Origin of the sequence: Aeromicrobium sp. UC242_57 (genome assembly GCF_044452305.1) — a bacterium.
GTDB lineage: Bacteria > Actinomycetota > Actinomycetes > Propionibacteriales > Nocardioidaceae > Aeromicrobium.
Genome location: NZ_JBIOAM010000002.1, coordinates 1 through 108,043, shown reverse-complemented (window position 1 = coordinate 108,043; position 108,043 = coordinate 1). Strand labels below are relative to the sequence as shown.

Here is a 108,043-nt window from a genome sequence, read left to right as displayed (position 1 = left end):
CGTGACCACGACGCCGACAACCGCACGCCGGTTGGTCGAGGCATGTGCTCGCCCAGCAGCTGGTCGACGAAGGCGTCGGCGCGCATCTGGTCGATGGTGCGTCCGTCGGCGGCGCTTGTTGCGAGCCATCTTGGTCAGCAAGTCGCTGATCTGGGCGGCGTCGGTGGATCTGATGTAGGCGGTGAGTCGCGTCATGCCGTCATCACCGTGCTTGGCCCACACCGCGCGTCTGGCGTGCTCGGCGCGGGCACGCGCTGCGGCAGCTTCAGGCTCGGCCCGGACGACGAACCGGTGGAGCCAGCCCTTCAAGCTGGGACGGGGTGTGTCGTGAGGCGTAACCGGCGGCTTGATGATCGAGCCGCATCACAGACTCGGGATCGCAGAGCTTGTCGGCGGCCGCAGCGATCAGCCCTATGCGGTAGGAGTCGATGCGGCCGTCGAGGTGGGCCTGCCAGGTCAGCGGCATGATCCCGCGAACCCGGCGGGCCGCCGCCAACCGGTTCTGCACCGTGCGGGGAGCGTGGAACAACACCTTGGAGAGCCGTCGGAGGCATAGGTGGCTCGGAGGCGTCGACGCTCGAGGCTGACGTCGCCCTCGCCCTGTCTGCGGCGCAGATCGGCGAGCTCGAGCATGTCGGCTGCCGTCGCGGCCTCGATGCGGGCGCGCTCGATCTCGCGGGCGGCGATTCGGTCAAGAATCTCCTGCGCGGGGTCGAGAACTGCGTCCATGCCTCCAACCTAGAACTGGCCGCCGACACCGATTTCTGCCGCGAAAGACTTGTCCACAAGCGCAGTGCAGAGCTCCACAAGCGCAATGCAAAGCTCCTTGGGCTTGTCGAAAGGAGACCTCTCGACAAGCCCAAGGAGCGGGTGGTGCAGGTGCTACGTGGTGACTACTTGGTGATCTTGACGGTGCCGACGTACTTGGACGAGACCGAGCTGTAGCCCGAGCCTGCCGAGTACTTGACGTAGATCTTCCAGGTGCCCTTCTTCAGCTTCTTGACGTTGAGCGCCTTCGAGCCGTTCTTCAGCGAACCAGTCGACGTCTTGACGGTCTTCTGGCCCTTCTTCTTGAAGTAGACCGTGACCTTGCCGCTGGGCTTGGTCGACGACGACTTGGCCTTGACCGTGATCGTGACCTTGCCAGCCTTCTTTCGTGGTCGGCTTCTTGGTGACCTTGTCGGCGATCGTGACGCTGTCCTTGGCGATGGTCAGCTTCTTCGACGCGGCGGCACCGACGTAGTTGCCGTTGCCCGAGAAGGTGTAGACGACGGTCGATGCGCCTACCTTCAGCGACTTCGACAACGAGAGCGACGCGACGCCGGCTGAGTTGACGGCGCCGCTGCCGATCGTCGTGCTGCCGACCTTGGCGGTGACGGTTCCGCTCGGCTTGGTGCCGCCGGCCACGCCGGCGACGGTCAGGCGTGCGGTGGCCGCCGCGCCGAAGCGCACGCTGGAGGGTGCGCTGGTCACGGTGACCGTCGAGGCAGCCTTCGAGACCGTCAGGTCCTGGGTGGCGTCGGCCGGATCGTAGTTGTCATCGCCGGAGTAGGCGTACGTGATGCTGGACGTTCCAGCGGCGGTCGTGCCGGGCAGCGTGAGCGTCGCGAGACCATCGGTGTCGACGGGTGCCGAGGCGAGCGTAGCGGCACCGATCTTGGCCGTGACGGTGCCGGTGGGTTGGCGATGCCGTCGACGCCGTCGACCGTGATCTTGGCGGTGCTGGACGCGCCGTGGACCGACGTGGTGGGCGCATCTGTGATCTCGACAGACGACGCCTTCTTGATGAAGGTGACCGGCGTGTAGGTCTCGTAGGCGGCCTGGACGGCGCCGCTACCGGGGTAGGTGTAGATGCCGTAGTTCGTCAGCGCAGCATCGGTCGCGGTGAGGTCGAGCGCTGCCTTGTTCATCGTCAACGTCGTCGAGAATGTGCCGTCGGGCAACAACTCGATGGCGCCCTGCGCGGGGCCGCCGATCCCAGCCATGCTGGCCGCCGGCACAGCCCACTTCAGGCCGCTGTTGGCAGCTGTAGCGGTCTTGCGAGTCGCAGCGAGTGCGCCAGTGGAAGGACGCCATGCCGGTGCGAACTTGCCGAACACGACATAGGCGCCGGCGTTCTGGTTCATCAGCGGGGGACGGGTGCCCTTGGCGAGCTCGGGCGTGAAGTTGGCTCCGGTCACGGTGATGACGGTGCTGCCGTCAACGTCTGCCTCGGCGGTGTCGACCGTGACCTGCGGCCGGTCGCCAACGGTGTAGCCGTCGACGGTGAAGGGGCTGGCAGGCTTGGCAGCGTCACGCGCGCCACCTGAGCTGTACCAGTACGACGACTGGCCGGTCAGGATCTGGAAGTCGACGAACGACTGCGGGAACGAACCCCAGTTGGCGCCGGTCGTCGACTCGGGGCGTGCCCGAGCTGACGGTGACGGTCTTGCCGGCGTACTCGGGGGCGACGGTGATGCCGTCAGCATCGATGTCGACGCCCGTGAAGGTGGCCAGAGTCACCGGGGTCGTGGTGTTGGGGATCGGGACCCACTCGTCCGGGTTCGCCATGTCAGCGCCGTAGCCACTGAGGGTTGCGGTCAGGCTGCCTTTGCCGGCCGCGTCGACCACGAGGCGTGGATTGGTGGCCGTCCAGTACGTCATGCCACCGTAGAAGACCGAGGTGAAGGAACCGGTCCAGCTGATGCTGCCGGCACCGGTGGTCGGATCGTAGCTGCCCCGAGCCGGCAGAGATCTTGACGCGGTTCTTGGTCGCTGATGCCGTCGACCCGGGGGTGACAGGTGTCCCGGCAGGAGTCAGGCACTTGGTGGCCCAGGTCGGCTCGGAGAACACATCGGATGCGTTGGGCTTCTCGATCGTGACGTTGCCGTCGATGGTCTTGTAGAAGCCGTCGCCCTCGGTCCAAGTGCGGCTCGAGCCGGTGTTGCCGGCCTTGCCCGCGGAAAGGAAGTTGCACCCGCCGGCGTATGCGCCACCGCCCTGCTCGTCGCTCAAGCCCCAGGTGAAGGTCGCGTTGGTGATGGGGGCTTCGCCGACCGTCGTGACGCTGACCGGATCGGCCTGCGCGGGACCGGCGGCCAGGGCGACGACGCCACCGGTCGACAGCACCGCGGCGATGGCGGTGGCAAGCCCTCTACGGGTTCGTGTGGTGATGGACATGTCTACCTTTCAGATGATGCCGGTGGGCCGGCGTTGGGGAGCGATGATGTGCGAGAAAGAAGTGAGGGAAGGCATTCCTTATCTTCCGGGAATGAGGGCGTGCTGGGCCACGGGACGGCTGAGGTCATGATCAGCTCTCTTGCGCAGCGCGGTGTAGGCGAACGGGCTGACCGCGATGAGCAGCGTCGCCCCGAGCAGGATGCCGCCGAGGATCCAGATGCCGCGGGTAGTGGCGGAGTCGTCGGACAACGGCTGGATACCGGTGACGGTGGAAGCTGGACGGAACTGGGTCGTCGTCGGTGCGCTCTGCAGCACGTCATCGACTGCAACGGGGGGGCGCGCAGCGTCGTTGGCTGTGAGATCGCGGTCGGGGCCGGCACGGGATGGTTGGCAGCGGAGGGAGCATCGGGTGCCGAGTTGTCGATGTCTGGGGTCTTGTTGCCCTCGGTGGGCGGTGGGGTTGCCTTGACCGGCGCGCCTGCGGCGTAGCTGACGGTCATCGGCAGCGCGACCTTGTGCGCATCGGCAGCACCCCCGCTGGAGTACCAGTACGACGCAGTACCCGAAGCCGTCTGGAAGTTGATGAACGACTGCGGGAAGGAACCCCAGCTCGCCCCGTCACGGATCTGGGCCGCCTGGTCGCCAGGCACCGAGACCGGGACCTTGGCATACGCAGGCTTGACGGTGAATCCACGGTCAGACCCGAGGTCGATGCGAGGCAGGTTGGCCAGCACGACGTTCTTGACCGGTGTGACGGCCTTCCACTGGGTGAGGTCATCCATCGACGAGCCGAAGCCGCTGAGTGTTCCGGTGAGCTCCCAGAACCACCGGAGACGGTGAGCTTGGGATCAGAGACGTAGAAGAAGCTGTAGCCCGAGTAGTAGACGACTGTGAAGGACCCGGTCCACTGGACCGAGGCCGTCCGCTTGGTGCGATCGACGGTTCCGGTGCCGCCTGAGAGCACGACCTCATGGTTGCTGAACCCGTTGTTGCCGTTCATGGTCTCGCCGGCCGACGTCGTTCTGAGGCCCGCGAAGGTCGCGGGCTTCCAGGTCTTGTTCGTGAACTTCTCGAGCGCGACGTTGCCGTCAGAGGCTTTCCAGTCGGCCGCCTTGCCGTTGTTCCAGGTGGCTCCCTGGTCGCTGGTGCTGATCTGCTTGTTGCCTTCGCCGGGGTCGCCGATCTTGCCGGCCGAGAGGAAGTTGAAGGTGCCCGGGGCAAACGCCTTGTTGTTGGACTCGTTGTTGATGCCCCAGCGCAGCTGGGCATCGTCGATCACGCGGGTTGTGGCCGGCAGCGTCGGGCTCGGAGTCGGAGTCGGAGTCGAGGAAGTCGGCTCGGGTTCGGTCGGCTCGGAGTCAGTGGGCTCGTCAGGTGTCGGGGTCGTCGCGCTCGGCGACGGCGAGGTCGCCACAGTGTCGGGATCGACTGGGTCTGCCTCGGCGGCCAGTGCCATGGTGGCTGATGCCATCACGACTGCGGTCGTCACGAAGGCTGCCATCGCAGTGCCGATCTTAGAGCGCATGGGCGGCGCCTCCTGTCGTGGCAGCAGCCGGTTCGGGCGCCTTCGCCCGCTTGCGGATCGACCGGAACCGCATCGTCGCGAAGGTCACGGCGCACAGCAGTGCCAGGATCGCCAGGGCCAGGAACGCGAAGGGCGCCCAGCCGGCTTCGTCGGAGTCGGCGTCGGCGGCGACCGGCGTGGTCTCGGCGGCGATCGGGAAGTTCACGGGTGGGCTTGGCGCCCGAGGCGGCACCCGTGAGCCGTAGGACATGGGTGCCGGCCTGGGTTCCCTCGGGAAGCTGCAGCACGCCGGCGATCTCGCCCGACGGACCAGCGCTCAAGGGCCGACGGCTGCGCGGCCGTCGTCGAGCGTCGCGATGACCTGTTCGCCGGGCAGGAATCCCTTGCCGGTGAACGACAGGACCCGACCGACGACGGCAGTGCCGCGGTCGACGGCCGCCGTGGCCTTGGCCGGGTTGACGGCCTTGGTGGTCGTGGTGACAGGAGCCTGGGCGCCGGGCGCTGTCGTGCCGCCGGTCGCGGGAGCTGCCGCTGACTCCTGCGTCGTGGGCTTCTGATCCTGCTGGAGGGACTCGAACGACACCGGGGTGAACGTCTCGTTCTTGGGATCTTTGACGCCGTGCGCACCGACCGTGATGATGCCGCAGGTGCTCTTGAGGCAGTCGACGTCGATGACCTTGCCGGCTCGGTCGACGGTCTTGAAGCTCGCACCGGGAACGGTCATCTGCGTCGACCATGAGCCGTTGGCCTTGATGGTTCCGCCGTTGGCGGCGTCAGCGGTGTCGCTGCCGGGGAAGGCCACGAACCGCTGGAATCCTTGGTTGTTCTTGCTCTCGTTGTCGGGCACGTAGCGGTAGTTCGTGCCGACCTGGCCGCCCTTGCTGGGCTGCCAGGCCCCGCTGACGGTTCCGAAGAACACGTAGATGCCGCCGTGCGCGTTCTTGATCGACTGGAAGCCCGAGCCGCTGACCGTGATCTTGGTGGCGTACGTGGGATCGACCTTGGCGCTGCCCTGGCCGTTGGAGACCGTCACCTTGCTCGCAGCCTGGGCCGACGTCGGCACGAGCACCAGTGCGGACACGATCGCGGCGGCAGCGGTGGTCATCACGGGTCTGGACATCACAGTGCGCATGAGGCCTCCTGGTTCAGCGGGGTCAGCCGCGGCAGGACGACGAGGCGTCCGTCGTGCGAGATGACGTCGACCGGGTGGTGGTACACATCGGCGGACAAGCTCGGGGTCAGGACGTCGGCAGGGGTGCCGTCGGCCATCAGCCGGCCGTCGGCCAGCACGCAGATCCGGTCGGCGTGGGCCGCGGCGACCGTCAGGTCGTGCAGGACCGCGACGACGGCGTGGCCGGCGCGCGCCAAGCGGCGTGCCTGGGACAGCACCTGCTCGGAGTGCCTGATGTCGAGCGCAGCCGTCGGCTCGTCGAGCAGCACCAGGTTGGTCTGCTGGGCGAGGACACGGGCGAAGGACGTGCGCGCCTTCTCGCCGCCCGACAAGGTCGGGAAGGACCGGTCGGCCAGGGTGATGACGTCGGTGTGCTCCATCGACTCGGCGATGATGAGGTCGTCGAGGTCTTCTTCGGGCAGCCGGGCCCAGGGGGAGCGGCCCATGCGCACGACGTCGACGACGCGGAAGCCGAACGCCGCTGTTGCTCCTGCGGCAGGACGGCGCGCTGGCGGGCCAGCTCGGCCGCCTTCCAGCGGTGCATCGCGATGCCGTCGAGGGTCGCGTGGCCGGCCGAAGGTGTGATGTCACCTGCCATGACGCTCAGCAGGGTCGTCTTGCCGGCGCCGTTGGGGCCGACGAGGGCGACGAACTCGCCGGGTGAGACCTGCAGCGACACATCGTCGAGGATGCGCTTGTCACCGATCGTGGCGCTGACGCCGGTCAGCGTGAGGGGCTGGCTCATGCCCATCCTCCTGCCGTCTTGCGGGTGCGGCGCAGCAGCCAGAAGAAGAACGGTCCGCCGACCAGTGACGTCAGCATGCCGATCGGCAGGTCGGCGCCGGTCATCGCGGTGCGGGCGATCAGGTCGGCGCCGAGCAGGAGCAGTGCACCGGCCAGGGCGCTGGCGGGCACGAGGACGCGGTGACCGGGTCCGACGACCATCCGGATCAGGTGGGGGACGACCAGGCCGACGAAGGCGATGATCCCGGCGAAGGCCACGGCCGCGGCGGTCAGCAGCGCGACCAGCACGATGGCACCCAGGCGCAGCCGTTCGACATCGATGCCGACGTGTCGCGCTGCGCGATCGCCCAGGGACAGCACGTCGAGCTTGCGGGCCAGCACCATGGAGCCGATCAGTCCGACGACCACCAGGGGAGCGACGACGACGACATGTTCCCAGCGTGAGCCGTTGAGGCTGCCGAGCTGCCAGAACACGATCTGCTCGCGGGCGGCGGTGTCGCCGAGGAAGATCATCAGCGCGAGCCCGGCGCTGCACACCGCGTTGACCGCGATGCCGGTCAGCACGAGGGTCACGACCTCGGTGCGACCGTCTGCGCGCGACAGGAAGTAGACCGCGAGCGTCGTGATGAGTCCACCGACGAAGGCGAAGACGGCGACGCTCCAGCTGCCCATGAACTGGATCTGGAACACGATGACGATCGCGGCGGCGAAGGCGGCGCCGGTCGAGACGCCGACGACGCTGGGCTCGGCCAGGGGGTTGCCGAAGATGCCCTGCATGAGGGCACCGGCCGTGGCGAGGGCTGCGCCGACGAGCAGGGCGAGGGCGATCCGCGGGAAGCGGACGTTCCACAGGGTGTTGTCGCCCTGGGGGTGCTGCGGCATCGTGCCGATGTCGAGGCCGAGGCGGTGCATGATCGAGCCGAAGACCTCGCCGGCGGGCACCGCGAGCTGGCCGCGGCCGGCCGCATAGATCGTCAGCAGCACGATGGCGATGCTGAGCCCGATGAACAGGGCCGTCGCCCGCCCCGTGCGCCTGCGCGGGAGCGCGCCGACGATGTCGTCGGCGCGGCTCTGCTGCGGGGCGGTCGTCGTGGTCACTTCAAGGCGTCCGGTGCGTAGATCGCAACCGCCAGCGAGTTGAGGATCTCGGACGTGCGGGGCCCGAAAGCAAGATCCCGTTGTCCTTCATGTCGACGATGCGACGGTTCTGGCCGGCGGGGGTCTCGGCGATCGCGGGAAGCCGTTCGAGCAGGCCGTCGACTCCGCCGACCGACGTGAGGCCGTCCGACATCATCAGGATGAGGTCGGGCTGCGCGGCGATGAGGCCTTCGTCGTTGACCGGCTTCATGCCCTTCCAGTCGATCTCGCTGCTGACGTCGTAGCCGCCGAGTGCGTCGATCAGGCCGTCGGCGCCGGAGTCCTTGCCGAACATGTAGTAGACGCCGGCCTGGCCGCGCACGTAGAGGAAGACGGTGCGCAGCTTGTCCTGCACGGTCTTCGGTGCGACGGCGGCGATCTTGGCGGCGGTCTTCTTGGCGGACGCCTCGATCTTCTGGGCCAGCTTCTTGCCCTCGGCGGGCACGCCGAGGGCGTCGGCGATCTCTTGCGTCAGCGAGCCGACGTTGCCGAGGCTGCGTCCGGAGTCGACGACCACGACGGGGATGCCCGAGTCGCGCATCTGCAAGATGGCGTCCCAGGGGCCGAGCGAGGTGTCGGTCAGGATGACGGTCGGATCGAGCTCGAGGATCGCCTCGGCGTTGAGGTCGTGGCCGTTGCTGGTGACCAGCGGCAGGTCCTTGGCCTCGTCGAACTGGGTCGAGATGTCGCGACCGACGACGCTGTCGCCGAGGCCGAGCTCGAAGACCGTCTGCGAGATCGTGCCGTAGATGTCGAGCGCGAGGATGCGGCTCGTGTCGGTAACGGTGACCTTGGTGCCCTGGTTGTCGGTCAGCGTGACGGGCAGCTGGGGGGTGGGGTTCTCGGCGACGGGGGAGATCGCAGTGTTGGGCAGCGGCGCGTGCGCCTCGCCGACGTGCGACTTGGGATCGGCGAGCAGCTTGACCTGGGAGATGTCGGGTGCGGCGGTGTCGCCGTCGTCGGTGCTGTGGCCGCCGGCCTTGCCGCCGCAGGCTGAGAGCAGCACGGCAGAGATGAGCAGGAACGCGATCGCGTGAGTGGTGGATCGCTTAACGGGGCGAGGCACAAGATTCCTTCGGTCGCTGCAGTAGTTCTGATGATGCAGTGTTCCGGCAACTGAAACCCCCGAATCAATCGCCGAAGTAAGGCTAACATTACTTAGGATCACCTTCTACACTGGCGCCATTTGATGACCATCTGTCATCATGTTCTGACGAAGTGTCATAATGTTCTGACGAACTGTCATAAACTGACGGCCACACCTTCTCGACCAGCCTGGAGACCCCATGACGATCACGCACTCGCCGACCGAGCTGTCGCCGGCAGAACTGTCCCTGTCCGCGCTGCTGCGCACGGGTTCGCAGTCCGAGCACACCCAGGCCGAGAACGTCGGCTTCATGACCGAGCTCATGCAGGGACGCGTCAACGAGGCCGGCTACGCGCAGTACCTCGCCTCGCTGCGACCCGTCTACGCCGCGATCGAGGGCCTGTCGCAGCAGATGGCCGGCGACGAGGTCGCCAGCAGCCTGGTCGATCCCGCGCTCGCACGTCTGGCCGCGCTCGATGCCGACATCGCGCACTGGACCAACGGTGCAGGCCTGACCGTCCAGACCCCGGCCATCGACGCCTACGTCGCACGGGTCGAGGCATCCGCCGAGTGGGGCGGGTTGTACGCAGCCCACCACTACACGCGCTACCTCGGCGACCTGTCCGGCGGACTCGCGATCGGTCGCATCCTCTCGCGTCACTTCGACCTCGAGGACGGCGCGGGCCTCGCGTTCTACGACTTCCCCGAGATCCCCAAGCCCAAGCTGTACAAGGACGACTACCGCGCCAAGCTCGACGCACTTCCGGTCGACGAGGACGGTGCGCTGCGCATGGTGACCGAGGTCAAGGCCATCTTCGGTCTCAACACGGCGATCTTCGGCGAGCTGACTGAGCAGTTGGACACGTTCGCGCGCTGACGGCGGTTGACGATTAGCGTCGTCGGGCACGGGTGGGAGACAATGGGCTCGTGACTCATGTGACGATCGTCGGCGGCGGACCTGGTGGATACGAGGCGGCGTTGGTCGCCGCACGGCTGGGTGCGGAGGTCACCCTCGTCGAGCGTGACGGCATCGGCGGATCCACGGTCCTGACCGACTGCGTGCCGAGCAAGACCCTCATCGCGACGTCCGACCTGCTGACCGACGTCAGCGGGGCAGCCGAGCTCGGCGTGCAGGTGCCGGCCTCCGTGCAGGCCGACATGGCCCGGGTCGATGCTCGTGTGCTGCGACTCGCTCAGGCGCAGTCCGACGACATCGCCGCCAGGCTGGCCGCCAGCGAGGTCACGATGATCAGCGGGACGGCGACGATCGAGAGTCCCACCGTGGTCGTGGTCGCGACCGCCGACGGCGAGCAGCGCATCTCCACCGACGCGATCCTCGTCGCTACCGGCGCTCACCCGCGTGTCAGCCCCGATGCGCTGCCCGACGGTGAGCGCATCCTGACCTGGGAGCAGGTCTACGGCCTCCAAGAGCTGCCCGAGCACATGATCGTCGTCGGCTCCGGTGTCACCGGCGCCGAGTTCGCCAGCGCCTACAACGGCCTCGGCGCCGCCGTGACGCTGGTGTCGAGCCGCGATCGCGTGCTCCCCGGCGAGGACGTCGACGCAGCCAACGTGATCGAGGACGTCTTCACCCGGCGCGGCATGACCGTCATGGGCAACTCGCGCATGGCTTCGGTTGAACGCACCGACGGGGGAGTGCTCGTGACGCTCACCGACGGGCGCACCGTCGAGGGCTCGCACTGTCTCCTCGCGCTCGGCTCGATTCCCAACACGACCGGCCTCGGGCTCGAAGAGCTGGGCGTCGTGGTCGACGACGGCGGCTTCATCAAGGTCGACCGGGTCTCCCGCACCAGCGTGCGCGGCATCTACGCTGCCGGCGACTGCACCGGCGTCCTGATGCTGGCGTCCGTCGCGGCGCAGCAAGGTCGGATCGCGATGTCCCACTTGCTCGGCGATGCCGTGCACCCGCTCGACCTCGGCAAGGTCTCCAGCAACGTGTTCACCTCCCCCGAGATCGCGACGGTCGGCGTGTCGCAGAAGCAGGTCGACGAGAGCGATCTGCAGGTCGATGTCGCGATGCTGCCGTTGGCCAGCAATGCGCGCGCCAAGATGCAGGGCGTGCACGACGGCTTCGTCAAGATCTTCTCCCGCCGTGGCGTGGGGGTCGTGATCGGCGGCGTCGTGGTCGGTCCTCGCGCCAGCGAGCTCATCCACGCGCTGTCGCTCGCAGTGTCGGTGCCGCTGACGGTCGACCAGGTTGCCGACGCCTTCACGGTGTACCCGTCGATGTCCGGATCGGTCGCCGAGGCCGCGCGCCGGCTCCACTCGCACGAGCTCGACTCTCACGGATAACTTCCCTGCAACCGCAGTAATCACAGTGTTGTAGTTCGAACAAATACAGTTTTTCGTTCGCATTCTGGCGAAAATTGTGAGCATAATCGGGACTCACGTCCTTGGTCCCACCAGTCACACCAGTCACAGGAATGGACTTCCCCATGCTTTCCTGGCGAATGGCTCGACGCATGTCGGGCTCCACTGCTGCAGCCGCAGTGACCCTTGCCCTGCTCGTCCCGTCCCCGCGCACGCCGATGGCACCGTGGTGTCCGGAGGTGCGCCCGGCGCGGTCGCCGCTGTGGCCCCGCCGGTCGACGTCAAGACCACCGCCGTGCCGTCGGTGGATCCTGACCCCGAGACACCCACCGACCCCGAGACCGGTCCGCACCGGGTCGTGGCTGAGCTGGACCAGACCGAGACGACGCCGTTCCGCATGATCGGGGTCACCTGGTCGGACGACAGCGCCGCATCGGGCATGAAGGTCGAGGTCCGCACGCGCACCAACGACACCTGGTCGTCGTGGACCGACCTCGAGGTCGACAACGACGCTGCCGACGGAGCGCCGGGCACCGAGCCGCTGTGGGTCGGGACCGCCGACGGCGTCGCCGCCCGGGTCACCAGCACCGAGGGCACCCCCCAAGACGTCAAGATCACCACGATCGACACCGACGAGTCCGACGAGTCCGACACCGACACCGGCATCGATGCGGAGCAGGCCGCCGCCAGCGTCGACGGATCTCCCACCTACACCCCGAAGCCGACCATCATCACGCGCAGCGGATGGGGGAGCCAGCGGTGGCACCAAGTGCGACACCCCGATCGCGGGCGACCGCACTCGAGGTGTCGTCGTGCACCACACGGCCGGCTCCAACACGTACTCCAAGGCCGACTCGAAGGCCATCGTGCGCTCGACGCAGGCGTACCACATGAAGGCGCGCAAGTGGTGCGACATCGGCTACAACTTCCTGGTCGACAAGTACGGCCAGATCTTCGAGGGCCGCGCGGGCGGCACCGACCGCGCGGTGCGTGCCGCGCACTCGGGCAACCTCGCCGTCAACACGTACACCATGGGTGTCTCGATGATGGGCAACTACGACGTCACCAAGCCCTCGGCGGCCCTGAAGACCGCGATGGTCAAGCTCGTCGGCTGGCGGCTCGGCACCAACTACCTGCCAGCCAAGGGCACGTACACCCTCGGCGGCAAGACGCTCAACATGATCGCCGGTCACCGCAACGTCATCAGCACGGCCTGCCCCGGCAAGTACGGGTACGCCTGGCTGTCGGAGAAGGGCGGCCTGCGCGACCGCACCGAGGACTACCTCGCCAACTACTCGACCCCCATCAAGGACCTGTGGAGGTCTCTCGGCTCGTCGAAGGTGGGCGCCATCTATGCCGGCGAGGCCAAGACCTCGGGAGGCGGCCGTCTTCGCGCCAAGTCGATGGAGCTGTTGTCAGCCAGCACGGGCAAGGCCTACTCGGTCTCCGGCGCAGTGCTGACCGAGTACAACCGGATGGGATCGCGCAGCGGCGACCTCGGCTACCCGCGGACCGACGCCTCGGCCGTCACCGGCGGGACGCGTCAGGTGTTCCAGAAGGGTCGGATCTACCTCGCGAAGGGCAAGTCGAAGGCCTACAGCCTGACCGGTGCGATCAACACGTTGTACGTCAAGCTCGGTGCGTCGACCGGCGCGCTGGGAGTCCCGACCTCGTCGACAACCGTAAGTCAGGCGTCTCCAAGGTCACCTTCGCGAAGGGGTACATCACCTCCTCGGGCGGCCGGACCACTGCCTACGGCAGCAATGGCGAAGTTCTCCAGGACACGACTGCACCGGCTCCGCCGACCGTCGCCGCGCCGTCGGGCATGACCATCAAGGCTGGGCAGCACTCAGCCCGCTTCGCCTGGACCCCGGTCAGTGGGGCCACCTCCTACACGGTGTGCCTGTTGGTCGGACAGACGGCCACACCGTGTGGGAAGTGCTACGCCGGTCTCACCTCGCCTGCGGCGCATGCCACGAGCCTGACACCGCGCGCTGGCACTGACTACCACGTCCTGGTTCGCGCTTTCAAGGGCACGACCGCCGGCCCGTGGTCGGCCGAAGCAGGGTTCAACCTGACCGCTGCCACGCCGACCGAGACTCGCACTGTGCCGCAGCTCTGGATCGTTCACGTTGAAGGGGCACGGCTTCGGTCACGGCATCGGCATGAGCCAGTACGGCGCGCAGGGTGCAGCGAGGAAGGGCGTCAGTACCGACAAGATCCTGTCGACGTACTACCCGGGCGCCGACTGACGACGAAGTCCGGCTCGATCCGGGTGCTGATCTCGCAGGACACGACCGACGCGGTCGAGATCGTCGGTGCCAGCGGCCTGAAGTTCCACAACGTCCGCAGCGGCAAGAAGAACCGCGCTGCCGACGTCGATCGACGGCAAGAAGGTCACCCGGTGGCGCATCGTGCAGCGATCGAGCAACAAGGCGCAGTCGGTCCTGCAGTACCGCACCTCGGGCGGCTGGAAGAACTTCAAGAACATCCGGTGGACGGGTGACGGACAGTTCGAGGGACCCGCCACGATCAGCCTCTACCTGCCCAACGGGTCGAAGATGCGCTATCGCGGCGCGCTGCGCTCGGCCCTGCCGGTCAAGGGTTCGAAGGTGCGCGACACAGTCAACGTCCTGCCGATCGAGAACTACCTCCGCGGCGTCGTCGGTGCCGAGATGCCCTCAGGCTGGGCTGCCGAGGCGCTGCGTGCCCAGGCCGTCGCCGCCCGGACGTACGGCGTCCGGAGGCCTGGCACCGAGCCGTCACTACGACATCTGCGACACGACCGCCTGCCAGGTCTACGGCGGCTACGCTCGCGAGACCAGCACGATCACGTCGGCCATCAACGCCACCAAGGGCAAGATCCTGACCTACCAGGGTGTGCCGGCGTTCACGCAGTTCTCGTCGTCCTCCGGCGGCTACACGGCGGCAGGCTCGCAGCCCTACCTGAAGGCGTCGAACGACCCGTACGACAACTGGGCCGGCAATCCCAACCACAGCTGGACCAAGAGCGTCTCGGCCAAGACCGTGCAGAAGGCCTATCCCGCGATCGGCACGCTCAGAGCAGCTGAAGATCACCAAGCGCACGGGTGGAGGATCCCTGGTGGTCGAGTCGCCTCGATCAGCCTCGTGGGCTCGAAGAAGACCGTCACGATCTCCGGCACGGATGCGCGCTGGGCGTTCGGGCTCAGTCGAACTGGTTCGGCTTCTAGGGCTTACCGCACCCGGTAGGCGCGGCGGACGGTGCGCGACTCCAGCACGTTCGAGCGCAGGACCGTCGCAGACAGCCGGTGCGTGCCGCGCGCCAGCCGGACGGTCCGGCTGGCCTTGCCGTGACGACGCAGCGTGACGACGGCGAGGGTACGTCGACCGTCACGGAGCCGTACTCGTCCGTCTGCGCGCTGCGACCCGGCGCGCACCGGACCGTCATCGTGGTGCGTCGCCCCGCCTTGCGGGCCGACAGGGCCACCTCGGGCCGGTGGCGGATGACGTCGGTCGCGGCCGACCCGGCCTGACCTGGCCCGGCGGGGAACCGCGGTCCGCACCCGGTGCACGGCAGCGGTCGGTCGGCACCGACCCGCACGCTGACACGGCTGCCGGCGTCGCGCCTGGTCGGCTGGTCAGCTGGCCGCTGTCGCTCCCGGGATCGGTGTCGTTCCGCGGAACCAGCGGTAGGTGTGGGTGAACGGCGCAGCGGTGGGGGTCCGGGTTCCGGCGCTGGCGGCCAGCCGAGCGCCGACCCGGGGCGTCCCGGTGACTCGTGGCGGTGTGCAGGTTGAACGGCGAGGTGTTGATGATCGTGACGGTTGGAGAGATGACCGCCGGTCCGTCGACCGCGTAGCCAGGATCGGGCAGCGCCTCGACCGAGATGGAGGTGTCGAAGCCGTCCTCGACGAGGTTGGTCGTGTAGGTGCGTCCGGTGGCGCCGTCGATCCGGGTGCCGTTGCGGTACCACTGGAAGCGGTGCCGATCCCGGAGGCCGACCAGGTCACGTCGGACTCGGCGGTCAGGGTGCGGCCCCGCTCGGCGGTCCCGGTGATGCTCACGTCACCGGCGGCGACCGTGACGGGCAGGCCGAGGCGCAGCGGTGCGAGCGACGCGTCATCGGTCAGCGGAGGCAGCCGGTACACGCCGACGGAACCTTCGCCGAACGGCTGGGTCGCGCCAGGGGTGGCCCGGTCGAGGCTGTCGGTCGCGAACGAGAACGCATACGTCCCGCTGGGTCGACCGCCCGCAACGCGAAGTCGTGGTTCCAGTCGGCCTTCCACAAGGTGAACGAGAACGTGCCGCTCGCGTCGAGCGTCTGGCTGGGGGAGCCGGGCGGACGGCTCCAGCCTCCAGGGCGTGCGTAGGCGCCGTCGGAGTGCAGCCAGACCTCGACCCGGACCCCGGCGGTGCTGTGCCCCGGCGGTGCGACGAGGGAGCCTGTGACGACCTGTGAGGGCAGGTCGGTCAGCAGCGGTAGGTCCCGAGGTCGGTCGTCTCACCGACTCGACCGTGATGGTGCCGTAACCATCACACGACGCTCGTCACGCACGTGCCGGCCACCGACCCGGGCGCAGTCCACCAGGCGGGCTGCCCGTGCCACCAGATGTTCAGGTCACGGTCGTACGTGCCGAAGCCCACCGCGTACTCGCCCGGAGGCACGTCGTCGAGCCGGAAGGTTCCATCGGACTCGACCCACGCCCGGGCGGCGATGGCCCCGGTCGGACTCGACTTCACGGCGGTGACCTGCACGTCTCGCGGGTGATAGCCGGCCGGCACCGTCACGCTGCCGGTGATGCTGCCCGGGGTGGGGATCACGACGGCCGCTGACAGGCCGGAGGCCGTCATGACGAGGCCCGCCAGGAGCACGAGGAGTGGACGCCAGGATCGCATGCGGTCAACGCTAGGGATCAGGTGTCCAGTGCGCTTGAGTGTCGACCACTCAATCCGGTCGGTCTCGGATACTGGATGCATGCCTGACCGTGCCCCGTTGGTGGCCCCCGCTGATTGCCAAGTCGATTGCGATCTCCGCCGCCGCCAATGCGGCCTCGCTGGCCATCTCGGCCTGGATCTTCGACCACTTCGACGTGCAGCCGGCTGGTTCGTCGTGGCCGTGGTGCTGTTCACGGCGTTGACGGTGCTGTTGCGAGGCATCGTGATCCGTACGGTCGATCGATTCGCCCGTGGCTACACGATTCTCGGCGGTCTGGTCCTGACGATGCTCGGGCTCGTGCTGACCGAGCTCGTCGTGCCCGAGAGCGGCTTCTACATCGACGGCTGGGGCACCTGGATCGGCGTGACCCTCATCGTCTGGGCAGCCGGAGTCGCCTACGGCGAGGTCGACACCAAGCCCCCGGTGCGGCGCTGACCTGTCACAGCTGTGCAGATGTGACAGCAGGTCGGGGTCGAGGGCGCCGTAGCCGGTCGAGGCCCACGGTTCTGCCGACTCGTCCGCATCGACGTAGTGCACGACGGTGTCGCCGACCGGAAGGTCGAGGAAGTCGGGCTCCTTGCGCTTGGAGACCAGGCGCCGGCAGGGCTGGCAGCACGGGACGTCGCGGGTGCCCGCGCTGGTCTGCCAGCGTGCAGTCGTGGTGGCCGGGACCGTGCAGCGGGTTGAAGAAGCGCGACGGCTGGGGTGTCCACGCAGTGCCGTGGACGGCGTGGTCGAGTGCGTCGTGACCGCGGCCGGCCAGCACGAAGGCGCCGATCGAGTCGGCCGCAGCTCTCGTCCGGTCCAGGACCCGGCTCGCTGCCTCGTAGTGGTCGAGCGGCCGTCCAGGCAGCTGTGTCGGCGTCGGCGTCGATCTGCTGGGCGTTGATCCGTTCACCGAGGCGGTCGGTCTCAGTCTGCGCGCGATGGCGCCACCCGTCGGTCTGGGCCGTGGAGATCCTGCGCAGTGCGCGGCCCTTGACTGCGACCTCGTGGCGTGCCCCCGACCGCTTGCGTCGCGTCGCGATGACAGCGACGAGCACCGCCAGCACGCCGATGCCGATGGCCACGACCGGCAGGCTGACGCCGGACGAGGACTCGCCGGGCGGTGGCGGCTGCTGCGACGACTCCCGGTTGAGCTGGTCGTACTCCTTGCGCGCCGTGCCTTGTGCGATCAGCTCGGTGATTTCTGCAGCTGCAGAACCCAGGTCGGTCGGGTACAGGTCGTTCGCGACGTAGCTGGCCAGGTTGTTGGCGTTGTCGACCTTGACCCCGTAGGTCGTGGACTCGACGGTCCACCGGCCGCCGTAGGACTGGACCGTGACGTACCAGATCCCGTCCTGGGGGAGCTGACGATCGACCAACGTGACCAGCTGGACGGGAGACAGCTCGCTCTCGTGGCTGAGCGGCACGACGATGACGTGCACCGGCACGGGAGCGGCGTCGATCGACGCGGTGATGGTGGCGGTCTGCTCGGCGGTGAGCTCGCTGGCCAGGGAGGGATCGACGTACAGCGGCGAGCTGCCGAGCCCCTCGACGATCGCCTCGACGTCCGGCGTGAACGGGACCTCTTGCATCATCGTCTCCTCAGTCGGGCACGAACCATGAACCAGACGGGTGTCAGCACCGATCGCCAGTCCGGCACCGCCGAGCACGCCCATCAGTGCGCCGGCGCCGATCGCGCCGGCCGTGCCGCCCCAGTAGTCGCTGTGCGTGATGCTCTCCGACGAGAAGTCGCGATCGTCACCGGCGGCGATGTTGGCCGAGATCTTGGCTGCGAGCGCGGCGGGCGTGCGTTCCTCGTCCTCGTCGAAGTCGTCGGTCGAGACGTAGTCGCCGTCGATCCCGACATCTCGGCCCCAGACGTTCTCGTCCTCGAAGACCAGGTAGCGGCCGGGTCGGTCGAGCTCGTGGGCGATCTGCAGCGTGGGATCGAGGAAGTTGCGGTAGCCGCCCTCACGGGTGGCGGCCCAGACGATGACATACGTCGGGGGGCTGGTCGCCGCGGCCTCGTCCGCCAGCCGGATGCGGTCCTGGGCGGTGAGCCGGTGCGCGGAGTCGGGCGCGACGTACAGCCGAACTCGCGCAGACCCTCCACGGCAGCCATCACCCGGTCGCCGGGCTCCTGTCGCGCCTCGAGGCCCTGGGCGGCCCTGTTCCAGCCCAGGATCGCCGCCACGACCGTCGCGGCGACGGTGAGGGTCAGCCCGACGACGAGCTTCATCGGCGCACGCTCCGGTCGTCCAGAACCTGGCGGGCCAGGTCGTCGACGAGGGCGCCGAACCCGGTACGGGCCCCAGACCGTGCGGGTGTCGAGATAGGAGCGCTCGCCACGCCACGTCGACGTGGTCAGGAACTGCCCCTGCTCCTTGCCGGCAGCTTGCGGCACACGGGCGCATCGATCGACGACCCGGCCAGCCGGACCGTCGTGCTGGCCTCGCCGTGCTCGGGGTTGATCAGGCACGGACGATAGGTCACCAGATGGGGCCGGGCCATCCGGTCGAGCCGCGCTCGGCCTGTCGGCGAGCACCCAGGCGCCAATCTGGTCGAGGTGATCGCCGGTCGCGAGCACGAGGTCAGCAGCTGTCGAGAGCTTCCTCGGCAGCTGTGGCGCACGGCGAGCCGAGCTGCTGGGGGCTGAGGCTGTCGTGGCGGGAGCGTGCTGCGGCCAGCGCCTCGGCATCGAGCTGGCTGGGGGGTCCGGCTGAAGCCAGCGCCGGGTCACGCCGCCGCCGCAGGGGAGCCTTGACCGACAGCCAGACCAGGGTCAGGCAGCCGAGCAGGACGGCGACGGCGGCCGTCGTCGCGTACGCCCAGCGCCGGGCCAGGAGATCGGCGAGGGAGTCGTCGTTGTCGGGCTGGAATGCACGCGGGGTGTCGAGCCAGCCGCGCAGCGTCTCGTCGCTGATCTCCTGCCCGGGATCGGCGGCCGAACGCAGCACGAGCTCGGCCTGCAGCGCCGCGGTCGGCACGTTGTACTCGTACGGACCGAGGTCGCGGGCCAGGGTGTAGGCCCGCTGGCCCGGGCTGAAGTGAAGCTCCTTGGCCGTGCCGTAGCCCGCGATGTGGCTCGGTCCGTCGGTGAGCTTGACGATGTAGAGCCCGTCACCGAGCGCTTGCTGCAGCACGGCAGTGGCCTGCTCGGCTGGGCGTTCTGCACCGTCCAGCTCGTCGGGCGTGCTGGTCAGGACGACGTAGACGGGGACGTCGACCTTCGCAGCCAGGTCGGTGAGCAGGTCGTGCACGCCGTCGGCGTCCCGGTCCCCATCGCGGTGTGCACCATGACGGGGTCCTGCCGCAGCTGCGCGACGATGTCGTCGAGCGTCCGCGGATACGTGTTCGCGTCGTCCGCAGACGCCGCGGTGCTTGATCCGAAGACGCTCAGGAGCAGGAACAGGCAGACGAACAGACCAGCGGTCCGACGTCTGCTCATGTTCCCCCTCCGCGAGCCGGCCTACTCGGCTGCTGCGGCGTCCTTGATCTCGGCAACGACCTCGCCGCTGCCGATGGGTCCGCCGACCTCGACCTTGAGGCCGGTCACGATACCGGCCTTGTGGGCGTTGATGGGCTGCTCCATCTTCATGGCCTCGACGACGATGATCTGGTCGCCCTCGGCGACTTCCTGACCCTCTTCGACCGTGACCTTGACGACGGTGCCCTGCATCGGCGCGACGACCGAGTCACCGGACGCTGCTGCACCGGCACCCTTGCCGGCCTTGCGCTTGGACTTCTTCGCGCCACCTGCGGCGACTGCCGAGGCGCCCAGGCCACCGGGCAGGACGACCTCGACGCGCTTGCCGCCGACCTCGACCGTGACGCGCTCGCGCTCGGCGGGCTCGTCGGTCTCGTTGCTGCCGGCGTACGGCTCGAGGGTGTTGTCGTAGTCGGTCTCGATCCAGGTGGTGTAGACCGTGAAGTTGCCATCGGCAGCGGTGAACGCGGGGTCGTCGACGACCGAGCGGTGGAACGGGATGACGGTCGGCATGCCGTCGACGACGAACTCGTCGAGGGCGCGGCGCGAACGGGCCAGGGCCTGCTCACGGCTGGTGCCCGACACGATCAGCTTGGCGACGAGGGAGTCGAACGCTCCGGGGACGGTCTCGCCCTCTTCGTAGCCGCCGTCGAGGCGGACGCCCGGCCCGACGGGGGAGCCCACTTGGTCAGGGTGCCGGGGGCGGGCAGGAAGCCACGGCCGCCGTCCTCGGCGTTGATGCGGAACTCGATCGAGTGACCGCGGACCTCGGGGTCGCCGTAGCCGAGCTCTTCGCCGGCCGCGATGCGGAACATCTCGCCGACCAGGTCGATGCCGGTGACCTCTTCGGAGACACAGTGCTCGACCTGCAGGCGGGTGTTGACCTCGAGGAAGCTGATGGTGCCGTCGGCGGCGACGAGGAACTCACAGGTTCCGGCGCCGACGTAGCCGGCTTCCTTCAAGATCGCCTTGGACGACTCGTACAGGCGTGAGACCTGGTCATCGGTCAGGAACGGCGCGGGGGCCTCCTCGACGAGCTTTTGGTGGCGACGCTGCAGCGAGCAGTCACGCGTCGAGACGACGACGACGTTGCCGTGGCTGTCGGCGAGGCACTGGGTCTCGACGTGGCGGGGCTTGTCGAGGAACTTCTCGACCAGGCACTCGCCGCGACCGAAGGCGCTGACGGCCTCGCGGACGGCCGACTCGTACGCCTCGGGGATCTCTTCGAGGGTGCGGGCGACCTTGAGGCCGCGGCCACCGCCGCCGAAGACGGCCTTGATCGCGACGGGCAGACCGTTGGCCTTGGCGAACTCGACGACCTCGTCGGCGTCCTTAACCGGGTCCTTGGTGCCCGGGGCCAGGGGTGCGTTGGCCTTCTGGGCGATGTGCTTGGCCTTGGCCTTGTCGCCGAGCGCCTCGATCGCGTGCGGCGGGGGACCGATCCAGATCAGCCCGGCGTCGATGACGGCCTGGGCGAAGTCGGCGTTCTCGGCCAAGAAGCCGTAGCCGGGGTGCACGCTGTCAGCGCCGGCGCGCTGGGCGACGGCGATGATCTTCTCGATCGAGAGGTACGACTCGGCGGGCGTCGAGCCTTCCAGCGAGTAGGCCTCGTCGGCGAGCCGGACGAACACCGCATCGCGGTCGGGCTCGGCGTAGACCGCGACGCTGCCGATGCCGGCGTCCTTGCAGGCTCGGATGACACGGACGGCGATTTCACCGCGGTTGGCGATCAGGACTTTTGCGAGGGGCTTGCTCACTGAAATTGTTCTCCTAGATGCGACGCAGCTGCCTGCGGCAGTCTAGAGCCTCTCGACGGGCCGGGTCGTATGAGGTTGGTTACCTTTCCGCAATTGCCGAGCTAGGTTAATGGTTGTTAACATGTGCTCATGTCATTTGCCCTCTCGCCTGAGCATGAGTCGTTCCGCCGTAGCGTTCGCGAGTTCGCGGAGGCCGAAGTCGCCCCGCACGTGGCCCAGTGGGACCGCGATCACCACTTTCCTGTCGACCTCGTGCACCAGATGGGTGACTTCGGGCTGTTCGGTCTGACCGCGCCGGAGGAGTTCGGTGGCTCGGGCGGCGACTTCACGAGCCTGTGCGTCGCGATCGAGGAGCTGGGTCGCGTCGACCAGTCGATCGGCATCACGTTGGAGGCCGGTGTCGGTCTCGGCATCACGCCGATCCTCGAGTACGGAACCCCGGCGCAGCAGGAGCAGTGGCTGCCCGACCTCGTGGCAGGTCGACGGCTGGCCGGGTTCGGGCTGACCGAGCCGGGGGCCGGCTCAGATGCCAGCGCGACCAAGACCACCGCCCGAGTCGACGGCGACGACTGGGTCGTCAACGGCTCGAAGCAGTTCATCACCAACTCCGGCAGTGCGATCACCTCGCTCGTGACCGTGACGGCCCGTACCGGAACCCGCCCGTCGGGTGCCGCTGAGATCTCGGCGATCATGCTGCCCGCAGGCACGCCGGGATTCGTCGCCGAGGCGCCTACGACAAGCTCGGCTGGCACATCTCCGACACGCATCCGCTGTCGTTCACCGACGTCCGGGTGCCGCAGGATCATCTGCTGGGTGAGCAGGGGCGTGGCTACGCGCAGTTCCTCGCGACGCTCGACGACGGGCGCATCGCGATCGCGGCCCTCGCGGTCGGCTGCATCCAGGCCTGCCTCGACCTCTGCGTCCAGTACGCGGGGGAGCGGACGACGTTCGGCGTCCCGATCGGCACCAAGCAGGGGGTCGCGTTCCAGATCTCAGACCTGGCGGTGATGGCGACCGCCGGCCGGGCGTTGACGTACCAGGCGGCAGCGCTCAAGGACGCCGGAGCACCGCCGGCCGCGATCAAGCAGGCGGCGTCGATCGCCAAGCTCTACACCTCGGAGTCGGCCGTCACGGCGACGCGGATCGCGACCCAGGTCTTCGGTGGTTACGGCTTCATGGAGGAGTACCCGGTCGCCCGGTTCTACCGCGACGCCAAGATCTTGGAGATCGGCGAGGGCACGTCCGAGGTCCAGCGCATGCTGATCGCGCGCGGCCTCGGACTCCCCGTCGAGTAACCCAGACGCCGACGAGGTGGTCATGGCCCCTCGAGGGGGTGGTTACGGCCCTGGTGGAGGGCAGCAACTACCTCTTCGGAGGGCAACAACCACCTCGTCAGCGGGTGGGGTTTGCTACAGGTTGGTCATCTTGGTGCAGGGCAGCGGGATGTGCTTGGCGCCTTCGCCGAAGTCGACCTGAGCCGACTGGGTGCCCTGGACGCTGAGGACCCGGCCGAGACCGAAGGTGTCGTGGGAGACGCGCGCGCCTACCTCGTACACCTCGACATCGACCTCTGGTGCTGCCTGGAACGGGCTGGACGCGTGATAGCGGCGGGGCCGCGGTGAGGTTGCCATCGTTCTTCCAGTCTCTCACCTCTGAGCGGCCCTGAACAACAAATGTCTCAGTTTGTCCGGTTCCAGAGGTCCGGCCAGAAGATTCCCAGCTCGGCGACGAGCTCTCGCAGGCGCCCGGCAGGGACAGTCCGACGACGTTGTGGTGATCGCCTTCGATGCCGGAGATGAAGGCTCCGCCGAGGCCGTCGATCGTGAAGGCACCGGCGACGTGCAACGGCTCGCCCGTCGCGACGTAGGCGTCGATCTCAGCATCGGAGACCTGGGCAAAATGCACGATCGTCGAGGCCGACTCGATCAGCTCGACGTCGCCGCGACGCACGCAGTGACCGGTGTGCAGGACTGCGCTGCGACCGCGCAGCCGGCGCCACCGAGCCACCGCCTGAGCAGGATCCGAGGGCTTGCCGAAGATCTCGCCCTCGAAGGCCAGCACGGAGTCGCAGCCGATCACGAGAGCTGTGCCGTCGACGTCAGATGCCACGGCACGGCACTTCAGCTGAGCCAGTGCAGCGGCCAGGTTGGCTGCATCGGTCGAGCTGATCTGGTCCTCGTCGACGCCCGAGACGATGACCTCGGGCTCGATCCCGGCGGACCGGAGCGTCGCAAGACGGGCCGGCGACTGCGAGGCCAGGACGACCCTCATCGCAGGGAGCCTTCGTCGTAGCGTTGCCGCACGACCTCGAGGCGGCTGTCGGCGAGGAGGTCGGCGATCAAGCGCTCGGAGCCACCCACTCCCGTCCAGGTGTTCTCGAGGTTCGTCGTGACGAACCAGGCGTGGTCGGCGGGCCAGATCAGGTTAGGGCTGTTGATGTCACGCGGCGCCCCGTTGCCCAGCTGGCGGCACCCCACTGGCCGGCCTCGTCGAGCGTCCCGGTGAACAGGAAGTACTGCTGCTCGTTGGCGATCAGCAACGGCCCGTTCATGACGTGGGGCGGAAACGCCGGTGGAGGCGGCGACTTGGGCTTCTCCTTCGTGAAGATGCGGCCCGGCCAGGCCGTCGGACCGGAGAAGGCCGTCAGGAAGCGTGCCGCCTCACCGCCGTGGATGTCGCCATAGCCCTCCCACAGGGCGAAATAGCTCTCGTGCGGCGTCAGGGTGTGCCTGGCCAGGACGTCGACGAGTGCGCCGAGCAGACGCGCGTCGAGATGGCCCTCCGCCCGGTCGCCGTCACCCGCGGCGCCATGCAGGACGCGGACGTACGACTCGAAGCCTGGCGGTCCGAGCTGCGCGCGCAGCTGCGAACCGCCCTCGGCCCCGACGAACCAGTCGGCGGGGCTGAGGGCGGACAGCGGACGCAATGTCATGGCTCAGCGGCCGAAGGCCGACCGACGCCAGTGATCGGGGCCGAACGAGTGAGCGGTCCGCACCTGGCGGGCGGGGTGGCCCCACTCTGAACGCAGTGCAGGCTTGGCGCCGGACGCAGCGTGGGCTGCGGCGGCGTTGCGGGCGGCCACGACGGCGACGAGCGCGGCGAGCTCTTCGGCCGTCAGGTCGCCCTTGACCACGCGGAGGATCGGCGTCGTGCCGCTCACAGCGGGATGTTCCCGTGCTTCTTGGGCGGCAGCGACTCACGCTTGGTCCGCAGCAGGCGCAGGCCCTTGACGATCTCTGCACGGGTCTGCGACGGCTCGATGACCGCGTCGACGTAGCCGCGCTCGGCTGCGAGATACGGGTTGCAGAGGGTGTCTTCGTACTCGGTCATGAGCTGCGCACGCAGGGCTTCGGGATCGTCCGAGGCGGCGAGCTCCTTGCGGTACAGCAGGCCGACCGCGCCGGACGCACCGACGACCGCGATCTGGCCCGTGGGCCACGAGATGTTGAGGTCGGCGCCCAGGTGCTTGGAGCCCATGACGTCGTACGCTCCGCCGTAGGCCTTGCGGGTGATGACCGTGATGAGCGGGACGGTCGCCTCGGCGTAGGCGTAGATGGGCTTGGCGCCACGGCGGATGATGCCGTTCCACTCCTGGTCGGTGCCGGGCAGGAAGCCGGGCACGTCGACGAACGTCAGGATCGGGATGTTGAACGCGTCGCAGGTGCGGACGAACCGGGCGGCCTTCTCGGACGCGTCGATGTCGAGGCAGCCGGCCAGCTGCATCGGCTGGTTGGCGACGACGCCGACGCTGCGACCCTCGACCCGGCCGTAGCCGATCACGATGTTGGGCGCGAACAGCGGCATGACCTCGAGGAAGTCGCCGTCGTCGACGACGGTCTCGATGACGGTCTTGATGTCGTACGGCTGGTTGGCCGAGTCGGGGATCAGCGTGTCGAGTGCGTAGTCGGTCTCGTTGCGCTCAAGATCTGCCGTCTCGTCGAAGACGGGAGCTTCTTCCATGTTGTTCTGCGGCAGGAACGAGATGAGCGCCTTGGCGTACTCGATCGCGTCTTCCTCGTCGGCACCCATGTAGTGGGCGTTGCCCGACTTGGTGGTGTGCGCGCGGGCGCCGCCGAGGTCTTCCATCGAGACCTCTTCGCCCGTGACGGTCTTGATGATGTCGGGGCCCGTGATGAACATGTTGGACGACTTGTCGACCATGATCACGAAGTCGGTGACGGCGGGGGAGTACACGTGGCCGCCGGCGTTGGCGCCCATGATCAGCGAGATCTGGGGGATGACGCCCGAGGCGTGCACGTTGCGCTTGAAGATCTCGCCGTACAGGCCGAGCGAGACGACGCCCTCCTGGATGCGGGCGCCGGAGCCTTCGTTGATGCCGATGATGGGGCAGCCCGACTTGAGCGCGAGGTCCATGACCTTGGTGATCTTCTCGCCGTAGACCTGGCCGAGCGATCCGCCGAAGACGCTGAAGTCCTGGCTGAAGATGCAGACCATGCGGCCGTCGATCGTGCCGTAGCCGGTGATGACGCCGTCGCCGAGGGGCCGGTTCTTCTCGAGGCCGAACTCGGTCGAGCGGTGCTTGGCCAGTGCGTCGAGCTCGACGAACGAACCTTCGTCGAGAAGCTGATCGACGCGTTCGCGGGCGCTCTGGCGGCCACGGGCACTCTGCTTCTCGTGGGCACGCGCGGCCATCTCCACCAACGCCGTGTCGCGACGCTCGATGAAGTCCGCGAGCTCCCGGCGGTCGTGTGCAGCTCGGGCTTCTCTACGATCTCGTGTTCAGTCACGGGGGTCAGCGTATCTATCGGCGCTCAGTTCCGATATGTGAGGCTGTTCTCATGTCCTACCGTGACCTCGACCGCCCGCCCCTCGACGCGGCGGCTCTTCGCTCAGCCCTCACGGGAGGAGGCCAGATCTGGACCGACGTCGTTGTGACGCATCACACAGGCAGCACGAATGCCGATGTGGCCGCCGCCGCTCGGTCCGGAGCGCCCGAGGGAACGGTTCACACGACCGACGAGCAGTCGTCGGGACGTGGCCGGCTCGATCGGGCGTGGAGCTCTCCCGGCAGGTTCGGGCGCGATCGTGTCGGTGCTGCTGCGCCCCGACAGCGTTCCGGCGAGCCGCTGGGTCTGGCTGCCGCTGCTGGTGGGCCTTGCGGTCGATGCGACGGTGCAGGAGTGCGGAGTGGAGTCGCAGCTGAAGTGGCCCAACGACGTCCTCGTCGACGGACGCAAGATCGCCGGGATCCTGCTCGAACGGGTCGAGACGGCGCAGGGTGCGGCGGCTGTCATCGGCGTCGGGCTCAACGTCTCGCTGCGACGCGACGAGCTTCCGGTCGAGACAGCCACCTCCCTGCTGCTCGAAGGTGCCACCGAGACCGATCGCACGATCGTGCTGCGGTCGTTCCTGCGCAATCTCGAGGCCCTGTACCGGGCCTGGTCGGCGACGGGCGGCGACCCCGGTGCCGGTATCCGTGAGTCGTACGTCCGACGCTGCGTGACGATCGGCCAGCAGGTGCGCGTGACCCTGCCGCACGCCGAGCCGATCGAGGGACTCGCGACCGGTATCGACGACTCTGGCCGCCTGCTCGTGGCAGGCCAGGCAATCAGCGCGGGGGATATCACCACGTACGCCCCAAGCCGTGAGAAAATCACTCGTATGAGCCTTCCCCGCAAGCTGATGATCGATGGCGAGCAGACCGTCGCCACGACCAGGACACATGTCAAGGTGCTGTTCTGGCCGTTCGTGATCCTGCTCGTCGTGTGCGTCGCGGCCGGCTGGCTGGTCGCCTCGATCGGTGGCAAGGGCGACGGCAAGGTCGGCTGGGTCCTCCTGGTGATCGCCGCCGTGCTGATCGTCGTCGGCTCGATCGTGCCGTTCCTGACCTGGTACCTGTGGACCTACACGCTGACCAACAAGCGCATCGTGGAGCAGAAGGGCATCCTGACCCGCACCGGTCGGGTCATCCCGCTCAGCCGGGTCAACGACGTCGCGTTCGAGAAGAACCTGACCGACCGCATGCTGGGCTGCGGGACGCTGATCATCCACGACGCGAGCGAGCAGGCCGGCCTGCAGTTGCGCGACATCCCCAAGATCGAGGCCTTCCACCGCACGGTGACCAACCTCGTGTTCGAGAAGCATGAAACCCAGAAGAACGATGAAGCGGTCTGCAACGCGAGACTCTGTCCCAGCTGATCCTCGGCGGTGAGCCGACGCTGACCAGCGCCGAGGTCACGGCCAAGGGTGGGCTCAGCCTCGAGGACGGCCAGCGACTGTGGCGCGCCTTCGGCTTCCCCGACACCGGCGACAGCATCGCCTACGGCGAGTCCGACGTCGCGGCGATCGCGACCGTGGCTCTGGCGCTCAAGACCGGCCTGATGGACGAGGCCACGGTGTTCCGGATGACTCGGGCGTTGGGCACCACGATGTCCAAGCTGGCCGACTGGCAGGTCTCGGCGCTCGTCGAGCAGGTCGAGCACGACGTGCACGACGGCAAGTCCGAGACCCCGGCTCGAGGCGGCCGTCGACCTGGCGCGCACAGCAAGCTCCCGGCTTCGAGGGCCTCATGGTCTACGCCTGGCGCCGGCACCTCGCCGCTGCGGCCGCCCGCATCGAGGCGTTGGGGGCCGCCGACGAAGAGCTGCTGTCGACCCAGATGACCGTCGGTTTCGCCGACCTGTCGCGGTTCACCTCGCTGTCGAACGACCTCGACGACAGCGGGCTGGCGGCGCTGGTCGAGAACTTCGAGACCCGCTGTGCCGACATCGTCACGGCTCACGGTGGACGCGTCATCAAGACGTTGGGCGATGCGGTGCTGTTCGTGACCGACGACCCCTTGGAGGGCACCCGCACGGCGATCGACCTGGTCAAGCAGATCGCGATGCGCACCGAGCTGCCCAACGTGTGCGTCGGGCTGGCCACCGGATCGGTCGTCAGCCGACTCGGCGACGTCTACGGGCCGCCGGTCAACCTGGCGGCGCGGCTCTCGCACGTCGCCCGCAGCAACCGGGTGCTGGTCGACGATGCGACGGCCGCCGCGCTGAGCGGCGAGTTCGACACCCGGGCGCTGCCGCCCCGGCCGCTCAGAGGGTTCGGCAACGTCTCGCCGATCACGGTGACTGAACGCCGCGGGTTCCGGTCCCGATAGGCTGGGGGGGTGCCCACACCCCAGCTTGCAGTCATCGGCGGAGGCCAGCTGGCTCGCATGATGCAGCAGTCCGCGATCGGCCTCGGAATCGACATCAGGCTCCTGGCCGAGGGCCCTGACGTCTCGGCGGCCCAGGTCGTCCCCGACCACCTCGTCGGAGACTACACAGACCTCGACACGCTCCGTGCCGTCGTGGCCGATGCCCCGGTCGTGACGTTCGACCACGAGCACGTCCCGCCCGAGCACCTGCGGGCGCTGCAGGCCGAAGGACATGCCTGCCGGCCCGGACCCGACGCTCTGCTGTTCGCGCAGGACAAGGGGGCCATGAGGTCCCGGCTCGGCGAGCTCGGCGCCCCGTGCCCCCGCAACGCGATCATCACCTCGCCCGCCGACCTCGAGTCGTTCGGCCTCCCTGCAGTCGTCAAGACGACGCGCGGCGGCTACGACGGCAAGGGCGTCTGGGTGGTCCGGACGGACGCCGACGCCGACGAGGCGTTTGCGTCGGGACGGGTGCTGCTGGCCGAAGAGCTCGTCGACTTCCGTCGCGAGCTGTCGGCGCTCGTCGCCCGCTCGCCATCGGGCGAGATCCGGTCCTACCCGGTCGTCGAGTCCCGGCAGGCCGATGGCGTGTGTGCCGAGGTCGTCGCCCCGGCGCCCGACCTCGATCCGGCGCTGGCCGCCGAGGCGCGCGAGCTCGCCGAGCGCATCGCCGCCGAGCTCGACGTGACGGGCATCCTGGCGGTCGAGCTGTTCGAGACCACCGACGGCCGCTTGCTCGTCAACGAGCTCGCGATGCGGCCGCACAACACCGGCCACTGGTCGATCGACGGTGCTGTCACGAGCCAGTTCGAGAACCACCTGCGAGCAGTCCTCGACCTGCCGCTCGGGGGCACCGAGGCGCGTCAGCCCTGGACCGTCATGGTCAACATCCTGGGTGGGACGGTCAGCGACCTCGTCGCCCAGCGGGCAGTCGTCCTGGCTGCCGAGCCCGACGTCGCGGTCCATCTCTACGGCAAGTCGGTCAAGGCCGGACGCAAGGTCGGCCACGTCACGGCGTACGGCGACGACCTCGACGAGGTGCTGGCGCGGGCCCGGCGCGCCGGAGGCCTCTTCACCGACGGGACGCCGTCCTGACCGTGGCAGAGGCTCGACGGGCCTATCGCCGCTCGTGTGCTGCCTTCGTCGGCTGGACCGGACTATGTGTCCTGCTCGGGGCGATCGGAGTGACGGTCGGGCTTCGGGGCCTGATGGGCGACAACGACATCCCGCCAACGGCCATCGTGGTCATGCCCGCCGTCGGCTGGTTGGCGACCTGGGTGTGGTTGTGCGCCTGGGTCGTGTGGACCTACCGGCGGCAGGTTCCTGACCTGGCAGCCTCGGACGACGACTACCTGCGATCACTCGCGCCGCAGCATGCACACGTGCGAGGGATGTACACACTGCGGAACCTGTCCGGTGTCGACCTGGCCGGCCTCCGCTCGACCCGGACCGCACGATTCGTCAACGGCCAGTGGCCGTTGGTAGGTCACGCGGCTGCCATCGGTCTGCTGGTCATCGGGCTGTCGCTGTGAGACATGCGCATCTTGCCGGAATGGGGCGCCGGGCGATGCTGGGCTACCTGCTGTTCGCTGTGCCGTTCTCAGCGGCGGCCATCGCCTTGGGAGTGTTCCTGCCGCTCAACGCCGTGGGCGGCCCTGAAGAGACGCGGGAGGTCTGGGTCGGCCTCTGGTTGTTCGGCCTGATGCTCGTGCTGGCGGGGCTCACCGTCCTGCTTCCGGCCACGGTCTCGTGGTGGCACCGCACGAGGGCCAGTGCGGCATATCGTCGTGACCCCGCAGCCGGACTGGCTGCGGCCGAGCAGGCTGACAGGCTTGAGCTGCGATTCGTTTCCACCACGCCGGTCGGCATGCGGACCGGACCGGGCGTCCCCGCAGTTGCGCACCGGGTCAATCGTCTCCTCGCATGGATGTGGGGGCTCGGCGTCATGGTTGCCGTGCTGGCCATCATCTGGGCGTCGATAGGCTGATTCCCATGACTGCACAGGCGCGCGTTGGAATTGTGATGGGCTCGGACTCCGACTGGCCGACGATGGAGGCTGCCGCGACAGCGCTGACCGAGTTCGGCATCGCGTACGAGGCCGATGTCGTCTCGGCTCACCGGATGCCCGACGAGATGCTCGCCTACGGGCGCGAGGCCCACGGCCGCGGCATCGAGGTCATCATCGCGGGTGCGGGTGGCGCGGCCCATCTGCCGGGCATGCTGGCCGCCGTGACACCGTTGCCGGTCATCGGCGTCCCGGTTCCGCTGAAGTACCTCGACGGCATGGACTCGCTGCTGTCGATCGTCCAGATGCCCGCCGGGGTTCCCGTCGCGACGGTCTCGATCGGCAACGCCCGCAACGCTGGTCTGCTGGCCGTTCGAATCCTGGCGACCGGCGACCCCGAGCTGACCGACAAGATCGTGGCCTTCCAAGAAGACCTGGCCGACGTGGCGCGTGCCAAGGGCGAGAGAGGTCCGCAACCCCGCTGCCGGGGGCGCAGGCTTCCGCTGACCTCAGGCCTCGTCGGCGTGGACGTTGGCGAGCTCAAGGGTCTTGTCGGTCCAGCGACGCAGATCGCGCAGCAGCGACGGGTCTGCTGCCAGGTCGACGCCGTACGACGGCAGCATCTCCTTGAGCTGGGGCGCCAGGCGTCGATGCGGTCAGCGAAGCACGTCTCGAGGACGTCGATCATCGCGGAGACCGCCGTCGATGCTCCGGGTGAGGCTCCCAGCAGGCCGGCGATCGTGCCATCGGCCTTGTTGACGACACAGGTGCCGAACTCCAGGGTTCCGCCGATACCGTTGCGACGGATCGTCTGGACACGCTGACCGGCCGTGATGAGCTCGAAGTCGCCGCCCTCGATGGCCGGTGCGAACTCACGCAGCGTCTCGATGCGCTTGTCCTGGTTCTTGAGCACCTCCTTGATGAGGTACATCGTCAGCGACATCGAGTTGACGCCGACACCGAGCATCGAGAACAGGTTGCCGGGACGGATCGAGCGGGGCAGGTCGGTGAATCCGCCCTCCTTCAGGAAGCGGGGCGACCAACCGGCGTAGGGGCCGAACATCAGGCTTCGCTCGCCGTCGACGACACGGGTGTCGAGGTGCGGGACCGACATCGGCGGTGCGCCGACGGGAGGCTTGCCGTAGACCTTGGCGTGGTGCCCGCCGACGACGTCGGGATTGGTCGTGCGCAGGAACTGGCCGCTGACCGGGAAGCCAGCGAATCCGCGGATCTCGGGAATGTGCGACTTCTGCAGCAGGTGAAGGGCTCCGCCACCTGCTCCGACGAACACGAAGCGCGCGTTGACCTGGGTCTTCTGACCGGTCTGGGTGTCCTTGACGAGCACGGTCCACGTGCTGTCGGCGTTCTGGCGCAGCTTGCGCACGTCGTGGTGGTAGTTGATGTCGGCGCCGTGGTTGTCGAGGTTGCGCAGCAGCTGCTTGGTCAGGGCGCCGAAGTCGACGTCGGTGCCTCCGTCGCTCCAGTTGAGCGCCAGCGTCTCGTCGTCGCTGCGTCCGGCAGCCATGAGCGGCAGGCGTGCGGCGATCGTGTCGCGGTCGTCGATGTACTCCATGCCCTCGAACAGCGGGTTGTCGACGAGCGCCTGGTGGCGGGCCTTCAGGTAGGCCGCGTCAGCGGTGCCCTGCGCGAAGCTGACGTGCGGCACCGCGTTGATGAACGATCCGGGGTTGTCGAGCAGCCCGTTCTCGACGCCGTGCGCCCAGAACTGACGCGACAGCTGGAACTGCTGGTTGACCGTGATGGCCTTGCTGACGTCGACGGAACCGTCGGGCCGCTGTGGCGTGTAGTTGCAGCTCGCACAGCGCGGAGTGTCCGGTGCCGGCGTTGTTCCACGGCCCCGAGCTCTCTTCGGCCGGTCCGCCCAGCCTCTCGTACACGCTGATCGACCAGTCGGGCTCGATCGAGGAGATCAGGGAACCGAGGGTTGCGCTCATGACGCCGGCGCCGACGAGGAGGACGTCGGTGCGCACCACGGCGGGACGCTGCTGCTGGCGGACTGCGATCGAAGACGAGCTGGTTGACACGCGTAAATCGCCGGATACAAGGAGAGGAATTGAGAGTCGTGAGTCTTGTGAACCCATGCACAAGCCTTCACCCTGAAGGGCCCATACACCGAATCATTGGGGTGTGATTTACGTCGCCCAGAGCGTGATTTAGGTCTCAGAGAGGGGTGAGGTACCGTTCGCCCTCATCAGTAGAGGCCATCGCGGTATGCCTTGCCGTAGTAGGCCTCAAGCTCGGCCAGCGAGTCCTGCGGACGTTCGAGGCTCTTGGCGATCTGTGCGCGGCTTGCGACTGCCTCGGGGGCCCAGGTCTCGGGCTGCCACAGCTCGAGCGCAAGAAGGCCTTGGCGCAGTGGAAGAACACCTGCTCCACCGCGACCTCCAGGATCACCGCCGGCCGGTTTCCCTGCACGATCATCTGGTCGACGTACGGCGCATCGCTGAGCAGCCGGGCGCGGCCGTTGATGCGCAGCGTGTCGCCACGGCCAGGGACCAGGAACAGCAGGCCCACGTGCGGATTCTGCAAGATGTTGAGGAATCCGTCGGCGCGTCGGTTGCCGGGCCGTTCAGGGATGGCGAGGGTCGTCTCGTCGATGACGAGCGCGAAGCCCGCCGGATCGCCCTTCGGTGAGACGTCGAGCCGTCCCTCGACGTCAGAGGTCGCGACGAGGCACAGGGGAGAGGCCGCGAGCCAGGCCCGATGCTCAGGTGCCAACGCAGCCCGGTCCTTGTCGAGGACGCGTTGCAGCGGCGTGCCGAGGAGGTCGCGCAGCTGAGTCTCGGTCGTGATCTCGAAGCCCATGAGGTCCACGCTACGCGGCGTGCTGCTCGGGTGGTGGCACGCTGGTCACATGGCCCTCCTGCCGTTCGACCTGCCGACGGAGCTCGCGGCATGTGCCGATCGAGGCGAGGCCTGGGCCACCTGGATCCGCAGTGTCCCGCGCACGACCAGGGACCTGCTCGACGAGTGGCAAGCCACGGTCGACGGCGAGCCGATGCACGGATTCACGGCATTGGTCGTTCCGGTGGTCGCTGCGGGGGAGCGGCTGGTCCTCAAGATCGTCTTCCCCATGACGAAGGGCAGCACGAAGCCCTCGCCCTGCGGCACTGGGACGGCCACGGCGCCGCAGGTCTGGTCAGAGCAGATCCGCGCCGCGGTGCCCTGCTGCTCGAACGGCTGCACGTGCGCAGTCTCCAAGACGTCCCGGTTCTCGAAGCCTGCTCGATCGTCGCCGGGCTCTACCGTCAGCTGCACCTGCCCGCACCGGCCCAGGCGTCGCCCTCACGACGTACGTCGAGGGCTGGACCGACGAGCCGCTCGTCTGCCCCGTGCAGCCCCGTTGCCGCGGCGGATCGTCGAGCAGGCCATTCGCCTCGGTCGTTCGTTCGTCGACGACCCCGACAGCGTCGGCCGTCTGATCCACGCTGACCTGCACTACGAGAACGTCCTGGCCGCCGAGCGGGCACCGTGGTTGGCGATCGACCCCAAACCGGTCTCGGGCGATCCGCACTACGAGGTGGCCCCGCTCCTGTGGAACCGCTGGGACGAGGCCGTCGCGACCGGCGACGTCCGAGCTTGCGACCCGGCGGCGGTTCCACACGACGGTCGACGAAGCGGGTCTCGACGAGGAGCGGGCCCGTGACTGGGTCGTCGTCCGGGAGGCGGTCAACGCGATGTGGGCTATCGAGGACGCCGATCGAGACCGGGTCACGCAGGCGATCGCGATCATCAAGGCCGTCCAGGACTGAGCGCCGAGACCTACCCTTCCCCGCACGTACGACGTCAGCGCGGTCAACGTCGGCTGGGCAGGCGAGGAGGCGAAGCCGAAACGCACCGGCGGCGTCACCGGCGCCAGCTCGCCGAGCTCGTCGCCCTCCCACGTCGCACGCGCCGATGACACGTGCCGCACGGCCGTCGCGGCGTACCACTCCTGCTTGCCGCCGCCGGCGGTCCCGAAGGTGTGGACGCCGGGCATCACCACCCCGGCCACGGGGCTGCAGACCCGAGCCCAGGTACGGGTGCGTCGCACCGGCCCGGGCACGAGCGCCAGCGGCGCGCTGACCCAGTGCCGCCGGCCGGGCGTGAATCGCACCTGGACCGACCTGGTGTGCACCGACCACTCGGCGCCCGGGCGCACCGAGACGGGCTCGATGCGCACGTCGTCGAAGGAGTACGTCGAGGCGACGAAGTCGGCGACGTCGGCGCGGGGCGCGATCAGGGTGCGATGGCCCGACGCGTCTTCGACCATGACGTCCGCGAACGCGCCGAAGGGGCTGGCCAGCCAGCTGCCGATCACGATCCGGGTTCCGGAGGTGGTGCCCAGCCCGGCGATGTGACCTGTGAACGCACTCGTCATGGGGACAGTGTGTCTGAGTCGTCCACGTTCGACTAAGGTGAGGCGATCGCGGCAACGAGGGAGGCCCAGTGATCTCCTGCAACAGGATGCTGGAAGTCGTGCATTCGACGGTCGACCGGGCCATGAGGTGGTACGACACGCCGGCGCCGATGCTGCTGGCCTCGATCAAGTACCACCGCAGGCCCTATGTGCCGTGGTCGCCGCGGTTCACGCGCAAGCTTCCTGCGGTACACGTACGGCGACTGGGTCGAGGGACAGTTCCGGCTGACCGACAAGATCGCGGTGCGCAAGTACGTCGAGGAGCGAGTCGGGTCCGGGTTGCCTGCCCGAGCTCTACGCCGTGGCCGACCGGGTCGAGAAGATCCGGTTCGGCAAGCTGCCCGAACGCTTCTACCTCAAGACCAATCATGGGTGCGGGTACAACATCGCCTGCCCTGACAAGTCAGCCTTCGACGTCGCCGATGCCCGTCGCCGCATGCGCAGGTACTTGTCGGCCGACTACTCGGCGGTGGCAGGAGAACGGCAGTACCGGCGTATCGCCCGCAAGGTCTTCGCCGAGGAGTTCCTCGACATGTCCCGGCCGCGGTGCATGATGCTGCGGCTGTTCTGCTTCGACGGCGACGTCTCGTTCATCCAGGTCGACACGGCGAGCGGCCGCGTGAACCCCGTCGAGGGCAGCTTCCACCTTCCGGACTGGACGCTGGCGCCGTTCCGCTACGGCAGGCACTATCCCGACGTCGTGGCCGAACGCCCGCACAACCTCGACGAGGTGCTGTCGATGGCGTCCGCGTTGTCCAAGGGCTTGCCGTTCGTGCGCGTCGACCTGTACTGGCTCGACGGCCGCATCGTCTTCAGCGAGCTGACGTTGACTCCGTCGCGCGGGACGCGGCGGTTGATCCCGGCCCAGCACGACCGGGCCATCGGACGGCTGTTCGACCTGCCCCACGAGCGTCGCTCGATGTGGGTGCGACGGGCCCTGCGCCCGGTCAAGGGCAAGGCCACGGTGCGGTTGCGCCGTGACGGCAGGCGGGCCGTCGAAGAGGTCATGAAGGCTGAACCGTTCTGGTGGGGAGTCCACGGAGTCCTCGGTCTGCAGCGGCCCTACCGTCAGCGGCAGGTGCCGTTGGCCGCGATCCCGGCCCACGTGACGCACGTGATCGTCCCGGGGCAGGAGTCCGTGAGTCGGGCGTCACGCTGCGTGCTGCGCGAACGCCTCGACCGCGCGGTCGAGGTGGCCCGTGCCCGCCCGACCTGCTGGTCATCGTGTCGGGCGACGGCCGCAAGGCTGCGCGTCGAGAGGACCGGGCGATGAAGGCCGACCTGGTGGCGCACGGCATCGACGCAGACCGGATCGTGCTCGACCCGCGCGGGTACTCCACGTTGCAGACCATGGACCGGGCCCGCGCAGCCGGCGTCAGGTCGGCGGTCGTCGTCAGCAACGACTTTCACGAGGCCCGGATGGTCGATCTCGCGGTCGCGGTGGGCATCGACGCGTATGTCGTCAACGACCACACGGCCAACTCGTACCGCGATGCCGACCGGCCCTTGCGCTACGACGAGCGACGTGGCTGCTGGCCCATCTCAAGGACGCGCTGGTCGTCCGACGACGGCGTGCGCGGGCGTTCCTGCGGCGCTAGCGTGGACGACATGCCACTCGTGACGTTCAAAGATCTGTGCATAGACGCCCACGACGTCCCCGCGATGCAGCGCTTCTGGTCCGGTGCGTTGGGGCTCGAAGGCGAGTTCTTCCACGACGACGGCTCGGCCGTGCTGCGTGGTGCCCGCAAGTCGCAGACGGTCTGGATCAACCGGGTGCCTGAGGCGCTGGGGCCCAAGAACCGGGTGCACCTCGACCTGGTGGCGCCGTCGCTCGACTACTTCGCCGGCTGCGAGCAGCTGTCCGCCCCCGGTGAGTTCACCTGGACGGTGTTCGCCGACCCCGAGGGCAACCAGTTCTGCGTCTTCGTGACCGATGCGCCGGCTCCGGCGCTCAAGGACGTCGGCGTCGACTCGGTCGACCACCGTCAGATCGGCGCCTGGTGGGCCGACGTCTGGGGCGGCACGCTGGGCAGGCCGACGACTACACCTACCTCGACGACATCCCGGGTGCTCCCGTCGAGTCCTTCGACTTCTGCACCGTCCCTGAGCCCAAGACGGTCAAGAACCGCCTGCACTGGGACGTCACGCTCGAACCCGGCGCGGCGGTCGGCGACCTGGTGTCGGTCGGCGCCACGGTGCTGGCCGAGCCGACCGAGGACGACCAATGGACCGTGATGGCTGATCCCGAGGGCAATGAGTTCTGCGTGTTCGAGCGGCGGTGACGGCGTCGCTGGCGGGCGTGGCAGAGTGATCCCGTGGCCATCATCGACCTGAACACCGACATCGTCAGCCTCACCGCAGCCCTCGTCGACATCGCCTCTGAGAGCCTTGACGAGCAGGAGATCGCCGACAGCGTCGAGCACGCGCTGCTGGGACTCGCCCACCTCGAGGTCGTGCGCGACGGGCACACCATCGTGGCCCGCACACACCTGGGCCGCAGCGAGCGGGTCGTCATCGCCGGGCACCTCGACACCGTCCCGGCCAACGGCAACTTCCCGTCCCGCCTGGTCGGTGACGTCCTGCACGGGCTCGGCACGTGTGACATGAAGGGCGGCGTCGCGGTGGCCCTGAAGCTTGCGGCGTCCATGGCAGCGCCGGTACGCGACGTGACCTACGTCTTCTACGACGCCGAGGAGATCGCCGCAGAGTTCAACGGGCTGGGCCGGCTGGCACGCGAACGTCCCGAGCTGCTGGCCGGTGACTTCGCGATCTTGATGGAGCCGTCCGACGCCGGTGTCGAGGCTGGCTGCCAAGGCACGATGCGGGTCGACATCCGGACGACGGGCGAGCGGGCGCACGCGGCGCGGTCGTGGATGGGCTCCAACGCGATCCACGCACTCGGCCCGGTCCTCGACCGGCTCAACACGTACGTCCCGCGCGAGGTCGAGATCGACGGTCTGCTGTACCGCGAGGGGCTCAACGCCGTCGGCATCCGCGGCGGGGTGGCTGGCAACGTCATCCCCGACGAGGGAGTCGTCACGGTCAACTTCCGGTTCGCGCCCGATCGGTCCGAGGCCGAGGCGCATGAGCATCTGCAGGAGACGTTCGAGGGCTTCGGCCTGACCGTCACCGACTCGGCACCCGGTGCCCTGCCGGGCCTGCAGCAACCTGCCGCTGCGGCCTTCGTGGCCGCTGTTGGTGCCGAGCCCCGACCCAAGTTCGGCTGGACCGACGTCGCCCAGTTCAGCGTCCTCGGGGTGCCGGCGGTCAACTACGGCCCCGGTGACCCGATCTTCGCCCACAAGGCCGACGAGCAGGTCCCCGTCGAGCACCTGCACCGGGTGCTCGAAGTTCTCACAGATTGGCTCACTCCATGACGTCACGCCCCATCCACCGCCGCGGACCGATCCGTCTCAAGGGCGATCAGCTGCCCGACTCCACGACCGATCAGCGGCTGCTCGACTCTCGTGGCCCGAGCGACTGGGTGCACACCGACCCGTGGCGGGTCATGCGCATCCAGTCCGAGTTCGTCGAGGGCTTCGGCGCGCTGGCCGAGCTGGGGCCAGCGGTCAGTGTGTTCGGCTCGGCGCGCACCAAGCCCGATGACCCGATGTACGAGGCGGCACAGCAGATCGCCAGCAAGCTCTGCTCCGAGGGCTATGCGGTGATCACGGGCGGCGGCCCCGGAGCGATGGAAGCAGCCAACCGCGGCGCGAGCGAGTGCGGGGGAGTGTCAGTCGGTCTCGGCATCGAGCCGCCGCACGAGCAGGGGATGAACGACTGGGTCGATCTCGGCGTCAACTTCCGCTACTTCTTCGTGCGCAAGACCATGTTCGTCAAGTACGCCCAGGGATACGTCGTGCTGCCCGGCGGCTTCGGCACGATGGACGGCTGTTCGAGGCGCTGACCTTGGTGCAGACCGGCAAGATCACGTCGTTCCCGATCGTGCTGTTCGGCACCGAGTACTGGGGCGGCCTCATCGACTGGTTGCGCGACGACGATGCTCACCGACGGCAAGATCAGTCAGGCCGACGTCGACATGCTGCACGTGACCGATGACGTCGACGAGGCGGTCGCGTACTTCGTGGCCAAGGATCGGGCCTGAACGTGGCGGAGGTGCTGCGGTGCCCGTGGGGCGACGATCCGGCGATGATCGAGTACCACGACACCGAGTGGGGCCGTGAGCTTCGCGGCGACCAGGCACTGTTCGAGCGCATGTCGCTCGAGGCCTTCCAGTCGGGCCTGTCGTGGGCCATCATCTTGCGCAAGCGTGACCGGTTCCGCGAGGTCTTCGCCGGCTTCGACCCTGAGACCGTCGCCGCATTCGGCGAGCCGGACGTCGCGCGCCTGCTCACCGATGCCGGCATCGTGCGCAACCGGATGAAGATCGAGGCCACGATCAGCAACGCCCGGACGCTGCTCGAGCTCGACGAGTCGTTCTCGGACCTGCTGTGGTCGTTCGCCCCGGCACCCAGGTCGGCGCCCACGTCGTACGCCGACGTGCCGGCCACGACGGCTGAGTCGGTCGCGATGGCCAAGACCCTGAAGAAGAAGGGCTTTCGGTTCTTTCGGTCCGACCACCGCATATGCGCTGATGCAGGCGACCGGCATGGTCAACGACCACCTGGCTGGCTGCGTCGCCCGGCGGGTGTGACCCATTCGCCGAGCGTGCCTCCCAGAATTCGACTGACCGCTGGCTTACGATCCCCACATGTCGAACCGGAGAATTCCCCGCTCCCGCCGTGCTGTTGCCGCCGCCGGACTGCTCCTTTCCACTGTCGTGGTCGCCGTCGTCGGCCTCGTCGTGGCGACGGTGCCAGTCCTGGTGATCGCCGCGGTCTATGCCGCGGTCGTCGGTGTCGTGGCAGGTCGGCTGCTGTCCAACGAGATCGCTCAGGTGCGTCGCGACTGGGCGCGTGATCGGGCCAAGCTGGCCGACGACAACCGCAAGGCCGCCGTCGTGAAGTCGCGCGAGCACATTGCCTTCGCCGAGCAGATGGGTCAGCGTGTCAGCCTGCGCGACTCGCAGATCGCGACTCTGCGCGACGCGATCGTCACCGCTGAGATCGAGATGGCTCAGGCACGCGAGCGGTTCTCGGCCGAGCGGGCCCGCAGCGCTGCGCTCGAGGCCGACGTCAACTCGGCCCAGTCCGATCTCGAGTCGGCCCGGGTCGACCTGCGCCAGGCCACCGATGCATTGGCAGCCAGCGAGTCTGCCGAGGCAGGTCCGCGCTGCAGCCCTGGCCTGGGAGCAGGACCGCAAGCTCGCCTAACGTCCCTCGTACACCGGCTTCTCCTTGGCCAAGAACGCCTTGACTGCTGTGGCGTGATCCTTCGAGGCGCCGGTCAGGGCCATCTTCTGCCCCTCGTGCTCCAGCGAGGACGGCAGGTCGTGGGTGGCCGAGAACGCCAACGCCCGCTTGATCGCACCGTAGGCCAGCGTCGGGCCCGCTGCGAGCTCGTTCGCGAGCGTCTCGACAGCCGACTGAAGGCGTCGTCGTCGACGACCGAGGTCGCCAGTCCGATCTCGAGTGCCTCGGCCGCTGAGACGTTTCTGGGGCGCAGCAGCAGGTCCGTTGCGCGGGCGTGCCCGACGAGCCGCGGCAGCGTCCACGAGGCGCCGGTGTCGCAGGAGAACGCGATCGCCGCGAAGGCGGTGTTGAACCCGGCGGAACGCTTCAGGATGCGAAAGTCGGCCGCGAACGCCATGGACGAGCCGGCGCCGGCCGCGATGCCGTTGACCGCCGCGATGACCGGTTTGGGCATCGTGGCGATCGCCGTGACGATGGGGTTGTAGTGGTCGACGACGGTCGTGGACGGTCCGGCCGACGCGTCGGCCATCGATGCGACGTGCTCGTTGAGGTCCTGACCGACGCAGAACGAGCGTCCGAACCGGTCAGCACCACGCAGCGCACGGCACTGTCGGACGCTGCATCGTGCAGTGCGTCGCGCAGGGCGACCTTGGCCGAAAGTGTCAGGCTGTTCATCGCTTCTGGACGGTCCAGCGTCACCGTCGCGACCCCATCTGCCACGCGATACGTGACCGGGGCGGGCTCAGGAACGTTCATATCTGTCTCCTATGGGGGACTGCGGTCGAAACCTGACTCGCTATAGGCGATAATGGCAGACACGCTTCGCCCGTTGGGTGGAAGATCCAGACGAGAGGGGAACTGATGGCCGCCATGAAGCCACGGACCGGAGACGGCCCGATGGAGGTCACCAAGGAAGGACGCTGCATCGTCATGCGCGTCCCGCTCGAAGGTGGAGGACGCCTGGTCGTCGAGCTCGACGACGAGGAAGCTGCCACGTTGGGCGACGCGCTCAAAGCCATCTGATGTATGGATTGACGGTGCGGTGGTCGTTGACAGACGCACCGAAGGGGACGCTCCGTGCGCTGCGGTCGTATGTCGAGGATGAGTCCTTCGCCAAGTTTGCGGCGCTGGACGGGCTGCGGTTCAAGTCGTGGCGCGCGCACAAGGGCGCCTGGTTCGAAGGCAGCTACGTGTTCGTCTCCGACGAGGCCCGAGCCGAGTTCCAAGCATCGTTCACCGAGGTGGCCGCCGGGTCACCGGTGTCGAAGCTGATCGGATCGGCTCCGATCCTGATCGAGCCGTGCGAGATCGTCGCGGTCGTCCGGGGTCCTGCCGGATTTAGGTCCAGCAGCCATTTCGAGCACGGCCGCACCGACGACTGGAGCCCACGAGGTGGTTGTCGCTCTCCTCGCGGGGCGACAACCACCTCGTCAGCGTCAGGGCAGCAGCTGGGCGGCCAGCAGGCCGTCACCCAGTGGAAGCAGGATGCTGCGCAGGCGCTCGTCTGTCGCCACGCGCTGGACGACCTCGCGGATCGCCGTCGTCTCGGGGTCGCGCTGCGACGGGTCAGCGACCCGGTCGTGCCACAGGGCATTGTCGAACACGATGAGCCCGCCGGGGCGGACGAGCCGCAGGGCCTGGTCGAGGTACTCGCCGTACTCAACCTTGTCGCCGTCGAGGAACACGAGGTCGTAACCGGCGTCGGTCAGCCGCGGCATGACGTCGAGGCCCGCTCCGGCGATCAACCGGAAGCGCTGTGGGGCGAAACCCGCCTCGGTGAACGTGTCGCGGGCGAGCCGCTGGTGCTCGGCCTCGAGGTCGACCGAGGTGAGCACGCCGTCGGGCTGCATGCCGCGCAGCAGCCACAGGCCCGAGACACCTGTTCCGGTGCCGATCTCGGCGATCGATCGAGCCGCCACGGCCGAGGCCAGGAACGACAGCGCTGCACCCGCACCAGGGCCGACGGGGACCACGCCGACCTCGTCACCACGGCGTCGTGCCGCTGCGAGATGCTCGTCCTCACTCTGGTGGTCCTCGGCAAAGGCCAGGCTGGCTGCGGTGGTAATGGTCGGCTCCTCAGTAGTCGTTGGGACCAGACTATCGGCGCGCCTGCCGAACTCCCGGCAGGCTCACGGGTAAGGGCTCGGCGGAGAAATGGGGAACAGTCAGGTGGCTCTGTGCGTTCTCTCAGGTAGACCGAGGACGATCGATACATGAAGGCTGATGACGTGGCAACGGCAACGCTGGACCAGGCTCCCCCCGACTGGGAGACCATCGTCGCGGAGCATTCTGCGCGGGTCTACCGACTGGCGTACCGGTTGACCGGCAATCGCCAGGACGCCGAAGACCTCACGCAGGACGTCTTCATCCGGGTGTTCCGCTCGCTCGACACGTACGAGCCGGGCAACTTCCCCGGTTGGCTGCACCGCATCACGACCAACCTGTTCCTCGATCGCGTGCGACGCAAGTCGCGGGTGCGGATGGACGGCTTCGGCGAGGGTGCCGAGGAGCGTCTCCTGAGCGCCGAGGTGCTGCCAGAGTCGGCCGTCCACGACGCCAACTTCGATCCCGACATCGAGATGGCGCTGTCGTCGCTGTCTGACGAGTTCCGGGTCGCGGTCGTGCTGTGCGACGTCGAGGGACTGTCGTACGAAGAGATCTCCGACGTCCTCGGCATCAAGCTCGGCACGGTTCGATCCCGCATCCATCGCGGTCGGACCCGCTGCGGGAGGCACTCGCTCATCGTGCGCCGACCCAGGGGCGCACCCGGTTCGTGGGGCCGATCGGAGCCTGATGGCCCATCTCGGAGACGACGTCGCCGCATTCGTCGACGGACAGCTGTCCGCCGCCGCGATGCAGGCTGCGTCGACCCACCTGGCCTCCTGTGACGAGTGTGAGCGTTCGGTCCGCCAGCAGCGGCTGCTGAAGTCGCGGATGTCGACGGTCGAGGCCCCGGAGCCGCCTGCCGCCCTGCTGGCGTCGCTGGCTGGGCTCGCGCTCGATCCACCGCCTCGTGAGAGCTGGCTGACCCGAGTGGGCCGCATGGTCCCGGTGCGGATGGGGGTCATGCTCGTGGGCGCCTCGCTCGCGGTCGTGACGGCGGCCTATGCGGTCGGCGGCGGTGAGCCGCGGGTGGGCGACGAGGTCGCACCGCAGTACGACGGGTACGTCGCAGACTTCGTAGGTACCCCGACGACGGGGGCCAGAGCCGTGATCAGCGACTCCGACATGACCGACCTGCAGAGCTCGGGCTGGCCGTGCCACGAGACGCTGGCGGGAGATCTCCACCGGACGTCCGGCGCCTTGACCGACGACGGGCAGTCAGTCGTCCTGGAGTACACCGACGGGGCCGCGAGGCTCACCCTGGTCGAGCAGACGGGTGCGTTGGACCAGCGCGGTCTGACCGATTTCTCGTCGACCACGATGGCCGGTGCTCAGGTCTCGGGTGCGTGAGGGCACGCCCTTGGTGGTGACGTGGGACGACCGGGGCACGGTCTACACGGTGGTGACCGATGCCGACCGATCCCGGGTCGAACGGGTCGTCAGCGAGCTCCCGCACGGCCGGCCGTCGTCGGGGCCGATCGACCGGGTCGGTGACGGACTCACCCGGATGACGTCGTGGATGCGAGCGGCCTGAGCCGCCTCCTGACGCACAGGATCAGCGCCACGACGGCACCGGTGACGACGAACGCCCCCTTGACGTAGAGCTCGGCGGTCGGTGAGATCGTCGCCGCGACGAGCCAGGACGTGACGGCGGCACCGGTGCCCACCGCGACCAGCGTCGCGGGTGCACAGCGACGTCGGCCCGCGTCGGGCCACCACCGGGACCAGCGCACGAAGGCACCGTACGCCACGACATTGGCCGCGAAGGCGATGTTGAGCACGAGCAGGACCCCGACATGGAAGGCGACGACGGCGAGCAACGTCCGGCGGAACCAGGTCCAGCTGACCACCGTCACGAGCACGGCGGGCTCGAGGACGACGGTGCTCCAGTCGAGCAGCTCCCACAGCACGGAGCTGTCGAGGCGGGCCGCAAGCGGAGCGAGGAAACGGTCCTCGCCGCCCATGAGATAGCCGTGGAGGAAGTGTGCGCGGGTCGACTGGGTCGAGGTGTCGAGCCAGCCAGCCCGTAAGCTCGGCGATGCCGGCGGTGCCGAAGGCCACGCCGATGATCAGTGCCATCAGCCGCATCGGCCACTGAGGTGGCTTGGCACGGCGCCCCCATCCGGTCCAGCACAGGACCAGGGGGATGACACCCAGCAGCACGTAGTGGTGGATCGTCCCGTCGCTGTGGCTCAGCCCGTCGGCGAGGATGAACGTCAGCCCGGCGGTCAAGGACGCGATCTTCGGGAGCACGCCGACCAGGAGCAGCGCGAGGGCCGCGATCTCGATCGTGGTGACGGCGAGGAGCGCGGCGTGCGGGGGAGGCTGGGTCACCAGCTGAACGGGCCCAGCGGGGGCTTCCACAAGAATGCGGGCAGCTGCGACAGGCCCTCGGGGCGGGGGAGCAGCAGGAGCGCGGAAGCTGCGTAGATGACGCGGTAGCGCGCCAGGTCCGCTGCGGTGAAGGGGCCACGCACGACCCACGCGTCGAACCGCCCGCCGAGATTCATCAGCGCAGGTCCAGCGTGTAGGTCATGGAGGTCGCGGTTCGCCGGGCAGACGTGACGTCGGGGGGTGTGATCGCCAGGTCGTACCAGGTGACCTGCACCGTCGCGGGGGCGTCGATGCCGACTGGGGGAGGCGCTCGCGCAGGTAGTCGAGCGCAGCTGGCGTACCCATGCGGGGCGGGCTTCCGATCGCCGATCGTGACAATCCCAGCACGAACGACCGCTCGACGTCCGGGGCATCGATCAGCTGCACGAGGTCGACCCGATGGCGTCGACCGGCCGCGTCGAGCACCATGATGACGGGCTGGCGCTGCTCGAAGACGTCACCGCGCATCGACAAGGAGTCAAACGCCGGCTGGTACAACGCAGGGTAGAACTCACCCTTCTGCTCGCGGACCACGACCATGACAGGCAGCGAGAGCAGAACCAGACCGAACAGCAGGCGCAGGCCGAGGCGCGATCCCGCTGTCACGTGGCTTCGGAGTCGAACGGCGGGATCTCACCCGGCCGCAGGATGCGGATCTCCTTGGTGACAGCGGGGGTCGTGTCGTCCTCGAGGAAGTTGCGTCGCACGATCTCGCGCGGATCGAGGTCCTTGAGGTCGAGGTCGGAGAAGTCCTGGCCCATCTCGCGGCCCAGGTCGTTCTTGGCGTTGTCGGCCATCTGCCTCAGGGTGCGGACGAAGCTTCCGGCCTGCTTGGCCAGCTCAGGCAGCTTCTCGGGGCCGAACACCAGCAGGGCGACCACCATGATGACGGCGATCTCGGGTACGCCCATGCCGAACATGGTGCGACCTTACAGGCGACCGGCGGGTGCCAGACCGAGCTGCATGCCGGCCAGGCCGCGGGAGCGGCCGCTGAGCTGGTCGGCGATTCCCTGCAGAACCTTGGCCGACTCGGAGTCGGGGTCGGACTCGACGATCGGATCGCCGGCGTCGCCACCCTCGCGCAGAGTCTGGTCGAGCGGGATCTGTCCCAGCAGCGGGACGTCGTAGCCGAAGCGGCCGCTGAGCGTCTCAGCCACCTTGACTGCTCCGCCGGAACCGAAGATCTCCATGCGCTCACCGCCAGGCAGCTGCAGGTAGGACATGTTCTCGACGACACCGACGACACGCTGGTGCATCATCGAGGCCATCGTGCCGGCCCGCTCCGCGACGTCGGCTGCTGCCGGCTGCGGGGTCGTCACGACGACGATCTCGGCATTGGGCAGGTGCTGGCCGAGGCTGATCGCCATGTCGCCGGTTCCGGGCGGGAGGTCGAGGAGGAGGGCGTCGAGGTCGCCCCAGTAGACGTCGCTCAACATCTGCACGAGGGCACGGTCGAGCATGGGACCACGCCACGCGACGACCTGGTCCTTGCGGGGCTTCAGCATGCCGATGCTGATGACCTTGAGACCCTTGACCGGGACGGGCATGATCATCTCTTCGACCTGCGTGGGGCGCACGTCGCCCACGCCGAGCATGTCGGGGATCGAGTGGCCGTAGATGTCGGCGTCGACGATGCCGACCTTGAGGCCGCGCTTGGCCATCGCGAGGGCCAGGTTGACCGTGACGGTCGACTTGCCGACGCCGCCCTTGCCTGAGGCGATCGCGAAGACCTTGGTCAGCGAGCCGGGCTGTGCAAAGGGGACCTCGCGATCAGCGCGGCCGCCGCGCAGCATCGTCTGCATGTCCTTGCGCTGCTCGTCGGTCATGACGCCCATGTCGACGACGACGGCGGCGGCTGGCGCGACCTTGCCGACGGCGGCGGTGATGTCACGGTTGAGGGTGTCCTTCAGGGGGCAGCCCGATACCGTCAGCAGCAGCTTGACGGTGATCTGGGATTCCTCGATCACGACGCCGTCCACCATGCCGAGCTCGGTGATGGGGCGTTTGATCTCGGGATCGATCACGGTGCCGAGTGCTTCGAGAACGACTTCTTCAGTGACGACTGCCATTCCTCCATGGTACGGGCGTCCTGATGGCCGATTCAGTCAGTGTGACCTTCGTAGCCTTGGCTGCCAGGATGGACGGGTGGGACACCTCGAGCTCAACACGATCAACTACACGCTCTCCGACGGGCGGCCATTGCTCAACGACGTCAGTCTGCGGGTCGGTGAGGGCGCGAAGGTCGCGCTGATCGGACCCAACGGCACCGGCAAGACGACTCTGACCCGGATCGCGACGGGTGACCTCGATCCCCATGCGGGCGCGGTGACCGTAACAGGCGGGCTGGGCGTCATGCGTCAGTTCATCGGCTCGGTGCGCGACGAGACGACGGTGCGGGACCTGCTCGTATCAGTGGCGCCCACGGCTGTTCGAGAGGCGGCCGAGGAGGTCGAGCGCACCGAGCTGCTCATGATCGAGCGCGACGAGGAACGCGACCAGATGGCGTACGCGCAGGCGATCGTCGACTGGGGCGATGCGGGTGGCTACGAGCACGAGGCCATGTGGGATGTCTGCACGATGGCCGCCTTGGGTGTGCCGTTCCAGCAGGCGCAGTACCGCCAGGTCTCGACGTTGTCCGGTGGCGAGCAGAAGCGTCTCGTGCTGGAGGCGCTCCTGCGTGGGCCCGAGCAGGTGCTGCTGCTCGACGAGCCCGACAACTACCTCGACGTGCCGGCGAAGCGCTGGTTGGAGGAACAGCTCGTCGAGTCGCCCAAGACGGTCCTGTTCGTCAGCCACGACCGCGAGCTGATCGAACGGGTGGCGCAACGCATCGCCACGCTCGAGCCCGGCGCGGCGGGCAGCACGGCGTGGGTGCATCCGGGGCCGGTTCTCGACGTACCTGCAGGCTCGGATCGACCGCAACGCCAAGCTGGAGGAACGTCGGCTGCGGTGGGACGAGGAGCGGGCCAAGCTGAAGGCGCTCGTGATCATGTACCGGCAGAAGTCGACGTTCAACTCCGACATGGCTTCACGGTTGCAGGCGGCTGAGACCAGGCTCGAACGCTTCGAGCGGGAGGGCCCGCCCGAGGCCGTCCCGATCGCGCAGAACCTGCGCATGAGGCTGGAGGGCGGACGCACGGCCAAGCGGGCGGTCACCGCCGAGCAGGTCGAGCTGACCGGGCTGATGAAACCGTTCGACCTCGAGATCTGGTTCGGCGAACGAGTCGCGGTCCTCGGCAGCAACGGTTCGGGAAAGTCGCACTTCCTCAGGCTGCTGGCTGCGGGTGGTTCGCGCCCCGACCTCGAGCACGAGCCGGTCGGTGACGTCGTGCCGCCTCCGGTCGAGCACACCGGCATGGCCCGGCTCGGCTCGCGAGTGCGTCCTGGCTGGTTCGCGCAGACGCACGAGCATCCATCACTGATGGGCCGTACGCTGCTCGACATCCTGCATCACGGCGACGGGCACCGGAAGGGCATGGGGCATGAGGGCTCGGCCAAGGCGCTCGACCGGTACGGCCTCGCCAAGGCCGGCGACCAGCGATTCGACCAGCTCTCGGGCGGTCAGCAGGCGCGGTTCCAGATCCTGTTGCTCGAGCTCGCCCACGCGACGCTGCTCCTGCTCGACGAGCCGACCGACAATCTCGATCTCGAGTCGGCCGAAGCACTGGAGTCGGCGCTCAGTACATTCGAGGGCACCGTCGTGGCGGTGACCCACGACCGGTGGTTCGCCCGCGGATTCGATCGGTTCGTCGTCTTCGGCGCCGACGGACAGCTGTACGAGTCGGATGAACCGGTGTGGGACGAAGAGCGAGTGAGGCGGGCTAGATGAGCCAGGACGTGTTCAGCGAGGGTTTCTGGGATGAGCGTTATGGGTCCGAGGATCGGATCTGGAGCGGCAACCCGAATCCGCAGCTCGTCGACCGGGTGTCGTCGCTGACGCCCGGCACGGCCCTCGAGGTCGGTTGCGGAGAAGGCGCTGACGCGGTCTGGCTGGCCCGCCAGGGCTGGCAGGTCACGGCGATCGACGTGTCGCAGGTCGGCCTCGACAAGGCGGCGGCCCATGCTGCCGACGCCGGGGTCGACGTGGAGTGGCGTCGGGTCGACCTCGATGGTTGGCCGGGCGACGCGGGAGCCTACGACCTGGTGTCTGCGCAGTTCATGTACCTCGACCAGCCGGCGCTGACGGCGCTGTTCCGGGCGCTCGGCGATTCCGTCGCCCCGGGTGGCACGTTGCTGCTGGTGGGCCACCACCCGATCGATGAACGCCATGGCGATCACGACTTCCCTGACGTCCGGTGGACGCCGGAGGAGGTCGAGGAGTGGCTGGGATCTGGCTGACTGGACGTCGATCGAGCTGGCGACGATCGAGCGCCAGGGCCACCTGGGCACGATGCATGACGGGATCGTCCAGGCTGTGCGGACCGGCTGACTACGCCGCGTACTCCATGCGCACGGGCTCGCTGAACATCTCGATGACGGCGGGAGGTGTCGGCGGTCGAGGCGGGCTGGTCGACCAGTGCAGGAGGCCGTGCCCCTTGTGGCCGTGATGTCTTCGGCACAGCGGGCCGAGGTTGTCGGCCTTGGTCGGGCCCTCGGGGTGGGGGACTCGGTGATCGATGTCGCATATTTCGGCGGGGACCATGCACCCGGGCGCCTGGCAGACGCCGTGGAGGCAGCTGCAGGGCGATGTTGAGGATGTCGGGACAGAACCGGCCGAGGTATTCGTGGGACAGGATGTCGTCGGTGACCGGCTCGGTGACGATGCGATGCCAGAACGTGTTTCCGGGTCGCAGCTACCTCGGCGATCCAGCGTGCCGGGACTGCCCAGCGGCCGTCGGCTGACTCGGCGAACCCGGCGACAGCTCCGGCGAGGACCTCGGCGTCGACCGTGACCGGGATGTTCGCATCGATCGCTGAGGTGGAGGCATCGGACTCGGTGCACCAGGCGACCAGCAGATCTGCCTCGCGCTGGGCGACTGTGCGGTCGTCGTCGGCGGCGACGTTGCGCCGTGCCTCCTCGCGCAGGCGGGCCTCGATCGCTGCCGCCTCGTGGGACGGCAGGTAGGCGTAGAGCGCGGACATGGAGTCGTCACCGTGCTTGATCGACACGTGGCGCTTGGATCGCTCGTCTTCGGCGCGGTCGGCGGCGAGATCGGCCTCGACGCGCTGGACGAATCGTCGCAACCATGCGCGCAGCTCTGCGGTGGTGTGGGCGGTCGCGTAGGGGAGCGCCTTGTCGTCGAGCAGGTGGATGGAGTCGGCTCGCTTGGCTTGCTTGATGGTATGGGCGATCTCACGTACCCGCCCCAGGTCTAGCTGGCCGTCGATGAATGCCTGCCAGGTGGCGGGCGACTGGTCACGCAGCGTGTCGGCGATCGACAACCGGTGCTGGACCTGCCCCTCGGACAACCCCATGGCTTCGCCGATCGTCAGGGCGATCGCCGACCGTTCGACCAACCGACGCATCGGCGGCTCGACGTGCGCGGTGCGTGCCAGCTCGTCGTCGCGAAAGCCCAGCATCGCGACCGTCTCGGCCGCCTCGGCCCGCGCACGCGCACGGACTGCATCGGTCAGGACGCGTGTCGCGGTCGAGGTGGCCATGTATCCAACCTAGACGCCGCCACTGACACTCTTTTTCGCTGGAACAGCAGGTCAGAGCAGGCTGTGGAAAAGCCCCGTCAGTCCTTCTCGGCCTCGTCGCTGTCGTGGCGTTCCTCGAGATCGGCGAGCAGGTTGCGCAGCTCGCCGCGGATGAAGTCACGGGTCGCGACCTCGCCGATGCCGAGGCGCAGGCTCGCGACCTCACGGGCCAAGAACTCCATGTCGGCCGTGGTCTGGGCGGCGGTGGCGCGGTCCTGCTCCTGCGTGACGCGGTCGCGGGCCTCCTGCCGGTTCTGCGCCAGCAAGATGAGCGGGGCGGCGTACGAGGCCTGCAACGACAGGATCAACGTCAAGAAGATGAACGGGTAGTCGTCCCAGCGAGGGCGGTCGGGGCCGTACGGCATGTTCCAGCCGATCCAGACCGTGACGAACACCGTCATCCAGGCAATGAACGTGGCGGTGCCGAGGAACCGGGCCGTCGACTCGGCGAAGCGACCGAACCGTTCGGGATCGGCTTCGCCTCGCCGGGGCCGGAAGCTGACGACGAACCTCGCGGGGCTGGTCCAGACGAGCACGCTCAGTCATGGGCAGTCACCTCCTCAGCGCCGGGCTCTCCGACACTGGACTGGCCTGTGTCGGGGTCGCTCTCGCGCCAGCCCTCGGGCAGCAGGTGGTCGAGGACGTCATCGATCGTGACCGCGCCGAGCAGGTGCGAGTTCTCGTCGACGACGGGCAGCGCGACCATGTTGTACGCGGCGAGCAGGTTCGCGACGTGCTGCAGGGACGCACCAGGACGCGGCCAGTCGATGCCGTTGTCGACGATCGCGCCGACGAGGGTCGACGGCGGCTCGCGCAGCAGCGCCTGGAAGTGCACCACGCCCAAGAACTTGCCGGTCGGCGTCTCGAGCGGGGAGCGGCAGACATAGGCCATCGACGCGAGCGCCGGAATCAGATCAGGGTTGCGGATGCGGGCGAGCGCCTCGGCGATCGTGGCATCGGCGGGCAGCACGACCGGCTCGGTCGTCATCATGCCGCCGGCAGTGCGCTCTTCGTACGACAGCAGCCGCCGGACGTCCTCGGCGTCCTCGGGCTCCATCTGGGCGAGGAGCTGTTCCGCGGTCGCGACAGGAAGCTCGGCGAGCAGGTCGGCCGCGTCGTCGGGATCCATCTCGGTCAGGACGTCGACGGCACGGCCTGGATCGAGCACGCCGAGGATTTCGACCTGGAACTTCTCAGGCAGCTCTTCGAGGACGTCGGCGAGGCGTTCGTCATCGAGCTCGGTGACGACCTCGACCCGTCGCTTGGGGGTCAGGTCCCGCAGGGCGTTGGCGAGGTCTGCCGCCCGCATCTCGTCCATCATGGCGAGCAGGTGCGTGGCACCTTGACCGGTCTCGTCGCTGGTCACCCCGCTCACTTCATCCCACTCGAAGACGTGCTGGGGGCCGCGGCGGCCGAAGCGCTTGCCGGCTTCTTGCACCGCGAGATCGCTGATGAACCAGTCGCGGCGGGAGTCCTGCACCATCGCGAGGTCGTAGATGGTGCCGAGGCTGCCGTCGGGAAGGGTCACGGTCCGGTCGAGGAGCTCGTGGATCGCCAGCGTCTCGGTGCGACGCTGCTCGAACTTGCGGACGTTCAGCACACCGGTGGTGATGATCTGGCCCGAGTCGAGCGAGGTCACCCGGGTGATCGGCAGGAAGACGCGTCGCCGACCCAGGACCTCGACGACGATGCCGAGGACGCGTGGCCGTTGCTTGGCCGATCGGACGGCGACTACGACGTCGCGGAAGCTTCCCGACCTGGTCGCCAGCGGGGTCGAAGACTGCCTGCCCGACGATGCGGGACAAGAAGATACGACCGGCTGCAGCGCTCACGGGTAAACCCTACCGGTGGCCAGTCGGGGTGCTGTGTGGCCGAGGTCGGTCGGCAAGCTCGCCCGGCACCGAGACGTCGCTGATCGGCACGAGTCGCACGACGAGGGAGTCGCGCGCCCACCGCTCGATCGCGTCCGGGCTGTCGTGCAGGTTGAGCCGGCCGGACTTCAGCGCGGTCGTGACGGCCTCCCAGTGCTCGGAGGCCGGAGCGACGATCTCGACGCGGGCTGTGGCCTCGGCCGCCAGGGCGCGGGTCGTCTTGCTGCGGAGCAGCAGGGTCACGGTGTCGCGGTCGGCGATACCGGGCAGTGGCTGCTCGAGCCCACCTGTGACGAGGCACACCGCGTCGCCGACCCATTCGTGCCAGATCGCGTGGCTGCGCCCGTCGTAGGAGATCCAGACGAGCCCTGACTTCTTGGCCAGGTCGGCGATGAGGGTCTGGTCGGGATCGGAGAGCGCGGTCACCCGATCAGCGTACGGCGGCGACGCGTGGTGCTGTCGGCATGCTGACGTGCGTCGGCTGGGTGGCGGGCAGCCACGTTCGGCGAGCTCGCGGACGAAGGCGCCGATCTCTTCGATCGCCAGGCGCGCCTCGGGGACCCAGGAGGCGGCTGCGTGGAACACGTGGACCTGCTTCTCCCACACCTGGAGGTCACAGGGCACTCCGGCGGCGACGAGCCGGTTGGCCATCAGCCGGCATCGGCCATCAGCACCTCGCGCGAACCCACGTGGATCAGCGCCGGCGGCATGTCGGCCATCGCCATGTTGACGGGGTCGACGCGCCCGGTGACCCCGCGCCGGTGATCCATCCGCTCGACGACGGTCGTCAGCCGGGCGACGGCGTGGGCGGGGAAGGTCTGGCAGCGATTGGCGTTGCGGTGGGCCTGCTTGCCGGTGGCGCTGAAGTCGAGCAGCGGTGAGATGGCCACGACACCGGCAGGTCGTCCGAGTCCTTCGTCGATCGCGGCGCGGGCGACGCTGAACGCCAGGTAGCCGCCAGCGGAGTCGCCAGCGATCGTGATGTTCTCCGGGCGATATCCCTGGGCGAGCAGCCAGCGAAATCCGTCGAGCCCGTCGGTGATCGACTCCGAGATCGTGGCGTGCGGCATCTGGCGGTAGCCGACGCTGAGCACGGGCTGGCCGGCGGTGAACGAGATGCGCGACACGAGGCGGCGGTGGGTGTTGATGCCGCAGGTCAGGAAGGCGCCGCCGTGGAAGTACAAGATCGCGTGCAGGTTGCCGCCGTGGATGTCGTTGACGCCCCTGGCCTGCAGCCACTCGCTGTGGGACGTCGGGTGCTCGACTGCCCGCCACATCGTGCCGGGGTGGACCGGCAGCAGCTTCGCGGCGTGCTCGACGAGATTGGGCGGGAAGATCTCGAACGGCAGGTGGGCCCACACACTGAGAGCGGGGCGGACGGTACGCCGCAGACCGAAGCCGAGGAGGCTTGGACTGCAGGCTCGCCCCGCGGAAGTACTGCGGCTCGGCGGCGACTGAGAGATGCACCATGGTGTTGTCCTCCCCTGGACTCGTCCCCGTGGACTGCGAGAGTTCACGAAGACTTCACATACAGTGACTTGCGTCACAATAGATCGCCAGCGTACTGCCAGTCACGTCTCTTTCGCCGAAGGACCTGCCACATGCCGTTCATGCCGCCCACCGATTCGATGTTCCTGCTGGTCGAGTCGCGGGAGCACCCGATGCACGTGGGCGGGCTGCAGCTGTTCGTCCCGCCCGACGGAGCCGGGCCCGAGCACGTGCGAGAGATGGTCGAGGCGTTCCGCCATGCCGGCAACGTGTCGCCGCTGTTCCGCAAGCGGCCGGCGGATCCGGTGGGCTCGGTCGGCAACACCTGGTGGACGGTCGACGAGTCGATCGACTTCGACCATCACGTCAGGCACTCCGCGGTGCCGCAGCCGGGGTCGGATCCGCGAGCTGTTGCAGCTGACCTCGCAGTGGCACGGCTCGCTGCTCGACCGGCACCGTCCGTTGTGGGAGTCGCACGTGGTCGAGGGCCTGGCCGACGGGCGGGTCGCGGTCTACAGCAAGATCCATCACTCGATGGTCGACGGCGTCTCGGCGCTGCGGCTCATGCAGCGGTCGCTGAGCGAAGATCCCGAGGCGCGCGACTGCTTGCCGCCGTGGGCGCTGGCGCCTAAGGGTGAGGGCGGTTCACGGCGCGGCCTCGACCCGATGGGGCTGCTGCGTACCGGTGCCGGGGCGCTCGGCGACATCGCCGGCCTGGTTCCGGCGTCCTTGCGGATCGGCAGCCAGGTCGTCCGTGACGGCGACATCACGCTGCCGCGTGCGCCGAAGACGATCTTGAATGGTCCCGTGGGGGGAGCGCGGCGCTTCGCGGCCCAGTCGTGGGAGATCGAACGAATCCAACGGGTGGCCAAGTCGTCGGCGACGACGCTCAACGACGTCGTGCTCGCGATGGTCTCAGGCGCGTTGCGGGACTACCTCTTGGAGCAGCACGCTCTGCCGGACGAGCCGATGACCGCGATGGTCCCGGTATCGCTGGCACTGCGGGCCGAGTCGGCTGGCACCGACGACGGCGGCAACGCGGTGGGCGCGATCGTGGTCAACCTCGCGACCGATCGGGAGCAGGGCGCGACCCGGCTCGAGGAGATCGCGTATTCGTCGCGCCAGGCCAAGAAGATCATGGGAGACCTGACGCCGACCCAGATCCTGGCGTTCTCGGCGCTGCAGATGCTGCCGCTGGCCCTGGCGCCGATCCCGGGCTTCGTGAAGTACACGCACCCGCCGTTCAACGTCATCGTGTCCAACGTGCCGGGGCCCCGCAACCCGATGTACTTCAATGGCGCGAAGCTCGACGGGATGTACCCGGTCTCGATCGTCCTCGACGGCCAGGCGCTCAACATCACGCTGACGAGCCGCGACAAGTACCTCGACTTCGGCCTGACCGGCTGCCGGCGATCCGTCCCGCACCTGCAGCGGCTGCTGACCCACCTGGAGTCAGCTCTTGCCGAGCTCGAGCAGTCCTGGGGCTAGTCCAGTCCCGGGGCAGGCTGAGTTGAACATGTTCAGAAATTGGTCTAACCTCCTGAATTGAACACGTTCAATTCAGGAGGAGCTGTGGGCGATCTCAGGACTGCCGTCATCGCGGGAGCATCGGGCTACATCGGTCAGCACCTGCGTGCTCGGCTCGAGACGTCAGGCGTGCGGGTGCGCACGATCGGACGCGGGCACGGGAACGACGCGGCCTGGGACGATCCTGCGTCGCTCGAGCAGGTGCTCGACGGGGCCGACCTGCTGGTCAACCTCGCAGGCCGCTCGGTCAGCTGCCGCTACACCAAGCGCAACGCCGACGAGATCTTCCGGTCCCGCGTCGAGACCACGACTGCCCTTGGCCAGGCGCTGAGCCGGGTCGAGTCGCCGCCTGCGCTCTGGGTCAACGCGAGCACCGGCACGATCTACCGAGACGCTCGCGACCGTCCGATGGACGAGGTCGACGGACAGCTCGGTTCTGGCTTCTCGGTCGAGGTGGCGCGCGCCTGGGAACGGGAGCTGTGGGACGCCCCGACCGACATCCGCAAGATCGCCTTGCGCATGACGATCGTGCTCGGTGCCGGCGGGGGAGCGATCAACCCGTTCATCAACCTGGCGCGGATCGGCTTCGGTGGGCGGATGGGCGACGGGCGCCAGCGGTTCAGCTGGGTGCACGTCGACGACGTCGTTCGCGCGGTCGTGCACCTACACGGTCACGACGAGATCGCCGGTCCGGTCAACCTCGCTGCTCCCGAGGTCGTCAGCAATGACGAGCTGATGCGCCAGGTTCGCTGCACCATGGGGCGACGTCATGGACTGCCCGAACCCCGTTGGTTGCTCGAGGCCGGTGCACGGATCATCCGTACCGAGGCCGAGCTGGTGCTCAAGAGCCGCTGGGTCGAGTCGCGGGTGCTGCGTGAGACCGGCTTCGAGTTCGCCTACCCAGAAGCGAGGGTGCGCTTCGACAGATCGCGGAGCACACCCGCCGAGGGCTGCTGCCGGTGGCGCTGGGATGACAGCGGAGCTGGACGGCCCCTTCGGTTGGATCTACGGCGGCTGACGTCAGAGCGACAGGGCAGACTGTGCGGGTGAACGTCTTCCTGGTCGCGGTGGCCATCCTCGGTGTGTCCGCATCGGGTCCGCTGATGGCCGGAGCGGCCGCGCCGGCACTCGCCATCGCGTTCTGGCGCAATGCGCTCGGCACGCTCGCGGTGGCGCCCTTCGCAGCTGGCAAGGGAACCGGCGAGCTGCGGGCGCTCGACCGGGACGGCTGGCGCACGTTGACCTTCGCGGGACTCATGCTCGCGCTGCACTTCGCGACGTGGTGCACGGCACTCAAGATGACCTCGGTCGCAGCAGCGACCGCGATGGTCAGCATGCAGGTCGTGTTCGTCGTGATCGTCGACCGTCTCCGCGGCGACAAGTCGCCAGCGGCAGTCGTGGCAGGCATCGGGGTCGCGGTTCTCGGCGTTCTCGTCATCACAGGTGTCGACTTCTCGCTGTCGGCGCGAGCCCTGACCGGTGACCTCCTGGCGCTGCTCGGCGGTCTGACTGCTGCGCTGTACCTCATCGCCGGCAGCTCGGTGCGTGAACGGCTGTCGACGTCGGCCTACACCCTGGGCTGCTACGGGATCTGCGCTGCAGCACTCGCCGTGGCCTGCGTGGTCGGGCAGGTCGAGATGGTAGCTTCTCGGCCCACACCTGGCTCGCGATCGTCGGTGTCACGATCTGTGCGCAGCTGCTGGGCCACTCGGTGCTCAACCACCTGCTGGCCGTCATGAGCCCGGGCCTCATCTCCTTGCTCCTGCTGCTCGAGGTGCCCGGCGCGGCTCTGCTGGCCGGGATCTTCCTCGACCAGACGCCGCCGTGGGGCGTGTACGCCGGTCTCGCCCTGATCCTGGCTGGTCTCGTGGTCGTCGTGACGGGTCGCCCGACCCCCGAGGCGATGGTCGCCGACTGACACGTGGTCCGCGTCACGTCGAGTCCCGTTAGCGATCACTAACCGATACAGTCGACAGGTCATCCCCACTGCACCACGGAGGAGCCCCATCATGGGTCGTCTTGTCAGTACCGAAGGTCTCACTGAAGAACAGACCGAGATCCTGAAGCTTGTTCGTCAGTTCGTCGACAACGAGATCCTTCCGGTTGCGACGGAGCTGGAGCACAAGGACGAGTACCCGACCGACATCATCGAGGGCCTCAAAGAGCTCGGCATCTTCGGCCTAACGATCCCTGAGGAGTTTGGTGGACTTGGAGAGTCGCTGCTGACGTACGCGCTGGTCGTCGAGGAGATCGCTCGCGGCTGGATGAGCGTGTCGGGTGTCATCAACACCCACTTCATCGTGGCGTACCTGCTGATGCAGCACGGCACCGATGCGCAAAAAGCCAAGTACCTGCCCAAGATGGCGACCGGCGAGGTCCGCGGGGCATTCTCGATGTCCGAGCCGTCGCTGGGCTCAGACGTCTCGGCGATCTCGACGAAGGCCACCAAGACAGGTGACGATTCGTACGAGATCACCGGCCAGAAGATGTGGCTGACCAACGGTGGTTCGTCGAACCTGGTTGCGGTTCTGGTCAAGACTGACGAGGGCGAAGACAGTGTCTACAAGAACTTGACGACGTTCTTGATCGAGAAGGAAGTCGGCTTCGGCGAGACGGCCCAGGGCATCACGATCCCGGGCAAGATCGACAAGATGGGCTACAAGGGCATCGACACGACCGAGATGATTCTTGACAAGCACCAGACCAACGTCGACCAGATCCTCGGCGGCGTGTCCGGCAAAGGCTTCTACCAGATGATGGACGGCGTCGAGGTCGGTCGCGTCAACGTCGGCGCCCGTGCCGTCGGCATCGCCAACCGCGCCTTCGAGCTCGGCGTGGCCTACGCGCAGCAGCGCGAGACTTTTGGCAAACCGATCGCTCAGCACCAGGCGATCTTGTTCCGCATCGCCGAGATGGCCACCAAGGTCGAGACCGCGCACGCGATGGTCGTCAAGGCCGCCCGCCTCAAGGACGCAGGCAAGCGCAACGACGTCGAGGCCGGCATGGCCAAGATGCTGGCGTCGGAGTACTGCAACGAGGTCGTGCAGGACTCGTTCCGCATTCACGGCGGCTACGGTTACTCCAAGGAGTACGAGATCGAGCGCCTCTACCGCGAGGCGGCGTTCATGCTCATCGGTGAAGGGACCTCCGACATCCAGAAGATGATCATCGGTCGGGCACTCCTCAAGGAATACAAGCTCTGAGACTCCATCACCACTCACCCTCCAAGGGGCACAACATGGCCGAGATCTTCTCGCTCGAATACCCGCAGTCACTCGGTGTGTACGACCAGTACTCCGACGCCCAGAAGGCGGTCGACTACCTGTCCGACCACGAGTTCCCGGTGCAGAACGTGCTGATCGTCGGCACCGAGCTCAAGCAGGTCGAACGGGTCACCGGACGCCTGACCTGGGGTCGGGTGCTGTCGGCCGGAGCCGCGTCGGGTGCCTGGCTAGGTCTGTTCATCGGCCTGATCCTGAGCATCTTCGCCGAGGGCGAGTCGGTGCTCGTGACGGTGCTCGGCGGTCTCGCCTTCGGCATCGTGTTCGGCGTCATCTCCGGTGCCCTCGGCTACGGTGCGACCCGCGGGCAGCGCGACTTCAGCTCGGTGCAGAAGGTCGTCGCCACCAAGTACGAGGTCCTGGTCGAGCACAAGTTCCTGGCCGATGGTCAGGCGCTGCTCGCCAAGCAGCCGGGCGCTGCCTCCAACCCGTTCGCCTGATCTCCATTCCTGAAGGACCCACTGCATGACCAAGACCAATGCCGGCAACTTCTTCGAGGACTTCACGATCGGGCAGGTGCTCCAGCACGCCACCCCCCGCACCGTGACAGAAGGAGATCGGGCGCTCTACGGCGGGCTGTACCCATCGCGATTCGCGCTGTCGTCATCGGCGGAGTTCGCGGCGTCGGTCGGACTCAGCCCGGCACCGGTCGACGAGCTCATCGCCTTCCACATCGGATTCGGCAAGACCGTCCCCGACGTGTCGCTCGAACGCCGTGGCCAATCTCGGCTATGCCGAGTGCCGGTTCCACCAGCCAGTCGTCCCGGGCGACACGTTGCGCACGTCGTCGGAGGTCATCGGCCTCAAGGAGAACTCCAACGGCAAGACCGGTGTCGTGTACGTCCGTTCGACGGCCACCAACCAGCACGGCGAGGTGGCGCTCGACTGGTGCCGCTGGGTCATGGTGCACAAGCGTGACCACGCGGCGCCTGCCCCCGAGACGGTCGTCCCCGAGCTGGCCTCGGTGGTCGCGGCGGGTGACCTGCTGATCCCCGACGGGCTCGACTTCACGTCGTACGACTTCGCTGCGGCGGGGGAGCCGCACCGGTTCGGCGACTACGAGGTGGGCGAGAAGATCGACCATGTCGACGGTGTCACGCTGACCGATCCCGAGCACATGCTCGCGACGCGGCTGTGGCAGAACACCGCCAAGGTGCACTTCAACACCGAGGTGCGACCTGACGGCACTCGGCTCATCTACGGCGGGCACATCATCTCGATGGCCCGGGCACTGTCGTTCAACGGCCTGGCCAATGCTCAGCTGGTCGTCGCGATCAACGCGGGTGCCCACACGGCACCGGCGCTTGCCGGCGACACGGTCTACGCCTGGTCGGAGGTGCTCGACAAGGCCGACGACGTCGCCCCGGGCGTCGGTGCGTTGCGGCTGCGGCTCGTCGCCACGAAGGGCCGCGACGAGTCGATGACGTTGCGCGGCGCCGATGGCAAGTACGCCCCGGGCGTGCTGCTCGACCTCGACTACTGGGCGCTCGTCCCGCAATGACCGACTCGCCGCTTCACGAGGACCAGCTGTGGCTGGTCCGTCACGGCGAGACCGAGTGGAGCGCGAGCGGTCGTCACACCTCGACGACCGACCTCCCGCTCACCGAGGCCGGCGAGGCTGGCGCACGTGCGCTGGTGGGTGCGCTGGCGGGGGTGGAGTTCGCGCAGGTGCTGACGAGCCCCAGGCAGCGGGCGCGGCGGACCGCCGAGCTTGCCGGATTCGGCCATGCCCAGACCGATGGCGACCTGGCCGAGTGGGACTACGGCGACTACGAAGGACTCACCACGCCGCAGATCCAGGAGACCGTTCCCGGCTGGACGATCTGGTCCCATCCCAGCCCGGGCGGCGAGTCGGCGACCGAGGTGGCAGCCCGCCTCGACCGGATCGTCGCCAAGGCGCGAGCCGTCGACGGCAAGACGTTGGTGTTCGCGCACGGCCACTCGCTGCGCGCCCTGACAGCGCGCTGGCTCGGGCTCGACGTCTCCGAAGGTCGGTTGTTCGTGCTCGACACCTCGACTCTCTCCGTGCTGGGCGTCGACCGTGGGGCGCAGGTCGTCCGGCGCTGGAACGTCATGCCCTAGCCTGATTCTGTGCGCATCGACCTTCACACCCATTCGAATCGTTCGGACGGCACCGACACCCCGACTGCGCTCGTGGAGAAGGCCAAGGCGGCCGGCCTCGACATCGTCGCTATCACCGACCACGACTCGACGGCTGGTTGGGACGAGGCCGAGGCCGCTGCTCAGCGGGTCGGCATCGAGCTGGTCAAGGGCATCGAGATCTCGACGATGCGCGGCGGCGTCAGCATCCATCTGCTCGGATACGGTTTCGACCCCCACGACGAGGCGCTGCTCGCCGGCTTGACCGCATCCTCGGCGGCCGCGACGAACGCCTGCCGGCGCTGCTGGCCCAGCTCGAGCAGCACGGCATGCCGTTGACGGTCGACGACGTCGTCGCCCAGTCGGGCAGCGCTGCGGCGTCGGGACGCCCGCACGTGGCCGACGCGATGGCGGCAGCAGGCTATGTCGCCGATCGTGACGAGGCCTTCCGGCACTGGCTCTACGACCACGGGCCGGTCTACGTCGAACGGTACGGCGCTCCGCTCGTCGAGGCGATCGAGCCGTGCGGGATGCTGGCGGCGTGACGGTGCTGGCGCACCCCTGGGCGCGGCGCGGGCGCGACGTCCTGACCCCCGACGTGCTGGGCGAGCTCGCCGCCGCAGGGCTGGCCGGCGTCGAGGTCGACCACAACAACCACGCTGCGTCGGTGCGCGCCGAGCTCCGATCGCTGGCCCATGAGCTCGACCTGGTCGTCACAGGATCGAGCGACTATCACGGCACCGGCAAGGACGAGACCTTCCACCTGGGGGCCAACACGACCGATCCGGCACAGTTCGACCAGCTGTTCGGCCGCTGACTCAGCTGCCGGTAGGTCCGAACTGCTCGACCCTGACAGTGTCGGCCCGCACGCCGGCCTCGCCGAGCGACCGGCCGACGAAGCCGCACGAAGCCGACCGAGCCGCACACGTACGCGCGTTCGATGCCGTCAGCGAGCGCCGCGATCTCGTCGGGGTAGATGTGGGCGGCGACTCGTTCAGTCCCGTCGGGCTGCGGCTGGTTCTCGCGGGTCAGCGCGATCAAGGCGCCGTGAGCCTCCAGCTCTTCGACGTACGGCAGACGGTCGCGGGTCTGCGCCGAGGCGATGATCTTAAGCTTCGACTCGGCGCCGGTGCGATGCGCGAACCGCAGCATCGACACGAAGGGCACGACCCCCGAGCCGCCCGCGATGCACAGCGACGGCGTCGTCCCGCCCCACACGAACCACCTGCCGATGGGCCCGCGCAGCCGAGCTCGTCGCCGACCTCGGCGATCTCGTGCAGGAACGACGACACCTCGCCGCGAGGCAGGCACTCGATCATGAGCTCGACCAACGGGTCGTCCGGATCGGACGCGATCGAGTACGACCGCTGGGCCGTGTAGCCGTCAGGCGCGCGCAGCCGCAGGACGTAGTGCTGGCCCGGAACGTGGTCGACCCGGCCGGCGACGTCGAGCCGCAGCTTGACGAACGCATCGCCGAACCGCTCGATCTCCTTCACGACGCCCGTGGTCCAGGCCGTGCCGACCGGAGCCTCCGTCATGCGTCTCCCTGGTAGCGCTGCTCGAGCCACGGGTCGCCCCGGTCGTGATAGCCGTTGCGTTCCCAGAAGCCGGGCTCGTCACGGTCGCGCAGCTCGATACGGGTGATCCACTTCGCGGACTTCCAGAAGTACAGGTGCGGGACGAGGAGGCGCACGGGTCCGCCGTGCTCGGGCGTCAGTGGACGCCCGTCGACCTCCCAGACGATCCAGGCCTTGCCGCCGCGGACGTCGTCGAGCGGGAGATTGGTCGTGTAGCCCGTCGTCGCCGTGGCAAGCACGTGCGTGGCCTCGTCGTTGACCCCGGTGATCGCGAGGAGGTCGTCGAGGCTGACACCGGTGAACGTCATGTCGAACTTCGACCACGTCGTGACGCAGTGGATGTCGCCGAAGTACGACGAGCCGGGAAGTGCGTGGATGCCGCGCCAGTCCCATGTCGTCGGACGGTCGACGAGCCCGTCGACGGTCAACGACCAGCGCTCGACGTCGACCTCGGGGGTCAGCTCGGCCGACAGCACCGGCCAGCCCTCACCGGTGTCGTACTGACCTGGAGGTAGTCGCTGGTCACCGCCGCGACGATCACGGCCCGTGAAGCCTCGGGTGACACCCATCAGTGGGCCTCGAGGAACGGTAGCCAGACGTCGAGCAGGCCGGCGGGATTCTCGATCGCGGGGGAGTGGGCCGAGTCGGCGATGACGTGCATCGGCACCCCCAGTCGCTGGGCCATCTGCGCCTGGATGTCGTGCGGCCAGGCATCGTCGTCGGCACCGCGACCCACCCATGTGGCGACCCCGGTTGCCACGACGTCGTCGACGACGTCGGGCGCGTCGATCAGGTGCTGGGTCATCGCCTTCAGGGAGGCAGGTGCGTTCGAGGTGAACCGCCTGGCCAGGAACGCGGTGATCTGCGCGGGCCGCTTGATGCCGTTCTCACGCAGCTGCGTGCAGGTCGAGCAACGGCACCTTGCCGATCGCGGCGGCCGGCTTCTTGAGCGGCCGGCGGCTGGACTCGCCGAGCGCTCCGGGACCCGTGCACAACAGGCTGAGGCTGAGCCAGGCATCGGGCTGGAGCGTCGTCGCGTGCTGGGCGACCAGGCCGCCGAAGGAGTGCCCCATCACGTGGGACGCCGGCCGTCCACTGGTCGCCCGGACCGCCACCGCATCGGCCGCGAGACCGGGCAGGGAGTAGTCGTCATGGGGACGTCCGACCGTCTCGAACTGGCCGCGCTGGTCGTAGGTCGTCACGTCGAACCCGGCGGCGGCCAGCAACGGCAGGACCGGTGTGAAGTCTTCCTTGCTGCCCGTCCAGCCGGGAATCAGCAGGACGTGGCCGACGGGCTCGTCGGCGAAGGCGGTGTGCGCTGCGAACTCTCCTCGCGGTGTCTGCAACGTCGTGGCGGTGACGCCCTCGGGCAGCTCCAGCGACTTCGGGACGCTCATGTCGTGGCCATGTCTCAGCGTCCGCGCTTGGCGGCGCGGGCCACGATCGACTTCGGCATGTACTGCGCCAACGTCGCGAGCACCTTGTAGCGGGCCGTCGGGATCGACAACGTCTTGTCACGGTCGAGATCTCGCAGCGACGCCGCGACGACCTTGTCGGCCTTGAGCCACATCCAGCGGGGAACCCCCGAGATGTCCATCTGTCCACGTTGGTGGAACTCGGTGCGCACGAAGCCCGGACACAGAGCCTGCACCGAGATGTTGACGTCGTCGTAGTGCAGGTCGGCCCAGCGGGAGAAGTTGACGAGCCAGGCCTTGTGCGCGGAGTACGCGCCACGCGGGGTGAACGCCGCGACGCTTGCGACGTTGATGATCTGCCCGCCGCCACGGCCCGCCATCGTCTTGAAAGCGGCGTCCATGAGGTGCATGGGTGCCCGGACGAGCAGGTTGCAGCTGAGCGTCCTCGTCGGCGATGTCGGTCGTGCCGAACCAGCCCGCCAGCGAGGCGCCCGCATTGTTGACCAGCAGGTCGACAGGACGCGTCGTGTCGGTCAGCTCGTTGGCCGCCGACTGCATGCCTTCGAGGGTCGCCAGGTCGGCGGTGACGACGTCGACCTGGACACCGTGCTTGGCCCGCAGCTCGGCGGCAACCGCCTCGAGACGGTCAGTCGTCCGGGCCACGATCACGAGGTCGTGACCGCGGCGAGCGAGCTCCTTGGCGAAGGCCAGACCGATACCTGAGGTAGCCCCTGTCACCAGCGCACGGCGTGTCATGGACCAAGCATGCCAAACCCCTCACGGAACGGGGGCTCGCCCCACCCGTATCGGTGACACAATGGCGAACGTGACGACGACGATCGCTGTGGCCAACCAAAAAGGTGGGGTCGCCAAGACCACCACGGTGGTGTCCTTGGGTGCCGCCCTCGTCGAGCCAAGCAGCGCGCTGCTGCTGGTTGACGTCGACCCGCAGGGCAGCCTGACGTTCTCGCTCGGCATCGACCCCGAAGACCTCGACGTGACGGTCGCCGAGGTGCTGCTGGGCACCAAGCAGGCCGATGACGCGATCGTCGTGACCGATGACGGATGCATCTGCTGCCCGCCAACATCACGCTGACGCAGGCCGAGGAGAGCCTGGTGGGTCGCACGGGTCGTGAGCAGCGCCTGCGCGTGGCGCTCGACAAGGTCATCGACGACTACGACTGGATCCTCGTCGACTGCCCGCCGACGCTCGGCATCCTGACCGTCGGCGCACTGTCGGCGGCACAGCGGGTGCTGATCCCGTTGCAGGCCGAGACGTTGTCGCACCGCGGGGTGGGCCAGCTCCTCGACACGATCCACGACGTCCGCAAGTTCATCAATCCCAAGCTCGAGATCCTGGGCGTCCTGCCGACGATGTACGACGGGCGGACCAAGCACGCCCAGAACGTCCTCGACGCGATCCACGAGACGTACGACCTGCCGGTCCTGATGCCGCCCATCCCCAAGACGATCCGGTTCGCCGAGGCTCCGGCGATCGGACGGTCGGTGCTGTCGACGGCGCGCACGAGCAAGGGCGCCGACGCCTACCGGCAGATCGCTGCGGGGCTCGTGGCCGCCTCGTCGAAGCGGGCCCGCTCCGACATAGGATGAGCGCGTGTCCAAGCACCGCGCCTCCCGCTCCGCCCGCCAAGGACGGATCGGCGCACTCGGCATCGCGTTGGGCCTGACACTGATCGCAGCCGGTGCGGCCGTCGGGGTGGTCCCGGCGACGGGCCGACGCCGACCAGAGCGTGCGGGTTGCTCCAGCTCCCGAAGGCGTCACCGGTGGAGGCGCCCCCCGTGGCGACGACCGAGCCTCCTGTCGCCGTTGTTGCTCCGGTAGCCGATCCGGCCCCGCCGCAGAACTCGGGCGAAGGACGCCGGATCGTGTTCGACCAGGGCGACCAGCGGGTCTGGCTGATCCGTGACGACGAGACCGTCGAGCGCACCTACCCGGTCTCCGGCAGCCGGTTCGAGAACCTCGACCCCGGCGCCTACGAGGTGCTGTCGAAGACCCGGCACGCGACGGCGTTCGACGCCAGCGGCACGATGGAGTACTTCGTGCGCTTCGCCACGGGATTCAGCGAGCCGATCGGGTTCCACTCGTCCCGCGCGACAACCAGGGCAAGCTGCAGCAGACCAAGGCCCAGCTGGGTCAGCGGCTGTCAGCCGGGTGCGTGCGGCAGTGGAAGAACGATGCGATCGCGCTGTGGGAGTTCGCGCCCGTCGGCACCAAGGTGCACGTCACCGCCTGACCTGCCGTGGCTTCCCCAGGCCAACCTGGGGAAGCCACAGCCGAAGTCAGTCGGACGAGGTCGCCGGAGCTTCCGTTGCGGCGACGGGCTTGCCTCCGCGCGAGCGGTTGCGGTTGCGCTTGCGCGGAGTGCGCGGTGCGCCCTCGGTGGCGACGCTGTCGCCCGAGGTCTGCTGCTTGTCGCCGGTGCTCTGCGTGCCGCCGGAGCGCGAGCCCGAACGGCCGCCGCTGCGACCACCGGAGCGTCCGCCACGGTCGGAGTCCTTCTTCGGCTCCTTGGGGGCCGGCGGCTTCAGGCGTCCCTTGGCCTCGCGGCTGATGCCGAGGTCGTGGAACAGGTGATCGGACGTCGAGTACGTCTCGACCGGCTCGTCGAACGGCAGGTCGAGCGCGGTGTTGATCATCTTCCAGCGTGCCAGGTCGGCCCAGTCGACGAACGTGACGGCGATGCCCGTGGCGCCGGCGCGGCCGGTGCGGCCGATCCGGTGGACATACGTCTTGTCGTCCTCGGGGCAGTTGTAGTTGATGACGTGCGTGATGCCCGCGACGTCGATGCCGCGCGCTGCGACGTCGGTCGCGACCAGCGTGTTGACCTTGCCCTCACGGAACCGGGTCAGCGCCTTCTCGCGGGCGACCTGCGCCATGTCGCCGTGCAACGGCGAGGCCGGGAAGCCGCGGTCGATCAGGTCTTCGGCGACCCGCTGCGCGGTGCGCTTGGTGCGGGTGAAGATGATGACCCGGTTGACGTCATCGGCCTGCAGGATGCGGGCGACGACCTCGGGCTTGTCCATGTCGTGGGCCTGCCACACGAACTGCGCCGTGGCGGGAACCGTCTGGTTGGAGTCCTGGCTCTCGGCACGGATGTTCATGGGGTGGCGCATGTGCTTGCGAGCCAGTCCGACGATCGCGCCAGGCATCGTCGCCGAGAACAGCATCGTCTGCCGGGTCTCGGGAGTGCGCGCCATGAGCGACTCGACGTCGGGCAGGAAGCCCAGGTCGAGCATCTCGTCGGCCTCGTCGAGGACGAGCGACTTGATGTGCGACAGGTCGAGCGCGCCGCGGTTGGCGAGGTCGAGCAGACGTCCGGGCGTGCCGATCACGATGTCGACGCCCGAGGTGAGCGCGTCGAGCTTGCGTCTCGTAGGGGACACCGCCGTAGATCGTCAGGTTGCGGGGTGCCGCGTCGCTTGGAGGCGACCGCGATGTCGCTGGCGACCTGGATCGCGAGCTCGCGGGTCGGCGCGACGATGAGGGCCTGCGGCTTGCCGGCGGCGACCTGGTCGTAGTCGGCGTCGTGGGGAGCGACGGTGCGCTGGATGACGGGGATGCCGAAGGCGAGGGTCTTGCCGGTACCGGTGCGCGCCTGGCCGATCAGGTCGGTGCCCATGAGAGCGACGCCGAGCGTCATCTCTTGGATGGGAAAGGCTTCGATGATGCCGACGTCTTCAAGCGCGTCGGCGATCTCGGGCATGACGCCCAGATCTTTGAACGTAGTCAGGGTCTTCTCGAATTCTTCAGATTCGTGGGATTTCCTCGATCAGTCTAACGTCTCCGACGGCTTTGGTTCCTGAGCCTGTCGAAGGGGCGAGGCGCTACGCTGCACTGTCATGGCCACCAAGGACGTTCCTACCCCCTCGACGATCGACGATCCGGTCTACCGGACCGGTGCGCTGGAGCTGCTCGGCCTGCTCGCCTACGGCGAGATCAGCGCCTGCGAGCGGCTCGCCGAGGACGCCAAGATGGCCCCTGATCTGCGCACGAAGGTCGAGATCGCGGCCATGGCGACCGCCGAGTTCGGTCATTTCGAGAAGCTGCGCGAGCGTCTGGTCGAGCTGGGGAGGACCCGTTTGACGCGATGATGCCGTTCGCGGCGACGTTCGAGCGCTTCCACCGGCAGACGACGCCGTCGGACTGGCTCGAGGGTCTCGTCAAGGCCTATGTGGGTGACGGTCTGGCCGCCGATTTCTACCGGGAGATCGCGGCCTTCCTCGACACCGAGACACGCGAGCTCGTGCTCGAGACCCTGAGCGGCACGGGGCACTCGGAGTTCGTCGTCGACGCCATCCGGGGTGCGATCGAGGCCGATCACCGGGTCGGCGGACGGCTCGCGCTGTGGGGTCGACGTCTGATGGGCGAGGCGTTGAGCCAGGCGCAGATGGTCGTGGCCGAACGCGATGCGCTCAGCGCGGTGCTCGTCGGCGGCGTCGACCACCCGGGCATGGACCTGGCCGGGATTGGTCGGATGTTCACCCGGCTGACCGAGGCGCACGCCGCCCGCATGGAGAAGCTCGGCCTCGCCAGCTAACCCCCGCTGAGGAGGTGGTTGTTGCCCCTCGGCGAGGTAGTTATGGCCCTGCGGCGAGGGCAGCAAGCGCCTCGTCGCAGGGCGATAACCACCTCGTCAGCGAGAGGGGGTCAGACGGTGGCGGTGACGGCTTCGCTGGCCGCCAGCCCGAAGCCGACCTTGCGGCCGACGTCGGAGGTGAAGTCGAGGTACGCGATGCGGCTGGCGGGGACAGCGACCGTGCGGCCCTTGTCATCGGTCAGCGTGAACACGGCATCGTTCTTGAGCGCCTCGTCGAGCAGCGCGAGCACTGCCTTGGGGTCTTCCTCGGTGGACACGGACAGCTCGCGGGGCGCGTACTGCACGCCGATCTTGACCTCCACGGTCACTCATCTCCTTGGGTTGTTCCGAATTGGATCGTGCCGTCGTCGTTGCGGGGGAATCCACCGATGCCGCGCCACGCGAGGGCGGCGACGAGCTGGACGGCTTCGTTGCGGGTGAGGGTCGAGTCTTGGGACAGCCAGTTGCGGGCGCCGACGTGGCCCATGCCGACCAGGCTGACGGCCAGCAGGTGCGAGGCCGCCTCGGGCAGGCCGGTGTCGTCGCGGATGACCTCGGCGACCAGCGCAGCCGACTCCTCGATGACCCGATCGACCTGCTGGCGGACCGACGGGTCGCTGGTGAGGTCGGACTCGAACACCAGCCGGAACGCTGCGCCCTGATCGGCGACGTAGTCGTACCAGAGCTCCATCGTGGCCTGGACGCGCTTGCGGTTGTCGTGCGTGGACGCCAGCGCACCCTTGACGCCGTCGATCACGGTGTCGCACGACGTCTCGAGCAGGGCGAGGTACAGGTCGAGCTTGCCGGGGAAGTGCTGGTAGAGCACCGGCTTGGACACGCCGGCGCGCTCGGCGATCTCGTCCATCGAGGCTGAGTGATAGCCCTGGTCGACGAACACCTGCAGGGCGACCTCGAGCAGCTGGGCGCGGCGCGCGGTACGCGGCAGGCGGCTGGTGCGCGGGCGCAGGGGGATCGCTTCAGTCACGACCTCAGACTACTGCCCCGCCCATCATGCGGACGCGCGGAGCGGCTACCTGGCACGACCGGGAACAATAGGATGCGCTGCCGGCGTTATGCCGACCAGACTGATGTGCAAGAACCGTTGTCTCTGCACCGCCCGCATAGAGGAGAACGCCGTGGTCGCCCCACTCGTGGAACCCGCTGACGAACTGACCATCGACGAGGTGCGCCGCTACAGCCGCCACCTCATCATCCCCGACGTCGGGATGACAGGTCAGAAGCGGCTCAAGAACGCCAAGGTGCTGGTCATCGGCGCCGGCGGCCTCGGCAGCCCCGCGCTGCTGTACCTCGCGGCTGCTGGTGTCGGAACTCTCGGCATCATCGACGACGACGTCGTCGACGAGTCCAACCTGCAGCGTCAGGTGATCCACGGCCAGTCCGACATCGACAAGCCCAAGGCCGAGTCGGCCGCCGCGTCGGTCGCCGAGATCAACCCGTACGTCAAGACGATCGTGCACAACACGCGCCTCGACAACGACAACGTCCTGGAGATCTTCAGCCAGTACGACCTGATCGTCGACGGCACCGACAACTTCGCGACCCGCTACCTCGTCAACGACGCTGCCGTGATCCTCGGCAAGCCGTACGTGTGGGGCTCGATCTACCGCTTCGAGGGCCAGGTGTCGGTGTTCTGGGCGCAGGAAGGCCCGCAGTACCGCGACTTGTACCCCGAGCCGCCGCCGGCCGGCATGGTCCCGTCGTGCGCCGAGGGCGGCGTGCTGGGCGTCCTGTGCGCCTCGATCGGCTCGATCATGGTGACCGAGGCCATCAAGCTGATCACCGGCATCGGCGATCCACTGATCGGCCGTCTGATGGTCTATGACGCGCTCGAGATGAGGTACCAGACCCTGAAGATCAGGCGTGATCCGAATGGAGTTCTTCCAACAGCACTCATGGATGACTACGAGGCGTTCTGTGGCGCGATCAGCGAGGAGGCAGCCGATGCGGCCGCCGACTCGACGATCTCGGTCACGACGCTCGACGGCTGGCTCAAGGAGCGCAACGACGGTTCGCGCGACTTCGTGCTGGTCGACGTGCGCGAGCCCAACGAGTACGAGATCAACAAGATCCCCGGCTCGATCCTGATCCCCAAGGGCGAGTTCCTCAACGGCAAGGCGCTCGAGCAGCTGCCCGGCGACAAGCAGATCGTGCTGCACTGCAAGTCGGGCGTGCGTTCGGCCGAGGCGCTGGCCGTGCTCAAGGGCGCGGGCTACGCCGACTCGGTCCACGTCGGCGGCGGCGTCGTCGCCTGGGTCAACCAGATCGATCCGAGCCAGCCGACGTACTGACCCGTGCACGAGGACTTCACCGAGAACGTCCTGGACCTGGTCGAGCGGATTCCGCCCGGCCAGGTCCTGTCGTACGGCCGGATCGCCGAGATCCTGCAGGACGGCGGACCTCGCCAGGTCGGACGCGTCATGGCGCTCGAAGGCGGCGCGGTGCCGTGGTGGCGGGTCGTCCGGGCCGATGGGTCCCTGCCCGCGTCCCATGCGATCGACGCGCAGGTGCACTACCGCGAGGAGGGGACGCCGATGCGGGGCGAATGGCTCCGCGGTGGATATGTCCGAGGCTCTGTGGCGTTTCCACCCGTGACTGTCTGACCTGTCTGGTGGGATGGAGTCATGCCAGTCGAGTACGTGTTGGGTGCCCCAGACGGTGCACCTCGTTCGGCCCCGCTGCTCGACCCTGAGCAGCGGGCCGTCGTCGAGCACGCCGGCGGCCCGCTGCTGGTGCTGGCTGGCCCTGGTGCCGGCAAGACGTCCACGCTCGTCGAGGTCGTCGCCGATCGGGTCGACCGCGGCTGTGCGCCCGAGCAGATCCTCGTCCTGACGTTCAGCCGCAAGGCTGCCGACGAGCTCAAGTCGCGCATCGCCCGGCGGCTCGACCGCACGACCGCGACGACACCGGCGATGACGTTCCACTCCTTCTGCTACGCGCTCGTGCGTCAGTTCCAGACCGAGAGCGAGTTCGCCCGCCCCCTGCAGCTGCTCAGCGCACCCGAGCAGGACGCGATCATCCAGCGGCTGCTCAGCGAGGGAGATCCCGAGCAGTGGCCTGTCGTGCTGCGACCGTCGCTACGCACCCGTGGCCTGGCCGCCGAGCTGCAGCGGTTCATGGCCACGGCACGGTCGCTGAACCTCGACGACGTCGACGTGCTGCAGCTCGGCCAGAAGGCTCAGCGCGACGAGTGGAAGGCGGCGGCCCGGTTCTTCGACGACTACACCGGGGTCGCGGCCCTGCAGAACACGATCGACTACTCCGACCTGGTGTTCCAGGCGGTGCAGCTGTTGCGCGATCCGGTCAAGCGCGACCAGATCAGGGCCAGCTATGCGATGGTCGTCGTCGACGAGTACCAAGACACCGATCCGCTGCAGGTCGAGCTGTTGCAGGCGCTGGCCGGCGACGCCCGCGACCTGATCGTGGTGGGCGATCCCTACCAGTCGATCTACGGGTTCCGCGGTGCAGACGTGCGCGGCATCCTCGGCTTCCGCCACCAGTTCCTGCAAGCCGATGGCTCGCCGGCCGATCAGGTCGTGCTGACGCGCACGAGCCGCTACGGCGCGAAGATCTCGGCGGCGGTGGGTTCGATCGTGTCCAACCGGGGCGTGCTGGGCGCGGTCGACGGACGCGGTTTCGAGGCCTTGCGGCACCTGACGCCCCGGCGCCCCCGCGACGGTGACGTCCACGTCGAGACGTTCGCGACGCCGACCGCCGAGGCCGAGCACATCGCGCTGCTGCTGCGTGAGCAGCACCTGTCGCGTGACGTGCCGTGGGAGCAGATGGCCGTGCTGGTGCGCTCAGGTGCTGACATCGCGAGGTTCCAACGATCGCTCAGCGCAGCCGGTGTCCCGGTCGTGATCGCCGGCGACGAGGTCCCGCTGCGCTCGGAGCCTGCGGTTCGTTCGCTGCTGGTCGCGCTGCGGGCCGCCGATGCCGTCGCGCGCGACGAGCCGCTGGCGCCTGAGGCCGCCGATGCTCTGCTGTCCGGTCCCTTGTGCGGGCTCGATGCCCCGGCCCTGCGCCGGGTCGGACGCGCTCTGCGTGATGCCGACCGCACGGCCGAGCGGGGCCCGCGTGCTTCGCGGTTGCTGCTGGCCGAGGCGTTGTCGCAACCGGCGATGCTGCTGAACCTCGACCGGCCCGACACCCCCGTCGGCCACGCCGCCGCGCGGGCCTCGCGTCTCGCGTCCCTGCTGCGCCGGGCCGCCGAGCAGATCCTGGCGGGCGACTCGGTCGAGCTCGTGCTGTGGACCTTGTGGTCGGGCACGCCGTGGCGTCAGCGTCTGCAGGCCGAGGCCCTCGGAGACGGCGAAGGGGCGGCCCGGCCGATCACGATCTCGACGTGCTCGTGGCCCTGTTCTCACAGGCTGCGCGCGCCGAGGAGCAGCAGCAACGCCGGGGCCTGGCCGAGTTCGTCAACGAGCTGGAGTCCCAAGAGATTCCTGCCGACACGCTTGCGCAGGGCTCCATCGCGCCTGAGGCCGTCCAGCTCATGACTGCTCACCGGTCGAAGGGGCTCGAGTGGCGCACCGTCGTGGTCGCCGGGGTGCAAGACGGCGCCTGGCCCGACGTCCGTCACCGGGGCAGCTTCCTGCGCACCGAACGCCTCGGCGCCGAGGCCGAGGTCGCACCGCCGACGGCTCGTGAGGCCCTGCGTGAAGAGCGGCGGCTGTTCTACGTCGCCTGCACGCGTGCTCAGGAGCACCTCATCGTGACCGCCGTCGAGAGCGGACGCGAAGACGGTGACCAGCCGTCGATGTTCGTCTCCGAGCTGTGGGACCACCTGCACGGCGATGGTGCCGGTCGCACAGTCAGACAGCGTCAGCCCCGACGCCGGCCAGATCGACCGCTGTCGCTGCGAGGCTCGATCGCGGCACTGCGCAGGCTGGGCGAAACCACCGAGAGCGACGTCGTGCGCGACCGGGTGGCTCGGCAGCTGGCCAAGCTCGCCGAGCGCCCCGGTGCCGCGACCCGCCCGGCCCGACCCGAACGCTGGTGGGGGATGGCCGCGATCACCGAGGCCGCCGAGCCGATGCGCGCCGACGACGCCACGATCCGGTTGTCCGGCAGCTCGGTCAGCGCGATCACCGAGTGCCCGCTCAAGTGGTTCTACGACCACGAGGTCAAGGCCTCGACGGGCACCACGACGGCTCAGGGCTTCGGCTCGGTCATCCATGCGGTTGCCGCCGAGGTCGCCGAGCAGCGGTTGCCAGCCGACGTCGAGGCACTGGGGGTCTACATCGACCAGGTCTGGGACCAGCTGGCCTTCGCCGCCGAGTGGATCGGCGGTCGCGAACGCGCCGAGGCCCGCGACGCCCTGATCCGGTTCGTCAGCTGGCACCTGCAGCACGGGCGTACGACGTTGGCGGCCGAGCACGAGTTCCTGGTCGAGACCACGATCGCCGGCCGCACCGTGGCGCTGGGCGGGTCCATGGACCGTGTCGAGCCGCAGCGACGACGGTGTGCACGTCATCGACCTCAAGACCAGCAAGTCCGTGGCCGACAAGAAAGACCTGGCCCAGCACCCGCAGCCGGCTTCTACCAGCTCGCAGTCGACCTCGGCGCCACGGACGATCTGGCCGAGGGCATCCGCGCGGCCGGAGCAGAGCCGGTCCAGCTGCGCAACGGCGAGAAGAAGCTGCCCGACTACCCGGTCGTGCAGCCGCAGGATGCCCCGCCGGCAGACCAGCCCTTCTTCGCGCTCGAGCAGCTGACCAGGTCGGTCCACGTCATCGCCGACGAGCAGTTCACCGCGACACCGAGCGAGAAGGCATGTCGGTGGTGCGAGTTCCAGCGGGCCTGCCCCGGTCAGCCCGCTGGAGCGACGATCCTCGGAGGGTCTGGCGAATGACCCAGCACTCTGCCGTCCAATTGCGTACGACCGACGACCTCGACCGGGTGTTCCAGGGCATCTTCCCGGCGCCGGCCGGTCGCGATCCGTTCCGGTTCTCACCGCCTCAGCTGGCTGCGATCACCGCGCCGCTCGACGCGCCCGGCGTCATCATCGCAGGAGCGGGTTCCGGCAAGACCACCGTCATGGCTGCCCGGGTCGTGTGGCTGGTCGGTCATCACGGCGTCGCCCCCGAGCGCATCCTCGGCCTGACCTTCACCAACAAGGCCGCCGCCGAGCTGGGCGTGCGCATCCGTCGTTCGCTGCTCGGACTCGACCTCGACGCCGATGGCGAACCGACCACGTCGACGTACCACGCCTTCGCCGGCACGCTGATCGCCGAGCACGGACTGCGCCTGGGCATCGAGCCCGATCTACGCATCCTGTCCGATGCTTCCCGGTTCCAGCGGGTGGCGCAGGCGATCGAGTCCTACACCGGCGAGCTGGTCGAGGTCACGACCAACGTCCCGCGTCTCGTCGGCGACGTGATGGCGCTCGATGGCGAGCTGTCCGAGCACCTGGTGACGACCGACGAGCTACGGGCGTTCGACGGCCAGCTCATTGCGACGCTGCAAGGTGCCGAGAAGCACTACGCGATGCAGGACAAGGCGATCGAGGCAGCGCGCAAGCGCATCGAGCTGTCCCGGCTCGTCGATCGCTATCGGCGGGCCAAGGCGATCGCGGGCGTCATGGACTTCTCTGACCAGATGGCCTGGGGGGCCGAGCTCTCGGCCGTCTCCGAGGTTGCCGAGTCGCTGCGTGAGCGGTTCGACGTCGTCCTGCTCGACGAGTACCAAGACACCTCGGTCGCCCAGCGAGATCTGCTCAAGAACCTGTTCTCCGGTGCCGACGAGTCGTCGGGGCGCGGTCACAGCGTCACGGCCGTCGGCGATCCGGCGCAGGGCATCTACGGCTGGCGGGGTGCTGCGGCGGGCAACCTGTCCGAGTTCCTCGACCACTTCCCAGCTGCCGACGGAAGCCGTGGGCAGCAGTACTCGCTCGTCGAGACGCGGCGCTGCGGCAAGAGCATCATCGGGGCGGCCAACGAGCTCGCCGCCGACTTCTACGCGACGTCCGACGTCGTGCAACCGCTCCAGGCCCATCCCAGCAACGCAGTCGGAACCGTCACCGTCTCCTTGCACGAGACGGTCGCCGACGAGGTCGACGCCGTGATCGACGGAGTGCAGGCGGCCATCGCGGCCGGACGAGCCCGTTCAGAGATCGCGATCCTGGTGCGGGTCGGCGGCGAGAACGGTGAGATCGTCGCGGGGCTGCGCTCGGCCGGTATCCCGTTCGAGGTCGTCGGCCTGACCGGTCTGCTCTCCCAGCCCGAGGTCCAAGACCTGGTCTCGGTGCTCGAGGTCATCGAAGACGTGACGGCCAATCCGGCGATGCTGCGCCTGCTGACCGGACCGCGCTGGAACATCGGTCCGCGCGATCTCGCGCTGCTCGGACGGCGAGCGGCCACGCTGAGCGGACGCCGGTTCGACCGTGAGGGCGATCTGACCCTCGACCAGCAGCTGGCCAAGGCCGTCGAGGGCACCGACCCCACCGAGATCGTCTCTTTGGCCGATGCAGTCGAAGATCCAGGCGACCTGCCGTACTCGCCCGATGCCCGCGTCCGGTTCCAGTCCCTGTCGGGGCTGCTGGCCGGACTCCGCTCCCACGTGGGCGAGCCGTTGTACGACTTCGCCCGGCGAGCGATGCACGCGCTCGACCTCGACGTCGAGCTGGAGGCCAGTGGAGCTCCTTCGGGGCTCGACAACATCGCTGCGTTGCTCGACGCGATCGCGTCCTACTCGGCCGACGACTCCTTCGCCTCGTTGTCCGGCCTCCTGGCCTATCTTGCTGCCGAAGACCGCTACAACGACGGCATGGAGGTCTCGACGCCGTCCGATGCTGACTCGGTCAGCTTGCTCACGGCCCACAAGGCCAAGGGGCTGGAGTGGGAGGTCGTGTTCGTCCCGTTCATGGCCAAGGGGGTGTTCCCGCACTCGCGCGGCCGCTCGCGCTGGACCAGCAGTGCGACCACGATCCCGGTCACCTTGCGCGGCGACGCCAATCAGCTCCCCGACATCGAGGAGTGGACCTACGCGGGCGACAAGGAGTACCGCGCACTCAACTCCGCCGATGCCCTCAACGAAGAGCGTCGACTCGGATATGTCGCCTACACCCGGGCCAAGCACGAGCTGCACGTGTCGGGTCACTGGTGGGGGCGGACGGCGACCCGGCCGCGTGGGCCGTCTCCCTTCCTCGAGAACACGCGCGCCTGGCTCGGCGAGCAGGGCATCAAGCCGCTGCTGTGGGCCGACGAGCCCGCAGACGACGAGCGCAATCCGCTGGCCGAGCAGCGTCTGAGCGTGGCGTGGCCGGCGTCGCCGGGCGACCTAACGGCACGGTATCGCCTGGCCGAGCTCGTCGACGCGCACATCGACGACCCTGATCGCCCGGCCCTGCCAGAGTTCGCCACCCCGCAGGAGGTTGCCGAGCCAGCGGTCGTGGCCGAGATCGAGGCTGAGCTCGAGCTGCTGGTGGCCGAGGCCGACCGTGCTGCTGAGCCCGTCCGGACCATCTACCTGCCGCCGAGCCTGTCGGCGACGACGGCGCTGCGCCTGGCCGAAGGGCGCGACGAGCTTGCTCGCCGAGCTGGCTCGGCCCATGCCACGCCAGCCTGTGCCGGGGGCCCGGTTCGGCACCCGCTTCCACGCCTGGGTCGAGGCTCAGTTCGAGCTGGGCCAGCAGACCTTGCTCGATCCGAGCGATCTGCCGGGTCGCGGCGACCCCGACATCAGCAGCGACGCCGAGCTCGACGCCATGACGCAGGCCTTCCAGGAGGGGCCGTACGGCGGATCGACGCCGTACGCGATCGAAGCCCCGTTCTCGATCGTCCTCGGCGGGCAGCAGATCATCGGCCGGATCGATGCGATCTACCAGACCGACACCGGCTTCGACGTCGTCGACTGGAAGACCAACAAGCAGGCGACGTCAGATCCGCTGCAGCTGGCGATCTACCGGTTGGCCTGGGCTGAGCTCCAGGGGATCGATCCATCGCTGGTCGAGGGTGTCTTCTACTACGTACGACTGGGCGACGTTCGTCGCTACGACGATCTGCCCGGCCGCGCCGAGCTCGAGGAACAGCTCGGTCTAACCTGACAGACGTGGACTTCGCCTTCGAACACGCCCAGCACGATCGAGCCGCGCATCTGCGCAAGAACGACGCCTGGCGCGGGCCAGACGTGCAGGTTCTGGTCATCGGCGGCGAGCACGTCCCGACGATCGACGGTTCAGGACTGCGGTGGGTCTCGATGGACGAGGCGCCGGAGGGGGAGTGGATCTTCCTCGGCACGCGCGGCGACACCCGCTATGCCGCTGTCATGGTCGACCGGGTGCCACCAGAGCTGGAGCCGGCGAGCCTGCGGCTGATCGGCCCGACGGTCGCCGCAGAGGAAGCCTCCTTGGCCGTCCACGCTGTCGGTATCGCGCGGTGGCACCAGAACCACAGGTTCTGCGCCAAGTGCGGTGCGCCGACCGAGATCTCCGAGGGCGGCCACACGCGGGTGTGCCCGGCCTGCGGAGCGCACCACTTCCCGCGCACCGACCCGGCCGTCATCATGCTGATCACCGACGACCAGGATCGTGCGTTGCTGGGGCGTCAGCCGATCTGGCCCGAGGGACGGTTCTCGACCTTGGCCGGCTTTGTCGAGCCTGGTGAGACCTTGGGTGATGCGGTGCGCCGTGAGGTCATGGAAGAGGTCGGCATCGAGGTCGGCGACGTGACCTATGCGGCCAGCCAGCCGTGGCCGTTTCCGTCGAGCCTGATGCTCGGCTTCTTCGGTCGTGCGCTGAGCACCGAGATCCGGGTCGACCAGGACGAGATCGAAGAAGCCCGCTGGTTCACGAGAGACGAGGTCACCGAGATGACGGCGAGCTCGGACCTGCTGCTCCCACCCAATGTGTCGATCTCCAGGTGGCTGCTCCAGGAATGGCACCAGGGGACGCTGACGGGTGGCTGGTGAGGCCACCTACGTCTGGGAGAAGCCCGTCAGCGTCACGCGCTCGTGCCTCGCGCTCATCCGCGCTCCGCGCGGCCTGCTCGGCTCGCTGACGCTCGCCGCATGGTCGGGCTAGGAGGCGAGCTGGGCCTTGATCTGAGCCAGCGACGGGTTGGTGAGAGCCGTGCCGTCGGTGAAGACCAGGGTCGGGACGGTCTGGTTGCCGCCATTGGCCTGCTCGACCAGGAGCGCTGCGTCGGGCTGCTGCTCGATGTCGACCTCGTCGAAGGCGATGCCCTCGCGCTTGAGCTGGCCCTTGAGCCGGTGGCAGTAGCCGCACCAGGGGGTGCTGTACATGACGAACTGGGGATCTGACATGTGGCGAACCTACTCTGCTGCCGAAGGACGTGTTCATGGTGTGTCAACGTGTGGGCGGTGCGCGCCATTCCCGCACGAACTACCCTCGGGAGGGTGAGCCGCATCTTCACGACCAGCTTCGCGTCGGTCTACCCCCACTACGTGGCCAAGGTCGAGCGCAAGGGCCGCACGAAGGCCGAGCTCGATCAGGTCATCGAATGGCTGACGGGATTCGACGACGCGGCACTGTCTGCGCACCTGGGCGCAGACACGACGTTCGAGGACTTCTTCGCCGCCGCGCAGCTCAATCCGAACGTCAGCCTGATCACTGGAGTCGTGTGCGGCGTGCGGGTCGAGGAGGTCGAGGACCCCCTGATGCAGAAGATTCGCTACCTCGACAAGCTGGTCGACGAGATCGCCAAGGGCAAGGCGATGGACAAGATCCTGAGAGGCTGACGGTCGCCCCTTCGACTGTCCGGACCGGCGACTAGGCTGGAACTTCCACCCGGTTTCTTGGAGGTTCGTGCGTGCCTGATGCTGACGACTTGTTGACCGGGCTCGACCCCGAGCAGCGAGAGGTCGCGCTGGCGCTGCGCGGTCCGGTGAGCGTCATCGCCGGTGCCGGCACCGGTAAGACCCGGGCCATCACGCACCGCATGGCCTACGGTGTCGCGACCGGCATCTACAAGCCGACCGAGGTGCTGGCCGTGACGTTCACGACCAAGGCTGCCAACGAGATGCGCGTTCGGCTGCGCGATCTGGGCGCTGACGGGGTGCAGGCCCGCACCTTCCACTCGGCGGCCCTGCGGCAGGCACGCTACTTCTGGCCGCAGGTCTACGGCGGCGAGTTCCCCCGAGATCACCCAGTCCAAGTTCCCGCTCGTGGCCGAGGCGATGCGCCGTCTCAACAAGCGCGCCGACACGCCGCTGCTGCGTGACCTGTCGGCCGAGATCGAATGGGCCAAGGTCTCCAACATCACCCCAACGGCCTATGCGGCCGCAGCGGGTCCGGCGCGCCGCGAGGTCGCCGACCTGTCGCCCGGCGACGTGGCCAACCTGTTGGCGAGCTACGAAGAGGTCAAGCGCGATCGCGGACGCATCGACATGGAAGACATCCTTCTGGTCACGGCGGCGATCCTGGCCGATGACGAGCGCATTGCCGCGCGCGTACGTCAGCAGTACCGCTGGTTCGTCGTCGACGAGTTCCAGGACGTCAACCCCTTGCAGTCGACGTTGCTCGATCTGTGGCTTGGTGGCCGTGACGACATCTGTGTCGTGGGCGACCCGAGACAGACGATCTACTCGTTCGCCGGGGCCTCGCCCCAGATCCTGGCGAGCTTCGGCCGCCGCCACGAAGGCGCACAGCGCATCGAGCTGGTGCGCAACTACCGCTCGACCCCGCAGATCGTAGCTGCGGCCAATGCCGTCTTCGCGCGGTCGACGGCCGTCGACGGTGTCCGTCTGGTGTCGCAGCAGGAGCCCGGAGATCCGGTCAGCTACATGGGCTATCCCGACGAGCTGGCCGAGGCCAATGCGGTAGCCAGCGAGATCGCGATGCTGCATCGCCGTGGGACCCCCTACCGCGAGATGGCGATCCTCTATCGCATCAACGCGCAGTCCGAGGCCTTCGAAGAGGCGTTGGGCGAGCACGGCATTCCCTACACGATGCGCGGTGCAACTGGCTTCTTCAACCGTCCAGAGGTGCGTCAGGCGGTGACGTTGCTGCGCGGCTCGGCCCGCGGCGGCGAGGCGGCCGGCCAGCTGGTCGACGACGTGCGCGCGATCTTCGGGGCGATGGGCCACACCGATGAGCCGCCGTCAGGAGCAGGCGCGGTGCGCGATCGCTGGGAGTCGTTGCACGCGATCGTGTCGATGGCGACCGATCTGGCCGAGGCGAACCCCGGCGCCGACATGACGGCGCTGGTGGCCGATCTTGATCGCCGCATCGAGCAGGCGCATGCACCGGCCGCCGATGGCGTCACGTTGGCGACCCTGCACTCGGCCAAGGGCCTGGAGTGGGATGCGGTCTTCTGCGTGGGAATGCACGAGGGGATGATGCCCAGCGTCCACGCTGACACCCCGGTCCTGGTCGAAGAAGAACGTCGTCTGTTCTACGTCGGCGTGACGCGTGCGCGTCACGACCTGACGATCTCGTGGGCTGCCTCCCGCAAGCAGGGCGGACGTGGCACCCGTCAGCCGACGAGATTCCTCGACACCTTGCTGCCTGCAGGTCACCAGGCTCGGCAGGTGTCCTCGCAGGTGCGCCAGCGCAAGGTGGCCAAGTGCCGGGTCTGCAACACCGTGCTGGCGGTGGCCGACCGCAAGCTGGGCCGTTGTGCCGACTGTCCCTCGACGTATGACGAAGAGCTGTTCGAGACGTTGCGCGCCTGGCGCAAGGAGCAGGCCACCGAGCAGGGCAAACCGGCCTATGTCATCTTCACCGATGCGACGCTGCAGGCGATCGCCGAGGCGAAGCCCACCGATCGGGTGGGGCTCGAACGGGTTCCGGGCATCGGCCCGGCCAAGATCGAGCAGTATGCCGAAGCGGTGCTAGCCCTGGTCAGAGAACCCGGGTAGCGACTCTTCGAGAATCGCCCTGAACGGGGCCGTGGCACCGAGCCGGCTCAGCACCCCGATGCCGCCGATCCACACCCGGTGGATCAGCAGGTACTGCGGTGGGAGGTTGATCTTCATGGCAGTGCCCATGCCGTCGGCCGTCGGAGCGCTGACCCGCAGCGTCTCGGGCACGCATCCACTCGCGGCTGAACGCGAATCGCTCGACCTGGGCGGGTTCCACGAAAGGGCCGATGTAGCGCGCGATGGTCTCGGCGTCTAGATCGGTCTTCGACTTCAAGAACCCCTCTTCACGCAGCCCTTCGAGCACGCCGTCGTAGTCGTCGTCGACGGCTCGCCGGAGCAGTCGTCCCATGGCCAGGGGCAGGCCATCGGGGAGCCGGGCCACGGCACCGAAGTCGACGACTCCCAGTCGTCCGTCTGGCATGATCCGGAAGTTGCCGGGATGGGGGTCGGCGTGAAGCATGCCGGCGCGGCTTGGCCCTGCGAACAGGAACCGGACGTACGCCTCGCCGTAGCGATCGCGTTCAGCCTGGGTGCCGTCGGTGATGATCTGGGCCAACGACGAGTCGCTCTCGAGCCACGTCGTGACCAGGGCGCGCTCGGTGTGGGCCAGCGGGCGGGGGACCACGATCTCGGGATCGTCGGCGAAGGCGGTGGCGAAGACGTCCTGCGCGGCGGCTTCGAGGCTGTAGTCGAGTCTTCCGGCGACGCGGTCCTGCAGCCTCCTTGACGAGCGGCTTGACGTCGAGGCCTGGTGCGATGACGCCGAAGAGCCGAGCGAGCCGGCTGATCTGGCGCAGGTCGGAGATCAGCGCCTTGGCAGCGCCCGGGTACTGCAGCTTGACTGCGACCTGGGTGCCGTCGTGCCAAGTCGCCCGGTGCACCTGTCCGATCGAGGCTGAGGCGGCTGGCTTGTCGTCGAACGAGGTCAGCGTGTCGCGCCAGTCGGCGCCGAACTCCTGGGCCAGCACCCGGTGGACGGTGGCAGGCGGCATCGGTGGGGCGGAGTCCTGGAGCTTGACCAAGGTCTCGCGGTAGGGGCCGATCAGCTCTTCTGGCAGGGCCGCCTCGAAGATGCTCATGGCTTGCCCGAACTTCATGGCGCCGCCCTCGCTGTCCGAGGACGCTGAAGATCTGGTCGGCTGTGCGGCGTTGCACCTCGTCGAGCACGAGATTGGCCGGGGTGCCGACGATCCGCTTGCCGAAGCCGAGGGTCGTCCGGCCGGCGAAGCCGACAGGGAGTGCGGCCAGGCGTGCCGTGCGGGCGAAGGCGCTGCCAGATATCGGTCGTGCGCTGTCGGGGTCCTTCTTGGGAGTGTCAGGCACGTGGTCAGGATAGTCCGCTGTGCCTGATCATGCTGCCGCAAGCAGATCGCAGGAGCAGCCCGGGTGGAAGGGCACGCTCCAGGTCATGCGCTCGTCGTGCTGTGGGCCGACCAGCAGGCAGTGTCCGGTCGTCCGGGGGCGTTGCCCGTCGACCACGGCGAGGATGTCGACCGCGATCTCGACTGCTGCGGCATGGGCGGTCGGCGCTGCCAGTGCCGTGGGGCCGACGGCGACCGAGGAGCGGCCGAACTGGTGCAGGAGGGCAGGCCAAGCCGGTTCCCAGGCTGTGCGGTGCAGGTCGTGGCAGCCGACGCAGGGGGTGAGGCCGGGGCGGACGAAGGGTCCCGTCCGCACGCGGTCCTCGTCGATCACGACGGCCAGGTGGGGCGTGCCGAAGAGGGAGGGACGTTCGAACCGGGAGCGGGCTGCCTCTCCGCGGGAGCAGACGACGAGCAGGTCTGGCTCGCTCGATCGGAGCCGAGTCAGCCCCGCTGTCGACAGGATATGTCTGGTCGCGTCGACGATCGGCCGACAGCCGGGGTCGGCGTCGAAGCCGATCGACCACGTCGACCGGTGCAGGTGCTCGACGCTCGAGGCGTCGACGACGGCACCGCGTGCGGCGAGCCTCGGTGAGGATCGGTCCCGGGTCCTGTCCCAGCTCGGGTATCGACTCGTGGACGAGGCGCGCAAGTCGGGGCACGTCCCGGACCCCGTCGAGCAGCCGAAGCAGGTGCAGCAGACCGGGCTGATCGGCGATCACGATCCCGGGGGACGTGCCGATCTGGAGGTGCGTGGCGTCTCGCCGAAGCAGCTGCGCACCGGGTCGAAGGACAGGGCGAAAGGTCATGGCGACAGCCTGACCCCGACCGGCGCGAGGACGCCACGTGCTCGTCCACAGCCGAGGCGTCGCGTGAACGCCCTGAAACGCCAGTGTTGGCCGGCTGCGACTCGCCGGGAAGAAATAGGCGTGACTGAGCGTGAAATCGCCGACTCACGCGTACTCTGGCAGTGATCAGCACCACATCGGCAAGGAGGCCGTAATGTCGGAAACATGGAGTGGCGAGTTCTACTGCGTCAAGTGCAAGGAAAAGCGCGAGACGTCGGGAGAGGTCCACGTCAGTGACAAGGGCACTCGCATGGCCAAGGGCATCTGCCCGGTCTGTGGCACCAGCTGAACCGGATTCTCGGCAAGGCCTGAATCCACCGGCGGGGACTGAGGTCCCGCTCTTCCCCCACATCTTGCGGAGGGTCCGACATCGTCGGGTCCTCCGCAGCTTTGTGTCGGGACCCGGGTCTGGGTCAAGGCCTCGGCAGAGCTTGCCTTCCCCTTGCGCAGCTCTGCCGATGCCTCGAATGGCGTTGAGGCTAGGGGGTTGACCGGCTCGGCGTCAACACTCCGGAAGCGCCTGTTGTCCACGCTTGTGGATAACGTTGGGGACAAGTTGTGGGGATCGCCGCGCTGACATGTGGACGACTGGTGCACAACCTGTGTGCAGTCGGGCGAACCGCCGGGTGAGTGCCGCCATGACCTGCGTTTTCGCCTCTGGCAGGTTGTGGAAAAAAGATCGTGGTGACCGGCGGGTAGGTTCGACCCATGAGCGAGGTCGAGATCCGTCGAAGTGCCCGACGCAAGCGGACGGTGCGGGCCTATCGCGAGGGTGACAAGACCATCGTCCTGATGCCGGCCAATCTGCCCGCGGCTGTCGAGCAGGAGCACGTGCGGTCGCTCCTCGAGCGCCTCGATCGTCGCGAGCAGCGGGGTCAAGCCCAGTGACGAGCAGCTGCTGGGCCGGGCTGTCGAGCTGTCCTGTTCGTGGTTCGGGGGACGGGCCGTGCCGTCGTCGGTGCGTTGGGTCACCAACATGGACAAGCGCTGGGGCTCGTGCTCGTCGACCGATCGCAGCATCCGACTGTCACACCGGCTCCAAGGCATGCCGCCTTACGTCGTCGACTACGTGTTGATCCATGAGCTGGCGCACCTCATCGAGCCCAATCACAGCAGCGCGTTCTGGAAGCTGGTCGAGGCCTATCCGCACAGCGAGAAGGCTAAGGGCTTTTCTTGAAGGCGTCTCGTGGCAGCAGCCATGAGGTCGCGCACCGACTGATCGGTCTGCGGTGGTGGCGAGGTCGTGTCGAACCAGGCCAGGTCGGCCGACTCGTCGCTGATCGTGAACTCGTCGTGCGGTGCTGTCGCGACGAACTGCACGTCGAGATGGTGCGAGGGACGGATCGGCCCGCAGCCGGGCACCTCGTGCAGCGACAGCAGCACCGGGACGGGGGTCGATCTGCAGCCCGTCGATGCCGCTCTCCTCGCGGCCTTCGCGCAGCGCCGCAAGCACGAGCGTCGCATCATCGGCCTTGCAGTGCCCGCCGGTCTGGCAGCCAGCGACCGATCCGCTTGTGCAGCGTCAGCAGCACCCGTCGGTGATCGGACGACACGATCAGCACGCTGGCCGTCAGGTGGTCGGGATGGCAGCTTCGCGACATCGCGTCGGGGTGGGTCGCCAGGTGGTCGAGGTAGGCCCGTCGAGCTCGTCCTGCTGCGGGTCGGGTGCAGTCCAGGCGTCGAGCACGCGACGGGCGTCGTCGTGCAACGCCCGCTGGTCGAGCAGGGTCACTCGGTGGTGCCGCTGCCGTCGCCGTCGAGCAGCTCGCCGAGTGCGGCGTCGAAGTCGGCGTCGCTCTGGGTCCGGGTCTCGCCTTGGGCGAAGGCGAGCGGATCGTCGAGGTCGGCCGCCGTCGGCATCAGGTCGGGGCGGCTCCACACTGCGTCGCGAGCATCGGGTCCTTGGCGGTCGCGGAGAGCGGCCCACACGGTCGTGGCCTCGCGCAGCTCGCGAGGACGCAGCTCGAGCCCGACGAGGGCGGCGAACGTCTGCTCGGCCGGACCCCCGGTGGCTCGGCGACGCCGCATGGCCTCGGCGAGAGATGCTGCCGCCGGCATGCGGTCCTTGGTGGCTTCGGAGATGACCTCGTCGACCCAGCCTTCGATGAAGGCCAGAAGTGTTCGAGCCGGTCGAGGGCGCGCTGCTGCTCGGGGTCCGTTCGGGCTCGAACAGGCCACCGGCCAGAGCATCTTGGATGTCTTCGGGGCGGGACGGTTCGAGGTCACGCATCTGCGCCTCGATGGCGGCGACGTCGATGCGGGTGCCGCGTCCGTACTCCTGATCGCACCGACCAGCGCCGACCGGAGCCAGGGGGAGTGGTGGAACAGACGGTGGTGGGCGCACTCACGCAGCACGACGTAGAGCAGGACGTCGGATGCCGGGTGCTCGAGTCCTTCGCCGAAGGCCTCGATGCCGGACGGGAGGATCGCCGCGATGCGTTCGGTGCCGAGGGGCAGGCCGATGTCGGTGGATGACACGACCTCGCTGGCGAGTCCGCCGAGGGCCTGGCCGACCTGCTGGCCGAACATCGCACCGCCAGCCTGCGTCAGCATGCCCATCAGCGGCCCGGCCACGGCCTTGGCCTCCTCGGGCAGGGCGGCGCCCATGGCCTTGACGACGTGCTCGGCGATCGGCTCGACGGCTGCCGCCAGGTCTCGGAGGTCGCCTCGATCCATTCAGCCTTGCTCCAGGCCGTGGACGTGAGGGCGCCGGCGGGGATCGACGTGGCACTGTCGAGCCACAGCTCGGCGAGCCGGACGGCGTCGTCGACGGCACCGCGCTGGGCGGCGTTCGGGGTCAGATCGGGGACCGGCCGCGGCCACTGTGTGCCGTGCGACGTCCTTGGCGAGTTCGAAGTTGACGCCGCCTTCGTGGGGGGCGAACATCCGTTGCATCTGGCTCATGATCTGGCTCATGTCCATCTCGCCGCCGGGAGCCGCCGCCCATGAAGCTGCCGAAGCCGCTCCATCGGGGTTCCGGCGAAGGGGTTCTGAGGCTCTTCTTTGTCGTCATCGGCCATGGGTCAACAGTAGCGACTGCTTCCCCGAGACCCCGCATGTTCTGTGTTCGCCTACGATGAACTCACCATGGACAGCGTTCGCCTCATCGACATCCGCGAGACGCCCCTGAGCATCGACGAGGTCTTCGCGGCGGTCGCCGATCCTGCGGCCGGCGGCACCTGCCGTTCGTCGGGACGGTGCGCGACCACGACCGGGGACAGGGTGTCGAGGGCCTCGGGTACTCGTCCCACCCGAGTGCAGCGGCCCGCTTGCGAGACGTGGCTCAACGTATCGCCGAGCAGAGCGACGTCATCGCGCTGGCAGGCGTCCACCGGGTCGGCGATCTGGCGATCGGCGACCTCGCCGTCGTCGTGGCAGCCTCGGCGGCACATCGCGTCCAGGCATTCGATGCGTGTCGTCGGCTGATCGACGAGCTCAAGACCGACGTCCCGGTGTGGAAGCACCAGATGTTCACGACCGGTGACTCCGAGTGGGTCGACCACGCGTAGGTTGTGGTGACTCACTAGGCTGCTCGTGTGTCGGACCCCACTTCCATCAGCCGTCGCTACCTGACCTTGGTCGTGGCGACAGTCTCGTTGATCGTGCTGACCTGCATCGCATTCCTGCCGCCAGTTCCGTACGTGACGCAGCGTCCCGGCCCCGTTTTCGACACCCTGGGCACGCCATTCGACGACAAGCCGTTGCTGACGTTCGGTGATGACGTCAAGACGTTCGAGACGAGCGGTTCCCTCAACTTCACGACGGTCTCCGTCACGCGGGCCGATGCGCGGATGTCGTTGGTCGATGCGATCAGCGGCTATTTCGATCCCGACATCGCGGTGGTGCCGAAGTCGCTGGCTGATCCCGACAACGAGACGGCCAGCAGTCGACGGCGCAGTCTGCGGCCCAGCTGAGCAGCTCGAGGATGACTCGCGGGTCGCGGCGTTGCGGGCTGCGGGCTACACGGTCGACGAGCGCCCCGAGGTCGCGTTCGTGGCCGAGGACGGCGCATCGGTCGGCAAGCTGAAGGTCGGCGACCTCGTTGAAGCGGTCGACGGCAAGGCGGTCAGCGACAAGGACGCGACGGTGGCGGCGATCGGCAAGGTCTCGCCAGGCGACACCGTCACCCTGACCGTGAAGCGGTCGGGCAAGTCCCGCGACGTCGCGATCGTCACCAAGCCCGACTCGAAGGACCCGAAGATCCCGCGCATCGGCATCTCGGTCGGCACGAAGTTCATCTTCCCGATCCAGGTCGACAACAACGTGGGCGACCAGATCGGTGGACCGAGCGCCGGCACGATGTTCGCCCTCGCGATCTACGACATGCTGACCCCCGGCGAGCTGACGGGTGGCAAGAACATCGCCGGCACGGGCGAGATCACGCCCGACGGTGTCGTCGGCCCGATCGGCGGCGTCCGGCAGAAGATGGCCGGTGCTGAGCGAGCCGGAGCGACGATCTTCCTGGTGCCGGCGGCCAACTGTGCCGAGGCGCTCAACGGTGACGACGACGGGCTCCAGCTCGTCAAGATCACGAAACTCGACGATGCGATCTCGTCCCTCCGGACGATCGCCAAAGACCCGAAGGCCAAGGTGCCGTCATGCCTGATGCCAGATTCCCCGCTCCGCCAGGCAGCCCTGGAGGTCGAGACCTATGTCGGGGCCGATGGATGGGACCAGGCGCCGCGACTGTTCGCGCTGGTGCGTACCGCCGACCTGGTCGCGGCCGAGCCCGGACTGCTCGAGCAGGTCAACCTCGTGCCCGACGGCATCACCTCGATCGAGCAGGAGCTGCCGAGAGGCCGTGAGCTCGAAGACCTGCTGACCGAGATCGAGTGGCCTGCGTCGGTCGACGGCTGCGCTGCCGTCATCGAGCGCATCATGCTGCCGCCAGAGGCGGAGGAGTCCCTGCCCGACGATCCCGAGGCGCTCGTCGAGGCCGCCGCTGCCCACCCTGACCGCCGCGAGGCGCGTCTGGTGGCAGCCGTCATGCGCGACGGCCAGGCGCACAGCACCGTCCGGGCCAAAGAACCTGCTGATGCGACGCTGTTGGAGGGTCCCGATCTCGTCCCCGGACTGATCGAGCATCTCCGTCGCACCCTGACATAACATCTTGTCACCCCGTTACCCAGGAGACCCGTGAGCGACATCTTCGGAACACCCCAACCGAGACAACCCCGACCACCGAGCTCCGGACGGCGGCAGAAGGCTCTCGTCCCGACCTTGATCACGGTCGCCGTGCTGCTCCTGCTCGGCTCGATCTTCGTGAGCGTGTGGACCGAGCGGCTGTGGTTCAAGTCGGTTGACTACAGCGACGTCTTCCGTGGCGTGCTGGTCTCGCGGGTGACGTTGTTCATCGCACTGGGCCTGCTGTTCGGCATCTTCGTCATCGGCAACCTGTACCTCGCGTACCGCACCAGGCCCGCAACGGTGCCGCTTCGCCGGGACGATCCGGCGTACCGCTACCGCTTGGCCCTGACCCCGATCCTCAAGCCGGTCGGCATCGGGCTGTTCGTGGTCGTCACGGCCTTCGCCGGATCGGTCGGCGCGAGCCACTGGGACACGTACAAGATGTGGCGCAACGGCACGCCGTTCGGCACCAAGGACGCCCACTTCGGCAAGGACCTCGGCTTCTACGTCTTCGACTACCCGTGGTGGCGCTTCCTGACGTCGTTCTCGTTCGCGATGATCGTGATCGCGGTGCTCGCGGTGCTGTTCATCAACTACGTGTACGGCGGCATTCGCATCGCCGGCCGCGGCCCGAAGCTGACCCGTGCTGCCCAGATCCACCTGTCGGTGCTGGTCGGCCTCGGCGTGCTGCTGCGCGCCGTCTCGTACTACCTCGACCGGTTCGGGCTCGTGATCGGCAACTCCGACCTGTTCGACGGCATCGGGTACACCGACGCCAATGCGCGCATCCCCGGCAAGAACATCTTGATCGGTGTCGCGATCGTGTGCGCCCTGCTGTTCTTCGCCGTGGTCTTCATCCGGTCGTGGACGCTTCCGGCGATCGGCCTGGGGCTGCTGGCACTGACGTCGATCCTGATCGGCGTCATCTGGCCTGCGGTCATGCAGGGCTTCCAGGTCAACCCCTCCGAGCCGGACAAGGAGGGGCCGTTCATCGCCAAGAACATCGCGGCGACACGAGAGGCCTATGACGTCGCGGACACCGAGGTGCAGACGTACTCGGCGAAGACCGATCTGACGCCTGCGGCGCTGGCGGCCTCTGCGGAGTCGCGGGTCAGCACCCGACTGCTCGACCCGACGTTGATCTCGGACGCCTTCGAGCAGCTGCAGCAGGTGCGTGGCTACTACACCGTCCCGACGACGCTCGACGTCGATCGGTAGAAGCTGGAGGGTGAGACCGTCCCGCAGGACACCATCATCGCGGCGCGTGAGCTCAACCTCGAGGGTCTGCAGAGCACCCAGCGCAACTGGGCCAACGACCACACGGTCTACACCCACGGCTACGGCATCATCGCGGCGCGCGGCAACCAGCGTGGACCCAACGGTGAGCCCGTGTTCATCGCCAAGGACATCCCGCCGACGGGTCTGATCAAGACGACGACCCCGCCGCGCATCTACTTCGGTGAGAAGTCGCCGTCGTACTCGATCGTGGGTCGCCCCAAGGGCGCGGCGCCGATCGAGGTCGACGTCCCGCGCGGCGGTTCGTCCGACGACGACGGCAAGGCGAGCGTCACGCAGAACACGTACGACGGCAAGGGTGGCGTCCCGGTCGGCAACCTGTTCAACAAGGCGCTGTACGCGTTCAAGTTCGCCGAGCCGAACATCGTGCTGTCGGGTCGAGTCAACTCAGAGTCGAAGATCTTGTACGACCGCGAGCCGCGCAAGCGGGTCCAGAAGGTCGCCCCGTGGCTGACGGTCGACGGCGATCCGTACCCGGCTGTCGTCGACGGCAAGGTCGTGTGGATCGTCGACGGCTACACGACGAGCAACTCGTACCCGTACTCCGAGCACCGCTCGCTGCGGGAGGCCACGGCCGACACGTTGACCAACAGCGACGCCCAGGCGGCGTTGCCGACCGATCAGGTCAACTACATGCGCAACTCGGTCAAGGCCGTCGTCGATGCGTACGACGGCTCGGTCAAGCTCTACCGAGTGGGACACCAAGGACCCCGTCCTCAAGACCTGGATGAAGGTCTTCCCGGGTGCCGTGGAGAGCAAGAGCAAGATCAGCGATGCGCTGCTCGAGCACCTGCGCTACCCGGTCGACCTGTTCAAGGTGCAGCGCGACGTGCTGCAGCGGTACCACGTAACCGATGCGCAGACGTTCTACGAGGACGGCGAGCGTTGGAAGGTGCCGGAGGATCCGACGGCGCCGACCAACTCCGGTGCCCTGCAGCCGCCGTACTACCTGTCGATGGCCCGCCCCGGCGAAGACACGCCGAAGTTCAGCGTCACGAGCGTCTACCTGCCCAACAAGCGGCAGAACCTCGAGGCGTTCGTGTCGGTCAACTCCGAGGCCACCGACACCGAGAACTACGGCAAGATGCAGATCCTGCAGCTGTCGAGCAGCACGCAGATCGACGGCCCGAGCCAGATCGCCAACAAGCTGCAGACCGACAACGGCGTCACCCAGGCGCTGCTGCCGTTCAAGCAGTCGGGCACCGAGATCCAGTACGGCAACTTGCTGACCTTGCCGGTCGGCGGAGGTCTGCTGTACGTCCAGCCGGTCTACATCAAGCGTCAGGCCAGTGAGGGCACGTACCCGGTGCTGCAGTACGTCATCGCGTCGTTCGGCAAGGACGTCGGCTTCGGCCAGACGTTGGACGAGGCCCTGCGTGTTGCCCTCGGTCTCGAACCGGGCTCGACGACCGATCCGGAGTCCGAGAGCGAGGAGCCACCGGTCGACCCCGGAACGAAGCGAACGGCTTCAGAGCTGCTCGACCGGGCATCGGGCTACTACGACGATGCACAGGACGCGCTGAAGGACGGCGACCTGGCCCTGTACCAGCGACGTATCGACCAGATGAACGATGCGATCACCCAGGCCAAGAAGCTCGTCGACGCGGCGGCCGCGGAAAAGAAGTAAAAGCTGCCTGCAAAGCCGGGGGCCACGGATTTGATCCGGGGCCCCCGGCTCTGTAAACTGGTACTACCGACGCGGGGTGGAGCAGCTCGGTACTCGCTGGGCTCATAACCCAGAGGTCACAGGTTCAAATCCTGTCCCCGCTACCAACGTAGTCAGAAGAAACCCAGGACCTTTCAGGTCCTGGGTTTCTTCTTTGCGCTGGGGGTGCGTCAGCCGAGGGTCGGGTAGTCGATGTAGCCCTCTGCGCCGCCGCCGTAGAACGTGTCGGGGTTCGGTTCGTTGAGCGCAGCTCCGGCGCGCCAGCGCTCGACGAGATCGGGGTTGGCGAGGAACGGACGGCCCACGGCGACGAGGTCGGCGAGGCCGCCGTCGACGATCTGCTTGACCTCGTCGAGGTCGGTGACCTGCGCAAAGCCCGTGTTGGCGATCACCACGCCGCCGAAGCGGCTGCGAAGGTCCTTGACCAGCTCGGTCGTGGGGTCGGCCAGGACGCTGAGGTATGCGAGTCCGAGCGGCGCGAGGCCGTCGACGAGGTGTCCGTACGTCGCGGCGACGTCGGCCGGATCCTCCTCGAGCACGCCTTGGATGTTGTGGGCCGGTGAGATGCGGATTCCGACGCGGTCACCGCCGATCGCATCGGCGACGGCAGCAGCGATCTCAAGGGTCAGGCGGGCTCGGTTCTCGGGCGATCCGCCGTACTGGTCGGAACGCTGGTTCGTCGACGGCGCGAGGAACTGGTGCAGCAGGTAGCCGTTGGCGGCGTGCAGCTCGACACCGTCGAGCCCGGCCTCGACGGCGCTGCGGGCGGCGTGGACGAACTCGTCGACCACTCCGGCGACCTCGTCGGTCTCCAAGGCCCGCGGCACGACGTGGTCGACCTGGCCGTCGGCGGTGACGATCTTGCCTGGTGCGGCGATGGCGCTCGGCGCGACAGTCTCGCGGCCGTCCTTGTTGTCGGGGTGGGCGATGCGGCCGACGTGCATGAGCTGGACGACGATCCGGCCGCCGTCTGCGTGGACGGCGTCGGCTACGGCTCGCCAGCCGACGATCTGCTCGGGGGAGTGGATGCCGGGGGTGTCGAGGTAGCCCTGCCCCGTGGCGCTGGGCTGCGTGCCCTCGCTGATGATCAGACCGGCGCTGGCCCTCTGGCCGTAGTAGGTCGCGGCGATGTCGCGCGGAACCTGCTGCTCCCCGGCGCGGTTGCGCGTGAGGGGCGCCATCACGAAGCGCTGCGGAAGATCCCAGATGCCGACCTTGATCGGCTCGAACACATCAGTCATGGAGTGACTCCTGAAACGTTGCGGAAGCGCAGCCGTCGGGCGTGCGCCAGTGGTGTCAACGTCAGTCATCACAGGGCATTCCCGGTCGGAGACGTGGCGAACCAGACACGGGTCTCAGGTTGCGGCGACGCGGTTCGTGAGCGTCCGGTACAGTGCTCTGTGCAGGTCGCCTGATGCAGGTGACCACGGCGCGGGGTGGAGCAGCTCGGTCAGCTCGCTGGGCTCATAACCCAGAGGTCACAGGTTCAAATCCTGTCCCCGCTACCAGATCGAAGGCCCTCACAGTCTGACTGTGAGGGCCTTCGTCATGTGCACAGGTGATGCGTCCTGTCAGCTGACCTGGTAGCCGGCTCCGGTGATGGCATGGCGAACGGCAGTCTCGTCGAGAGCCGAACCGGCCACGGTCAATGTCCCGGAAGCGACGTCGACGTCTGTGCCGGTCACGCCGGCGACCTGGTTGACGGCATTGCTGACCTTGGTGGCGCAGCTTCCGCAGGTCATGCCCTGCACGGTGTAGGTGCTGATGGTGCTCATGGCGGTGATTCCTTTCATGGGGTTGCGGCGCCCGGCTGGCGGCCACAGGGTGTGCTCTGCCGGAGGCAGAGTGGTTCAGGTGCGGCGGAGGAACACCGCTGCCACTGCCGCACCGACCGCGGCGATAAGCGCGGCACCGATGAATGCGGCGGAGTATCCCTCGGTGAGCGCCACGGGATGGCCGATCTTGTCGGCGCCGTGGGCGGTGGCGATGGCCGTCATGACAGCAAGTCCCAGGGCAGAGCCGATCTGGTAGCCGTGTTCACGATGCCCGAGGCAAGACCGCCCTCTTCGGGGCGAGCCGCAGAGATCGCGGTGCCCAGGGTCGGGATGAACGCGAGCGACATTCCGAGGGCTGCGATGAGCGAGGCGGGGAGCACGTCGACGACGAACGATCCGGCGGGATCGACGAGGGACAGCCAGCCCATGCCTGCTGCGAGGAGCAGCAGTCCTGCCACGGTTGTCGCCTTGGGCCCGAACGCGGCGATGACACGAGGTGCCAGGACGATCATCGCGAGCATCGTCATGCCGGTCATCGGCAGCAATGCTGCTCCCGAGGGGAAGGCCGAGTAGCCGAGGACCTGCTGCAGATACAGGTTCAGGAAGAACCACATGGGGATCCAGGCGGCTCCGAGCAGCACCTGGGCGAGGTTGGCCGCTGCCAGATTGGGAGCCCGGAAGATCCCGAGCCTGAGCAGCGGATCGCGTCCCTTGGCCTGGAGCGAGATGAAAGCGGTCAGCAGCACGGCGGCGATGCCGAGGAACAGCCAGGTGCTGCCGGAGCTCCAGCCGACGTCGGGAGCCTTGACGATGGCGTAGACGGCGGCGGCGAGTCCGCCGGTGACGGTCAGGGCGCCGAGCAGATCGATCCGTGACTTCGTGGCTGGTCCTCCTGCAGGCATGACCGAGGGAACCAGGACCAGGATCACGACGGCGATGGGGATGTTGATGAAGAAGACCCACGGCCAGCTGAGGTACTCGGTGATGACTCCACCGAGGAAGACGCCCGCGGTCCCGCCCGCCGGTGCGGCTGCGCCGTAGAAGGCCAGTGCCTTGGTGAGCTCCTTCGGGCTGGACCCGAAGAGCATGAACAGCAGGCTCAGCGCGGACGGTGCGATGAGGGCAGATCCGGCACCCTGGATCGCTCGACCGGTCAGCTCGGCTGACGGGCTGGTGGCGAGCCCGGCGAGCAGCGAGCCCGCGATGAGGACCAGCCATCCGGTGCTGAAGACCCGTCGGGCGCCGAAGACGTCCGACAGCTTGCCGCCCAACAGGAGCAGACCGCCCAGGGCGATGACGTAGGCGTTGAACACCCAGGACAGGTTCTCGGGGGAGAAGCCGAGATCGTCCTGCATCTTCGGCAGGGCGACTCCGATGATCGAAGTGTCCATGATGACCATGAACTGCGCGGCGGCAATGACCGCCAGACCAAGCCAGCGCCGTGATGCCGCTGGTCGTGATTGCTGAGACATCGTTCTCATTCCTTTGTCGTGGTGTCCCGCAGGGCGGGAGCTGAGGTGGCTTGACTTTATACCCTAGGGGGGTATCGTATAAATCAGGAAGAGAACGTACCACGAAATACCGGAGGGGGGTATCCTGAGGGTGAACGATCCAACCGAGAGCCTGAAAGGCATCGCGATGACCGAGTCTCAGCCGGCCGCGGAGCAGACGCCCGCGCACCAGCACAGCTACATCCACAACAACAACAAGAGCGACTACCTCAAGCGGCTGCGCCGTATCGAGGGCCAGGCGCGCGGCCTTCAGCGGATGGTCGAGGAGGAGCAGTACTGCATCGACATCCTCACCCAGGTATCGGCCATGACGAAGGCCCTCCAGTCGGTGTCGCTCGGCCTGCTCGATGAGCACATGGCCCACTGCGTGGTCGGCGCCGTTCGTGAAGGAGGCGCCGAGGCTGACATCAAGCCAGGGAAGCCTCCGACGCGATCGCCCGCCTCGTCCGGTCCTGATGAACCCAGCCTGCACGATGGGGCACAACCAAGAGGAATGAGAAACATGAGTCAGAGCAGCACCTACACCGTCACCGGCATGACCTGCGGACACTGCGTATCCTCGGTCACCGAAGAGGTCCAGGAGATCCCCGGCGTCGAAGGTGTCGACGTGGTCCTCGAGACCGGCGCCCTCACCATCACGAGCGCCGAGCCGGTCGATGACGCGGCTGTGAGGTCGGCTGTCGAAGAAGCCGGCTACCAGCTCACATGAACACCCCCACCAAGGTCGGCGGATTCGTCGCTGGGCTGGCCGCCGTCTTCGCACTCGCACTCATCGTCGGCAACGTCGTCGGACCCGACGTGGAGCCGGCCGCAGCCCACGACACCCACAGCAGCGACGAGGCCGCAGCGGCTTCGACCGACGCTGACATTCCAGGAGGGATCATGATCTCCCAAGACGGGTACACCCTCGCGCTGAAGAAGCCCGAGGCCCCGGCAGGCAGCAAGATCCCGATCACGTTCACGATCACCGGCCCAGATGGCAAGTCGGTCACTGCCTACGACGTCGAGCACGAGAAGAAGCTGCACCTCATCGCGGTGCGCCGTGACTTCACGGGCTTCCAGCACGTCCACCCCCTGCTCGCCTCTGACGGCACGTGGTCGATAGCAGTGGACCTCACGCCCGGCCAGTGGCGGCTGTTCGCCGACTTCAGGGCGACCGGCGCGGACGCGCTGACCCTCGGCGCAGATCTCGCAGTGCCGGGGGCCTTCGAGCCGGCCGAGCTGTCGGAGGAGACACGCACGGCCGAGGTCGACGGTTACACGGTCACCCTTGACGGAGACCTCGCGGCCGGTGCTGATGCCAAGCTGACGCTGGCAGTCGAACGCGAGGGCGAACCGGTCACGGACCTCGAGCCCTATCTCGGTGCCTATGGTCACCTGGTCGCGCTGCGGTCCGGCGACCTGGCCTACCTCCACGTCCACCCCGATGGTGCACCCGGTGATGGCAAGACGCAGCCGGGCCCCGACGTCGTGTTCCACACCGCCGTCCCAAGCACCGGGACGTATCACCTCTACCTCGACTTCAAGCATCGGGGAGTGGTCCGCACCGCGACCTTCACCGTCGCCAGTCACGCCCCTCACTGACCACACCCATCCTCGAAGGAGGCACAGATGAGCTCCACGTCCCACACGTCCGCGACGCCCCACGCGTCAGCCACGTCGAACACGTCCACCGAGAGCATCGAGAGCACAGAAAGCATCGAGCTGCAGATCAGCGGAATGACGTGCGCCTCGTGCGCCAACCGCATCGAGCGCAAGCTCAACGAGCTCGACGGCGTCACCGCCACCGTCAACTACGCGACCGAGAAGGCCAAGGTCAGCTTTCCCGAGGCCGTGAGCCCCGAAGAACTCGTCGCCACGGTCGAGTCGGCTGGCTACTCGGCAACGCTTCCCCAGCCGAAGGGGGCTGAAGCACGAACAACCAGCGACGAGGCCGACCCGACCCGTGAGCTCCGCCAGCGACTGTTGATCTCAGCCGTGCTCTCGATCCCGGTCATCGCGATGGCGATGGTCCCGGCGCTGCAGTTCGAGTACTGGCAGTGGCTGTCGTTGACCCTCGCCGCCCCCGTCGTGGTCTGGGGTGCCTGGCCGTTCCACCGAGCCGCCTGGGTCAACCTGCGTCACGGCACCTCCACGATGGACACCCTGATCTCGCTCGGCACCCTCGCTGCGCTCGGCTGGTCGGTGTACGCCCTGTTCTGGGGCACCGCGGGAACACCGGGCATGACCCACCCGTTCGAGCTGACCGTCGAACGGACCGACGGCGCGGGCAACATCTACCTCGAAGCGGCCGCGGGCGTCACGACGTTCATCCTCGCCGGTCGCTACTTCGAGTCACGCTCCAAGCGCCGCGCCGGCGCCGCCCTGCGTGCTCTGCTCGAGCTCGGGGCCAAGGAGGTCGCGGTCCTGCGGGAAGGGCCAGACGGTCGTGTCGAGGAACGTGTGCCCACCGAGCAGCTGGCCGTCGGCATGCTGTTCGTGGTGCGGCCGGGCGAGAAGATCGCCACGGACGGCGTCGTCGAAGAGGGCTCGTCAGCCGTCGACGCGTCGATGCTCACCGGCGAGTCCGTCCCGGTCGAGGTCCGCCCCGGAGATGCGGTGGTGGGCGCCACGGTCAACGCTGGCGGCCGCCTCCTCGTGCGGGCCACGCGAGTCGGCGGTGACACCCAGCTGGCCCAGATGGCGCACCTGGTCGAGGACGCCCAGAACGGCAAGGCCGAGGTGCAGCGCCTGGCCGACCGGGTCTCGGGAATCTTCGTCCCGATCGTGATCGCGCTGGCTGTCGGCACCCTCGGCTTCTGGATCGGCAGCGGAGCAGGGCTCGCCACGGCATTCACCGCAGCGGTCGCCGTGCTGATCATCGCGTGCCCGTGCGCTCTCGGGCTGGCCACTCCGACCGCATTGATGGTCGGAACCGGTCGCGGGGCGCAGCTCGGCATCCTCATCAAGGGCCCCGAGGTGCTCGAGTCGACCCGCAAGGTCGACACGATCGTCCTCGACAAGACCGGCACCGTCACGACCGGGCAGATGTCTCTCGTCGACGTCATCGCGGCACCCGGGTGAGGACGCCGACGTGGTCCTGCGGTTCGCCGGCGCGCTGGAGGACGCCTCCGAGCACCCCATCGCCCAGGCCATCGCAGACGGTGCGCGTGACCGGGTCGGCGTGCTGCCTGTCGTGGAGGACTTCGCGAACCTCGAAGGACTCGGCGTGCAGGGCATCATCAACGACGGCGACGACAGCCACGCCGTCCTGGTGGGCCGACCCCAGCTGCTTGCCGACTGGTCCCAGCACCTGCCCGCCGAGCTCGAGGCAGCGATGAAGGCTGCCCAGGCGACGGGCGGAACCGCCGTCGCGGTCGGCTGGGACGGGGCTGCTCGCGGGGTGGTCGTGGTGGCCGACGCGGTCAAGCCGACCTCGGCACAGGCCATCGCCGAGCTCCGGGCACTGGGGCTGCGGCCCTACTTGCTCACGGGTGACAACGAGGCTGTCGCCCGGACGGTCGCCGAGCAGGTCGGCATCGCGCCGGCCGACGTGACCGCTGACGTGCTCCCGGCCGACAAGGTCGACGTCATCAAGCGGCTGCAGTCCGAGGGACGGGGTCGTCGCGATGGTCGGTGACGGCGTGAACGACGCCGCGGCCCTGGCCCAGGCCGATCTCGGTCTGGCGATGGGCACCGGCACCGATGTCGCGATCGAGGCCAGCGACCTGACGTTGGTCCGCGGCGACCTGCGGGTCGCTGCCGATGCGATCCGGCTCTCGCGCCGCACGCTCGGCACCATCAAGGGCAATCTGTTCTGGGCCTTCGCCTACAACGTGGCAGCCTTGCCGTTGGCGGCCGCCGGGCTGCTCAACCCGATGCTGGCCGGAGCAGCGATGGCGTTCTCGTCGGTGTTCGTGGTCAGCAACAGCCTGCGGCTACGTGGCTTCAAGCCCCTGACCAGGTAGTGGATTCGTCAGGCCGGGGGAGGCTCCCACAGCTCGATCGCGTTGCCCTCTGGATCATGTGTCCGGGCGAAGCGGCCGATCTCTGGGGAGTCCCACTCCGGCTTGACGATGACCTCGATCCCGCTCGCGGTGAGCTGGTCGATCAGCCCGTGAGATCGCTGACACGAAGGTTGAGCATGAACTGCTTGTCAGTCGACCAGTAGTCGGTCCCGGTCTCGAACGGAGCGAACACCACAGGACCGCCCTGCACCTTCCACGACCACTCGTCGGGCGGGCCCGTGTCGGCGGCAGCACAGCCGGCCCCGACGCCCAGGTGCTCGCGGTACCAGGTGCTGAGCGCCTCAGGATCATGCGCTCGGAAGAAGATTCCACCAATTCCCAGAACAGGCATCTCGTGCTCCTTGCGTCGTCGCCACACATCGACATCCGCTTCGGAGCAACGATGCTATCCCCGTCCGGCGGCTGGTCGGACGCTCTTCACGCAGGTGAGGCCAGGTCTGCCGCGACGCCGCCAGGTGCCCGCCCCGTGCGCCGGGCGGACGTCGTGACGGTGCCTGGGTGCTCCCACGCGATGACCGCGTCGGCCTTCGACGCCCGGTGGATCAGGTCGACGTCCTCACCACTGTCCAAGGGACGGAATCCACCGAGGTCGACGTAGGTCTCCGCCCGGATCCCGAGGCTCGCGCCGTGCACATGGCCATGGTGCACCCACCGCCGGGCGTCGGCGGCATACCGGGAGACCCAGTCACCGAACTCCGCCTGGTCGGTCCTGGCGAGCCGGACCGTGCCGAGGAAGAGGTCGTGCCCCTCGGCTGCGGTGGCCAGCTGGGCCTGGATCCAGTCGGACGGCACCTGGCTGTCGGCATCGGTCGTGGCGAGCCAGAGGCGTTCGCGACCGTTGGCATGTCGAGCGAGGGCCGCCGAGCATCCCGCCGCGCGGGCTGCGCCGACGTTGCCGGCGTCGGTCGAGATCACGATCGCACCGTGCGAGGCCGCCAGCTCCGCGGTCTGGTCGGTGCATCGATCTGCCACGACCGTGATGTCGACGCGGATGTGCCGAACCCGGTCACGCGCGGCATCCAGGGCGCGGAGCGCGGAAGGGAGCAGGTCTTGCTCGTCGCGGGCCGGCACCACGACGCAGACCTGCGTCACCTCAGGCAGCATCACGTCGGAACACCTCCACCAGGAAGTCCTCCTCCACGTGCTCGACGACGCGGGTCCAGCCCGGCCGTGCGCGCATCTCGCGGTGCACCTGGTCGCCATTGCAGGCTGCGGCCTCGAAGTCGTGACGCCAGTGGACGGAGACCAGGTGCCCGTCGGGCTCGAGCGACGCTCGTACGCGGTCGCAGGGTCGTGCGCCGGTCCTCAGCCGAGAGGTAGTACATGACCTCGGAGAGCACGATCAGGTCAAAGGTGCCGCTCGGCCAGTCGTGCGGGATGGCGCCTTGGGCGAAGGTGGCGTCGGGGGCGCGCAGCTTCGCGTCGACCAGCGGGCTCGTCACCGGGTCGATCGCCACGACGTCGTCGCAGCGCGCCATCAGCCGTGCGGTCAGCAGCCCGATCGAGCACCCTGGCTCGAAGGCGCGGCGGTAGGTCTGGCGAGGAAGACTCGCCATGGTCACGTCGTACTTGCGCCGTTCGTAGACGCGTTCGGCGAGCGCCCACGGATCGCGGGACGACTCGTACATCTGCTCGAAGTACTCAGGCTGGGTCACGTGACAATCGCTTCCGGGGAGTGCTGATGCGTGGTCGAGAAGTGCCGCGTCGATCACGGCGAGATCAGCGGGGTGACCGCTCAGAGGTCGTACCTGGGTGTCGAAGGCAGCGATGGCCGCGAAGCTTGCGGCGGCGGGCCTCTGGTGTGCACTCGAGGCGCTGGATCCGGTCCAGCCAGTGCTGTTCCCGGGGCTCGGTCCACGACCACGTCCAGATCGGGAAGCGCCACAGAGGCGTGTGGTCGCCGCACGAGGCGACGGCCACGGAACCCAGCGAGTCGTGATCGGGGTGACCATCCTCCTCGAACGGGGCGAGGACCAGGTCGGCCTGGGCGACCAGAGGGACGATCGCCGCCTGCAACGCAGCGTGCTCCCGGGCCAGCCCACCGTCCGGCAGCCCCAGTCGTCGTACCTGGGGCGAGGAGAAGCCGAGCGCCTTCAACGCGCGGAGCAGCTCGTCGGGACGTCGGTCCGCAAGCCGTCCGGCGTGATGCTCGGGCTGCCCGGATGGGACGCTTCGCCGTCGGTCGCGGTCACGAACGTGACGTCACGCGACGTACGGTCGGCGAGCCACCCACCGACGGCGAGCACCTCGTCGTCAGGGTGGGCCGACAGCACCAGGATGCGGCCACCAGGATCGGGGGCCGTTGCTGCCGGAGATGGTCGATGCTGGTGCCAGGGGTTAGGCATGAGCACTTCCCAGCGACCCGAGCCGAGCGAGATCTCGTGCGCCGTGATGCTGACGCACGAACACCCGAAGATCGGCGACCCGTGTGCTGTGCTCGACGTCGAAGGCCAGCGGGCCGGGCCCAGAGCGCGCGGTCGCTGCTGAGGATGACGTCGTCGGCCACCTGTGCTGCCCGCGCTCTGAGCGACTGGGCAAGACGTTCGATCTCCGCCGGCGCCAGCTCGTGCCCGTCCGCGCGGGCGGCGGCCGCCTCCAGCGCGAGCTCCATGGTGTCGAGATCGGCGCGGACAGCACCCAGAGCTGTTAGACCCGCGCGGATCGAGACGCTCCACGGCGCACTCCAGCTGTTCGGCCACGCCTCGTGCGCGCGCCGAACCAGGCCACCGCGATGCCGATCGCACCCCACCAGAAACCGGGCCGGTCGATGTAGTCCCCGGGGGCACCGACGGGCGTCGCCGGCACGTCGGTCAGCACGAGGGTCTCGGTGCCGGCTCGCTTCATGCCCTCACCCACCCAGGGGTGATCGTCAGGATCGACCGTCGTGCCGGGCGATGACAGGGCGATGGCGAACAGCCGCGGCCCGTCGGGTGAGGCAGCGGTCACCAGGGCGTGGGTCACGACGCGCGCGCCAGAGCAGAACGCCTTGCGCCCTGACAGCGTCCATCGTCCGCCGAACTTGTCGCGCCTCGAGAACCGCGAAGGGCGGGTCGAGCCGCCCACACGGCCCAGATGTCGTCGGGCTGGATCTCGGCGCCACCGAGGTCGGCCAGGATTGCCGCAGCGTCGTGGTGAGGCTCGACGAGCTTGATGACCGCGAGATCTGCCTGGGCCAGCGCGGCGATCCGTCGCCAGCGTTCGGCCGTCCCGCCCGATGCGGGAGAGGCCACGCGAGTCGTGTGTGGGGGAGCAGCTCTGAGCGGGTCGGGATGTCCGGGGGATCACTCCGAGACAAGTACCCCCTGCGCGACGTTCCAAGCAGCGCAAGGTCTGCAGTGACCGGGAATAGCGAGGCCTCTGCCGGGTACGTCACCGTAGATCGAACGAGGAGAGATGAGATGCCGACGAAGAAGAATCCGAGCTTGAAGAATCCGTCGATGTACGAAGACCTGCGCGATGACGGCGCATCGAAGGAGAAGGCCGCCCGCATCTCGACCACCGCTCGCACAGAAGGGCCGATCGGCCTCGTCACTGGCGGCCAGGCGGACGGGCAGGCTCGTACGACGACTGGACAGTTGGCAGCCGGGCCCGCGCCAAGGAGCTGGGACTGACCGGCTACTCGACCAAGAAGAAGGCCGAGCTCGCTCGAGGCGCTGCGCGAGCACTGACGAAATCGCTGCAATCGCCGGGCGTCGTGCAGGCGTACGTACGCCCAGGGGTACCCCGGTTTGACGACCGAATTGCAGGTGTGTAAGTTTATCCATGCAAGCGAGCGAGAGCCGCTAGCGAGTGTGGCTGAGACACAGTGACCGACCCGGGTTTGACCGGTGAAAACGAGCCGTGTAGGTTTATCCAGCAGCCACAAGAACGAACAGCTAGTTTTCTGGCTGCATCACGGTGACCGACCCCGTTGTCTAGGGTGAAAACGAGCCGTGTAAGTTTGACCAGCAGCCCCAGGCCGGATGTCCTTTTGGATTGATGGGTGGTGAGCGTCTGATCCTTGAGAACTCAACAGTGTGCCAAAAGTCGACGAGATTAATTAGTAGTACCCCGTCGGATGTCTGGTGGATCCCTTTGGGGGTTTGCTGGTTTTTGATGGATATCAATTCGGACAATTTATTTGTCAGCAAATAGTTTGTCAGGTTGGACCTTTGTTGGCAGCGTCTTGAGATGCTGTTTCAATGGAGAGTTTGATCCTGGCTCAGGACGAACGCTGGCGGCGTGCTTAACACATGCAAGTCGAGCGGTAAGGCCCTTTCGGGGGTACACGAGCGGCGAACGGGTGAGTAACACGTGAGCAATCTGCCCTTCTCTTTGGAATAACCATTGGAAACGATGGCTAATGCCGAATATGACCCCCCTTCGCATGTTGGGGGGTGGAAAGCTCTGGCGGAGAAGGATGAGCTCGCGGCCTATCAGCTTGTTGGTGAGGTAATGGCTCACCAAGGCATTGACGGGTAGCCGGCCTGAGAGGGTGACCGGCCACACTGGGACTGAGACACGGCCCAGACTCCTACGGGAGGCAGCAGTGGGGAATATTGGACAATGGGCGAAAGCCTGATCCAGCAACGCCGCGTGAGGGATGACGGCCTTCGGGTTGTAAACCTCTTTCAGCAGGGACGAAGCGAGAGTGACGGTACCTGCAGAAGAAGGACCGGCCAACTACGTGCCAGCAGCCGCGGTAATACGTAGGGTCCGAGCGTTGTCCGGAATTATTGGGCGTAAAGGGCTCGTAGGCGGTTTGTCGCGTCGGGAGTGAAAACTCAGGGCTCAACCCTGAGCGTGCTTCCGATACGGGCAGACTAGAGGTATGCAGGGGAGAACGGAATTCCTGGTGTAGCGGTGGAATGCGCAGATATCAGGAGGAACACCGGTGGCGAAGGCGGTTCTCTGGGCATTACCTGACGCTGAGGAGCGAAAGCATGGGGAGCGAACAGGATTAGATACCCTGGTAGTCCATGCCGTAAACGTTGGGCGCTAGGTGTGGGGACCTTCCACGGTTTCCGTGCCGCAGCTAACGCATTAAGCGCCCCGCCTGGGGAGTACGGCCGCAAGGCTAAAACTCAAAGGAATTGACGGGGGCCCGCACAAGCGGCGGAGCATGCTGATTAATTCGATGCAACGCGAAGAACCTTACCTGGGTTTGACATATGCCGGAAAGCCGTAGAGATACGGCCCCCCTTGTGGTCGGTTTACAGGTGGTGCATGGCTGTCGTCAGCTCGTGTCGTGAGATGTTGGGTTAAGTCCCGCAACGAGCGCAACCCTCGTTCTATGTTGCCAGCACGTGATGGTGGGGACTCATAGGAGACTGCCGGGGTCAACTCGGAGGAAGGTGGGGATGACGTCAAGTCTTCATGCCCCTTATGTCCAGGGCTTCAAGCATGCTACAATGGCCGGTACAAAGGGCTGCGAAACTGTAAGGTGGAGCGAATCCCAAAAAGCCGGTCTCAGTTCGGATTGGGGTCTGCAACTCGACCCCATGAAGTCGGAGTCGCTAGTAATCGCAGATCAGCAACGCTGCGGTGAATACGTTCCCGGGCCTTGTACACACCGCCCGTCACGTCATGAAAGTCGGCAACACCCGAAGCCAGTGGCCTAACCCCTTGTGGGAGGAGCTGTCGAAGGTGGGGCTGGCGATTGGGACGAAGTCGTAACAAGGTAGCCGTACCGGAAGGTGCGGCTGGATCACCTCCTTTCTAAGGAGCACTTGGCAGTCGCCCATCGTGGTGGTTGTCCATATGGGTTCTGTTTGGTCACCGAATGTGTGGCCGCAGTCCCGCTCACTAGTGGATCGTCGATTATTTGGCTTAATGACTGCCTACCAGGGGCTAGTACTGCAGCATGGTGTGTAAGACGCGTGGAACGTTGTTGGTGAAGGTCATTATTTCAGGCACACTGTTGGGTCCTGAGGGATCAGCCCGTTTGGGTTGGTTTCCTTGGACCACATACCCCCCGCATACCGTTCGACCTTTGGGTTGGGTTGGTGTGGGATCAGGTGGTGGGACCGTTTGTGTTTTGAGAACTTCACAGTGGACGCGAGCATCTTTGTAGTAACAACAAGCTTACTAAGTGCACATGGTGGATGCCTTGGCATCGAGAGCCGATGAAGGACGTTGGAGTCTGCGAAAAGCCCCGGGAAGGTGACAACCGACCTGTGATCCGGGGATGTCCGAATGGGGAAACCCACCCAGAGTAAAGTCTGGGTACCTGCGCCTGAACACATAGGGCGTGTGGAGGGAACGTGGGGAAGTGAAACATCTCAGTACCCACAGGAAGAGAAAACAAAAGTGATTCCGGTAGTAGTGGCGAGCGAAACTGGATCAGGCTAAACCGCATGTATGTGATAGCCGGTAGGCGTTGTATGTGCGGTGTTGTGGGACCACATGGTCTGTTCTACCGGACAGGCAAAGAGTGATAAACCATGAGTGAAGTTGAAGCCGACTGGAAAGTCGTACCGTAGAGGGTGATAGTCCCGTACACGTAAGCTCATGGCTCTTTTGTGGTATCCCAAGTAACACCGAACCCCTGAAATTCGGTGTGAATCTAGCGGGACCACCCGTTAAGCCTAAATACTCCTCGATGACCGATAGCGGACTAGTACCGTGAGGGAAAGGTGAAAAGTACCCCGGGAGGGGAGTGAAATAGTACCTGAAACCATGTGCATACAATCCGTTGGAGCGCATCCTTGTGATGTGTGACAGCGTGCCTTTTGAAGAATGAGCCTGCGAGTTAGCGTTCTGTAGCGAGGTTAAGACGTGAGTCGTAGCCGTAGCGAAAGCGAGTCCGAATAGGGCGTTCATAGTTGCAGGATCTAGACCCGAAGCGGAGTGATCTATCCATGGGCAGGTTGAAGCGCGGGTAAGACCGCGTGGAGGACCGAACCCACCTAGGTTAAAAACTGGGGGGATGACCTGTGGATAGGGGTGAAAGGCCAATCAAACTCCGTGATAGCTGGTTCTCCCCGAAATGCATTTAGGTGCAGCGTTGCGTGTTTCTTGCCGGAGGTAGAGCACTGGATGGGCTAGGGGGCCTACAAGCTTACTGAACCCAGCCAAACTCCGAATGCCGGTAAGTGAGAGCGCAGCAGTGAGACAGTGGGGGATAAGCTCCATTGTCGAGAGGGAAACAGCCCAGACCATCAGCTAAGGTCCCTAAGCGATAACTAAGTGGAAAAGGATGTGGAGTCGCCCAGACAACCAGGAGGTTGGCTTAGAAGCAGCCACCCTTGAAAGAGTGCGTAATAGCTCACTGGTCAAGTAATTCCGCGCCGACAATTTAGCGGGGCTCAAGTTATCCACCGAAGCTATGGGATTCATACACGTGCTAGGCCTTTGTGGTCCAGGCGTATGGATCGGTAGGGGAGCGTCGTGTGGCCAGTGAAGCGGCGGAGTGATCCAGCCGTGGAGGCTACACGAGTGAGAATGCAGGCATGAGTAGCGAATGAGGAGTGAGAAACTCCTCCACCGAATGACCAAGGGTTCCAGGGTCAAGCTAATCTTCCCTGGGTAAGTCGGGACCTAAGGCGAGGCCGACAGGCGTAGTCGATGGACAACGGGCTGATATTCCCGTACCGGCGCATAATCGCCCATGCTGAATCCAGTGATGCTAAGTGCCCAAAAGCGGCGGGACTCTTCGGAGCGATGCTGTGGCTGCGCATGACCCGATCTGGTAGTAGGCAAGCAATGGTGTGACGCAGGAAGGAGCTCATCCCGGGCGATGGTTGTCCCGGGCTAAGGATGTAGGGCGAGTCATAGGCAAATCCGTGACTCACATAGCCTGAGATCTGATGGGGAGACGTTTTAGTCGAAGTGAGTGATCCTATGCTGCCGAGAAAAGCATCTAGCGAGATTATGAGCCGCCCGTACCCCAAACCGACTCAGGTGGTCAGGTAGAGAATACTAAGGTGATCGAGTGAACCATGGTTAAGGAACTCGGCAAAATGCCCCCGTAACTTCGGGAGAAGGGGGGCCCGATTCGTTAGCACACTTGCTGTGCGAAGCGTTGAGGGCCGCAGAGACCAGGCCCAAGCGACTGTTTACTAAAAACACAGGTCCGTGCTAAGTCGAAAGACGCCGTATACGGACTGACTCCTGCCCGGTGCTGGAAGGTTAAGGGGACGTGTCAGCGCAAGCGAAGCACAGAACTTAAGCCCCAGTAAACGGCGGTGGTAACTATAACCATCCTAAGGTAGCGAAATTCCTTGTCGGGTAAGTTCCGACCTGCACGAATGGAGTAACGACTTGGGCGCTGTCTCAACCATGGACTCGGCGAAATTGCACTACGAGTAAAGATGCTCGTTACGCGCGGCAGGACGGAAAGACCCCGGGACCTTTACTATAGTTTGGTATTGGTGTTTGGTTCAGTTTGTGTAGGATAGGTGGGAGACTGTGAAGCTTGGACGCCAGTTCAGGTGGAGTCAACGTTGAAATACCACTCTGGCTGTACGAGATATCTAACCTAGGTCCATTATCTGGATCAGGGACAGTGCCTGATGGGTAGTTTAACTGGGGCGGTTGCCTCCTAAAATGTAACGGAGGCGCTCAAAGGTTCCCTCAGCCTGGTTGGCAATCAGGTTTCGAGTGTAAGTGCACAAGGGAGCTTGACCGTGAGAGTGACAGCTCGAGCAGGGACGAAAGTCGGAACTAGTGATCCGGCGCTGGCAAGTGGAAGCGGCGTCGCTCAACGGATAAAAGGTACCCCGGGGATAACAGGCTGATCTTCCCCAAGAGTCCATATCGACGGGATGGTTTGGCACCTCGATGTCGGCTCGTCGCATCCTGGGGCCGTAGCAGGTCCCAGGGTTGGGCTGTTCGCCCATTAAAGCGGCACGCGAGCTGGGTTTAGAACGTCGTGAGACAGTTCGGTCCCTATCCGCCGCGCGCGTAGGAAACTTGAGAAAATCTGTCCCTAGTACGAGAGGACCGGGATGGACGAACCTCTGGTGTGCCAGTTGTTCTGCCAAGAGCACCGCTGGTTAGTACGTTCGGAAGCGATAACCGCTGAAAGCATCTAAGCGGGAAGCGTGTTTCAAGATGAGGTTTCCCACTGGTTTACCAGGTAAGGCCCCCAGCAGACCACTGGGTTGATAGGCCGGAAGTAGAAGCACAGCAATGTGTGGAGCTGACCGGTACTAATAGGCCGAGGGCTTGTTTCTTACAAAGATACTGCGCCTTCAAAAGCACATCCGCGTTCACTGTGAGGTTCCCGAGATACAACCGGCAACCATTCCACACCACCACCAACACACCTAGAGTGTGCTGGCTGGCGGGTGTGAAGACAATGGTTTTGATATCTCCATAGAGTTACGGCGACCATAGCGAAAGGGAAACCCCGGCAACATTCCGAACCCGGAAGTTAAGCCTTTCAGCGCCGATGGCACTGCACCGGAGACTGGTGTGGGAGAGAGGACGTCGCCGGACAAACATTACGGGAGGCCGCCCCCAACACGG

Annotated in this window: 114 protein-coding genes, 2 tRNA genes, 3 rRNA genes and 31 pseudogenes (1 of these 150 cut by a window edge); 77 read left to right on the top strand and 73 right to left on the bottom strand. The window is 67.4% G+C overall.

The window, feature by feature from the left end; all coding sequences use genetic code 11:
• The 14 genes and pseudogenes from ACHMWU_RS05095 to ACHMWU_RS05030 form a co-directional block, all read right to left on the bottom strand.
• Positions 1-309, bottom strand: a pseudogene (locus ACHMWU_RS05095) (hypothetical protein) (its annotated part extends 138 nt beyond the left edge of the window); the annotation flags it as partial.
• Positions 266-466: a hypothetical protein gene (locus tag ACHMWU_RS05090; RefSeq protein ID WP_396041973.1), complete on the bottom strand. Its 201-nt coding sequence runs from the start codon at positions 464-466 to the stop codon at positions 266-268. The pseudogene ACHMWU_RS05095 and the gene ACHMWU_RS05090, both read right to left, overlap by 44 nt.
• Positions 457-729, bottom strand: a complete 273-nt coding sequence (locus ACHMWU_RS05085) for a hypothetical protein (protein WP_396041972.1) — start codon at positions 727-729, stop codon at positions 457-459. Before ACHMWU_RS05085 ends, ACHMWU_RS05090 begins: the two co-directional genes overlap by 10 nt.
• A 164-nt stretch (positions 730-893) precedes the next feature.
• On the bottom strand, positions 894-1,133 hold the full coding sequence (locus ACHMWU_RS05080; protein ID WP_396042945.1) for a hypothetical protein: 240 nt from the start codon (positions 1,131-1,133) through the stop codon (positions 894-896).
• Positions 1,134-1,221: 88 nt separating this feature from the next.
• Positions 1,222-1,656: pseudogene (locus ACHMWU_RS05075) on the bottom strand (Ig-like domain repeat protein); the annotation flags it as partial.
• Positions 1,657-2,551: 895 nt separating this feature from the next.
• Positions 2,552-3,160: a hypothetical protein gene (locus ACHMWU_RS05070; RefSeq protein WP_396041971.1), complete on the bottom strand. Its 609-nt coding sequence runs from the start codon at positions 3,158-3,160 to the stop codon at positions 2,552-2,554.
• 78 nt (positions 3,161-3,238) lie between these two features.
• Positions 3,239-3,475, bottom strand: coding sequence for a hypothetical protein (locus tag ACHMWU_RS05065; protein WP_396041970.1), 237 nt, complete (start codon positions 3,473-3,475; stop codon positions 3,239-3,241).
• A gap of 181 nt (positions 3,476-3,656) precedes the next feature.
• Positions 3,657-4,685 carry a hypothetical protein gene (locus tag ACHMWU_RS05060; protein ID WP_396041969.1) on the bottom strand — a complete coding sequence of 343 codons (1,029 nt, stop codon included), beginning with the start codon at positions 4,683-4,685 and terminating at the stop codon, positions 3,657-3,659.
• On the bottom strand, positions 4,675-4,935 hold the full coding sequence (locus ACHMWU_RS05055; protein ID WP_396041968.1) for a hypothetical protein: 261 nt from the start codon (positions 4,933-4,935) through the stop codon (positions 4,675-4,677). Before ACHMWU_RS05055 ends, ACHMWU_RS05060 begins: the two co-directional genes overlap by 11 nt.
• A 66-nt stretch (positions 4,936-5,001) precedes the next feature.
• Positions 5,002-5,817, bottom strand: coding sequence for a hypothetical protein (locus ACHMWU_RS05050; protein ID WP_396041967.1), 816 nt, complete (start codon positions 5,815-5,817; stop codon positions 5,002-5,004).
• Positions 5,805-6,302, bottom strand: a complete 498-nt coding sequence (locus ACHMWU_RS05045) for an ATP-binding cassette domain-containing protein (RefSeq protein WP_396041966.1) — start codon at positions 6,300-6,302, stop codon at positions 5,805-5,807. Before ACHMWU_RS05045 ends, ACHMWU_RS05050 begins: the two co-directional genes overlap by 13 nt.
• Before the next feature lie 92 nt (positions 6,303-6,394).
• Positions 6,395-6,601: pseudogene (locus ACHMWU_RS05040) on the bottom strand (ATP-binding cassette domain-containing protein); the annotation flags it as partial.
• Entirely contained in the window at positions 6,598-7,656 is a 1,059-nt protein-coding gene (locus tag ACHMWU_RS05035; RefSeq protein ID WP_396042943.1) for a FecCD family ABC transporter permease, read from the bottom strand. The pseudogene ACHMWU_RS05040 and the gene ACHMWU_RS05035, both read right to left, overlap by 4 nt.
• Before the next feature lie 43 nt (positions 7,657-7,699).
• Complete coding sequence (locus tag ACHMWU_RS05030) at positions 7,700-8,743, bottom strand: hemin ABC transporter substrate-binding protein (protein ID WP_396041965.1); 1,044 nt, start codon at positions 8,741-8,743, stop codon at positions 7,700-7,702.
• A 280-nt stretch (positions 8,744-9,023) separates the two neighbouring features.
• On the opposite strand from ACHMWU_RS05030, the gene ACHMWU_RS05025 reads away from it, so the two are divergent.
• A complete protein-coding gene (locus tag ACHMWU_RS05025) occupies positions 9,024-9,701 on the top strand; it encodes a heme oxygenase (biliverdin-producing) (RefSeq protein WP_396041964.1) in 678 nt (225 codons plus the stop codon).
• Positions 9,702-9,751: 50 nt separating this feature from the next.
• On the top strand, positions 9,752-11,137 hold the full coding sequence (locus tag ACHMWU_RS05020; RefSeq protein ID WP_396041963.1) for an NAD(P)H-quinone dehydrogenase: 1,386 nt from the start codon (positions 9,752-9,754) through the stop codon (positions 11,135-11,137).
• 123 nt (positions 11,138-11,260) lie between these two features.
• On the opposite strand, the gene ACHMWU_RS05015 is transcribed toward ACHMWU_RS05020, so the two are convergent.
• Entirely contained in the window at positions 11,261-11,863 is a 603-nt protein-coding gene (locus ACHMWU_RS05015) for a hypothetical protein (protein WP_396043059.1), read from the bottom strand.
• Here ACHMWU_RS05015 and ACHMWU_RS05010 point away from each other — a divergent pair.
• From ACHMWU_RS05010 to ACHMWU_RS05000, 3 genes and pseudogenes are all read left to right on the top strand, one after another.
• On the top strand, positions 11,824-12,984 hold the full coding sequence (locus tag ACHMWU_RS05010) for an N-acetylmuramoyl-L-alanine amidase (RefSeq protein WP_396041962.1): 1,161 nt from the start codon (positions 11,824-11,826) through the stop codon (positions 12,982-12,984). The genes ACHMWU_RS05015 and ACHMWU_RS05010 overlap by 40 nt on opposite strands.
• Entirely contained in the window at positions 12,981-13,661 is a 681-nt protein-coding gene (locus ACHMWU_RS05005) for a hypothetical protein (protein WP_396041961.1), read from the top strand. The genes ACHMWU_RS05010 and ACHMWU_RS05005 overlap by 4 nt, the downstream gene beginning before the upstream one ends.
• Positions 13,662-13,716: 55 nt before the next feature.
• Positions 13,717-14,386 (top strand): annotated as a pseudogene (locus tag ACHMWU_RS05000) (SpoIID/LytB domain-containing protein).
• On the opposite strand, the gene ACHMWU_RS04995 reads toward ACHMWU_RS05000, so the two are convergent.
• From ACHMWU_RS04995 to ACHMWU_RS04985, 3 genes are all read right to left on the bottom strand, one after another.
• Positions 14,371-14,700: a hypothetical protein gene (locus ACHMWU_RS04995; RefSeq protein WP_396041960.1), complete on the bottom strand. Its 330-nt coding sequence runs from the start codon at positions 14,698-14,700 to the stop codon at positions 14,371-14,373. The pseudogene ACHMWU_RS05000 and the gene ACHMWU_RS04995 overlap by 16 nt on opposite strands.
• A 75-nt stretch (positions 14,701-14,775) precedes the next feature.
• The gene (locus ACHMWU_RS04990; protein WP_396041959.1) at positions 14,776-15,423 is read right to left on the bottom strand and encodes a hypothetical protein; all 648 of its coding nucleotides are present in this window, start codon (positions 15,421-15,423) and stop codon (positions 14,776-14,778) included.
• A gap of 247 nt (positions 15,424-15,670) precedes the next feature.
• Positions 15,671-16,033, bottom strand: a complete 363-nt coding sequence (locus tag ACHMWU_RS04985; protein WP_396041958.1) for a hypothetical protein — start codon at positions 16,031-16,033, stop codon at positions 15,671-15,673.
• Positions 16,034-16,112: 79 nt separating this feature from the next.
• Between ACHMWU_RS04985 and ACHMWU_RS04980 the strand changes: the two genes are divergently transcribed.
• Entirely contained in the window at positions 16,113-16,508 is a 396-nt protein-coding gene (locus tag ACHMWU_RS04980) for a hypothetical protein (RefSeq protein ID WP_396041957.1), read from the top strand.
• Here the strand turns inward: ACHMWU_RS04980 and ACHMWU_RS04975 are convergent.
• The 5 genes and pseudogenes from ACHMWU_RS04975 to ACHMWU_RS04955 all read right to left on the bottom strand — a co-directional run bounded on the left by ACHMWU_RS04975 (position 16,469) and on the right by ACHMWU_RS04955 (position 21,302).
• Complete coding sequence (locus tag ACHMWU_RS04975) at positions 16,469-18,412, bottom strand: hypothetical protein (protein WP_396041956.1); 1,944 nt, start codon at positions 18,410-18,412, stop codon at positions 16,469-16,471. The genes ACHMWU_RS04980 and ACHMWU_RS04975 overlap by 40 nt on opposite strands.
• Before the next feature lie 10 nt (positions 18,413-18,422).
• Positions 18,423-18,551 (bottom strand): hypothetical protein, encoded by a 129-nt coding sequence (locus ACHMWU_RS04970; protein ID WP_396041955.1) that lies wholly within the window; start codon positions 18,549-18,551, stop codon positions 18,423-18,425.
• Between the two features lie 98 nt (positions 18,552-18,649).
• Positions 18,650-19,318 carry a hypothetical protein gene (locus ACHMWU_RS04965; protein ID WP_396041954.1) on the bottom strand — a complete coding sequence of 223 codons (669 nt, stop codon included), beginning with the start codon at positions 19,316-19,318 and terminating at the stop codon, positions 18,650-18,652.
• On the bottom strand, positions 19,258-19,506 hold the full coding sequence (locus ACHMWU_RS04960; protein WP_396041953.1) for a hypothetical protein: 249 nt from the start codon (positions 19,504-19,506) through the stop codon (positions 19,258-19,260). The genes ACHMWU_RS04965 and ACHMWU_RS04960 overlap by 61 nt, the downstream gene beginning before the upstream one ends.
• Positions 19,507-19,527: 21 nt before the next feature.
• A pseudogene (locus ACHMWU_RS04955) lies at positions 19,528-21,302 on the bottom strand (acetyl/propionyl/methylcrotonyl-CoA carboxylase subunit alpha).
• Between the two features lie 129 nt (positions 21,303-21,431).
• On the opposite strand from ACHMWU_RS04955, the pseudogene ACHMWU_RS04950 reads away from it, so the two are divergent.
• Both ACHMWU_RS04950 and ACHMWU_RS04945 read left to right on the top strand, forming a co-directional pair.
• A pseudogene (locus ACHMWU_RS04950) lies at positions 21,432-21,980 on the top strand (acyl-CoA dehydrogenase family protein); the annotation flags it as partial.
• 113 nt (positions 21,981-22,093) lie between these two features.
• Positions 22,094-22,597: an acyl-CoA dehydrogenase family protein gene (locus ACHMWU_RS04945; protein ID WP_396041952.1), complete on the top strand. Its 504-nt coding sequence runs from the start codon at positions 22,094-22,096 to the stop codon at positions 22,595-22,597.
• Between the two features lie 114 nt (positions 22,598-22,711).
• Here the strand turns inward: ACHMWU_RS04945 and ACHMWU_RS04940 are convergent, their stop codons facing one another.
• The 5 genes and pseudogenes from ACHMWU_RS04940 to ACHMWU_RS04920 all read right to left on the bottom strand — a co-directional run bounded on the left by ACHMWU_RS04940 (position 22,712) and on the right by ACHMWU_RS04920 (position 26,068).
• Positions 22,712-22,933, bottom strand: a complete 222-nt coding sequence (locus tag ACHMWU_RS04940) for a hypothetical protein (protein WP_396043057.1) — start codon at positions 22,931-22,933, stop codon at positions 22,712-22,714.
• 163 nt (positions 22,934-23,096) lie between these two features.
• Positions 23,097-23,573 (bottom strand): annotated as a pseudogene (locus ACHMWU_RS04935) (Maf family protein); the annotation flags it as partial.
• 148 nt (positions 23,574-23,721) lie between these two features.
• Complete coding sequence (locus ACHMWU_RS04930; protein ID WP_396041951.1) at positions 23,722-24,234, bottom strand: hypothetical protein; 513 nt, start codon at positions 24,232-24,234, stop codon at positions 23,722-23,724.
• 3 nt (positions 24,235-24,237) lie between these two features.
• The gene (locus tag ACHMWU_RS04925; protein WP_396041950.1) at positions 24,238-24,462 is read right to left on the bottom strand and encodes an acyl-CoA carboxylase subunit epsilon; all 225 of its coding nucleotides are present in this window, start codon (positions 24,460-24,462) and stop codon (positions 24,238-24,240) included.
• Positions 24,459-26,068, bottom strand: a pseudogene (locus ACHMWU_RS04920) (acyl-CoA carboxylase subunit beta). Before ACHMWU_RS04920 ends, ACHMWU_RS04925 begins: the two are co-directional and overlap by 4 nt.
• Before the next feature lie 229 nt (positions 26,069-26,297).
• Between ACHMWU_RS04920 and ACHMWU_RS04915 the strand changes: the two are divergent.
• The 7 genes and pseudogenes from ACHMWU_RS04915 to purE all read left to right on the top strand — a co-directional run.
• Positions 26,298-27,461: a biotin--[acetyl-CoA-carboxylase] ligase gene (locus ACHMWU_RS04915; protein WP_396041949.1), complete on the top strand. Its 1,164-nt coding sequence runs from the start codon at positions 26,298-26,300 to the stop codon at positions 27,459-27,461.
• 155 nt (positions 27,462-27,616) lie between these two features.
• Positions 27,617-27,925: a hypothetical protein gene (locus ACHMWU_RS04910; protein WP_396041948.1), complete on the top strand. Its 309-nt coding sequence runs from the start codon at positions 27,617-27,619 to the stop codon at positions 27,923-27,925.
• Complete coding sequence (locus ACHMWU_RS04905) at positions 27,832-28,413, top strand: adenylate/guanylate cyclase domain-containing protein (protein ID WP_396041947.1); 582 nt, start codon at positions 27,832-27,834, stop codon at positions 28,411-28,413. Before ACHMWU_RS04910 ends, ACHMWU_RS04905 begins: the two co-directional genes overlap by 94 nt.
• A 9-nt stretch (positions 28,414-28,422) precedes the next feature.
• Positions 28,423-29,547, top strand: coding sequence for a 5-(carboxyamino)imidazole ribonucleotide synthase (locus ACHMWU_RS04900; RefSeq protein ID WP_396041946.1), 1,125 nt, complete (start codon positions 28,423-28,425; stop codon positions 29,545-29,547).
• A 2-nt stretch (positions 29,548-29,549) separates the two neighbouring features.
• Positions 29,550-29,984 carry a hypothetical protein gene (locus ACHMWU_RS04895; protein ID WP_396041945.1) on the top strand — a complete coding sequence of 145 codons (435 nt, stop codon included), beginning with the start codon at positions 29,550-29,552 and terminating at the stop codon, positions 29,982-29,984.
• Entirely contained in the window at positions 29,981-30,439 is a 459-nt protein-coding gene (locus ACHMWU_RS04890; protein WP_396041944.1) for a hypothetical protein, read from the top strand. Before ACHMWU_RS04895 ends, ACHMWU_RS04890 begins: the two co-directional genes overlap by 4 nt.
• 5 nt (positions 30,440-30,444) lie before the next feature.
• A pseudogene (gene purE, locus ACHMWU_RS04885) lies at positions 30,445-30,921 on the top strand (5-(carboxyamino)imidazole ribonucleotide mutase); the annotation flags it as partial.
• A 215-nt stretch (positions 30,922-31,136) separates the two neighbouring features.
• Here purE and mqo read toward each other — a convergent pair.
• The 3 genes and pseudogenes from mqo to ACHMWU_RS04870 form a co-directional block, all read right to left on the bottom strand.
• Positions 31,137-32,219: pseudogene (mqo, locus tag ACHMWU_RS04880) on the bottom strand (malate dehydrogenase (quinone)); the annotation flags it as partial.
• 64 nt (positions 32,220-32,283) lie between these two features.
• Positions 32,284-32,559 (bottom strand): annotated as a pseudogene (locus ACHMWU_RS04875) (malate:quinone oxidoreductase); the annotation flags it as partial.
• A 79-nt stretch (positions 32,560-32,638) separates the two neighbouring features.
• Positions 32,639-33,283 carry an MSMEG_1061 family FMN-dependent PPOX-type flavoprotein gene (locus tag ACHMWU_RS04870; RefSeq protein ID WP_396041943.1) on the bottom strand — a complete coding sequence of 215 codons (645 nt, stop codon included), beginning with the start codon at positions 33,281-33,283 and terminating at the stop codon, positions 32,639-32,641.
• Between ACHMWU_RS04870 and ACHMWU_RS04865 the strand changes: the two genes are divergently transcribed.
• The 10 genes and pseudogenes from ACHMWU_RS04865 (at position 33,182) to ACHMWU_RS04820 (ending at position 39,531) form a co-directional block, all read left to right on the top strand.
• Entirely contained in the window at positions 33,182-33,910 is a 729-nt protein-coding gene (locus ACHMWU_RS04865) for an aminoglycoside phosphotransferase family protein (RefSeq protein ID WP_396041942.1), read from the top strand. The genes ACHMWU_RS04870 and ACHMWU_RS04865 overlap by 102 nt on opposite strands.
• Positions 33,822-34,124: an aminoglycoside phosphotransferase family protein gene (locus ACHMWU_RS04860; protein ID WP_396041941.1), complete on the top strand. Its 303-nt coding sequence runs from the start codon at positions 33,822-33,824 to the stop codon at positions 34,122-34,124. The genes ACHMWU_RS04865 and ACHMWU_RS04860 overlap by 89 nt, the downstream gene beginning before the upstream one ends.
• Positions 34,125-34,416: 292 nt before the next feature.
• Positions 34,417-34,818 carry a hypothetical protein gene (locus tag ACHMWU_RS04855; protein ID WP_396041940.1) on the top strand — a complete coding sequence of 134 codons (402 nt, stop codon included), beginning with the start codon at positions 34,417-34,419 and terminating at the stop codon, positions 34,816-34,818.
• A 360-nt stretch (positions 34,819-35,178) separates the two neighbouring features.
• Positions 35,179-36,150 (top strand): ATP-grasp fold amidoligase family protein, encoded by a 972-nt coding sequence (locus ACHMWU_RS04850; RefSeq protein WP_396041939.1) that lies wholly within the window; start codon positions 35,179-35,181, stop codon positions 36,148-36,150.
• Positions 36,147-36,743 (top strand): annotated as a pseudogene (locus ACHMWU_RS04845) (VOC family protein); the annotation flags it as partial. The gene ACHMWU_RS04850 and the pseudogene ACHMWU_RS04845, both read left to right, overlap by 4 nt.
• A gap of 134 nt (positions 36,744-36,877) precedes the next feature.
• Positions 36,878-37,159, top strand: coding sequence for a VOC family protein (locus ACHMWU_RS04840; protein ID WP_396041938.1), 282 nt, complete (start codon positions 36,878-36,880; stop codon positions 37,157-37,159).
• 33 nt (positions 37,160-37,192) lie between these two features.
• Positions 37,193-38,254 carry a succinyl-diaminopimelate desuccinylase gene (gene dapE, locus ACHMWU_RS04835; RefSeq protein ID WP_396041937.1) on the top strand — a complete coding sequence of 354 codons (1,062 nt, stop codon included), beginning with the start codon at positions 37,193-37,195 and terminating at the stop codon, positions 38,252-38,254.
• Positions 38,251-38,982 (top strand): annotated as a pseudogene (locus ACHMWU_RS04830) (TIGR00730 family Rossman fold protein). The gene dapE and the pseudogene ACHMWU_RS04830 overlap by 4 nt, the downstream one beginning before the upstream one ends.
• A 44-nt stretch (positions 38,983-39,026) precedes the next feature.
• Positions 39,027-39,386 (top strand): annotated as a pseudogene (locus ACHMWU_RS04825) (DNA-3-methyladenine glycosylase I); the annotation flags it as partial.
• Positions 39,387-39,471: 85 nt separating this feature from the next.
• A complete protein-coding gene (locus ACHMWU_RS04820) occupies positions 39,472-39,531 on the top strand; it encodes a hypothetical protein (protein WP_396042941.1) in 60 nt (19 codons plus the stop codon).
• Between the two features lie 692 nt (positions 39,532-40,223).
• Here ACHMWU_RS04820 and ACHMWU_RS04815 read toward each other — a convergent pair.
• Positions 40,224-40,864: pseudogene (locus ACHMWU_RS04815) on the bottom strand (enoyl-CoA hydratase/isomerase family protein).
• Positions 40,865-41,050: 186 nt separating this feature from the next.
• Between ACHMWU_RS04815 and ACHMWU_RS04810 the strand changes: the two are divergent.
• Positions 41,051-41,212, top strand: coding sequence for a DUF3117 domain-containing protein (locus ACHMWU_RS04810; protein ID WP_396041936.1), 162 nt, complete (start codon positions 41,051-41,053; stop codon positions 41,210-41,212).
• 413 nt (positions 41,213-41,625) lie between these two features.
• Here ACHMWU_RS04810 and ACHMWU_RS04805 read toward each other — a convergent pair whose 3' ends face one another.
• A complete protein-coding gene (locus tag ACHMWU_RS04805) occupies positions 41,626-42,255 on the bottom strand; it encodes an O-methyltransferase (RefSeq protein ID WP_396042939.1) in 630 nt (209 codons plus the stop codon).
• Between the two features lie 147 nt (positions 42,256-42,402).
• Here ACHMWU_RS04805 and sigE point away from each other — a divergent pair.
• The 3 genes and pseudogenes from sigE to ACHMWU_RS04790 all read left to right on the top strand — a co-directional run bounded on the left by sigE (position 42,403) and on the right by ACHMWU_RS04790 (position 43,826).
• Positions 42,403-42,983: pseudogene (gene sigE, locus ACHMWU_RS04800) on the top strand (RNA polymerase sigma factor SigE).
• Positions 42,983-43,642, top strand: coding sequence for an anti-sigma factor family protein (locus ACHMWU_RS04795; protein WP_396041935.1), 660 nt, complete (start codon positions 42,983-42,985; stop codon positions 43,640-43,642). The pseudogene sigE and the gene ACHMWU_RS04795 overlap by 1 nt, the downstream one beginning before the upstream one ends.
• A complete protein-coding gene (locus tag ACHMWU_RS04790) occupies positions 43,635-43,826 on the top strand; it encodes a hypothetical protein (RefSeq protein WP_396041934.1) in 192 nt (63 codons plus the stop codon). Before ACHMWU_RS04795 ends, ACHMWU_RS04790 begins: the two co-directional genes overlap by 8 nt.
• On the opposite strand, the gene ACHMWU_RS04785 is transcribed toward ACHMWU_RS04790, so the two are convergent.
• Positions 43,792-44,256 (bottom strand): hypothetical protein, encoded by a 465-nt coding sequence (locus ACHMWU_RS04785; RefSeq protein WP_396041933.1) that lies wholly within the window; start codon positions 44,254-44,256, stop codon positions 43,792-43,794. The two genes, ACHMWU_RS04790 and ACHMWU_RS04785, sit on opposite strands and share 35 nt — an antisense overlap.
• A gap of 245 nt (positions 44,257-44,501) precedes the next feature.
• Here ACHMWU_RS04785 and ACHMWU_RS04780 point away from each other — a divergent pair, with 245 nt between their 5' ends.
• Positions 44,502-44,633 (top strand): hypothetical protein, encoded by a 132-nt coding sequence (locus ACHMWU_RS04780; protein WP_396041932.1) that lies wholly within the window; start codon positions 44,502-44,504, stop codon positions 44,631-44,633.
• On the opposite strand, the gene ACHMWU_RS04775 is transcribed toward ACHMWU_RS04780, so the two are convergent.
• Genes ACHMWU_RS04775 through ACHMWU_RS04760 form a run of 4 tightly spaced genes read right to left on the bottom strand, consistent with a single transcriptional unit; the run spans position 44,623 to position 46,734 of the window.
• Positions 44,623-44,802 carry a hypothetical protein gene (locus ACHMWU_RS04775; protein WP_396041931.1) on the bottom strand — a complete coding sequence of 60 codons (180 nt, stop codon included), beginning with the start codon at positions 44,800-44,802 and terminating at the stop codon, positions 44,623-44,625. The two genes, ACHMWU_RS04780 and ACHMWU_RS04775, sit on opposite strands and share 11 nt — an antisense overlap.
• Positions 44,803-44,824: 22 nt before the next feature.
• Positions 44,825-45,271: a hypothetical protein gene (locus ACHMWU_RS04770; protein WP_396041930.1), complete on the bottom strand. Its 447-nt coding sequence runs from the start codon at positions 45,269-45,271 to the stop codon at positions 44,825-44,827.
• Positions 45,268-45,585 (bottom strand): sec-independent translocase, encoded by a 318-nt coding sequence (locus ACHMWU_RS04765; RefSeq protein ID WP_396041929.1) that lies wholly within the window; start codon positions 45,583-45,585, stop codon positions 45,268-45,270. The genes ACHMWU_RS04770 and ACHMWU_RS04765 overlap by 4 nt, the downstream gene beginning before the upstream one ends.
• Before the next feature lie 9 nt (positions 45,586-45,594).
• Positions 45,595-46,734, bottom strand: a complete 1,140-nt coding sequence (locus tag ACHMWU_RS04760) for an Mrp/NBP35 family ATP-binding protein (RefSeq protein ID WP_396041928.1) — start codon at positions 46,732-46,734, stop codon at positions 45,595-45,597.
• A gap of 76 nt (positions 46,735-46,810) precedes the next feature.
• On the opposite strand from ACHMWU_RS04760, the pseudogene ACHMWU_RS04755 reads away from it, so the two are divergent.
• Together ACHMWU_RS04755 and ACHMWU_RS04750 are read left to right on the top strand one after the other, a co-directional pair.
• Positions 46,811-48,494 (top strand): annotated as a pseudogene (locus ACHMWU_RS04755) (ABC-F family ATP-binding cassette domain-containing protein).
• Positions 48,491-49,003: a class I SAM-dependent methyltransferase gene (locus ACHMWU_RS04750; protein WP_396041927.1), complete on the top strand. Its 513-nt coding sequence runs from the start codon at positions 48,491-48,493 to the stop codon at positions 49,001-49,003. The pseudogene ACHMWU_RS04755 and the gene ACHMWU_RS04750 overlap by 4 nt, the downstream one beginning before the upstream one ends.
• Positions 49,004-49,094: 91 nt before the next feature.
• Here the strand turns inward: ACHMWU_RS04750 and ACHMWU_RS04745 are convergent, their stop codons facing one another.
• Positions 49,095-49,307, bottom strand: coding sequence for a hypothetical protein (locus ACHMWU_RS04745; RefSeq protein WP_396041926.1), 213 nt, complete (start codon positions 49,305-49,307; stop codon positions 49,095-49,097).
• 185 nt (positions 49,308-49,492) lie between these two features.
• Positions 49,493-50,080 (bottom strand): annotated as a pseudogene (locus tag ACHMWU_RS04740) (DUF222 domain-containing protein); the annotation flags it as partial.
• Between ACHMWU_RS04740 and ACHMWU_RS04735 the strand changes: the two are divergent.
• Positions 49,992-50,279 carry a hypothetical protein gene (locus tag ACHMWU_RS04735; RefSeq protein WP_396041925.1) on the top strand — a complete coding sequence of 96 codons (288 nt, stop codon included), beginning with the start codon at positions 49,992-49,994 and terminating at the stop codon, positions 50,277-50,279. The pseudogene ACHMWU_RS04740 and the gene ACHMWU_RS04735 sit on opposite strands and share 89 nt — an antisense overlap.
• A 64-nt stretch (positions 50,280-50,343) precedes the next feature.
• Here ACHMWU_RS04735 and ACHMWU_RS04730 read toward each other — a convergent pair whose 3' ends face one another.
• The 4 genes from ACHMWU_RS04730 to ACHMWU_RS04715 all read right to left on the bottom strand — a co-directional run bounded on the left by ACHMWU_RS04730 (position 50,344) and on the right by ACHMWU_RS04715 (position 53,537).
• A complete protein-coding gene (locus ACHMWU_RS04730) occupies positions 50,344-50,841 on the bottom strand; it encodes a DUF1003 domain-containing protein (protein WP_396041924.1) in 498 nt (165 codons plus the stop codon).
• Between the two features lie 2 nt (positions 50,842-50,843).
• The gene (locus ACHMWU_RS04725) at positions 50,844-51,944 is read right to left on the bottom strand and encodes a magnesium transporter MgtE N-terminal domain-containing protein (RefSeq protein WP_396041923.1); all 1,101 of its coding nucleotides are present in this window, start codon (positions 51,942-51,944) and stop codon (positions 50,844-50,846) included.
• Between the two features lie 202 nt (positions 51,945-52,146).
• Positions 52,147-52,827 carry a hypothetical protein gene (locus tag ACHMWU_RS04720; protein ID WP_396041922.1) on the bottom strand — a complete coding sequence of 227 codons (681 nt, stop codon included), beginning with the start codon at positions 52,825-52,827 and terminating at the stop codon, positions 52,147-52,149.
• A complete protein-coding gene (locus ACHMWU_RS04715) occupies positions 52,827-53,537 on the bottom strand; it encodes an alpha/beta hydrolase fold domain-containing protein (protein WP_396041921.1) in 711 nt (236 codons plus the stop codon). The genes ACHMWU_RS04720 and ACHMWU_RS04715 overlap by 1 nt, the downstream gene beginning before the upstream one ends.
• A 240-nt stretch (positions 53,538-53,777) precedes the next feature.
• On the opposite strand from ACHMWU_RS04715, the pseudogene ACHMWU_RS04710 reads away from it, so the two are divergent.
• The 10 genes and pseudogenes from ACHMWU_RS04710 to ACHMWU_RS04665 form a co-directional block, all read left to right on the top strand.
• Positions 53,778-54,005: pseudogene (locus tag ACHMWU_RS04710) on the top strand (wax ester/triacylglycerol synthase domain-containing protein); the annotation flags it as partial.
• Positions 53,923-55,152, top strand: coding sequence for a wax ester/triacylglycerol synthase family O-acyltransferase (locus ACHMWU_RS04705; protein WP_396041920.1), 1,230 nt, complete (start codon positions 53,923-53,925; stop codon positions 55,150-55,152). The pseudogene ACHMWU_RS04710 and the gene ACHMWU_RS04705, both read left to right, overlap by 83 nt.
• An 84-nt stretch (positions 55,153-55,236) precedes the next feature.
• Entirely contained in the window at positions 55,237-56,241 is a 1,005-nt protein-coding gene (locus ACHMWU_RS04700; RefSeq protein ID WP_396041919.1) for a TIGR01777 family oxidoreductase, read from the top strand.
• Positions 56,238-56,930, top strand: a complete 693-nt coding sequence (locus ACHMWU_RS04695) for an EamA family transporter (RefSeq protein WP_396041918.1) — start codon at positions 56,238-56,240, stop codon at positions 56,928-56,930. The genes ACHMWU_RS04700 and ACHMWU_RS04695 overlap by 4 nt, the downstream gene beginning before the upstream one ends.
• Positions 56,861-57,109 (top strand): hypothetical protein, encoded by a 249-nt coding sequence (locus tag ACHMWU_RS04690; RefSeq protein ID WP_396042937.1) that lies wholly within the window; start codon positions 56,861-56,863, stop codon positions 57,107-57,109. Before ACHMWU_RS04695 ends, ACHMWU_RS04690 begins: the two co-directional genes overlap by 70 nt.
• Before the next feature lie 91 nt (positions 57,110-57,200).
• The gene (locus tag ACHMWU_RS04685; protein WP_396041917.1) at positions 57,201-58,394 is read left to right on the top strand and encodes an acyl-CoA dehydrogenase family protein; all 1,194 of its coding nucleotides are present in this window, start codon (positions 57,201-57,203) and stop codon (positions 58,392-58,394) included.
• Between the two features lie 35 nt (positions 58,395-58,429).
• Entirely contained in the window at positions 58,430-58,912 is a 483-nt protein-coding gene (locus tag ACHMWU_RS04680; RefSeq protein WP_396041916.1) for a general stress protein, read from the top strand.
• A 335-nt stretch (positions 58,913-59,247) separates the two neighbouring features.
• Positions 59,248-59,973, top strand: coding sequence for a hypothetical protein (locus ACHMWU_RS04675; RefSeq protein WP_396041915.1), 726 nt, complete (start codon positions 59,248-59,250; stop codon positions 59,971-59,973).
• Positions 59,970-60,554 carry a histidine phosphatase family protein gene (locus ACHMWU_RS04670; RefSeq protein ID WP_396041914.1) on the top strand — a complete coding sequence of 195 codons (585 nt, stop codon included), beginning with the start codon at positions 59,970-59,972 and terminating at the stop codon, positions 60,552-60,554. Before ACHMWU_RS04675 ends, ACHMWU_RS04670 begins: the two co-directional genes overlap by 4 nt.
• A gap of 9 nt (positions 60,555-60,563) precedes the next feature.
• Positions 60,564-61,389, top strand: a pseudogene (locus ACHMWU_RS04665) (PHP domain-containing protein).
• Here ACHMWU_RS04665 and ACHMWU_RS04660 read toward each other — a convergent pair.
• The 7 genes and pseudogenes from ACHMWU_RS04660 to ACHMWU_RS04630 form a co-directional block, all read right to left on the bottom strand.
• On the bottom strand, positions 61,305-61,724 hold the full coding sequence (locus ACHMWU_RS04660) for a hypothetical protein (protein WP_396041913.1): 420 nt from the start codon (positions 61,722-61,724) through the stop codon (positions 61,305-61,307). The pseudogene ACHMWU_RS04665 and the gene ACHMWU_RS04660 sit on opposite strands and share 85 nt — an antisense overlap.
• Positions 61,610-62,110 (bottom strand): FAD-binding oxidoreductase, encoded by a 501-nt coding sequence (locus ACHMWU_RS04655; RefSeq protein WP_396041912.1) that lies wholly within the window; start codon positions 62,108-62,110, stop codon positions 61,610-61,612. The genes ACHMWU_RS04660 and ACHMWU_RS04655 overlap by 115 nt, the downstream gene beginning before the upstream one ends.
• Positions 62,107-62,718 carry a sulfite oxidase-like oxidoreductase gene (locus ACHMWU_RS04650; RefSeq protein WP_396041911.1) on the bottom strand — a complete coding sequence of 204 codons (612 nt, stop codon included), beginning with the start codon at positions 62,716-62,718 and terminating at the stop codon, positions 62,107-62,109. The genes ACHMWU_RS04655 and ACHMWU_RS04650 overlap by 4 nt, the downstream gene beginning before the upstream one ends.
• A complete protein-coding gene (locus ACHMWU_RS04645) occupies positions 62,718-62,954 on the bottom strand; it encodes an alpha/beta fold hydrolase (protein WP_396041910.1) in 237 nt (78 codons plus the stop codon). The genes ACHMWU_RS04650 and ACHMWU_RS04645 overlap by 1 nt, the downstream gene beginning before the upstream one ends.
• Positions 62,955-63,036: 82 nt before the next feature.
• Entirely contained in the window at positions 63,037-63,546 is a 510-nt protein-coding gene (locus ACHMWU_RS04640; RefSeq protein ID WP_396041909.1) for an alpha/beta fold hydrolase, read from the bottom strand.
• Between the two features lie 14 nt (positions 63,547-63,560).
• On the bottom strand, positions 63,561-63,965 hold the full coding sequence (locus ACHMWU_RS04635; protein ID WP_396041908.1) for an SDR family NAD(P)-dependent oxidoreductase: 405 nt from the start codon (positions 63,963-63,965) through the stop codon (positions 63,561-63,563).
• Between the two features lie 85 nt (positions 63,966-64,050).
• Positions 64,051-64,320, bottom strand: a pseudogene (locus tag ACHMWU_RS04630) (SDR family NAD(P)-dependent oxidoreductase); the annotation flags it as partial.
• A 61-nt stretch (positions 64,321-64,381) separates the two neighbouring features.
• On the opposite strand from ACHMWU_RS04630, the gene ACHMWU_RS04625 reads away from it, so the two are divergent.
• Complete coding sequence (locus ACHMWU_RS04625) at positions 64,382-64,660, top strand: ParA family protein (RefSeq protein ID WP_396041907.1); 279 nt, start codon at positions 64,382-64,384, stop codon at positions 64,658-64,660.
• A complete protein-coding gene (locus tag ACHMWU_RS04620; protein ID WP_396041906.1) occupies positions 64,630-65,175 on the top strand; it encodes a ParA family protein in 546 nt (181 codons plus the stop codon). The genes ACHMWU_RS04625 and ACHMWU_RS04620 overlap by 31 nt, the downstream gene beginning before the upstream one ends.
• Positions 65,176-65,343: 168 nt before the next feature.
• Here the strand turns inward: ACHMWU_RS04620 and ACHMWU_RS04615 are convergent, their stop codons facing one another.
• Positions 65,344-65,586: a hypothetical protein gene (locus tag ACHMWU_RS04615; RefSeq protein ID WP_396041905.1), complete on the bottom strand. Its 243-nt coding sequence runs from the start codon at positions 65,584-65,586 to the stop codon at positions 65,344-65,346.
• 56 nt (positions 65,587-65,642) lie between these two features.
• On the opposite strand from ACHMWU_RS04615, the gene ACHMWU_RS04610 reads away from it, so the two are divergent.
• Entirely contained in the window at positions 65,643-65,819 is a 177-nt protein-coding gene (locus ACHMWU_RS04610) for a L,D-transpeptidase (protein ID WP_396042935.1), read from the top strand.
• A 46-nt stretch (positions 65,820-65,865) separates the two neighbouring features.
• Here the strand turns inward: ACHMWU_RS04610 and ACHMWU_RS04605 are convergent, their stop codons facing one another.
• Both ACHMWU_RS04605 and ACHMWU_RS04600 read right to left on the bottom strand, forming a co-directional pair.
• On the bottom strand, positions 65,866-66,969 hold the full coding sequence (locus ACHMWU_RS04605) for a DEAD/DEAH box helicase (protein WP_396041904.1): 1,104 nt from the start codon (positions 66,967-66,969) through the stop codon (positions 65,866-65,868).
• Positions 66,915-67,289: a DEAD/DEAH box helicase gene (locus ACHMWU_RS04600; RefSeq protein WP_396041903.1), complete on the bottom strand. Its 375-nt coding sequence runs from the start codon at positions 67,287-67,289 to the stop codon at positions 66,915-66,917. Before ACHMWU_RS04600 ends, ACHMWU_RS04605 begins: the two co-directional genes overlap by 55 nt.
• 136 nt (positions 67,290-67,425) lie before the next feature.
• On the opposite strand from ACHMWU_RS04600, the pseudogene ACHMWU_RS04595 reads away from it, so the two are divergent.
• Positions 67,426-68,123 (top strand): annotated as a pseudogene (locus ACHMWU_RS04595) (ferritin-like fold-containing protein).
• Positions 68,124-68,233: 110 nt separating this feature from the next.
• On the opposite strand, the gene ACHMWU_RS04590 reads toward ACHMWU_RS04595, so the two are convergent.
• Positions 68,234-68,485: a DUF3107 domain-containing protein gene (locus ACHMWU_RS04590; protein WP_396041902.1), complete on the bottom strand. Its 252-nt coding sequence runs from the start codon at positions 68,483-68,485 to the stop codon at positions 68,234-68,236.
• Positions 68,486-68,487: 2 nt separating this feature from the next.
• Positions 68,488-69,147, bottom strand: a complete 660-nt coding sequence (locus ACHMWU_RS04585) for a TetR/AcrR family transcriptional regulator (RefSeq protein ID WP_396041901.1) — start codon at positions 69,145-69,147, stop codon at positions 68,488-68,490.
• 103 nt (positions 69,148-69,250) lie between these two features.
• On the opposite strand from ACHMWU_RS04585, the gene moeZ reads away from it, so the two are divergent.
• From moeZ to ACHMWU_RS04545, 8 genes and pseudogenes are all read left to right on the top strand, one after another.
• On the top strand, positions 69,251-70,471 hold the full coding sequence (gene moeZ / locus ACHMWU_RS04580; protein WP_396041900.1) for an adenylyltransferase/sulfurtransferase MoeZ: 1,221 nt from the start codon (positions 69,251-69,253) through the stop codon (positions 70,469-70,471).
• 3 nt (positions 70,472-70,474) lie between these two features.
• A complete protein-coding gene (locus tag ACHMWU_RS04575; protein WP_396041899.1) occupies positions 70,475-70,783 on the top strand; it encodes an MGMT family protein in 309 nt (102 codons plus the stop codon).
• Positions 70,784-70,804: 21 nt separating this feature from the next.
• Positions 70,805-71,671 (top strand): annotated as a pseudogene (locus ACHMWU_RS04570) (ATP-dependent helicase); the annotation flags it as partial.
• Between the two features lie 860 nt (positions 71,672-72,531).
• Entirely contained in the window at positions 72,532-74,034 is a 1,503-nt protein-coding gene (locus ACHMWU_RS04565) for a PD-(D/E)XK nuclease family protein (RefSeq protein WP_396041898.1), read from the top strand.
• A pseudogene (locus ACHMWU_RS04560) lies at positions 73,956-76,214 on the top strand (ATP-dependent helicase); the annotation flags it as partial. The gene ACHMWU_RS04565 and the pseudogene ACHMWU_RS04560, both read left to right, overlap by 79 nt.
• Before the next feature lie 517 nt (positions 76,215-76,731).
• Positions 76,732-77,226, top strand: a complete 495-nt coding sequence (locus tag ACHMWU_RS04555) for a PD-(D/E)XK nuclease family protein (RefSeq protein ID WP_396041897.1) — start codon at positions 76,732-76,734, stop codon at positions 77,224-77,226.
• A 5-nt stretch (positions 77,227-77,231) separates the two neighbouring features.
• A complete protein-coding gene (gene nudC, locus ACHMWU_RS04550; protein WP_396041896.1) occupies positions 77,232-78,089 on the top strand; it encodes an NAD(+) diphosphatase in 858 nt (285 codons plus the stop codon).
• The gene (locus ACHMWU_RS04545) at positions 78,079-78,201 is read left to right on the top strand and encodes a hypothetical protein (protein WP_396041895.1); all 123 of its coding nucleotides are present in this window, start codon (positions 78,079-78,081) and stop codon (positions 78,199-78,201) included. Before nudC ends, ACHMWU_RS04545 begins: the two co-directional genes overlap by 11 nt.
• Here ACHMWU_RS04545 and ACHMWU_RS04540 read toward each other — a convergent pair.
• Positions 78,198-78,443: a mycoredoxin gene (locus ACHMWU_RS04540; protein ID WP_396041894.1), complete on the bottom strand. Its 246-nt coding sequence runs from the start codon at positions 78,441-78,443 to the stop codon at positions 78,198-78,200. The genes ACHMWU_RS04545 and ACHMWU_RS04540 overlap by 4 nt on opposite strands.
• Before the next feature lie 93 nt (positions 78,444-78,536).
• On the opposite strand from ACHMWU_RS04540, the gene ACHMWU_RS04535 reads away from it, so the two are divergent.
• From ACHMWU_RS04535 to ACHMWU_RS04525, 3 genes are all read left to right on the top strand, one after another.
• Complete coding sequence (locus ACHMWU_RS04535) at positions 78,537-78,878, top strand: DUF2200 domain-containing protein (RefSeq protein ID WP_396041893.1); 342 nt, start codon at positions 78,537-78,539, stop codon at positions 78,876-78,878.
• Between the two features lie 71 nt (positions 78,879-78,949).
• A complete protein-coding gene (locus ACHMWU_RS04530) occupies positions 78,950-79,360 on the top strand; it encodes a UvrD-helicase domain-containing protein (RefSeq protein WP_396041892.1) in 411 nt (136 codons plus the stop codon).
• Positions 79,317-80,999 carry an ATP-dependent DNA helicase UvrD2 gene (locus tag ACHMWU_RS04525; protein WP_396041891.1) on the top strand — a complete coding sequence of 561 codons (1,683 nt, stop codon included), beginning with the start codon at positions 79,317-79,319 and terminating at the stop codon, positions 80,997-80,999. The genes ACHMWU_RS04530 and ACHMWU_RS04525 overlap by 44 nt, the downstream gene beginning before the upstream one ends.
• On the opposite strand, the gene ACHMWU_RS04520 is transcribed toward ACHMWU_RS04525, so the two are convergent.
• The 3 genes and pseudogenes from ACHMWU_RS04520 to ACHMWU_RS04510 all read right to left on the bottom strand — a co-directional run bounded on the left by ACHMWU_RS04520 (position 80,983) and on the right by ACHMWU_RS04510 (position 83,015).
• A complete protein-coding gene (locus tag ACHMWU_RS04520; RefSeq protein ID WP_396042933.1) occupies positions 80,983-81,720 on the bottom strand; it encodes an AarF/UbiB family protein in 738 nt (245 codons plus the stop codon). The two genes, ACHMWU_RS04525 and ACHMWU_RS04520, sit on opposite strands and share 17 nt — an antisense overlap.
• Positions 81,721-81,787: 67 nt before the next feature.
• Positions 81,788-81,994, bottom strand: a pseudogene (locus ACHMWU_RS04515) (AarF/UbiB family protein); the annotation flags it as partial.
• A 358-nt stretch (positions 81,995-82,352) separates the two neighbouring features.
• Positions 82,353-83,015, bottom strand: coding sequence for a hypothetical protein (locus ACHMWU_RS04510; RefSeq protein ID WP_396041890.1), 663 nt, complete (start codon positions 83,013-83,015; stop codon positions 82,353-82,355).
• Between the two features lie 350 nt (positions 83,016-83,365).
• On the opposite strand from ACHMWU_RS04510, the pseudogene ACHMWU_RS04505 reads away from it, so the two are divergent.
• The 3 genes and pseudogenes from ACHMWU_RS04505 (at position 83,366) to ACHMWU_RS04495 (ending at position 84,388) form a co-directional block, all read left to right on the top strand.
• Positions 83,366-83,523 (top strand): annotated as a pseudogene (locus tag ACHMWU_RS04505) (DUF5679 domain-containing protein).
• A gap of 396 nt (positions 83,524-83,919) precedes the next feature.
• A complete protein-coding gene (locus ACHMWU_RS04500) occupies positions 83,920-84,099 on the top strand; it encodes a hypothetical protein (RefSeq protein ID WP_396041889.1) in 180 nt (59 codons plus the stop codon).
• Between the two features lie 58 nt (positions 84,100-84,157).
• Positions 84,158-84,388 carry a M48 family metallopeptidase gene (locus ACHMWU_RS04495; protein WP_396041888.1) on the top strand — a complete coding sequence of 77 codons (231 nt, stop codon included), beginning with the start codon at positions 84,158-84,160 and terminating at the stop codon, positions 84,386-84,388.
• Here ACHMWU_RS04495 and ACHMWU_RS04490 read toward each other — a convergent pair.
• The 3 genes and pseudogenes from ACHMWU_RS04490 to ACHMWU_RS04480 all read right to left on the bottom strand — a co-directional run bounded on the left by ACHMWU_RS04490 (position 84,352) and on the right by ACHMWU_RS04480 (position 86,012).
• Entirely contained in the window at positions 84,352-84,660 is a 309-nt protein-coding gene (locus tag ACHMWU_RS04490; protein ID WP_396041887.1) for a hypothetical protein, read from the bottom strand. The genes ACHMWU_RS04495 and ACHMWU_RS04490 overlap by 37 nt on opposite strands.
• A 121-nt stretch (positions 84,661-84,781) precedes the next feature.
• The gene (locus ACHMWU_RS04485) at positions 84,782-84,943 is read right to left on the bottom strand and encodes a hypothetical protein (RefSeq protein WP_396041886.1); all 162 of its coding nucleotides are present in this window, start codon (positions 84,941-84,943) and stop codon (positions 84,782-84,784) included.
• Positions 84,940-86,012: pseudogene (locus ACHMWU_RS04480) on the bottom strand (zinc-dependent metalloprotease). The gene ACHMWU_RS04485 and the pseudogene ACHMWU_RS04480 overlap by 4 nt, the downstream one beginning before the upstream one ends.
• A 396-nt stretch (positions 86,013-86,408) precedes the next feature.
• Between ACHMWU_RS04480 and ACHMWU_RS04475 the strand changes: the two are divergent.
• The 6 genes and pseudogenes from ACHMWU_RS04475 to ACHMWU_RS04450 all read left to right on the top strand — a co-directional run bounded on the left by ACHMWU_RS04475 (position 86,409) and on the right by ACHMWU_RS04450 (position 91,407).
• Positions 86,409-86,720 (top strand): molybdenum cofactor biosynthesis protein MoaE, encoded by a 312-nt coding sequence (locus ACHMWU_RS04475; protein ID WP_396041885.1) that lies wholly within the window; start codon positions 86,409-86,411, stop codon positions 86,718-86,720.
• A gap of 27 nt (positions 86,721-86,747) precedes the next feature.
• The gene (locus tag ACHMWU_RS04470) at positions 86,748-87,125 is read left to right on the top strand and encodes a hypothetical protein (protein WP_396041884.1); all 378 of its coding nucleotides are present in this window, start codon (positions 86,748-86,750) and stop codon (positions 87,123-87,125) included.
• Between the two features lie 31 nt (positions 87,126-87,156).
• Complete coding sequence (locus ACHMWU_RS04465; RefSeq protein ID WP_396041883.1) at positions 87,157-88,317, top strand: PPA1309 family protein; 1,161 nt, start codon at positions 87,157-87,159, stop codon at positions 88,315-88,317.
• A 30-nt stretch (positions 88,318-88,347) separates the two neighbouring features.
• Positions 88,348-90,285 (top strand): annotated as a pseudogene (locus ACHMWU_RS04460) (UPF0182 family protein); the annotation flags it as partial.
• 10 nt (positions 90,286-90,295) lie between these two features.
• Positions 90,296-91,261, top strand: coding sequence for a UPF0182 family protein (locus tag ACHMWU_RS04455; RefSeq protein ID WP_396042931.1), 966 nt, complete (start codon positions 90,296-90,298; stop codon positions 91,259-91,261).
• A gap of 70 nt (positions 91,262-91,331) precedes the next feature.
• Positions 91,332-91,407 (top strand) — tRNA-Met (locus ACHMWU_RS04450).
• 63 nt (positions 91,408-91,470) lie between these two features.
• Here ACHMWU_RS04450 and ACHMWU_RS04445 read toward each other — a convergent pair.
• A complete protein-coding gene (locus ACHMWU_RS04445) occupies positions 91,471-92,541 on the bottom strand; it encodes an alkene reductase (RefSeq protein ID WP_396041882.1) in 1,071 nt (356 codons plus the stop codon).
• 189 nt (positions 92,542-92,730) lie between these two features.
• On the opposite strand from ACHMWU_RS04445, the gene ACHMWU_RS04440 reads away from it, so the two are divergent.
• Positions 92,731-92,808: transfer RNA gene (locus ACHMWU_RS04440), tRNA-Met, on the top strand.
• 63 nt (positions 92,809-92,871) lie between these two features.
• On the opposite strand, the gene ACHMWU_RS04435 is transcribed toward ACHMWU_RS04440, so the two are convergent.
• The 3 genes from ACHMWU_RS04435 to ACHMWU_RS04425 form a co-directional block, all read right to left on the bottom strand.
• Positions 92,872-93,075, bottom strand: a complete 204-nt coding sequence (locus tag ACHMWU_RS04435) for a heavy-metal-associated domain-containing protein (RefSeq protein ID WP_396041881.1) — start codon at positions 93,073-93,075, stop codon at positions 92,872-92,874.
• A 75-nt stretch (positions 93,076-93,150) separates the two neighbouring features.
• Positions 93,151-93,297 (bottom strand): hypothetical protein, encoded by a 147-nt coding sequence (locus tag ACHMWU_RS04430; RefSeq protein WP_396041880.1) that lies wholly within the window; start codon positions 93,295-93,297, stop codon positions 93,151-93,153.
• Entirely contained in the window at positions 93,294-94,547 is a 1,254-nt protein-coding gene (locus tag ACHMWU_RS04425) for an MFS transporter (protein ID WP_396041879.1), read from the bottom strand. Before ACHMWU_RS04425 ends, ACHMWU_RS04430 begins: the two co-directional genes overlap by 4 nt.
• A gap of 166 nt (positions 94,548-94,713) precedes the next feature.
• Here ACHMWU_RS04425 and ACHMWU_RS04420 point away from each other — a divergent pair.
• The 4 genes and pseudogenes from ACHMWU_RS04420 to ACHMWU_RS04405 all read left to right on the top strand — a co-directional run bounded on the left by ACHMWU_RS04420 (position 94,714) and on the right by ACHMWU_RS04405 (position 98,533).
• A pseudogene (locus tag ACHMWU_RS04420) lies at positions 94,714-95,042 on the top strand (metal-sensitive transcriptional regulator).
• Positions 95,043-95,079: 37 nt separating this feature from the next.
• Entirely contained in the window at positions 95,080-95,295 is a 216-nt protein-coding gene (locus tag ACHMWU_RS04415; RefSeq protein WP_396041878.1) for a heavy-metal-associated domain-containing protein, read from the top strand.
• Positions 95,292-96,170: a hypothetical protein gene (locus ACHMWU_RS04410; RefSeq protein WP_396041877.1), complete on the top strand. Its 879-nt coding sequence runs from the start codon at positions 95,292-95,294 to the stop codon at positions 96,168-96,170. Before ACHMWU_RS04415 ends, ACHMWU_RS04410 begins: the two co-directional genes overlap by 4 nt.
• Positions 96,171-96,197: 27 nt before the next feature.
• A pseudogene (locus ACHMWU_RS04405) lies at positions 96,198-98,533 on the top strand (heavy metal translocating P-type ATPase).
• Between the two features lie 142 nt (positions 98,534-98,675).
• Here the strand turns inward: ACHMWU_RS04405 and ACHMWU_RS04400 are convergent.
• The 4 genes and pseudogenes from ACHMWU_RS04400 to ACHMWU_RS04385 all read right to left on the bottom strand — a co-directional run bounded on the left by ACHMWU_RS04400 (position 98,676) and on the right by ACHMWU_RS04385 (position 100,938).
• On the bottom strand, positions 98,676-98,924 hold the full coding sequence (locus ACHMWU_RS04400; protein ID WP_396041876.1) for a hypothetical protein: 249 nt from the start codon (positions 98,922-98,924) through the stop codon (positions 98,676-98,678).
• A gap of 86 nt (positions 98,925-99,010) precedes the next feature.
• On the bottom strand, positions 99,011-99,697 hold the full coding sequence (locus ACHMWU_RS04395; protein ID WP_396042929.1) for a glycosyltransferase: 687 nt from the start codon (positions 99,695-99,697) through the stop codon (positions 99,011-99,013).
• Positions 99,697-100,248 (bottom strand): SAM-dependent methyltransferase, encoded by a 552-nt coding sequence (locus ACHMWU_RS04390; RefSeq protein WP_396041875.1) that lies wholly within the window; start codon positions 100,246-100,248, stop codon positions 99,697-99,699. The genes ACHMWU_RS04395 and ACHMWU_RS04390 overlap by 1 nt, the downstream gene beginning before the upstream one ends.
• A 64-nt stretch (positions 100,249-100,312) precedes the next feature.
• Positions 100,313-100,938, bottom strand: a pseudogene (locus ACHMWU_RS04385) (PIG-L family deacetylase).
• On the opposite strand from ACHMWU_RS04385, the gene ACHMWU_RS04380 reads away from it, so the two are divergent.
• Positions 100,937-101,080 (top strand): hypothetical protein, encoded by a 144-nt coding sequence (locus ACHMWU_RS04380; protein WP_396041874.1) that lies wholly within the window; start codon positions 100,937-100,939, stop codon positions 101,078-101,080. The pseudogene ACHMWU_RS04385 and the gene ACHMWU_RS04380 sit on opposite strands and share 2 nt — an antisense overlap.
• 159 nt (positions 101,081-101,239) lie before the next feature.
• Here ACHMWU_RS04380 and ACHMWU_RS04375 read toward each other — a convergent pair whose 3' ends face one another.
• Both ACHMWU_RS04375 and ACHMWU_RS04370 read right to left on the bottom strand, forming a co-directional pair.
• The gene (locus tag ACHMWU_RS04375) at positions 101,240-101,554 is read right to left on the bottom strand and encodes a hypothetical protein (RefSeq protein ID WP_396041873.1); all 315 of its coding nucleotides are present in this window, start codon (positions 101,552-101,554) and stop codon (positions 101,240-101,242) included.
• Positions 101,551-101,823 carry a hypothetical protein gene (locus tag ACHMWU_RS04370; RefSeq protein WP_396041872.1) on the bottom strand — a complete coding sequence of 91 codons (273 nt, stop codon included), beginning with the start codon at positions 101,821-101,823 and terminating at the stop codon, positions 101,551-101,553. Before ACHMWU_RS04370 ends, ACHMWU_RS04375 begins: the two co-directional genes overlap by 4 nt.
• Before the next feature lie 168 nt (positions 101,824-101,991).
• On the opposite strand from ACHMWU_RS04370, the gene ACHMWU_RS04365 reads away from it, so the two are divergent.
• The 4 genes from ACHMWU_RS04365 (at position 101,992) to rrf (ending at position 108,013) form a co-directional block, all read left to right on the top strand.
• The gene (locus ACHMWU_RS04365; RefSeq protein ID WP_396041871.1) at positions 101,992-102,204 is read left to right on the top strand and encodes a hypothetical protein; all 213 of its coding nucleotides are present in this window, start codon (positions 101,992-101,994) and stop codon (positions 102,202-102,204) included.
• Between the two features lie 567 nt (positions 102,205-102,771).
• Positions 102,772-104,290: ribosomal RNA gene (locus ACHMWU_RS04360) — 16S ribosomal RNA — on the top strand.
• A 358-nt stretch (positions 104,291-104,648) separates the two neighbouring features.
• Positions 104,649-107,748, top strand: a 23S ribosomal RNA gene (locus tag ACHMWU_RS04355).
• 149 nt (positions 107,749-107,897) lie between these two features.
• A 5S ribosomal RNA gene (gene rrf, locus ACHMWU_RS04350) occupies positions 107,898-108,013 on the top strand.
• Together the 16S, 23S and 5S rRNA genes form the textbook arrangement of a ribosomal RNA operon.
• Positions 108,014-108,043: the final 30 nt, after the last annotated feature.

Excerpts from the sequence above, each read along its gene's own strand:
- ACHMWU_RS05090 (WP_396041973.1), bottom strand. The coding sequence starts at position 466 with ATGCCGCTGACCTGGCAGGCCCACCTCGACGGCCGCATCGACTCCTAC.
- ACHMWU_RS05085 (WP_396041972.1), bottom strand. The coding sequence starts at position 729 with ATGGACGCAGTTCTCGACCCCGCGCAGGAGATTCTTGACCGAATCGCC.
- ACHMWU_RS05070 (WP_396041971.1), bottom strand. The coding sequence starts at position 3,160 with ATGTCCATCACCACACGAACCCGTAGAGGGCTTGCCACCGCCATCGCC.
- ACHMWU_RS05060 (WP_396041969.1), bottom strand. The coding sequence starts at position 4,685 with ATGCGCTCTAAGATCGGCACTGCGATGGCAGCCTTCGTGACGACCGCA.
- ACHMWU_RS05055 (WP_396041968.1), bottom strand. The coding sequence starts at position 4,935 with ATGTCCTACGGCTCACGGGTGCCGCCTCGGGCGCCAAGCCCACCCGTG.
- ACHMWU_RS05050 (WP_396041967.1), bottom strand. The coding sequence starts at position 5,817 with ATGCGCACTGTGATGTCCAGACCCGTGATGACCACCGCTGCCGCCGCG.
- ACHMWU_RS05045 (WP_396041966.1), bottom strand. The coding sequence starts at position 6,302 with ATGGGCCGCTCCCCCTGGGCCCGGCTGCCCGAAGAAGACCTCGACGAC.
- ACHMWU_RS05025 (WP_396041964.1), top strand. The coding sequence starts at position 9,024 with ATGACGATCACGCACTCGCCGACCGAGCTGTCGCCGGCAGAACTGTCC.
- ACHMWU_RS05010 (WP_396041962.1), top strand. The coding sequence starts at position 11,824 with ATGCGGAGCAGGCCGCCGCCAGCGTCGACGGATCTCCCACCTACACCC.
- ACHMWU_RS05005 (WP_396041961.1), top strand. The coding sequence starts at position 12,981 with ATGACCATCAAGGCTGGGCAGCACTCAGCCCGCTTCGCCTGGACCCCG.
- ACHMWU_RS04985 (WP_396041958.1), bottom strand. The coding sequence starts at position 16,033 with ATGCGATCCTGGCGTCCACTCCTCGTGCTCCTGGCGGGCCTCGTCATG.
- ACHMWU_RS04980 (WP_396041957.1), top strand. The coding sequence starts at position 16,113 with ATGCCTGACCGTGCCCCGTTGGTGGCCCCCGCTGATTGCCAAGTCGAT.
- ACHMWU_RS04960 (WP_396041953.1), bottom strand. The coding sequence starts at position 19,506 with ATGAGCAGACGTCGGACCGCTGGTCTGTTCGTCTGCCTGTTCCTGCTC.
- ACHMWU_RS04940 (WP_396043057.1), bottom strand. The coding sequence starts at position 22,933 with ATGGCAACCTCACCGCGGCCCCGCCGCTATCACGCGTCCAGCCCGTTC.
- ACHMWU_RS04930 (WP_396041951.1), bottom strand. The coding sequence starts at position 24,234 with ATGACATTGCGTCCGCTGTCCGCCCTCAGCCCCGCCGACTGGTTCGTC.
- ACHMWU_RS04905 (WP_396041947.1), top strand. The coding sequence starts at position 27,832 with ATGGTCTACGCCTGGCGCCGGCACCTCGCCGCTGCGGCCGCCCGCATC.
- ACHMWU_RS04865 (WP_396041942.1), top strand. The coding sequence starts at position 33,182 with ATGCTCAGGTGCCAACGCAGCCCGGTCCTTGTCGAGGACGCGTTGCAG.
- ACHMWU_RS04870 (WP_396041943.1), bottom strand. The coding sequence starts at position 33,283 with ATGGGCTTCGAGATCACGACCGAGACTCAGCTGCGCGACCTCCTCGGC.
- ACHMWU_RS04810 (WP_396041936.1), top strand. The coding sequence starts at position 41,051 with ATGGCCGCCATGAAGCCACGGACCGGAGACGGCCCGATGGAGGTCACC.
- ACHMWU_RS04795 (WP_396041935.1), top strand. The coding sequence starts at position 42,983 with ATGGCCCATCTCGGAGACGACGTCGCCGCATTCGTCGACGGACAGCTG.
- ACHMWU_RS04785 (WP_396041933.1), bottom strand. The coding sequence starts at position 44,256 with ATGGGCGGCGAGGACCGTTTCCTCGCTCCGCTTGCGGCCCGCCTCGAC.
- ACHMWU_RS04780 (WP_396041932.1), top strand. The coding sequence starts at position 44,502 with ATGAACGTCAGCCCGGCGGTCAAGGACGCGATCTTCGGGAGCACGCCG.
- ACHMWU_RS04775 (WP_396041931.1), bottom strand. The coding sequence starts at position 44,802 with ATGAATCTCGGCGGGCGGTTCGACGCGTGGGTCGTGCGTGGCCCCTTC.
- ACHMWU_RS04765 (WP_396041929.1), bottom strand. The coding sequence starts at position 45,585 with ATGTTCGGCATGGGCGTACCCGAGATCGCCGTCATCATGGTGGTCGCC.
- ACHMWU_RS04760 (WP_396041928.1), bottom strand. The coding sequence starts at position 46,734 with ATGGCAGTCGTCACTGAAGAAGTCGTTCTCGAAGCACTCGGCACCGTG.
- ACHMWU_RS04750 (WP_396041927.1), top strand. The coding sequence starts at position 48,491 with ATGAGCCAGGACGTGTTCAGCGAGGGTTTCTGGGATGAGCGTTATGGG.
- ACHMWU_RS04745 (WP_396041926.1), bottom strand. The coding sequence starts at position 49,307 with ATGGTCCCCGCCGAAATATGCGACATCGATCACCGAGTCCCCCACCCC.
- ACHMWU_RS04735 (WP_396041925.1), top strand. The coding sequence starts at position 49,992 with ATGAATGCCTGCCAGGTGGCGGGCGACTGGTCACGCAGCGTGTCGGCG.
- ACHMWU_RS04720 (WP_396041922.1), bottom strand. The coding sequence starts at position 52,827 with ATGGCCAACCGGCTCGTCGCCGCCGGAGTGCCCTGTGACCTCCAGGTG.
- ACHMWU_RS04705 (WP_396041920.1), top strand. The coding sequence starts at position 53,923 with ATGCCGGCAACGTGTCGCCGCTGTTCCGCAAGCGGCCGGCGGATCCGG.
- ACHMWU_RS04685 (WP_396041917.1), top strand. The coding sequence starts at position 57,201 with ATGGGTCGTCTTGTCAGTACCGAAGGTCTCACTGAAGAACAGACCGAG.
- ACHMWU_RS04680 (WP_396041916.1), top strand. The coding sequence starts at position 58,430 with ATGGCCGAGATCTTCTCGCTCGAATACCCGCAGTCACTCGGTGTGTAC.
- ACHMWU_RS04670 (WP_396041914.1), top strand. The coding sequence starts at position 59,970 with ATGACCGACTCGCCGCTTCACGAGGACCAGCTGTGGCTGGTCCGTCAC.
- ACHMWU_RS04660 (WP_396041913.1), bottom strand. The coding sequence starts at position 61,724 with ATGCTGCGGTTCGCGCATCGCACCGGCGCCGAGTCGAAGCTTAAGATC.
- ACHMWU_RS04655 (WP_396041912.1), bottom strand. The coding sequence starts at position 62,110 with ATGACGGAGGCTCCGGTCGGCACGGCCTGGACCACGGGCGTCGTGAAG.
- ACHMWU_RS04650 (WP_396041911.1), bottom strand. The coding sequence starts at position 62,718 with ATGGGTGTCACCCGAGGCTTCACGGGCCGTGATCGTCGCGGCGGTGAC.
- ACHMWU_RS04645 (WP_396041910.1), bottom strand. The coding sequence starts at position 62,954 with ATGACCCAGCACCTGATCGACGCGCCCGACGTCGTCGACGACGTCGTG.
- ACHMWU_RS04640 (WP_396041909.1), bottom strand. The coding sequence starts at position 63,546 with ATGAGCGTCCCGAAGTCGCTGGAGCTGCCCGAGGGCGTCACCGCCACG.
- ACHMWU_RS04635 (WP_396041908.1), bottom strand. The coding sequence starts at position 63,965 with ATGGACGCCGCTTTCAAGACGATGGCGGGCCGTGGCGGCGGGCAGATC.
- ACHMWU_RS04625 (WP_396041907.1), top strand. The coding sequence starts at position 64,382 with ATGGCGAACGTGACGACGACGATCGCTGTGGCCAACCAAAAAGGTGGG.
- ACHMWU_RS04620 (WP_396041906.1), top strand. The coding sequence starts at position 64,630 with ATGCATCTGCTGCCCGCCAACATCACGCTGACGCAGGCCGAGGAGAGC.
- ACHMWU_RS04600 (WP_396041903.1), bottom strand. The coding sequence starts at position 67,289 with ATGCCCGAGATCGCCGACGCGCTTGAAGACGTCGGCATCATCGAAGCC.
- moeZ (WP_396041900.1), top strand. The coding sequence starts at position 69,251 with ATGTGCAAGAACCGTTGTCTCTGCACCGCCCGCATAGAGGAGAACGCC.
- ACHMWU_RS04555 (WP_396041897.1), top strand. The coding sequence starts at position 76,732 with ATGCCACGCCAGCCTGTGCCGGGGGCCCGGTTCGGCACCCGCTTCCAC.
- ACHMWU_RS04540 (WP_396041894.1), bottom strand. The coding sequence starts at position 78,443 with ATGTCAGATCCCCAGTTCGTCATGTACAGCACCCCCTGGTGCGGCTAC.
- ACHMWU_RS04525 (WP_396041891.1), top strand. The coding sequence starts at position 79,317 with ATGCGCCGTCTCAACAAGCGCGCCGACACGCCGCTGCTGCGTGACCTG.
- ACHMWU_RS04500 (WP_396041889.1), top strand. The coding sequence starts at position 83,920 with ATGAGCGAGGTCGAGATCCGTCGAAGTGCCCGACGCAAGCGGACGGTG.
- ACHMWU_RS04455 (WP_396042931.1), top strand. The coding sequence starts at position 90,296 with ATGCGTACGACGGCTCGGTCAAGCTCTACCGAGTGGGACACCAAGGAC.
- ACHMWU_RS04445 (WP_396041882.1), bottom strand. The coding sequence starts at position 92,541 with ATGACTGATGTGTTCGAGCCGATCAAGGTCGGCATCTGGGATCTTCCG.
- ACHMWU_RS04435 (WP_396041881.1), bottom strand. The coding sequence starts at position 93,075 with ATGAGCACCATCAGCACCTACACCGTGCAGGGCATGACCTGCGGAAGC.
- ACHMWU_RS04430 (WP_396041880.1), bottom strand. The coding sequence starts at position 93,297 with ATGACGGCCATCGCCACCGCCCACGGCGCCGACAAGATCGGCCATCCC.
- ACHMWU_RS04425 (WP_396041879.1), bottom strand. The coding sequence starts at position 94,547 with ATGTCTCAGCAATCACGACCAGCGGCATCACGGCGCTGGCTTGGTCTG.
- ACHMWU_RS04415 (WP_396041878.1), top strand. The coding sequence starts at position 95,080 with ATGAGAAACATGAGTCAGAGCAGCACCTACACCGTCACCGGCATGACC.
- ACHMWU_RS04410 (WP_396041877.1), top strand. The coding sequence starts at position 95,292 with ATGAACACCCCCACCAAGGTCGGCGGATTCGTCGCTGGGCTGGCCGCC.
- ACHMWU_RS04400 (WP_396041876.1), bottom strand. The coding sequence starts at position 98,924 with ATGCCTGTTCTGGGAATTGGTGGAATCTTCTTCCGAGCGCATGATCCT.
- ACHMWU_RS04395 (WP_396042929.1), bottom strand. The coding sequence starts at position 99,697 with ATGCTGCCTGAGGTGACGCAGGTCTGCGTCGTGGTGCCGGCCCGCGAC.
- ACHMWU_RS04380 (WP_396041874.1), top strand. The coding sequence starts at position 100,937 with ATGAGCACTTCCCAGCGACCCGAGCCGAGCGAGATCTCGTGCGCCGTG.
- ACHMWU_RS04365 (WP_396041871.1), top strand. The coding sequence starts at position 101,992 with ATGCCGACGAAGAAGAATCCGAGCTTGAAGAATCCGTCGATGTACGAA.